This is a genomic window from Neobacillus cucumis, assembly GCF_023715505.1.
In genome coordinates this window covers 115,344-230,686 of the sequence record NZ_JAMBOH010000001.1, presented here as the reverse complement: position 1 = coordinate 230,686, position 115,343 = coordinate 115,344, and the positions used below count along the sequence as shown (strand labels likewise).

General features: G+C 37.8%; 124 protein-coding genes, 2 tRNA genes, 1 pseudogene and 2 other annotated features (2 of these 129 cut by a window edge). Of the genes and pseudogenes, 101 read left to right on the top strand and 26 right to left on the bottom strand.

Annotated elements, in window-relative coordinates:
- The 4 genes in view from M3226_RS01190 to M3226_RS01175 are tightly spaced (at most 1 nt apart) and all read left to right on the top strand, a layout consistent with a single transcriptional unit that may run on beyond the window.
- Positions 1 to 867, top strand: the 3' portion of a protein-coding gene (locus tag M3226_RS01190; protein ID WP_251561832.1) for an HpcH/HpaI aldolase/citrate lyase family protein. It extends 321 nt beyond the left edge of the window; 867 of the gene's 1,188 nt are visible here — the last part of the coding sequence; the start codon falls outside the window, past its left edge; it ends in the stop codon at positions 865 to 867.
- Positions 818 to 2,170: a phosphoribosyltransferase family protein gene (locus M3226_RS01185; RefSeq protein WP_251561831.1), complete on the top strand. Its 1,353-nt coding sequence runs from the start codon at positions 818 to 820 to the stop codon at positions 2,168 to 2,170. The genes M3226_RS01190 and M3226_RS01185 overlap by 50 nt, the downstream gene beginning before the upstream one ends.
- Before the next feature lies 1 nt (position 2,171).
- Positions 2,172 to 3,293: a cysteine protease StiP family protein gene (locus M3226_RS01180; RefSeq protein WP_251561829.1), complete on the top strand. Its 1,122-nt coding sequence runs from the start codon at positions 2,172 to 2,174 to the stop codon at positions 3,291 to 3,293.
- Positions 3,290 to 4,114, top strand: coding sequence for a hypothetical protein (locus M3226_RS01175; RefSeq protein ID WP_251561827.1), 825 nt, complete (start codon positions 3,290 to 3,292; stop codon positions 4,112 to 4,114). The genes M3226_RS01180 and M3226_RS01175 overlap by 4 nt, the downstream gene beginning before the upstream one ends.
- On the opposite strand, the gene M3226_RS01170 is transcribed toward M3226_RS01175, so the two are convergent.
- Positions 4,098 to 4,343 (bottom strand): hypothetical protein, encoded by a 246-nt coding sequence (locus M3226_RS01170; RefSeq protein WP_251561825.1) that lies wholly within the window; start codon positions 4,341 to 4,343, stop codon positions 4,098 to 4,100. The genes M3226_RS01175 and M3226_RS01170 overlap by 17 nt on opposite strands.
- Before the next feature lie 215 nt (positions 4,344 to 4,558).
- Between M3226_RS01170 and M3226_RS01165 the strand changes: the two genes are divergently transcribed.
- From M3226_RS01165 to tatC, 8 genes are all read left to right on the top strand, one after another.
- Positions 4,559 to 6,196, top strand: coding sequence for a YceG family protein (locus tag M3226_RS01165; protein ID WP_251561823.1), 1,638 nt, complete (start codon positions 4,559 to 4,561; stop codon positions 6,194 to 6,196).
- A gap of 3 nt (positions 6,197 to 6,199) precedes the next feature.
- The gene (locus tag M3226_RS01160) at positions 6,200 to 7,303 is read left to right on the top strand and encodes a toxic anion resistance protein (protein ID WP_251561821.1); all 1,104 of its coding nucleotides are present in this window, start codon (positions 6,200 to 6,202) and stop codon (positions 7,301 to 7,303) included.
- Between the two features lie 33 nt (positions 7,304 to 7,336).
- Positions 7,337 to 7,948, top strand: coding sequence for a TerD family protein (locus M3226_RS01155; RefSeq protein WP_251561819.1), 612 nt, complete (start codon positions 7,337 to 7,339; stop codon positions 7,946 to 7,948).
- A gap of 64 nt (positions 7,949 to 8,012) precedes the next feature.
- Positions 8,013 to 8,591 carry a TerD family protein gene (locus M3226_RS01150; protein ID WP_251561817.1) on the top strand — a complete coding sequence of 193 codons (579 nt, stop codon included), beginning with the start codon at positions 8,013 to 8,015 and terminating at the stop codon, positions 8,589 to 8,591.
- Between the two features lie 114 nt (positions 8,592 to 8,705).
- On the top strand, positions 8,706 to 9,500 hold the full coding sequence (locus tag M3226_RS01145; RefSeq protein WP_251561815.1) for a thymidylate synthase: 795 nt from the start codon (positions 8,706 to 8,708) through the stop codon (positions 9,498 to 9,500).
- Positions 9,497 to 9,991 (top strand): dihydrofolate reductase, encoded by a 495-nt coding sequence (locus M3226_RS01140; RefSeq protein WP_144562917.1) that lies wholly within the window; start codon positions 9,497 to 9,499, stop codon positions 9,989 to 9,991. The genes M3226_RS01145 and M3226_RS01140 overlap by 4 nt, the downstream gene beginning before the upstream one ends.
- A gap of 321 nt (positions 9,992 to 10,312) precedes the next feature.
- Positions 10,313 to 10,507: a twin-arginine translocase TatA/TatE family subunit gene (gene tatA / locus M3226_RS01135; protein WP_098530498.1), complete on the top strand. Its 195-nt coding sequence runs from the start codon at positions 10,313 to 10,315 to the stop codon at positions 10,505 to 10,507.
- Between the two features lie 156 nt (positions 10,508 to 10,663).
- Positions 10,664 to 11,407 (top strand): twin-arginine translocase subunit TatC, encoded by a 744-nt coding sequence (tatC, locus tag M3226_RS01130; protein WP_251561813.1) that lies wholly within the window; start codon positions 10,664 to 10,666, stop codon positions 11,405 to 11,407.
- Positions 11,408 to 11,458: 51 nt separating this feature from the next.
- Here the strand turns inward: tatC and M3226_RS01125 are convergent, their stop codons facing one another.
- Positions 11,459 to 12,349 (bottom strand): MBL fold metallo-hydrolase, encoded by an 891-nt coding sequence (locus M3226_RS01125; protein WP_251561811.1) that lies wholly within the window; start codon positions 12,347 to 12,349, stop codon positions 11,459 to 11,461.
- Between the two features lie 232 nt (positions 12,350 to 12,581).
- On the opposite strand from M3226_RS01125, the gene M3226_RS01120 reads away from it, so the two are divergent.
- The 3 genes from M3226_RS01120 (at position 12,582) to M3226_RS01110 (ending at position 14,670) form a co-directional block, all read left to right on the top strand.
- Positions 12,582 to 13,160, top strand: coding sequence for an SCO family protein (locus M3226_RS01120; protein WP_251561809.1), 579 nt, complete (start codon positions 12,582 to 12,584; stop codon positions 13,158 to 13,160).
- Between the two features lie 106 nt (positions 13,161 to 13,266).
- Complete coding sequence (locus tag M3226_RS01115) at positions 13,267 to 14,091, top strand: SGNH/GDSL hydrolase family protein (protein ID WP_251561806.1); 825 nt, start codon at positions 13,267 to 13,269, stop codon at positions 14,089 to 14,091.
- Positions 14,092 to 14,670, top strand: coding sequence for a YpmS family protein (locus M3226_RS01110; RefSeq protein WP_251561804.1), 579 nt, complete (start codon positions 14,092 to 14,094; stop codon positions 14,668 to 14,670).
- Positions 14,671 to 14,694: 24 nt separating this feature from the next.
- Here the strand turns inward: M3226_RS01110 and M3226_RS01105 are convergent, their stop codons facing one another.
- Positions 14,695 to 15,447 (bottom strand): DUF4397 domain-containing protein, encoded by a 753-nt coding sequence (locus M3226_RS01105; RefSeq protein ID WP_251561803.1) that lies wholly within the window; start codon positions 15,445 to 15,447, stop codon positions 14,695 to 14,697.
- Positions 15,448 to 15,621: 174 nt separating this feature from the next.
- Between M3226_RS01105 and msrA the strand changes: the two genes are divergently transcribed.
- Both msrA and msrB read left to right on the top strand, forming a co-directional pair.
- The gene (gene msrA, locus M3226_RS01100; RefSeq protein ID WP_251561801.1) at positions 15,622 to 16,164 is read left to right on the top strand and encodes a peptide-methionine (S)-S-oxide reductase MsrA; all 543 of its coding nucleotides are present in this window, start codon (positions 15,622 to 15,624) and stop codon (positions 16,162 to 16,164) included.
- Positions 16,154 to 16,588, top strand: coding sequence for a peptide-methionine (R)-S-oxide reductase MsrB (msrB, locus tag M3226_RS01095; protein WP_251561799.1), 435 nt, complete (start codon positions 16,154 to 16,156; stop codon positions 16,586 to 16,588). The genes msrA and msrB overlap by 11 nt, the downstream gene beginning before the upstream one ends.
- 210 nt (positions 16,589 to 16,798) lie before the next feature.
- On the opposite strand, the gene M3226_RS01090 is transcribed toward msrB, so the two are convergent.
- The gene (locus M3226_RS01090; RefSeq protein ID WP_251561797.1) at positions 16,799 to 17,395 is read right to left on the bottom strand and encodes a DUF502 domain-containing protein; all 597 of its coding nucleotides are present in this window, start codon (positions 17,393 to 17,395) and stop codon (positions 16,799 to 16,801) included.
- A 119-nt stretch (positions 17,396 to 17,514) separates the two neighbouring features.
- On the opposite strand from M3226_RS01090, the gene M3226_RS01085 reads away from it, so the two are divergent.
- From M3226_RS01085 to cas7c, 18 genes are all read left to right on the top strand, one after another.
- Positions 17,515 to 17,688 carry a YjcZ family sporulation protein gene (locus M3226_RS01085; protein WP_251561795.1) on the top strand — a complete coding sequence of 58 codons (174 nt, stop codon included), beginning with the start codon at positions 17,515 to 17,517 and terminating at the stop codon, positions 17,686 to 17,688.
- A gap of 328 nt (positions 17,689 to 18,016) precedes the next feature.
- Positions 18,017 to 19,372, top strand: coding sequence for an aspartate aminotransferase family protein (locus M3226_RS01080; RefSeq protein ID WP_251561793.1), 1,356 nt, complete (start codon positions 18,017 to 18,019; stop codon positions 19,370 to 19,372).
- Positions 19,373 to 20,065: a CoA transferase subunit A gene (locus tag M3226_RS01075; protein ID WP_285857682.1), complete on the top strand. Its 693-nt coding sequence runs from the start codon at positions 19,373 to 19,375 to the stop codon at positions 20,063 to 20,065.
- Positions 20,050 to 20,715 carry a 3-oxoacid CoA-transferase subunit B gene (locus M3226_RS01070; protein ID WP_251561791.1) on the top strand — a complete coding sequence of 222 codons (666 nt, stop codon included), beginning with the start codon at positions 20,050 to 20,052 and terminating at the stop codon, positions 20,713 to 20,715. The genes M3226_RS01075 and M3226_RS01070 overlap by 16 nt, the downstream gene beginning before the upstream one ends.
- A 31-nt stretch (positions 20,716 to 20,746) precedes the next feature.
- Positions 20,747 to 22,021 (top strand): peptidase, encoded by a 1,275-nt coding sequence (locus M3226_RS01065; protein WP_251561789.1) that lies wholly within the window; start codon positions 20,747 to 20,749, stop codon positions 22,019 to 22,021.
- A 181-nt stretch (positions 22,022 to 22,202) separates the two neighbouring features.
- The gene (gene ablB / locus M3226_RS01060; protein WP_251561787.1) at positions 22,203 to 23,057 is read left to right on the top strand and encodes a putative beta-lysine N-acetyltransferase; all 855 of its coding nucleotides are present in this window, start codon (positions 22,203 to 22,205) and stop codon (positions 23,055 to 23,057) included.
- A gap of 63 nt (positions 23,058 to 23,120) precedes the next feature.
- On the top strand, positions 23,121 to 24,515 hold the full coding sequence (locus tag M3226_RS01055; RefSeq protein WP_251562330.1) for a sigma-54 interaction domain-containing protein: 1,395 nt from the start codon (positions 23,121 to 23,123) through the stop codon (positions 24,513 to 24,515).
- A 129-nt stretch (positions 24,516 to 24,644) separates the two neighbouring features.
- Positions 24,645 to 26,060, top strand: coding sequence for a lysine 2,3-aminomutase (gene ablA / locus M3226_RS01050; RefSeq protein WP_251561785.1), 1,416 nt, complete (start codon positions 24,645 to 24,647; stop codon positions 26,058 to 26,060).
- A gap of 37 nt (positions 26,061 to 26,097) precedes the next feature.
- A complete protein-coding gene (locus tag M3226_RS01045) occupies positions 26,098 to 26,382 on the top strand; it encodes a YokU family protein (protein WP_251562329.1) in 285 nt (94 codons plus the stop codon).
- Positions 26,383 to 26,520: 138 nt separating this feature from the next.
- The gene (locus M3226_RS01040; protein WP_251561783.1) at positions 26,521 to 26,742 is read left to right on the top strand and encodes a YozE family protein; all 222 of its coding nucleotides are present in this window, start codon (positions 26,521 to 26,523) and stop codon (positions 26,740 to 26,742) included.
- Between the two features lie 130 nt (positions 26,743 to 26,872).
- Positions 26,873 to 26,998 (top strand): hypothetical protein, encoded by a 126-nt coding sequence (locus M3226_RS32160; protein WP_285857680.1) that lies wholly within the window; start codon positions 26,873 to 26,875, stop codon positions 26,996 to 26,998.
- Positions 26,999 to 27,022: 24 nt separating this feature from the next.
- Positions 27,023 to 28,498, top strand: a complete 1,476-nt coding sequence (locus M3226_RS01035; RefSeq protein WP_251561782.1) for a recombinase family protein — start codon at positions 27,023 to 27,025, stop codon at positions 28,496 to 28,498.
- A gap of 561 nt (positions 28,499 to 29,059) precedes the next feature.
- Positions 29,060 to 29,629 carry a hypothetical protein gene (locus M3226_RS01030; RefSeq protein WP_251561780.1) on the top strand — a complete coding sequence of 190 codons (570 nt, stop codon included), beginning with the start codon at positions 29,060 to 29,062 and terminating at the stop codon, positions 29,627 to 29,629.
- A 68-nt stretch (positions 29,630 to 29,697) separates the two neighbouring features.
- Complete coding sequence (locus M3226_RS01025; protein WP_251561778.1) at positions 29,698 to 30,324, top strand: hypothetical protein; 627 nt, start codon at positions 29,698 to 29,700, stop codon at positions 30,322 to 30,324.
- Between the two features lie 1,306 nt (positions 30,325 to 31,630).
- Positions 31,631 to 33,799, top strand: a complete 2,169-nt coding sequence (gene cas3 / locus M3226_RS01020) for a CRISPR-associated helicase Cas3' (protein ID WP_251561776.1) — start codon at positions 31,631 to 31,633, stop codon at positions 33,797 to 33,799.
- A 27-nt stretch (positions 33,800 to 33,826) separates the two neighbouring features.
- The gene (cas5c, locus tag M3226_RS01015; protein WP_251561774.1) at positions 33,827 to 34,489 is read left to right on the top strand and encodes a type I-C CRISPR-associated protein Cas5c; all 663 of its coding nucleotides are present in this window, start codon (positions 33,827 to 33,829) and stop codon (positions 34,487 to 34,489) included.
- Positions 34,489 to 36,267 carry a type I-C CRISPR-associated protein Cas8c/Csd1 gene (cas8c, locus tag M3226_RS01010; RefSeq protein ID WP_251561772.1) on the top strand — a complete coding sequence of 593 codons (1,779 nt, stop codon included), beginning with the start codon at positions 34,489 to 34,491 and terminating at the stop codon, positions 36,265 to 36,267. The genes cas5c and cas8c overlap by 1 nt, the downstream gene beginning before the upstream one ends.
- A gap of 6 nt (positions 36,268 to 36,273) precedes the next feature.
- A complete protein-coding gene (cas7c, locus tag M3226_RS01005; protein ID WP_251561771.1) occupies positions 36,274 to 37,137 on the top strand; it encodes a type I-C CRISPR-associated protein Cas7/Csd2 in 864 nt (287 codons plus the stop codon).
- Between the two features lie 2,664 nt (positions 37,138 to 39,801).
- Here cas7c and M3226_RS01000 read toward each other — a convergent pair.
- On the bottom strand, positions 39,802 to 40,188 hold the full coding sequence (locus tag M3226_RS01000) for a hypothetical protein (RefSeq protein WP_251561768.1): 387 nt from the start codon (positions 40,186 to 40,188) through the stop codon (positions 39,802 to 39,804).
- Between the two features lie 1,412 nt (positions 40,189 to 41,600).
- Between M3226_RS01000 and M3226_RS00995 the strand changes: the two genes are divergently transcribed.
- The 5 genes from M3226_RS00995 (at position 41,601) to M3226_RS00975 (ending at position 45,608) form a co-directional block, all read left to right on the top strand.
- On the top strand, positions 41,601 to 42,230 hold the full coding sequence (locus M3226_RS00995; protein WP_251561766.1) for a recombinase family protein: 630 nt from the start codon (positions 41,601 to 41,603) through the stop codon (positions 42,228 to 42,230).
- Positions 42,231 to 42,614: 384 nt separating this feature from the next.
- Entirely contained in the window at positions 42,615 to 43,064 is a 450-nt protein-coding gene (locus M3226_RS00990; RefSeq protein WP_251561764.1) for a hypothetical protein, read from the top strand.
- Positions 43,065 to 43,365: 301 nt separating this feature from the next.
- Positions 43,366 to 43,725 carry a hypothetical protein gene (locus tag M3226_RS00985; protein ID WP_251561762.1) on the top strand — a complete coding sequence of 120 codons (360 nt, stop codon included), beginning with the start codon at positions 43,366 to 43,368 and terminating at the stop codon, positions 43,723 to 43,725.
- Between the two features lie 285 nt (positions 43,726 to 44,010).
- Entirely contained in the window at positions 44,011 to 44,586 is a 576-nt protein-coding gene (locus M3226_RS00980; RefSeq protein ID WP_251561760.1) for an RNA polymerase sigma factor, read from the top strand.
- On the top strand, positions 44,571 to 45,608 hold the full coding sequence (locus M3226_RS00975; RefSeq protein ID WP_251561758.1) for a hypothetical protein: 1,038 nt from the start codon (positions 44,571 to 44,573) through the stop codon (positions 45,606 to 45,608). Before M3226_RS00980 ends, M3226_RS00975 begins: the two co-directional genes overlap by 16 nt.
- Positions 45,609 to 46,269: 661 nt before the next feature.
- Here M3226_RS00975 and M3226_RS00970 read toward each other — a convergent pair.
- Positions 46,270 to 46,818 (bottom strand): annotated as a pseudogene (locus M3226_RS00970) (IS110 family transposase); the annotation flags it as partial.
- 337 nt (positions 46,819 to 47,155) lie between these two features.
- Between M3226_RS00970 and M3226_RS00965 the strand changes: the two are divergent.
- The 3 genes from M3226_RS00965 to M3226_RS00955 all read left to right on the top strand — a co-directional run bounded on the left by M3226_RS00965 (position 47,156) and on the right by M3226_RS00955 (position 48,886).
- A complete protein-coding gene (locus tag M3226_RS00965) occupies positions 47,156 to 47,533 on the top strand; it encodes a hypothetical protein (RefSeq protein WP_251561756.1) in 378 nt (125 codons plus the stop codon).
- Positions 47,534 to 47,705: 172 nt separating this feature from the next.
- Positions 47,706 to 48,263 carry a GNAT family N-acetyltransferase gene (locus M3226_RS00960; protein WP_251561754.1) on the top strand — a complete coding sequence of 186 codons (558 nt, stop codon included), beginning with the start codon at positions 47,706 to 47,708 and terminating at the stop codon, positions 48,261 to 48,263.
- Positions 48,264 to 48,466: 203 nt separating this feature from the next.
- Entirely contained in the window at positions 48,467 to 48,886 is a 420-nt protein-coding gene (locus M3226_RS00955) for a GNAT family N-acetyltransferase (RefSeq protein ID WP_251561753.1), read from the top strand.
- Positions 48,887 to 49,140: 254 nt separating this feature from the next.
- Here the strand turns inward: M3226_RS00955 and M3226_RS00950 are convergent, their stop codons facing one another.
- From M3226_RS00950 to M3226_RS00940, 3 genes are all read right to left on the bottom strand, one after another.
- Positions 49,141 to 49,848 (bottom strand): SDR family oxidoreductase, encoded by a 708-nt coding sequence (locus M3226_RS00950; protein WP_251561751.1) that lies wholly within the window; start codon positions 49,846 to 49,848, stop codon positions 49,141 to 49,143.
- Positions 49,849 to 49,987: 139 nt separating this feature from the next.
- Positions 49,988 to 51,160: an MFS transporter gene (locus M3226_RS00945; protein WP_251561749.1), complete on the bottom strand. Its 1,173-nt coding sequence runs from the start codon at positions 51,158 to 51,160 to the stop codon at positions 49,988 to 49,990.
- A gap of 271 nt (positions 51,161 to 51,431) precedes the next feature.
- Positions 51,432 to 52,376, bottom strand: coding sequence for an alpha/beta hydrolase (locus M3226_RS00940; RefSeq protein WP_251561748.1), 945 nt, complete (start codon positions 52,374 to 52,376; stop codon positions 51,432 to 51,434).
- A 187-nt stretch (positions 52,377 to 52,563) separates the two neighbouring features.
- On the opposite strand from M3226_RS00940, the gene M3226_RS00935 reads away from it, so the two are divergent.
- The 3 genes from M3226_RS00935 to M3226_RS00925 all read left to right on the top strand — a co-directional run bounded on the left by M3226_RS00935 (position 52,564) and on the right by M3226_RS00925 (position 54,843).
- Positions 52,564 to 53,109 (top strand): TetR-like C-terminal domain-containing protein, encoded by a 546-nt coding sequence (locus M3226_RS00935; protein WP_251561746.1) that lies wholly within the window; start codon positions 52,564 to 52,566, stop codon positions 53,107 to 53,109.
- A 353-nt stretch (positions 53,110 to 53,462) separates the two neighbouring features.
- Positions 53,463 to 53,831, top strand: coding sequence for a MerR family transcriptional regulator (locus tag M3226_RS00930; protein WP_251561744.1), 369 nt, complete (start codon positions 53,463 to 53,465; stop codon positions 53,829 to 53,831).
- A gap of 169 nt (positions 53,832 to 54,000) precedes the next feature.
- Positions 54,001 to 54,843, top strand: coding sequence for an SDR family NAD(P)-dependent oxidoreductase (locus tag M3226_RS00925; RefSeq protein ID WP_251561742.1), 843 nt, complete (start codon positions 54,001 to 54,003; stop codon positions 54,841 to 54,843).
- Between the two features lie 452 nt (positions 54,844 to 55,295).
- On the opposite strand, the gene M3226_RS00920 is transcribed toward M3226_RS00925, so the two are convergent.
- A complete protein-coding gene (locus M3226_RS00920; RefSeq protein ID WP_251561740.1) occupies positions 55,296 to 55,673 on the bottom strand; it encodes a MerR family transcriptional regulator in 378 nt (125 codons plus the stop codon).
- 188 nt (positions 55,674 to 55,861) lie between these two features.
- Here M3226_RS00920 and M3226_RS00915 point away from each other — a divergent pair, with 188 nt between their 5' ends.
- The 4 genes from M3226_RS00915 (at position 55,862) to M3226_RS00900 (ending at position 59,497) form a co-directional block, all read left to right on the top strand.
- Positions 55,862 to 56,704 carry an SDR family oxidoreductase gene (locus M3226_RS00915; RefSeq protein ID WP_251561738.1) on the top strand — a complete coding sequence of 281 codons (843 nt, stop codon included), beginning with the start codon at positions 55,862 to 55,864 and terminating at the stop codon, positions 56,702 to 56,704.
- Positions 56,705 to 56,772: 68 nt separating this feature from the next.
- On the top strand, positions 56,773 to 57,927 hold the full coding sequence (locus M3226_RS00910; RefSeq protein WP_251561737.1) for an NADH-dependent flavin oxidoreductase: 1,155 nt from the start codon (positions 56,773 to 56,775) through the stop codon (positions 57,925 to 57,927).
- Positions 57,928 to 58,069: 142 nt separating this feature from the next.
- Positions 58,070 to 58,447 (top strand): MerR family transcriptional regulator, encoded by a 378-nt coding sequence (locus M3226_RS00905; protein WP_285857679.1) that lies wholly within the window; start codon positions 58,070 to 58,072, stop codon positions 58,445 to 58,447.
- Positions 58,448 to 58,663: 216 nt separating this feature from the next.
- Positions 58,664 to 59,497, top strand: coding sequence for an oxidoreductase (locus tag M3226_RS00900; RefSeq protein WP_251561733.1), 834 nt, complete (start codon positions 58,664 to 58,666; stop codon positions 59,495 to 59,497).
- A 422-nt stretch (positions 59,498 to 59,919) separates the two neighbouring features.
- Here M3226_RS00900 and M3226_RS00895 read toward each other — a convergent pair whose 3' ends face one another.
- On the bottom strand, positions 59,920 to 60,642 hold the full coding sequence (locus M3226_RS00895) for an NADPH-dependent F420 reductase (protein WP_251561731.1): 723 nt from the start codon (positions 60,640 to 60,642) through the stop codon (positions 59,920 to 59,922).
- A 225-nt stretch (positions 60,643 to 60,867) separates the two neighbouring features.
- Here M3226_RS00895 and M3226_RS00890 point away from each other — a divergent pair, with 225 nt between their 5' ends.
- From M3226_RS00890 to M3226_RS00870, 5 genes are all read left to right on the top strand, one after another.
- Positions 60,868 to 61,227, top strand: coding sequence for a winged helix-turn-helix transcriptional regulator (locus tag M3226_RS00890; protein ID WP_251561729.1), 360 nt, complete (start codon positions 60,868 to 60,870; stop codon positions 61,225 to 61,227).
- A gap of 490 nt (positions 61,228 to 61,717) precedes the next feature.
- Positions 61,718 to 62,143, top strand: coding sequence for a MarR family winged helix-turn-helix transcriptional regulator (locus M3226_RS00885; protein WP_251561727.1), 426 nt, complete (start codon positions 61,718 to 61,720; stop codon positions 62,141 to 62,143).
- Positions 62,144 to 62,404: 261 nt separating this feature from the next.
- Positions 62,405 to 63,439 carry an LLM class flavin-dependent oxidoreductase gene (locus M3226_RS00880; protein WP_251561725.1) on the top strand — a complete coding sequence of 345 codons (1,035 nt, stop codon included), beginning with the start codon at positions 62,405 to 62,407 and terminating at the stop codon, positions 63,437 to 63,439.
- A gap of 34 nt (positions 63,440 to 63,473) precedes the next feature.
- Positions 63,474 to 64,601 (top strand): NtaA/DmoA family FMN-dependent monooxygenase, encoded by a 1,128-nt coding sequence (locus tag M3226_RS00875; RefSeq protein WP_251561723.1) that lies wholly within the window; start codon positions 63,474 to 63,476, stop codon positions 64,599 to 64,601.
- A gap of 93 nt (positions 64,602 to 64,694) precedes the next feature.
- A complete protein-coding gene (locus M3226_RS00870; protein ID WP_251561721.1) occupies positions 64,695 to 66,128 on the top strand; it encodes a DHA2 family efflux MFS transporter permease subunit in 1,434 nt (477 codons plus the stop codon).
- A gap of 970 nt (positions 66,129 to 67,098) precedes the next feature.
- On the opposite strand, the gene M3226_RS00865 is transcribed toward M3226_RS00870, so the two are convergent.
- A complete protein-coding gene (locus M3226_RS00865) occupies positions 67,099 to 68,082 on the bottom strand; it encodes a hypothetical protein (protein WP_251561719.1) in 984 nt (327 codons plus the stop codon).
- 203 nt (positions 68,083 to 68,285) lie between these two features.
- Between M3226_RS00865 and M3226_RS00860 the strand changes: the two genes are divergently transcribed.
- The 8 genes from M3226_RS00860 to M3226_RS00835 all read left to right on the top strand — a co-directional run bounded on the left by M3226_RS00860 (position 68,286) and on the right by M3226_RS00835 (position 73,548).
- Entirely contained in the window at positions 68,286 to 68,489 is a 204-nt protein-coding gene (locus tag M3226_RS00860; RefSeq protein ID WP_251561718.1) for a helix-turn-helix domain-containing protein, read from the top strand.
- 51 nt (positions 68,490 to 68,540) lie between these two features.
- Positions 68,541 to 68,675: a hypothetical protein gene (locus M3226_RS32150; protein ID WP_285857678.1), complete on the top strand. Its 135-nt coding sequence runs from the start codon at positions 68,541 to 68,543 to the stop codon at positions 68,673 to 68,675.
- A 262-nt stretch (positions 68,676 to 68,937) separates the two neighbouring features.
- On the top strand, positions 68,938 to 69,606 hold the full coding sequence (locus tag M3226_RS00855) for a CHC2 zinc finger domain-containing protein (RefSeq protein WP_251561716.1): 669 nt from the start codon (positions 68,938 to 68,940) through the stop codon (positions 69,604 to 69,606).
- Positions 69,540 to 71,018, top strand: a complete 1,479-nt coding sequence (locus tag M3226_RS00850; RefSeq protein WP_251561714.1) for a DNA primase family protein — start codon at positions 69,540 to 69,542, stop codon at positions 71,016 to 71,018. Before M3226_RS00855 ends, M3226_RS00850 begins: the two co-directional genes overlap by 67 nt.
- Before the next feature lie 269 nt (positions 71,019 to 71,287).
- A complete protein-coding gene (locus M3226_RS00845; RefSeq protein WP_251561712.1) occupies positions 71,288 to 71,713 on the top strand; it encodes a hypothetical protein in 426 nt (141 codons plus the stop codon).
- Between the two features lie 619 nt (positions 71,714 to 72,332).
- The gene (locus tag M3226_RS00840) at positions 72,333 to 72,491 is read left to right on the top strand and encodes a hypothetical protein (protein ID WP_251561710.1); all 159 of its coding nucleotides are present in this window, start codon (positions 72,333 to 72,335) and stop codon (positions 72,489 to 72,491) included.
- A gap of 208 nt (positions 72,492 to 72,699) precedes the next feature.
- Positions 72,700 to 72,828, top strand: coding sequence for a hypothetical protein (locus tag M3226_RS32145; protein WP_285857677.1), 129 nt, complete (start codon positions 72,700 to 72,702; stop codon positions 72,826 to 72,828).
- A 69-nt stretch (positions 72,829 to 72,897) separates the two neighbouring features.
- Positions 72,898 to 73,548: a hypothetical protein gene (locus M3226_RS00835; RefSeq protein ID WP_374110526.1), complete on the top strand. Its 651-nt coding sequence runs from the start codon at positions 72,898 to 72,900 to the stop codon at positions 73,546 to 73,548.
- Here the strand turns inward: M3226_RS00835 and M3226_RS00830 are convergent, their stop codons facing one another.
- Positions 73,549 to 73,716, bottom strand: coding sequence for a hypothetical protein (locus M3226_RS00830; protein WP_176541152.1), 168 nt, complete (start codon positions 73,714 to 73,716; stop codon positions 73,549 to 73,551).
- A 167-nt stretch (positions 73,717 to 73,883) separates the two neighbouring features.
- Between M3226_RS00830 and M3226_RS00825 the strand changes: the two genes are divergently transcribed.
- From M3226_RS00825 to M3226_RS00805, 5 genes are all read left to right on the top strand, one after another.
- Entirely contained in the window at positions 73,884 to 74,057 is a 174-nt protein-coding gene (locus M3226_RS00825; protein WP_098529412.1) for a YozD family protein, read from the top strand.
- A 190-nt stretch (positions 74,058 to 74,247) separates the two neighbouring features.
- Entirely contained in the window at positions 74,248 to 74,427 is a 180-nt protein-coding gene (locus M3226_RS00820) for a hypothetical protein (protein WP_251561708.1), read from the top strand.
- A 12-nt stretch (positions 74,428 to 74,439) separates the two neighbouring features.
- On the top strand, positions 74,440 to 75,237 hold the full coding sequence (locus M3226_RS00815; RefSeq protein ID WP_251561706.1) for a serine/threonine protein kinase: 798 nt from the start codon (positions 74,440 to 74,442) through the stop codon (positions 75,235 to 75,237).
- A gap of 11 nt (positions 75,238 to 75,248) precedes the next feature.
- The gene (locus tag M3226_RS00810) at positions 75,249 to 76,019 is read left to right on the top strand and encodes a sporulation protein (protein WP_251561704.1); all 771 of its coding nucleotides are present in this window, start codon (positions 75,249 to 75,251) and stop codon (positions 76,017 to 76,019) included.
- Positions 76,020 to 76,164: 145 nt separating this feature from the next.
- Positions 76,165 to 76,473 (top strand): YodL domain-containing protein, encoded by a 309-nt coding sequence (locus M3226_RS00805; RefSeq protein WP_251561701.1) that lies wholly within the window; start codon positions 76,165 to 76,167, stop codon positions 76,471 to 76,473.
- 60 nt (positions 76,474 to 76,533) lie between these two features.
- On the opposite strand, the gene M3226_RS32140 is transcribed toward M3226_RS00805, so the two are convergent.
- Positions 76,534 to 76,659, bottom strand: coding sequence for a hypothetical protein (locus tag M3226_RS32140; protein WP_285857676.1), 126 nt, complete (start codon positions 76,657 to 76,659; stop codon positions 76,534 to 76,536).
- Positions 76,660 to 76,995: 336 nt separating this feature from the next.
- On the opposite strand from M3226_RS32140, the gene M3226_RS00800 reads away from it, so the two are divergent.
- The 9 genes from M3226_RS00800 to M3226_RS00765 all read left to right on the top strand — a co-directional run bounded on the left by M3226_RS00800 (position 76,996) and on the right by M3226_RS00765 (position 85,471).
- Complete coding sequence (locus M3226_RS00800) at positions 76,996 to 77,409, top strand: hypothetical protein (protein WP_251561699.1); 414 nt, start codon at positions 76,996 to 76,998, stop codon at positions 77,407 to 77,409.
- Positions 77,410 to 77,662: 253 nt separating this feature from the next.
- The gene (locus M3226_RS32135; RefSeq protein WP_285857675.1) at positions 77,663 to 77,797 is read left to right on the top strand and encodes a hypothetical protein; all 135 of its coding nucleotides are present in this window, start codon (positions 77,663 to 77,665) and stop codon (positions 77,795 to 77,797) included.
- 11 nt (positions 77,798 to 77,808) lie between these two features.
- Positions 77,809 to 78,030: a hypothetical protein gene (locus M3226_RS00795; RefSeq protein WP_251561698.1), complete on the top strand. Its 222-nt coding sequence runs from the start codon at positions 77,809 to 77,811 to the stop codon at positions 78,028 to 78,030.
- A 119-nt stretch (positions 78,031 to 78,149) separates the two neighbouring features.
- A complete protein-coding gene (locus tag M3226_RS00790) occupies positions 78,150 to 78,404 on the top strand; it encodes a hypothetical protein (RefSeq protein ID WP_251561696.1) in 255 nt (84 codons plus the stop codon).
- Positions 78,405 to 78,554: 150 nt separating this feature from the next.
- Positions 78,555 to 79,259: a purine-nucleoside phosphorylase gene (gene deoD, locus M3226_RS00785; protein WP_251561694.1), complete on the top strand. Its 705-nt coding sequence runs from the start codon at positions 78,555 to 78,557 to the stop codon at positions 79,257 to 79,259.
- A gap of 222 nt (positions 79,260 to 79,481) precedes the next feature.
- Positions 79,482 to 81,878, top strand: coding sequence for a heavy metal translocating P-type ATPase (locus M3226_RS00780; protein WP_285857697.1), 2,397 nt, complete (start codon positions 79,482 to 79,484; stop codon positions 81,876 to 81,878).
- A 188-nt stretch (positions 81,879 to 82,066) separates the two neighbouring features.
- Entirely contained in the window at positions 82,067 to 83,578 is a 1,512-nt protein-coding gene (locus M3226_RS00775; protein WP_285857674.1) for a S41 family peptidase, read from the top strand.
- A gap of 59 nt (positions 83,579 to 83,637) precedes the next feature.
- A complete protein-coding gene (locus M3226_RS00770) occupies positions 83,638 to 84,555 on the top strand; it encodes a CobW family GTP-binding protein (RefSeq protein WP_251561692.1) in 918 nt (305 codons plus the stop codon).
- A 91-nt stretch (positions 84,556 to 84,646) separates the two neighbouring features.
- Complete coding sequence (locus M3226_RS00765; protein WP_251561691.1) at positions 84,647 to 85,471, top strand: hypothetical protein; 825 nt, start codon at positions 84,647 to 84,649, stop codon at positions 85,469 to 85,471.
- Between the two features lie 200 nt (positions 85,472 to 85,671).
- Here M3226_RS00765 and M3226_RS00760 read toward each other — a convergent pair whose 3' ends face one another.
- On the bottom strand, positions 85,672 to 85,914 hold the full coding sequence (locus tag M3226_RS00760; RefSeq protein ID WP_251561689.1) for a DNA alkylation repair protein: 243 nt from the start codon (positions 85,912 to 85,914) through the stop codon (positions 85,672 to 85,674).
- 128 nt (positions 85,915 to 86,042) lie between these two features.
- Between M3226_RS00760 and M3226_RS00755 the strand changes: the two genes are divergently transcribed.
- Positions 86,043 to 86,504, top strand: a complete 462-nt coding sequence (locus M3226_RS00755; protein ID WP_251561687.1) for a FixH family protein — start codon at positions 86,043 to 86,045, stop codon at positions 86,502 to 86,504.
- Positions 86,505 to 86,568: 64 nt separating this feature from the next.
- Here M3226_RS00755 and M3226_RS00750 read toward each other — a convergent pair whose 3' ends face one another.
- The 4 genes from M3226_RS00750 to M3226_RS00735 form a co-directional block, all read right to left on the bottom strand.
- Positions 86,569 to 86,949 (bottom strand): hypothetical protein, encoded by a 381-nt coding sequence (locus M3226_RS00750; protein WP_251561685.1) that lies wholly within the window; start codon positions 86,947 to 86,949, stop codon positions 86,569 to 86,571.
- Positions 86,950 to 87,051: 102 nt separating this feature from the next.
- Positions 87,052 to 87,522 carry an Hsp20/alpha crystallin family protein gene (locus tag M3226_RS00745; protein WP_251561683.1) on the bottom strand — a complete coding sequence of 157 codons (471 nt, stop codon included), beginning with the start codon at positions 87,520 to 87,522 and terminating at the stop codon, positions 87,052 to 87,054.
- A gap of 21 nt (positions 87,523 to 87,543) precedes the next feature.
- Positions 87,544 to 87,786 carry a spore germination protein gene (locus M3226_RS00740; protein WP_098529384.1) on the bottom strand — a complete coding sequence of 81 codons (243 nt, stop codon included), beginning with the start codon at positions 87,784 to 87,786 and terminating at the stop codon, positions 87,544 to 87,546.
- Between the two features lie 13 nt (positions 87,787 to 87,799).
- On the bottom strand, positions 87,800 to 88,042 hold the full coding sequence (locus M3226_RS00735; RefSeq protein ID WP_144562888.1) for a spore germination protein: 243 nt from the start codon (positions 88,040 to 88,042) through the stop codon (positions 87,800 to 87,802).
- A 168-nt stretch (positions 88,043 to 88,210) separates the two neighbouring features.
- On the opposite strand from M3226_RS00735, the gene M3226_RS00730 reads away from it, so the two are divergent.
- Both M3226_RS00730 and M3226_RS00725 read left to right on the top strand, forming a co-directional pair.
- Entirely contained in the window at positions 88,211 to 88,984 is a 774-nt protein-coding gene (locus tag M3226_RS00730) for an SDR family oxidoreductase (RefSeq protein WP_251561681.1), read from the top strand.
- Between the two features lie 107 nt (positions 88,985 to 89,091).
- Positions 89,092 to 89,244: a hypothetical protein gene (locus tag M3226_RS00725; protein ID WP_251561679.1), complete on the top strand. Its 153-nt coding sequence runs from the start codon at positions 89,092 to 89,094 to the stop codon at positions 89,242 to 89,244.
- A 47-nt stretch (positions 89,245 to 89,291) separates the two neighbouring features.
- Here the strand turns inward: M3226_RS00725 and M3226_RS00720 are convergent, their stop codons facing one another.
- Complete coding sequence (locus M3226_RS00720) at positions 89,292 to 89,849, bottom strand: GNAT family N-acetyltransferase (protein WP_098529381.1); 558 nt, start codon at positions 89,847 to 89,849, stop codon at positions 89,292 to 89,294.
- Positions 89,850 to 90,152: 303 nt separating this feature from the next.
- Positions 90,153 to 91,280 carry an amidohydrolase gene (locus M3226_RS00715; protein ID WP_251561677.1) on the bottom strand — a complete coding sequence of 376 codons (1,128 nt, stop codon included), beginning with the start codon at positions 91,278 to 91,280 and terminating at the stop codon, positions 90,153 to 90,155.
- Positions 91,281 to 91,462: 182 nt separating this feature from the next.
- Between M3226_RS00715 and M3226_RS00710 the strand changes: the two genes are divergently transcribed.
- The 4 genes from M3226_RS00710 (at position 91,463) to dapF (ending at position 94,766) form a co-directional block, all read left to right on the top strand.
- Positions 91,463 to 91,786, top strand: coding sequence for a DUF4870 domain-containing protein (locus tag M3226_RS00710; protein WP_251561676.1), 324 nt, complete (start codon positions 91,463 to 91,465; stop codon positions 91,784 to 91,786).
- A 187-nt stretch (positions 91,787 to 91,973) separates the two neighbouring features.
- Positions 91,974 to 92,828 carry a patatin-like phospholipase family protein gene (locus M3226_RS00705; protein ID WP_251561674.1) on the top strand — a complete coding sequence of 285 codons (855 nt, stop codon included), beginning with the start codon at positions 91,974 to 91,976 and terminating at the stop codon, positions 92,826 to 92,828.
- A gap of 104 nt (positions 92,829 to 92,932) precedes the next feature.
- Positions 92,933 to 93,718 (top strand): hypothetical protein, encoded by a 786-nt coding sequence (locus M3226_RS00700; RefSeq protein ID WP_251561672.1) that lies wholly within the window; start codon positions 92,933 to 92,935, stop codon positions 93,716 to 93,718.
- 70 nt (positions 93,719 to 93,788) lie between these two features.
- The gene (gene dapF / locus M3226_RS00695) at positions 93,789 to 94,766 is read left to right on the top strand and encodes a diaminopimelate epimerase (RefSeq protein WP_251561671.1); all 978 of its coding nucleotides are present in this window, start codon (positions 93,789 to 93,791) and stop codon (positions 94,764 to 94,766) included.
- A gap of 18 nt (positions 94,767 to 94,784) precedes the next feature.
- On the opposite strand, the gene M3226_RS00690 is transcribed toward dapF, so the two are convergent.
- Positions 94,785 to 96,626 carry a DNA ligase D gene (locus M3226_RS00690; RefSeq protein WP_251562326.1) on the bottom strand — a complete coding sequence of 614 codons (1,842 nt, stop codon included), beginning with the start codon at positions 96,624 to 96,626 and terminating at the stop codon, positions 94,785 to 94,787.
- Positions 96,627 to 96,754: 128 nt separating this feature from the next.
- Here M3226_RS00690 and ku point away from each other — a divergent pair, with 128 nt between their 5' ends.
- A complete protein-coding gene (gene ku / locus M3226_RS00685; RefSeq protein ID WP_251561669.1) occupies positions 96,755 to 97,642 on the top strand; it encodes a non-homologous end joining protein Ku in 888 nt (295 codons plus the stop codon).
- Between the two features lie 355 nt (positions 97,643 to 97,997).
- Positions 97,998 to 98,201 (top strand): cold-shock protein, encoded by a 204-nt coding sequence (locus tag M3226_RS00680; RefSeq protein ID WP_251561667.1) that lies wholly within the window; start codon positions 97,998 to 98,000, stop codon positions 98,199 to 98,201.
- Positions 98,202 to 98,239: 38 nt separating this feature from the next.
- On the opposite strand, the gene M3226_RS00675 is transcribed toward M3226_RS00680, so the two are convergent.
- Positions 98,240 to 98,542 carry a DUF6509 family protein gene (locus M3226_RS00675; RefSeq protein WP_251562324.1) on the bottom strand — a complete coding sequence of 101 codons (303 nt, stop codon included), beginning with the start codon at positions 98,540 to 98,542 and terminating at the stop codon, positions 98,240 to 98,242.
- A 209-nt stretch (positions 98,543 to 98,751) separates the two neighbouring features.
- Between M3226_RS00675 and M3226_RS00670 the strand changes: the two genes are divergently transcribed.
- The 4 genes from M3226_RS00670 to M3226_RS00655 are packed head-to-tail and all read left to right on the top strand — an operon-like array spanning position 98,752 to position 103,342.
- The gene (locus M3226_RS00670; RefSeq protein ID WP_251561665.1) at positions 98,752 to 99,423 is read left to right on the top strand and encodes a TorD/DmsD family molecular chaperone; all 672 of its coding nucleotides are present in this window, start codon (positions 98,752 to 98,754) and stop codon (positions 99,421 to 99,423) included.
- Positions 99,416 to 101,821: a DMSO/selenate family reductase complex A subunit gene (locus M3226_RS00665; protein ID WP_251561663.1), complete on the top strand. Its 2,406-nt coding sequence runs from the start codon at positions 99,416 to 99,418 to the stop codon at positions 101,819 to 101,821. Before M3226_RS00670 ends, M3226_RS00665 begins: the two co-directional genes overlap by 8 nt.
- A 5-nt stretch (positions 101,822 to 101,826) precedes the next feature.
- Positions 101,827 to 102,414 carry a DMSO/selenate family reductase complex B subunit gene (locus M3226_RS00660; RefSeq protein ID WP_251561661.1) on the top strand — a complete coding sequence of 196 codons (588 nt, stop codon included), beginning with the start codon at positions 101,827 to 101,829 and terminating at the stop codon, positions 102,412 to 102,414.
- A gap of 28 nt (positions 102,415 to 102,442) precedes the next feature.
- Positions 102,443 to 103,342 (top strand): 4Fe-4S binding protein, encoded by a 900-nt coding sequence (locus tag M3226_RS00655; RefSeq protein ID WP_251561660.1) that lies wholly within the window; start codon positions 102,443 to 102,445, stop codon positions 103,340 to 103,342.
- Between the two features lie 124 nt (positions 103,343 to 103,466).
- On the opposite strand, the gene M3226_RS00650 is transcribed toward M3226_RS00655, so the two are convergent.
- From M3226_RS00650 to M3226_RS00640, 3 genes are all read right to left on the bottom strand, one after another.
- Positions 103,467 to 103,558 (bottom strand) — tRNA-Ser (locus M3226_RS00650).
- A gap of 3 nt (positions 103,559 to 103,561) precedes the next feature.
- Positions 103,562 to 103,635 (bottom strand) — tRNA-Gly (locus M3226_RS00645).
- A gap of 103 nt (positions 103,636 to 103,738) precedes the next feature.
- On the bottom strand, positions 103,739 to 105,016 hold the full coding sequence (locus M3226_RS00640; RefSeq protein ID WP_285857672.1) for an MFS transporter: 1,278 nt from the start codon (positions 105,014 to 105,016) through the stop codon (positions 103,739 to 103,741).
- A 263-nt stretch (positions 105,017 to 105,279) separates the two neighbouring features.
- Positions 105,280 to 105,524 (top strand) — a binding site (T-box leader).
- Between the two features lie 35 nt (positions 105,525 to 105,559).
- Positions 105,560 to 105,809: a binding site (T-box leader), on the top strand.
- Positions 105,810 to 105,870: 61 nt separating this feature from the next.
- On the opposite strand from M3226_RS00640, the gene trpE reads away from it, so the two are divergent.
- The 11 genes from trpE to M3226_RS00590 all read left to right on the top strand — a co-directional run.
- Positions 105,871 to 107,259 (top strand): anthranilate synthase component I, encoded by a 1,389-nt coding sequence (gene trpE / locus M3226_RS00635; protein ID WP_251561658.1) that lies wholly within the window; start codon positions 105,871 to 105,873, stop codon positions 107,257 to 107,259.
- Complete coding sequence (locus tag M3226_RS00630; RefSeq protein WP_251561656.1) at positions 107,256 to 107,867, top strand: anthranilate synthase component II; 612 nt, start codon at positions 107,256 to 107,258, stop codon at positions 107,865 to 107,867. The genes trpE and M3226_RS00630 overlap by 4 nt, the downstream gene beginning before the upstream one ends.
- On the top strand, positions 107,839 to 108,864 hold the full coding sequence (gene trpD / locus M3226_RS00625) for an anthranilate phosphoribosyltransferase (RefSeq protein WP_251561655.1): 1,026 nt from the start codon (positions 107,839 to 107,841) through the stop codon (positions 108,862 to 108,864). The genes M3226_RS00630 and trpD overlap by 29 nt, the downstream gene beginning before the upstream one ends.
- Positions 108,865 to 109,662 carry an indole-3-glycerol phosphate synthase TrpC gene (gene trpC / locus M3226_RS00620; RefSeq protein ID WP_251561653.1) on the top strand — a complete coding sequence of 266 codons (798 nt, stop codon included), beginning with the start codon at positions 108,865 to 108,867 and terminating at the stop codon, positions 109,660 to 109,662.
- Entirely contained in the window at positions 109,658 to 110,305 is a 648-nt protein-coding gene (locus M3226_RS00615; protein ID WP_251562320.1) for a phosphoribosylanthranilate isomerase, read from the top strand. Before trpC ends, M3226_RS00615 begins: the two co-directional genes overlap by 5 nt.
- A complete protein-coding gene (gene trpB / locus M3226_RS00610; protein ID WP_251561651.1) occupies positions 110,280 to 111,479 on the top strand; it encodes a tryptophan synthase subunit beta in 1,200 nt (399 codons plus the stop codon). Before M3226_RS00615 ends, trpB begins: the two co-directional genes overlap by 26 nt.
- Position 111,480: 1 nt before the next feature.
- On the top strand, positions 111,481 to 112,263 hold the full coding sequence (gene trpA / locus M3226_RS00605; RefSeq protein WP_251561649.1) for a tryptophan synthase subunit alpha: 783 nt from the start codon (positions 111,481 to 111,483) through the stop codon (positions 112,261 to 112,263).
- A 227-nt stretch (positions 112,264 to 112,490) separates the two neighbouring features.
- The gene (mnmH, locus tag M3226_RS00600) at positions 112,491 to 113,567 is read left to right on the top strand and encodes a tRNA 2-selenouridine(34) synthase MnmH (protein ID WP_251561648.1); all 1,077 of its coding nucleotides are present in this window, start codon (positions 112,491 to 112,493) and stop codon (positions 113,565 to 113,567) included.
- A gap of 191 nt (positions 113,568 to 113,758) precedes the next feature.
- Positions 113,759 to 113,887 carry a hypothetical protein gene (locus tag M3226_RS32130; protein ID WP_285857670.1) on the top strand — a complete coding sequence of 43 codons (129 nt, stop codon included), beginning with the start codon at positions 113,759 to 113,761 and terminating at the stop codon, positions 113,885 to 113,887.
- A gap of 28 nt (positions 113,888 to 113,915) precedes the next feature.
- On the top strand, positions 113,916 to 114,596 hold the full coding sequence (locus M3226_RS00595; RefSeq protein ID WP_251561646.1) for a response regulator transcription factor: 681 nt from the start codon (positions 113,916 to 113,918) through the stop codon (positions 114,594 to 114,596).
- Positions 114,593 to 115,343, top strand: the 5' portion of a protein-coding gene (locus M3226_RS00590) for a HAMP domain-containing sensor histidine kinase (protein WP_251561644.1). Its footprint extends 650 nt past the window's final position; only the first 751 of its 1,401 coding nucleotides appear in the window; the start codon lies at positions 114,593 to 114,595; its stop codon lies beyond the right edge, outside the window. The genes M3226_RS00595 and M3226_RS00590 overlap by 4 nt, the downstream gene beginning before the upstream one ends.

The following is a 115,343-nucleotide window of genomic DNA, read 5'->3' as shown; positions in this document are numbered from 1 at the left end:
ATATTTATCCGGATTCGTCAACTCGATCAATTGCAACACCTTAAGAATCAGTTGGGTGATGCATTGAACCTTCTAACAGGCGTAGTTATCCCTAAATTCAGCGTTGAATTTGGCAAGGATTTCTTGGAAATAGTACGTGACGTTCATACTGAGGATCATCCTTTTTATGCAATGCCCATACTCGAAACAGTTAAGGTTATCCAGAAGGAAACAAGAATGAATGAATTATTGGAGATCAAGCACCTTTTAGATCAATACAAGGATTGTATTCTGAATGTTCGAATAGGGGCGACAGATTTCTGTGGTTTGTACGGCATACGGAGAAATATGGATACAACTGTTTATGATATTGCTGTTTTAAGAGATTGTATTTCCGATATTATTAATGTCTTTCAACGTTTTGATAGTTCATATGTGATCTCAGGTCCTGTCTGGGAATACTTCTCTGCGAAAAAAAGGATGTTAAAGCCTCAGCTCCGGCAAACTCCGTTCCGTGAACGATACGGAGAGGAAGGACTCAAATGGAGAGCCCAATTAATTGATGATAATATGGATGGTCTAATCCGTGAAATTCTGATGGATATTAGTAATGGGTTAACAGGTAAAACGATCATTCATCCATCACATATTAAGGTTGTTCAGGCCCTTAATGTCGTTTCCTATGAAGAATTTATTGATGCCAGTAATATAGTAAAAGCATTCGATGAAAATAATGGGGTTATGAAAAGTGAATTTGCGAATAAAATGAACGAAGTAAAGCCGCATTATTTTTGGGCCAAAAAAATATTATTAAAATCACAGGTTTACGGGGTGTTACATGAAGAATTCTCAAGCATTGACCTTATCAGAAAAGAAGTATACGTTTAACATCCTTGATTCTATTAAGGTGGAAATAAACCGTCTTCAAAATCCGTTTAATATTCCCATAGACGAGCTTTTTACAATGGCCGCTAGGATCAATAAAAAGCGTTCGTTTTTATTTATTAGTAAGGTGCTTGGAAAACATTTACCCATCGAACCTAATAAGGGTCTGCTAATCGCTGCTCTTCTAGGTGCAAGATATATAGAAAAGGTTAAGGGAGTAGAATGTCAGGAAAAAGAGAGGTTGCTATCTTTATTCCTCACAGGTGGAACTTATTACAGCCGCCCCTTTATTCCAAAACATCTAAATCCGGTCATTATTGGGTTTGCGGAAACGGCCACTGCTCTTGGACATGCTTTTTTTGATTGTTTCATGGATGCAGATTTTTTTCATACAACAAGAGAAGAGATTAGCGGGGAAAAGCCTGTAATAACCTTCGAGGAGGAACACTCCCACGCAACATCCCATCGGTGTTATGTTTCCCTAGAGATGATTGATAATCAGCGTGAAATTATTCTCGTTGATGATGAAATTACGACGGGTAACACTGCCTTAAATATTATCCAATCCATTCATGAAAAGTTTCCGAGACCTGTTTATACTGTAGTAAGTATTTTGGATTGGCGTTCACAGGAATATCAGCAAAAGTTTTTAAGGCTTGAACAAGAATTAGGAATTAAAATAAATGTGGTCAGTTTGCTATCTGGTCAAATCGAGATTCATCAATTAAAAGAATTAGAAAATCGTTCTAAAATGCTCAAAAAAACCAACCGAGAGACTTCTATAGAAGTATTGCACCTAGGATCTTATTTTACAGCTTCCCAGTATTTTTCTAAGGATCAATTGAATGGAATCCCTTATCTAAACGAAACTGGGCGTTTTGGTTTAAAGAGCTTGGGAATTTTTAATGTACATGAAAGAGTCTCTTCTGCTGCACACTTCCTAAGGCAAAATAGAGTGGGGAATCGAACACTATGCCTCGGAACTGGAGAATTTATGTATTTACCTATGAAACTAGCAGCTGAAATGGGCAGAGATGTTTATTATCAATCCACGACCAGAAGTCCGATATTTATCGAGAATAAAGAGGGGTACGGGGCGAGGTTTGGGGTCAACTTCCCTAATCCGGAGAACCAAAAGATTTCAAACTCGGTTTATAATATCCCTCCGAACTACTATGATGAATTGTTTGTATTTTTTGAAAGGGAAGTATCTGAAGAACAGCTTCAGCCAATGCTTGGCGAATTAGGAGAATTAGCTTTTCAAACAATAAAAATTGTCTTTTTTTCAAGGGAAAGGGGTGAATAAGATGCAAAAAATACTCAGCAAACCTGCAAAAATCGGAACCTATCATGAGGATGATGTTCTTTTTTTATTAAAGGATTTAAGTGACATAGTTTTGGAGGATACGGCACTTAATCGCGAAACAAAGATTCAATCAGGAGGTCATTATAGCGAATCATTGCCGATAGAATATCAGCCTCCTAAAGAGTATGTAAAATTTTTCTGGGATACCTTACAGCAATATAAACAAAAAGTAGCCCTTTGTGTTGGAGTTGTCTCAGAGCAAATCTTTCAATTAAAGGGTTCTAATTCGGTTCTCGTTTCGCTTGCCCGGGCTGGAACACCAGTTGGCATCTTAATTAAACGATATATTAAGTTGAAATACGGGATCAGCTTACCTCATTATAGTATATCCATAATCCGTGATAAGGGAATTGATGAAAATGCCCTTCACTATATCCAACAAGAGCATCCAAATGGTGAAATACAATTTGTGGACGGCTGGACAGGCAAAGGGGCTATCTCGTTAGAATTAACAAATGCATGCCGAAAATATGAAGAAAAATATCGCTTAAAGCTTGATGATACACTTGCTGTGATTGCTGATCCTGGCTGTTGCACGACACTTTATGGAACACGAGAGGACTTTTTAATACCAAGTGCTTGTTTAAATTCTACCGTATCAGGGCTTGTCAGCAGGACGGTGTTAAATAAAGCATTTATTGGTAAGGATGATTTTCACGGAGCTAAATTTTATCGGAATCTGCTTTCAGAGGATGTTTCTAATGAGTTCATTAATCTGATATCAGAAGAGTTTTCTACCATCGATAAGGAAGCAAAGGAATCGGCCTTAAATCTTTTGTCTAGTGAACTCGAAACAGGATTTATAGGATTAGAAGATGTAAAAAAAATACAAGCGGATTTTTCGATCGAGAGTGCCCATTATATTAAACCTGGGGTTGGAGAAACAACGAGGGTCCTCCTCCGCAGGGTGCCATGGAAAATTTTAATGCGTGATCCTTCAAGTCCCTTTGTTAAACATATCCTAATGCTTGCTGAAGAAAAAGGTGTGGAAGTCCAGGCTTATCCAGATATGAAGTATTTGTGCTGTGGTTTAATCAAAAAAGTCAAGGGGATACAAGCATGATTTTTGCATCTGACCTAGACCGGACATTAATTTTTTCTAAGCGGGCAATTGAAGAGTTTGGGGTGCCTGAAGGTTTACCATTAACACCAGTTGAACAAAAGGATGGCAGCTGGGTGGCTTTTATGACAGAAAACTCCTATAACCAGTTAAAAGAGCTATCAAGTCAAGGGTTGTTTGTACCTGTCACTACAAGGACGACAGAGCAGTTTTGCCGATTTGTCATTTTTGCACAAGATATTAAAATTAAATATGCCATAACGTCAAATGGTGCTAACATTCTTTTTCAAGGGATTCCAATGGGGGAATGGTCGAAGCAACTCCGTGACCGTTTAAGACTAGAGTCTGTTACGCAAGCTGAATTGCTTTCCAGATTGGACAGGGAAGGTGTTTATTTAGACGGGGTAAGGAAACAGGCGGAGGAATGGTTTTTCTATTTTCTATTAAACTGCCTTCCGTCTGATACAGAAAGAACATCCATTGAGGATTTGGCTGCCAAGTCTGGTTGGAGAATTTCACTCCAAGGAAGAAAACTATACTTTATCCCTCAGGCAATTAGTAAAGGAGTTGCTCTTGATTTTATTTGTCAACTTGAAGGGGTGAAAACGGTTGCTGGAGCGGGTGATTCTATTCTAGATTGGGATTTCCTAAAGAACTGTCAGCACCGATTTGTTCCAAACCATGGAGAACTTGCCAAACATCTGGCGCTTGTATCAGGTGGCAGTACCTCAATTTTAACAATAAATAGCGGCGTACGTGCAGGAGAAGAGATTATCCAACATTTCTATCAACTAAACCACACTAAACCTATTTTGTTACCGTAATTTTACTAATAACAAAATAGTAGAGGCAGCCAAAAAAACTGTAGCTTGCAACAAAGAACAGAAGGGCCATGGTTAATGACGGGATAACTGGAGATAGGAATATAGTAAAGATAATGCTGAAAATAAATAAATCTAAATAAATAAATAGGTCAGAAACCATTACTTCCATTAAGGTTTCTAACTCCTCCGATACCTGATCCAGTTTCGGCCGTTTATATAAAAATCTCATTGTGAGTCACCTACTTAGTATGAGTACTCCATTAATATGTAGGGACATGTGAAAATGTGAAAAAGTAGGATTAGAGCTAAAAATGAAACAAATTTAGGTCTCTTTCGTATAAACAAATGTACCAATGAAATAACTGTGATATGATGAAATGGAAACCTTACATAATTTTCTAATCGATAACAATAAGCTTCGCTTTTAGAGGGAAGGGATTATGATTGTATCCAACATTAAATCAGTTAAACGTCCATCCTGTATCCCTTTCATTTGAAAATTGGCAGGGCATGCTCAAAAAAACGCTGCCGGAACGGCCGAATTATTCAGTTGAAAATGGAACGATTCAGATTGGGCAAGTAATTGGAAAGTTTTTGGGCTTACCTATAGACACGGATGATTATTATAACCAGTTGTATGATTATGTCCATAGCCAGGAATGGAACCTTGAACTGTTAAGTGAGGATTCTCTCGATAAAACGATTAATAATACTCACTTTCAAGCTATTCAAAGAGTCATAAATATAAATAACGAGCAGAAGCTTTCAATTAATCGTTTCACGGCGTTTCTTGATGGTGAACAGCTGTTGTTAAAATCCAGGGTACCCGTTATTCACCGAAAACTAAGAGAAGCAATGATTTCCACACTTGAATTATTTGCAAACCGTGAAACGAATGGGTTGAAAAGTCATGAACTCAGGAGGGTTTTGGTCGATATTGTTAAATGGTCCTTGAACCATTTAAAACTGTTGTTAGAACAAGCTGATCCGCAAAAGGCAATGCCCAAATTCTTGTGGTATGGCGACTTTAAAAAAAGTCATCAATACTTTTTATATTATTTAATCAAGCTTGGCTGCGATCTCATCATTTTCCATCCGGAAGGCAGAGATATATTATCCGGCTTAGTCACGGAAGAAATATTCACCTATCATTACCCAAATCAGCAGTCTGCAGAGCCATTTCCTCAGGAAAAACGCAGCCGTAAAACCACAGTTGCTTACCGGGCTTCAAAAGAAATTGAGTCAATCTTAAATTCTGAGGGGTCCGGCCTTTATAAGCCCTGGCAATTACGGGATTATACACCTTCGTCCATTACGTTAAAAACGACCTATGACGAGTTGTTTATCCTAGCGAAGGAAATAGCAATGATCCGCCCGGACTTTGAGGTGAGTACCGGTGAAGTTAAGATTCCCTCGATATTTGCAAAAGTCCAAGGAGTAAGTAAGAATCGAAAGGAATATTGGGAACGGCTTCAATCAATTAGTCAATTAGACAATAGCTTGTTGATTAGAGTGCTGCCCGTTACGAATCCAAGTACTAGTGATTTTCGATATCACTATCGAAACGCTCTCGGCAAGGATGGTTTGTTGAGTGTTGAGAAGGTAATGAAATCACATTATTGGCCCTATTCCTTTTTAGCTGCAGGGTTGCAAAAAGGGATAGTCCAAGCCATAAGAAGGATTTGTGAAGCACCCGCTTTAAAACCGCTCTCAGCGGAAACTGACGAAGAAGTAAAAGTTTATCTGTTTACTCAGGCGATGTATATGCCCAAGAATATCATTCAGTTAATGGAGAAATTTGATTATTCTCAAGCAGTCCCTAAATTAATTATTTACAATAACGAAACGACAGGAAGGCTATCAAGGTCGGATGCAGCACTGCTTTTGCTTCTAAATCAATTTGGGATTGATCTCATTTTGTATAATCCATCAGGCCATAATGATATCGAAAACTATGTCGATGAACGATTATTTGATAAGCACTGGCTTGATGAAGTGGTGTTTGACTTGGAGTTTAAGGAACCATCGCTTTTTAAAAAAGGGCTTTTTCAGGGAATCTTAAAAAATTTAAGGGGAGATTAAACAGTGAATTTATCACCAAATCCATCTAACGGTTTAACACCTGCAGCGGCTGATGATGTTCTAACCGAAACAAAAGTATCAGATATAAAACTTGCTTTACGAAAAGAACCAGAAATTCAAAATTTAGCTCGTACTATTGATGAGCGAGACCAAATTCAAATATTGGAGTTTGGAAAAGAGCCGGCTGTGCAAATATCTCGTTTCTCGGATCAAATTTTAAGTAATATGAGGACAACAAAAGTAGAAGATTCTGGTGAACTGCTTAAACATCTTGGGCGGATAATGGATAAATTTGATGCCAAGGATTTTCAAAAGACTTCTGGTGGACTTTTTGGCAAGCTGTTTAAAAAGGGCGAAAAAATCGTCGAAAAGCTATTTGGCAAATATCAAACTATGGGGTCGGAAATCGACAAAGTTTATGTGGAAATCTCAAAATATCAGCATGAAATGGTCGATGCGACTAATATGCTTGAACAAATGTATGAACAAAATTATCAATACTATCTAACACTTGAAAAATATATTGTTGCCGGTGAATTAAAGGTAGAAGAATTGAAGAACACCAGCCTTCCACAGCTTGAGGCCCGCGTTGCTCAAGGTGATCAACTTGCTTCGATGCAGTTGGATTCATTAAAAAATGCAATTGACCTGTTGGAACAGAGGATATATGACCTTGAAATGGCCAAGATGGTTGCTCTTCAGACAGCTCCACAAATTCGATTGTTGCAAAGAGGGAATACCAAACTTATTGGAAAAATTAACTCTGCTTTTGTAACGACGATTCCTATTTTTAAAAATGGGTTAATTCAAGCAGTTGCAGCAAAAAGGCAGAAGCTTGTGGCCGATTCCATGAGCGAACTTGATCGAAGAACCAATGAGATGTTATTAAGAAATGCTCAGAATATTTCTCAACAAAGTACTGATATCGCAAGACTTGCTGGCGGTCCTAGCATTAAAATCGAGACAATTGAAGAATCCTGGAATATTATCATCAAAGGGATGCAAGAAACACGTGCAATTGAAGAGGAAAATAAACGTCTTCGAATTGAAGGTACGAAACGGTTAGAACAGCTGCAAGAAAACTTTAAAAAATTGAAACAATCCTAAATTCTATACAAATATTTTAATGAGGTGAATAATATGGCAATTAATTTACAAAAAGGCCAGCGAGTTGATTTAACAAAAGGAAATCCAGGATTAACGAAAATTATGGTAGGTTTAGGCTGGGATCCTGTCCAAAGCGGCGGCGGCAAATTATTCGGCGGCTTATTTGGCGGCGGTGCTAGCAGCTCCAATGTAGACTGTGATGCCTCTGTCATAATGCTCGGGGCGAATGACAAATTACAAAACAATAAAGATGTTATTTATTTCGGAAACTTAAAAAGTAACGATGGCAGTGTCCAGCACTCCGGCGATAACTTAACAGGAGATGGAGACGGTGATGACGAACAAATTATGATAGATCTAAGCCGGGTTCCCGCGAACATTCAAAAACTAGTTTTTGTTGTTAATATTTATGATTGTGTAAAAAGAAAACAACATTTTGGAATGATTCAAAATGCGTTTATTCGAGTTGTGAATCCTACTACAAATCAAGAGCTTCTTCACTACAATTTAACCGATAATTATAGCGGTCTTACATGCCTTGTGACGGGCGAGATCTATCGCCACGGCAATGAGTGGAAGTTTGCTGCGATCGGCAGTGGAACGAATGCTGCAAGCTTGAGTGAGGTTGTTCGTTCTTACAGCTAATCCTCAGATTTTTCTTAATACTATTTCTGTTTTATCTGATAAAGCTTTGTAAGAGGTGATTTAGTTGGGAATTAACCTATCAAAAGGACAAAGGATAGATCTAACGAAAACAAACCATGGGTTAACAAAGGTCATTGTGGGTCTTGGCTGGGATACAAACCGCTATCATGGCGGTTACGACTTTGACTTGGATGCTTCCGCATTCTTAACAGATGCAAACAGCAGAGTGGTCCAGGATGCCGACTTTATCTTTTATAATAACTTAGTGGATCCTTCTGGAGCTGTCGAACATACAGGGGATAACCGAACTGGTGAAGGGGACGGCGATGATGAACAAATTAGGATTGACTTCAGTAAAGTGCCCTCCCATGTGCATCGAATTGCGATTACAGTCACGATCCATGATGCTGATGCTAGAAATCAAAATTTTGGTCAAGTCTCCAATGCCTTTGTTCGTCTAGTGGATGAGGAGACAGATAGAGAGGTCCTCAGATTTGACTTAGGCGAGGATTTTTCAGTTGAAACAGCTGTGGTTATTTGTGAGGTTTATCGTCATAATGGTGAATGGAAATTTAACGCTGTCGGAAGTGGTTTCGCAGGCGGTTTGGCGGCACTTTGCCGGAATTTTGGGTTAGAAGTTTAGCATATTGATTTGGGGAGCTGTCAACGATGTTGATAGCTCCTCTATTTTCTATCATGGCAATCCCCATAAATTATGATAAAATGGAGAAATATGAATCACAGGGAGTGTCTTAAGTTGAAACAATATCTACAATTATGTGAACATGTATTGAAAAATGGCCATCTTAAAGGCGACCGTACTGGTACTGGGACGATTAGCACATTTGGCTACCAAATGAGATTTAACCTTGAGGAAGGTTTCCCGCTTTTAACGACAAAGAAGCTGCACCTAAGATCCATTATTTATGAATTGCTTTGGTTTCTAAAAGGAGACACAAATGTACGTTACCTCCAGGAGAACGGAGTGCGGATCTGGAATGAGTGGGCGGATGAACATGGTGAATTAGGTCCGGTTTACGGTCATCAATGGCGCTCTTGGACAGGGGCTGATGGTAATACCGTTGATCAAATCAGCGAATTAATTGAGCAAATTAAAACCAATCCAAATTCACGAAGATTGCTTGTGAATGCCTGGAATGTAGCTGAAATTGACAAGATGGCCCTGCCGCCTTGTCACTGTCTGTTTCAATTTTATGTTGCTGATGGAAAATTGTCTTGTCAGTTATACCAGCGTTCTGCAGACGTCTTTCTTGGTGTCCCTTTTAATATTGCATCATATGCGCTTTTAACGTTAATGATTGCCCAGGTCTGTGATTTAAAACCGGGTGAGTTTATTCATACATTTGGGGATGTGCACATTTATCAGAACCATCTCGAACAAGTAAAAGAACAATTGTCGAGGGAACCGCGAAAATTGCCAACCTTGAAAATCAATCCAAATGTGAAGGATATCTACTCTTTTGAATATAACGACTTTACTTTAGAAGGTTACGACCCACATCCACACATTAAAGGAGCCGTCAGTGTATGATTTCTTTTATTGTCGCAATGGATCAAAATGGTGCTATCGGTAAGGATAATCAACTCCCATGGCATTTACCGGAGGACTTAAAGTTTTTTAAAAGGGTAACAATGGGACACCCGATTGCAATGGGGAGAAAAACACATGAATCGATTGGACGCGTCCTGCCAGGCCGAGAAAATATCGTAATTACCAGACAGCCTGACTATCAAAGTGAAGGCTGTACCGTTTACTCCTCAATCGATGAGTTTGTGATGAATAGCCGAAAGCAAGATAACGAATTTTTTGTTATTGGCGGAGCTGAAATTTTTCGGGAGACATTTCCATTTGCGGATAGACTATATATTACCTATATTGATGAAACTTTTGCGGCAGATACCTTTTTTCCTTCGTTTAAACAAGAGGATTGGGTCCTAACATCGGTTGAAAAAGGGATTAAAAATGAAAAAAATCCTTACGATTATGAATTTAGAATCTACGAGAGAAAAAACGGACACTAATAGAAAAAAGCATCTATAAATGCTTTTTTATTAAGAAATAGGTCCCTAATGCATTTTTCCTCTGATATCTCCAAAAATTGCCGTCATAATATTTTAAAGATTTAATCAACACTGAGAAGATTGACTTAAGCGCTCGTAATTGTTAAATTGTCTATAGTGAATTACTATTAATTGTGAAAACGTTAAATGTCACTTTAATTGAATTTTTATTGGATTTTGTGAAATAACTATGAATTATTGAGGATAATTACCTCAAAAGGATATTTCAATACTATAATCATAGTAGAAATATACAACATCATTTGAAGGGGATGTAAATCCATGTTTTCTAATATCGGAGTGCCCGGATTAATTTTGATATTAACTCTTGCATTAATTATTTTTGGACCAAAGAAACTTCCTGAAATCGGTAAGGCTTTTGGACAAACTTTAAAAGAATTTAAAAAATCTACTCGTGAATTAACGGATGATGTTATGGAAGATATTACAGAAGAAAAGAAAAATTTGACTAAATAAGGTGTAAGATTCTATCTTGCACCTTTTTCTTCACGAAGATAAACCTATATGGATGCGTGAAAACATGTTAATCTCTCTAGTGAAGTGACTATTTACAGACAGAACATTTTAACATACTTTCACTTTTTTAACCTTTCAAATTGGCAGGGGAAGTACATGGAAGATAAAGAATTAAATTTAGTTGATCATTTAGAGGAATTGCGCAAACGGATTATTATATCTGCTCTGGCATTTATCGTCTTTTTTATTGTTGGCTTTATCTATGTAGACGATATTTATAAATGGTTTGTTGGAAATACTAAGCTTCTCGTTCTCGGACCAAGTGATATTATGTGGATTTATTTCATGCTCGCCGGCGTTGTCGCCTTGGCTGGGACAATTCCAGTTTTAGCCTTACAAATCTGGTTATTTGTCAGGCCTGCACTACGACCAAATGAACGAAAAATAACCGTCACCTATGTCCCAGCACTATTTATATTATTTGTTTTGGGGCTTGCATTTGGATATTTTGTAATTTTTCCAATGGTACTTAACTTTTTGGTGAACATTGGTCAAGATATGTTTGTTACGAACTTCACTGCTGACAGGTATTTTAGTTTTATATTGAATATGACTCTTCCATTTGGAGTTTTGTTTGAATTACCAGTAGTAGTTATGTTTTTAACCTCGCTTGGAATCATTAATCCGTTTGTTTTAGCGAAAATTCGTAAGTATGCCTATTTTGTTCTAATTATCATTGCCGTTGTTATTACACCTCCTGATTTTATGTCTGATTTTGTTGTAACTTTACCGTTGTTACTACTTTATGAAGTGAGCATTAATTTATCAAAGTTCGTTTATCGAAAAAAGTTAAAAAAGCAGCAAAATGAAGATCATGAAGATGAAGTTATAGAAGCATAATCTAGTTAAGAATGACCTTAAAATGGATGAGTTCAATTGACATCATCCATTTTATTTTAGTTTGACTAATTGACAATCCATTCCTATGACATCATAGCCTAGTCTATTTAAATGCTTCCGGACTCCGCTTCTTTCCCAGGTTTTAATTATCGTATTTTTCAAACTTTTCTTCGGATAAAATATGCCGACAGTGGTTAGTTCATCAAAGTTCATGCCCTGCTGGACATAACGTGAGATTAGTTCATCCCGCTGCTCGATCTTTGCAAGAAATCGTTCCATTGCCTGACTAAATTCCTGTTTGGAGAAAATTCCTTTCTGATGCCCAGTAATGTAGGTATCAGCATCGAGTGTTAACAGTCGTTTACCAGATTCAATAAAATCATCAATATCTCCATCAGTTCCGTTGTACCAGGGTCCAAAGGAGGTCATATCGTAATCACCTGTAAAAACAACTCCTAATTCCGGAAAGTATGGACATGAAAAGCCGCTTGTATGTCCTGGCGTGTGTAAAAATTGTACCTTTATTCCGCCAAATTTATATTCGGTCTCATAATGATATGCTCCGGAAATTTCTCCAAGGTTTCTCACCCATTCATCTGGAAGCGTGGCTTTCCACTTTTTAACACCCTCTTGCCCCCACTCCTGAAAAACTCCATTAATACTAGCAACGCCTTCAATCGTAAGCGATGTCTCATACTCAACCGGGTTAATTAATTTTGATATATTTTTGAATAAATGGTTATGAAGTGTGTGATCAGGATGATAATGGGTGTTGAGGATTAATTGGACGCCATGCTCTCGGTCGACATTTTTGAGAACCTTTTCCTCGGCCCCCGTATCAATTAGTACCTTTTCAGAACAGTTTAAATAAAGACTTCTAGAATGAGGAACTTTACTGAAATTGGCTCCTTCTAGAATGAAGATTGGCCCTATTCGATTCATTTTGTTCACCCCACTTTTGAAATTTAAATATTTATTTAACCGAGTGAATGCTCATTCATAATATCATAATTTTCTAATAATTAAAAGATGAAGTTATACCTTTTTAATACATACCTAGTTTGTTATACAAGAAGAGGCTGCCACTAAATTCTAAAAAGCTGTTTACTTTCATCTATTCAATAACTTTGCTACACTATTCTCGATATAGAATAAAAAGGTTGCAGGTGATTGAATGAAGACACGTTCTTATTTTGTATTTGGACTGGTTCTAATTTTACTATTATCCGGATGCGGAAAAAAAGAAATTGAAAATGCAGTAAACTGGCCAATTAAGGACTTTACGGCCACAAATCAGCAAAACAAGCAAATAGGCCTTAAGGATTTAAAAGGAAAGGTTTGGGTGTCAGCATTTATTTTCACTAGCTGTGCAGATGTTTGCCCGCCAATGACTGCTAATATGGTAAAACTGCAAAAGAAAATAAAAGAAGAAAATCTGAAGGATGTTGAATTAGTTTCCTTTAGTGTTGATCCAACTGTTGATACACCTGAAGTTTTGACAAACTACGCAAAACAATTTGGTGTGGAATTTAGTAATTGGACATTCCTAACCGGTTATTCTCAAGAATTTATTGAAAAATTTGCAACGGAAAGCTTCAAAACGATTGTTAAGAAACCTGTGGAAGGAAATCAGGTGATTCATCAAACTTATCTTTATTTGGTTGATCAAGAGGGGAATATTAAAAAGACATACAGCGGTTATAAAGATGTTCCCTATGAGGAAATCATCAATGATATAAAAACATTACAATAGGCCTATATTGGTCTATTTTTTATGGAAAAAGGATATTGTTCATATTTGTTTTGAATATTTATAGTCGTGTTATAATAAAGAAAACTTAGGAGGCAGGTGAATATAGTTGAAAAAGTTTTTCCCCCTTCTAATTCTTTCGATCATGTTATTATGTTCGTGCAGTCCATCCAATTCATTAGTGTTTCATCAGGAAAAGAAAGTCGCTGCACAAGTTTTTCAACCAATCCCAGCTGATTTTTTTCCACGAAAGCTAACGGTGTTAGCGGCAGGTGATTCTCTTACTCAAGGGGTCGGAGATAGTACAGATCAAGGCGGTTATTTGCCATATCTTAAATCGATGCTCGAAAAAGATAAAGGAGTTCAAGAAGTTGATTTCTACAATTATGGTGTCAAGGGAAATCGGACAACACAGCTGTTAAAAAGACTCAAATCCCCTAAAATTAAGCCCATTTTGCAGCAGTCCAATTTGGTGATTCTCACCATTGGTGGGAATGATATTATGAAGATTGTCAAAGACAATATCTCAGACTTGCAGGTATCCGATTTTCTTAAGGAAAAGGAATCCTATCGAAGCCATTTAACGCAAATTTTCGAGGTGATTTTAAAAGAAAACCCAAATGCATCCATCGTATTAGTTGGCGTGTATAACCCATTTTCGAAATGGTTTTCGGATATAAAAGAAATGGATCAAATTGTCGCTGAATGGAATCAAATCGGCCAAAGTGTAGTTAACCAACATTCTCATTCCTATTTTGTGTCAATCGGAGACCTTTTCTTAAATGCAGATGAGGATGTTTTGTATACAGATAATTTCCATCCTAATGACAAAGGATATAAACTAATGGCAGAGAGACTTAATGAAGCTTTAGCAAATCAGGTTTTACCCGATATAGAGAAAAAGGCTTACACGGTCAGCACTGAGGAGAATTAGATGAAAAACAAATGGAAACTGGGATTCCTCATTTTGTTAGGAATCAATCTATTAATTGCAATTATTCTTTTTTCGTTAGTTACGGCCCCAATAAATGAGAAGGAGCCCGTAAAAACAAACACTTCGAGTGAAGACTATGTATCTTTTCATGTAAGATCAAACAAGTATGACTTAAACAGATTAATTAACCATTATTTGATAGAAGAAGCTGCTGACTCTCCTATAAAATATAAGGTTTTGTTGGGCGATGAGGTAGAATTATATGGTACCCTTCCTTTTTTTAGTGAAAAGTTAAAATTGAAGCTGACTTTTGAACCATCGGCCCAAAAAAATGGCGATTTAATTTTAAAGCAAAAGTCAATGTCAGTTGGCAAATTGCATCTCCCCATTTCGTACGTTTTAAACTTTATTAGGGAGAACTATAAGCTGCCGAAAGGTGTTGAAATCAGACCCAATGATCATCTGGTCTATATTCATATGCAGCAGTTAAAACAGAAAAGCGATTTAAAAACTAAGGTAGATAAATTTAATTTAAAAAAAGATGATATTGCTTTTACAATATTAGTCCCAGTGAAATAGGCGTCCGCTTAGGACACCTATATTTTAATCCTTTATACAAATATATTGTAATTCAGGTTTATCCTGTGATAGCCCTAAGAAGACAATCGTGTAGCTTTCATTAGGCTTAAAGCTTGCTTTTGTTAATGGAAGCAGGATATCTTTACTGCCAGCAGTCCTTGCTTCCAAATCCACTGTCATAGGAGTTAATCCTAAATATTCGGTTGCTTGTTTGTACTGGACCATAGGGAAAATCACATCGCGTTCTTTTACAGCAATATCTAGTGCGGGGGAATCAGGAGATAAATGTATAAAACGGACCTTTGCTTCACCTGTAGGAACCTCAGGGTGATTTAAAAACACCAACAGCCGCATCTTTTTAACTGAATCAATGGTGGTTAAAGTGTATGATTTTCCTTCCTCAACTGTTAAGTTTTTATTTAAGACACTATCAATCATATTTCCGGCAGGATAAATATCGATGTGGTATTTCCCAGCTTTCAAACGTAAATTCTGACTGACTTTTGTAAAAGCTAAATCTTTAATGACACGGCTCCCGTTAATATAGATATCAACGTTCGGGGAATCTGGGGATGTATGCAGGAAACTGACTTGTGCATCACCTTGTAATGCTTGAACAGGTGATCTATTTAGGTTCATCGCTTTATTCATGTATTTATAATGCTTTAAATAGAAATGCATGTGTAAGCTAGGGTTAGTATATTTATAGAGCTGTGCTAACAAATCATACATAGCTGCTTTGTGAAGATAATCAGTTTGCTTCCTTTTCTCGGACATATTATCAACTCCTTACCTACTGGATTACACCATAATTTATTCAAGCAGATATAGGTAGGTGTCTAAATGTACTATAATGTTGCGATAAGGAATGGCAGAAATGACTGAAGCAATAGGTTTATTTTTCAAAAAACATTCTGTATACTTTTATGTAAATAAAAAAGGGGTGGGAACGTGGATAATAAGCATCAGTTAGCAACTTTTGCCGGCGGCTGTTTTTGGTGTATGGTCAAGCCGTTTGATGAACAACCTGGAATTATCAGTGTTTTGTCTGGTTATACAGGGGGAACAGTTGAAAATCCAACGTATCAACAGGTTTGCTCGGATACAACCGGACATTATGAAGCCGTTCAAATTACGTATGATCCGGACATTTATCCCTATGAAAAATTACTGGAATTATTTTGGCAGCAAATTGATCCAACCGATCCGGGCGGTCAATTCTATGATCGCGGCCAATCCTACCAGACAGCTATCTTTTATCACAATGAAATCCAAAAAGAGCTTGCTGAAAAATCGAAACAAGCTCTTGAGGAAAGCGGGCGTTTTTCAAAGCCAATTGTCACACCAATATTGCCTGCTAAGACATTCTATCCTGCTGAAGAATATCACCAGCACTATTATAAGAAAAATCGTGCCCATTATCAGTCATACCATGTAGGTTCAGGCCGTGCCGGGTTTATTGAAAGACATTGGGGGGAAAACGATGCAAAATAAAGATCTGAAAAAAGAATTAACACCCATTCAATATGAAGTTACGCAAAACAATGGTACAGAACCGCCTTTTAGAAATGAATATTGGAATGAAAACAGGGATGGTATTTACGTAGACATTGTATCGGGAAAGCCATTATTTAGTTCGCTTGATAAATTTGATGCAGGCTGCGGCTGGCCAAGCTTTACGAAACCGATAGAAGATGAGGAAGTGATTGAAAAAGAAGATTATAGTCATTTTATGATCCGGACAGAGGTTCGAAGCAAATCAGCTAATTCGCACTTGGGTCATGTCTTTAATGATGGACCGCAACCAACGGGATTACGCTATTGTATTAATTCTGCTGCACTTAGGTTTATCCCAAAAGAAAAGCTTAAAGAAGAAGGATATGGTGAGTTTATCAAGCTCTTTGAAGAAAAACGATAAGGACGTCCATTTTGGGCGTTCTTTTTTTCTTATGAGATAAGAAAGTATAAAACTTTTTAACTTTGAGAATTGTCTAGCTCCAGCGCCTAGCCCCTCGAGGTCATAAGCCAATCCGTCCAAAAGGTTAAAAAGCAACCTTTCGGCCGGCTCGTCTTATGCTTGTCGGGGCTGACCAAGGCGCTTGCGCTTTTCTTATTTTCGAATTTGAAATTACTTTTCCTCAGACTTTTGTTTTGATGTGGAAGTCATCCCGCCAGAGAGGACAAACTTCATAGCATCCTCAGCCTTCACATCTATAATTTCGACTTGCTCTTTAGGGATTAAAAAGGTAAATCCAGCAACCTGAAACGTTTGCGGAAGATAGACGGCTACATGATTCTTTAATGGACTATAAAAATCTTCCAATTCCTCTGATGTAATAAAACCAATACTTCTCATTTCTGTTCCTGGGATTATCACCAACGCCACTTTAGAAAAAGACTTTTTATCGCCAAGAAAGGATTGAACAGTATCTTTTATGACCGAATAAATAGTTTTAACAACAGGAATTTTTTCAAGCAAGTAATCAATTAGTTTAATGATTTTTCCTGTTATGTATTTAGTAGACATCCAGCCTAAAACAGTAATAAGGATAACCGTGGTTAACAGACCAAATCCGGGAATGTAATCATCCTTGAGGTAAGGCCTTAAAGAGTTGCCAAGAATGCCGTCCAAAAATAGAAAGGTCTTGTAAATCACATAAATAACAAGAATAATTGGAACAATGGTTAAAACGCCATTTAAAAAATTCTTTAAAACTGTTTTCATCCTATCACCTACAAAATATCATTGTCTTTCATAATATAGGCGAATGCACATACAGGTCAAGCATCTAGTTCATACAGTACTTATGAAAAGAAACAAATTTCCTTGAGGAGTGAATGTTTATGTATCATGGTTACGGTTATGGAATTGATGGCTGTGGCGGTTACCCAGCCTATCCAGTAGGTGGATGCGGTTATCCGGCAGGTGGATTTGTAGGCTTCGGCTTTGGCGGATTTGCGTTAATTGTTGTGTTATTTATTTTGTTAATCATCATTGGCGCAAGCTGGAATTATTGATAAATAGAAAATGGCTGATCCTAATAGCGGGTCAGCCTTTCTTTTTGGCTGAAAGAGTTTGTTATTGATTTTTAGCAAGTTGATTGGAGCGGAAGGCGCGCAGACTCCTGCGGGAGTACGGGGCTGGGGAGACCCCACAGGCGCTTAAGCGCCGAGGAGGCTCCCCGTACCGCCCGCGGAAAGCGAAGCGCCTGGAGCGGAAATCAACACTCAAGTATAAGAAGGCAATATTTCTTGGCAGTCCCGATGAAATGAGATGATAGAATGAAAAATTACTTCATACAATGGAATATACCTACTTATTTTGATAAAGAAAGTGGTGTCCATTGTGGGAAAGTCATTTCTAATCAAACCAATGTTAGATGAAATATACCCTGTCATTGATTATGGCAAAGGGGTTTATTTATTTGATATGGAAGGAAAAAAATATCTGGATGCCGCTTCAGGCGCTGTGACTGCTAACATAGGTCATGGGGTAACGGAGATCATTGAAGCGATGCTAGAGCAGGCCCAAAAAGTCTCCTTCGTTTATCGTTCACAATTTACCAGTGAAGCTGCTGAAAAACTTGCTGACAAACTTGCAGAAATACTACCGGGTGAGCTAAAATGGAGCTTTTTTGTAAACAGTGGTTCAGAAGCAACCGAGACAGCGATGAAAATGGCGATCCAATACTGGCAAGAAACAGGGGTTCGAACGAAGAACAAGATTCTTTCAAGATGGGTTAGTTATCATGGGATTACAATGGGAGCGCTTTCGATGTCAGGTCATCCTGGAAGAAGGGCACGGTTTGTCCCTCTCTTAGAAGATTTTCCTGCTATAAATCCACCATATTGCTACCGGTGTCCGTACAATCTGGAGGCCCCCTCCTGTCAATACTTGTGTGCCTATGAATTAGAAACAGCAATAAAGCGAATTGGTGCTGAACAAATTGCAGCCTTCATTGCCGAACCCATAATCGGAGCAGCCGGAGGAGCAATTACGCCGCCAAAGGAGTATTTCAAACATATTAAAAAAATTTGTGAGGACCATGACATCCTTTTTATTGCAGATGAGGTCATGACTGGTTTTGGCCGATCTGGAACTATGCTAGCCTGCGAGCATTGGGGAGTAGTACCTGATATTGTTGCTTTGGGGAAAGGAATGGGGGCAGGCTTTGCACCAATTGCCGCGGCTGTAGCAAGTGATAAGGTCATGACGCCGATTCTGGCCGGGTCAAAGTCAGTCATGAGTGGTCATACCTTAAGTGCAAACCCACAATCATGTGCTGTGTCTTTGGCTGTTCTTGAATACTTAGAAAAAAACGAGATTATGAAAGAAGTAGATAATAAAGGGATTTATTTGAAAAACCAACTTGAGAAATTAAAGACGCTATTCCACTTTATTGGCGATATCCGTGGCAAGGGCTTGCTGCTTGGCATTGAATTTGTTCAAAATCCAAATATAAAACAGCCATTCCCGAGAAAGTCCTCCGTAACACAAAAAATAATTGAAATTGCAAAAGACAAGGGACTCCTAGTATACCCGGCAGGTTCGGGTATAGACGGGGTAAATGGAGACGCCATTATTATCTCCCCTCCTTTAACAATTACTAAAAGGGAAATTGAGGAATTGGTTTTTCTATTAAAAGACACATTTACAGCTTTTTCAAAAATAATAAGTACAGGAATGGATGGTGAACATTAATTGGAAAATCCATTCGGAAAAATTACGACGATTGAAACGGTTATGGATTTTTTTCACGATGGAATGACCTTAATGTTCGGCGGTTTTGGCGGGGTGGGTTCACCACCAACAATGATTGATGGCATTTTGAAGAAAGGCGTTCAAAATCTAACATTAATCGGCAATGATACCGGTTTTCCCCACATAGGAATAGGTAAAATAGTCAGCCATGGCAGGGCCAAGAAAGTCATCGCGTCCCATATTGGCTCAAATCCCGTCGCGGGTCAACTTATGCAGGATGGTAAGTTAGAGGTTGAGTTTTCACCACAAGGAATCTTAGCAGAAAGAATCCGTGCTGGAGGGGTGGGTTTGCCGGCGATTTTATCTGACATAGGTATGGAAAGTGAAATAGTTTCCAAAGATAAACCGCGATATGTGCTAAACGGAAACGAATACTTAATAGAAACTGCCTTAACGGCCGAGGTTTCGATTGTCTTTGCTAAAAAGGCAGATGTGTATGGTAACTTAATTTATGACAAAAGTGCCCGCAATACCAATCCACTTGTCGCAATGGCCGGGAAACTCACCATTGCAGAGGTAGAGGAAATTGTACCATTGGGCAGTCTTGATCCGGATGAAATTATCACACCAGGAGTATTTGTTGACTATGTAATCTTCTCCCAAGGGGTGAATTGGAAATGGGCATGGGAATAGACGATAGAAACCGAATGGCCAAACGAGCTGCAGAGGAAATTCAGAATGGTATGGTGGTGAATCTCGGTATTGGTATTCCATCCCTTGTCCCTAACCACCTGTCAAGAGAAATACAGGTCATGTTTCATGCTGAGAATGGGATTACGGGAATGGGGCCAAGTCCCGAAAAAGGAAAAGAAGATGAGAATTTGTGCAATGCCGGCGGCTTTCCAGTGACCCTAATGAGTGGTGGTTCATACTGTGACAGTGCTGTTGCCTTTGGTATGATTCGCAGGGGAAGGGTTGATATTACCGTTCTGGGATCACTGCAAGTGAGTCAATATGGTGATTTGGCCAATTGGATTGTACCGGGTAAAAAAGTACCGGGTATGGGAGGAGCAATGGAACTCGCACAAAAAGCCAAAAAAGTAATCGTTGTGATGAACCACTGTGATAAAAACGGGTACCCCAAAATTGTTAATACATGTTCACTCCCCTTAACATCCTCCCGCTGCGTTGACTTAATTATTACAGAAATGGCTGTCTTTAAAGTGTCCCACGAAGGACTGCTTTTGTCCGAAATATTTGCACCGTACAATCTTGATAGTGTGGTCAGTAAAACAGGCTGTGAATTTAAAGTTAGTGAAAATATTCGCAACATACCGTACTAATGGGGAATTTGGCTTAAAGGGGTGAACTAAAGTGGAAAAATATGAACACCATGTAAAGCAATGGCTAAAGGAGAATCGGGCACGAGCGGCGAGACTGTTACAACTGCTCGTCCGAGAAAATAGTACCCGTGGAAATGAGAGCAGTACACAAGCTATTGTCATTGAGAAATGTCGTCAGCTTGGATTAACACTCGACATATGGGAAATTGGCGGTGATGAATTAAAAAGCCACCCGGCCTATTGCTGCGACCGCCAAAGCTTTGATGGGAACCCAAACTTGGTTGCAGTCTTAAAAGGAGCTGGCGGTGGCAAATCAATTATTTTAAACGGTCATATTGATGTGGTCCCGGTTGGCGATGAGTCAAACTGGGATCATGAACCATTTAGTGGAGTAATTGAGTGCGGTAAGCTTTATGGAAGAGGGGCAACTGACATGAAAGGAGGGAATGTTGCCCTATTAATGGCAATGGAAGCGATTGTTGCCACCGGTATAAAGCTAAAAGGGGATGTTATTTTTCAAAGTGTCATTGAGGAAGAAAGTGGTGGAGCAGGTACACTGGCAGCCGTTTTAAGAGGCTATCAAGCAGACGGAGCAATCATTCCTGAGCCAACCAATCTGAAGATGTTTCCAAAACAACAGGGTTCCATGTGGTTCAGGATTACCGTAACTGGAAAAGCGGCACATGGAGGAACAAGATATGAAGGTGTTAGTGCGATTGAGAAATCTCTAAAAGTGATTCAGAGTTTGCAACAATTAGAGAAAGATAGAAATGCAAGGGTTACTGATCCTCTTTTTGAAAAAATTCCTATCCCTATCCCAATTAATATCGGTAAAATGATGAGCGGTGAATGGCCTTCATCAGTCCCTGATACAGCCGTAATAGAAGGAAGGATGGGAGTATCTCCTGGTGAAAGTATTCTATCTGCACAGATGGAAATGGAAGAATGCTTGCAAAATCTGTGCGACCAAGATGAATGGCTGAAGAGACACCCTCTTAAGCTGGAATGGTTTGGCGGCAGATGGCAGCCGGGGAGTCTCGAGACTAACCACCCGTTAATTAATGAAATAACGAAAAGCTTTATTGAAGTTAAAGGAGAACCGCCTGTTATTGAAGCAAGTCCCTGGGGCACAGATGGGGGAATCCTCTCAACTGTGGGCCATACTCCTGTTGTCGTCTTTGGACCGGGGATAACAGCATTAGCACATGATGCCAATGAACATATTATCCTTGAGGATTTGTTTGCAGCAAGTAATATAATCGCCCTAACCATATTGAGATGGTGTGAAGTCGCGGAACCATCATGATTGGCACCTTCATTTGCTGATTGATAAAATCATATTATGATAATGCCGAAAGCAGACTAGGATATGGAGAGTATTAGTATGAAACTTTAAGTCTGGCTAGATCCCGGCCAGGCTTTCATTTCGTCTACGAGTGAAGAACTTAATCTCCGGTTTTTTAGAAAAGCAGTTGAGGAGTGACCTTATGAACCAAACCACATCAACTATCTACGTGAACGAAACTAACTTTTTTTGTGAAGTATTTTTAGACCCCTTTAATAAACGAATCAGGGTTGATGATTACCGTGGAAATACAAAATTATTATTAGAGAAAGTGGAAGAGCTTGTTAAGAAGTATCAAGCTGAAAAACTCATCATTAAAGGCCGTCGTGAAGACTTTATAACGTTTCTAGAAGCAGGACTTCAGCTTGAAGCGATGGTGGACCGTTATTTTCTAGGTTCAGACGCACACTTCTTTTCGAGATTTTATACGTCTGAACGCAAAAGGAATGACCATTGGATTACCGAGGATGGGATTATTCAGAGTATCTATCAATTAAATCCTTCCATAAATCAAACATTCCCACCAAAGGAATATGAATTAAAGAAGGCGGATGAAAACTGTGCTGAAGAGCTTTCCTCCCTATATAAACAAGTATTTCCCATTTATCCTACTCCATTGTACGATCCTGAATATGTAAAAAAGACTATGGTGGATGGGACAATCTATTATATCTTTACCTATCAGGGGGAAATAGTAAGTGCCGCCTCTGCAGAGATTAACGCTTATTACAAAAATGCTGAATTAACCGATTGTGCAACATTAACCGAGCACCGAAAATATGGACTTATGAAAATCATCCTCCAAGAACTCGAAAAGGACTTAATAAAAAATGGGATTTTTTGTGCCTATTCCATTGCAAGGTCTTTATCATTTGGGATGAATGCTGCTTTATTTCAACTAGGATATTCCTACAGAGGCAGGTTCATGAATAATTGCTACATCTATGACAAACTAGAGAATATGAATATGTGGGTGAAAAATCTGGCAAACTGCTAAAATTTCGGCTGGCGATGCCAATTTTTCAGCACTCTAGATGCTATAGCAGGCAGGTGAATTAAAATAGGACAATTAACGGCATTAACACAAGAGGTTTTGACTGCCATTCTTAAAAGCATTGACGAAGGAATCCATGTAGTCAATACTCAAGGAAAAACGATTTTTTACAATGAAGTAGCTGCCAAACACGATGGGATGGATGTAGATGAAGTGTTAGGAAAGCATTTAATTGATGCATTTCCCTCCTTGACAGAAGAGTCGAGCACTCTTTTAAAGGTTATAAAAACAGAAAGGCCCATTTATAATCAAGCTCAGGTCTATGTCAATATGCACGGAGTGAGGATTGATACCATTAATACCACGCTGCCTATTTTTCTTGGAGAAGACTTTGTTGGCGCAGTCGAAATTGCCAAGAACTATTCTAGAATGAAGCTGCTTGCAGAAAGACTTTTAGACTTACAAAAAGGTTTTTCTAAAAGCAGCCCCAACAAGCGTGTACAACAGGTAAAGTATACACTAAACGATATAAAAACAATCAACCCGGAATTAATAAATACCAAGGAAGAGGCAAAGAAACTGGCAAAATCGGATTCTCCAATTCTTGTCTACGGGGAGTCTGGAACTGGAAAGGAATTGTTTGTCCAGGGTATACACCATGAGTCCAATCGTTCAGAAGGTCCATTTGTCGCTCAAAATTGTGCTGCCATTCCGGAAACACTGCTTGAAAGCATTCTTTTTGGGACAGTAAAAGGCAGTTATACTGGGGCTGTTGATCGGAAAGGCTTGTTTGAATTGGCTGACGGCGGGACCCTTTTTCTCGATGAACTTCATACGATGCCAATAGAGATTCAGGCTAAGCTTTTACGGATATTAGAGGACGGGATGATTCGCAGGGTGGGCAGCCCACAAAATATTTCCGTTAATGTTCGTGTTATTGCCGCCATGAATGTACACCCACAAACAGCCCTCCGAGAGAAAATGATTCGACATGATCTTTATTATCGTTTGAATGTGTTTACCTTTTCTCTCCTGCCTTTAAGGGAAAGGAGAGAGGATATCATGTACTTAACTGATTCTTTTATACAAGATTTCAATAGACAATTAAGTAAGACCATTCAAGGTGTGGAAAAAAATCTAGAGATATTTTTAACTGGATATCAATGGCCGGGAAATGTCCGAGAACTTAAACATACGCTTGAATATATGATGAATGTTTGCGAGGGAAATCACCTTGGGGTTGTTGATTTGCCTATTATCCTGAGGCAGTATCCTGCTGGAGCCAAAGGTAATATTCATCCTTCTGATAAACTATCATTAAGAAAGAATTTGGAGGAAGTGGAGAAAAAGCTAATCATAAGTGCCCTCGACCTTTCTAAAGGAAATATCAATCAAGCTGCCAAGCTACTTGAAATACCAAGGCAGACTCTTCAATATAAATTAAAAAAAATTCCTCACTAAACCGCCGAATTTTCGGCGGTTTTTTTGAGTCTCAAAATCAAAATAACGAAGGAATTGCTTTTTTACTCGACTGTAGAGTTGGCACAATTCTTGCATATTATTTAGTAAAGCAAGATTGGAGGAAATGACATGAAACATTTTATATATAAACCAAACAGACATTGGAAAGATATAGAACTTTGGAAAGATGTTACCGAGGAACAGTGGAACGATTGGCTATGGCAATTAACCAATACGATTCGTACAGTCGATGATTTAAAAAAGGTAATCAACTTAACCCCAGATGAAGTAGAGGGGGTAAGAATTTCCACTAAAACCATTCCCTTAAATATCACACCCTATTACGCATCATTAATGAATCCAGATGATCCCCGCTGTCCGATTCGGATGCAATCGGTACCGATCTCTAAAGAAATCTACAAAACGAAATATGACCTTGAAGATCCCTTACATGAGGATGAGGACTCCCCGGTACCAGGACTAACACACCGTTATCCTGATCGGGTGCTCTTTCTAGTCACTAATCAATGCTCAATGTACTGCCGTTATTGTACGAGAAGGCGTTTTTCGGGCCAGATTGGCATGGGTGTGCCTAAAAAACAGCTTGATGCTGCTATTTCCTACATCAGACAAACACCAGAGGTTCGCGACGTATTAATTTCTGGCGGAGATGGACTGTTGATAAATGATAATATTTTAGAATATATTTTGAAAAATCTACGTGAAATTGACCATGTGGAAATTATTCGAATCGGAACAAGGGCACCAGTGGTCTTCCCGCAGCGGATTACCGAAAACCTCTGCAATATTTTGAAAAAATATCATCCAATCTGGTTGAACACCCATTTTAATACCTCAATAGAAATTACAGAGGACTCAAAAAAAGCTTGTGAAATGCTCGCTAATGCAGGTGTACCTGTTGGAAACCAATCTGTTATTCTAGCAGGAATTAATGATAGCGTTCCAATCATGAAAAGGCTCATGCATGACCTCGTTAAAATCCGTGTCCGTCCTTACTATATCTATCAATGTGACCTTTCAGAGGGTATTGGGCATTTTCGTGCTCCTGTTTCCAAGGGACTAGAAATTATCGAGGGGTTGCGCGGCCATACGAGCGGATATGCTGTGCCAACCTTTGTCGTCGATGCTCCAGGTGGAGGCGGGAAAATTGCGCTGCAGCCGAACTATTTAATTTCACAGAGTCCGGAAAAAGTGGTGCTCCGAAATTTTGAAGGAGTGATTACCTCCTATCCGGAGCCTGAAAACTACGTTCCTGGCAGAGCTGAGGAATATTTTGAAAGTGTATACCCTAACTTGGCAGAGAAAAAGTCACTTTCCGGTATTGCAGGAATTATAAATGATCAACACTTCAATTTAGTGCCAGAAGGTTTAACAAGGCTTAATCGCAGGAAGCAGTACAATCAAGACCCTGCACACTCTTCTTTAAAAGACAAGCGGAGCAAGCGGGATGAATTAAAGGAAAAGAAATTTAAAGCATTGACTGAAAAAGAAAAGGGAGTTACATCTGAGGGAAATTCGGACTAGGTAATTGGACAAATGAAGTATTTGTGAGGAGTGAATGATGAAAATGGAATGTGAATGGTGTAATAGTTCTAATGTAAATGCTGTTACTGACTCTGTTTTCTGGGAGCTACCGGACGGCTCACGTGCCATTGAAATTAGAGAAACACCTACCCATCGTTGCGGTGATTGTAACATGATTTACCAGAGTGAGAGGATTGTTAAAGAAATAGAAGATCAATTATTTTTAATTAATTGTAAACAAATTGGAAAAGTGATCTCCTACGAGGAATTAATGAGAATTCCAAGATTATTAAAGAGAAATTATTTTGACTTTTCAAGTTAACAAAAGGGCAGCCCTAAAAAGGCTGTTTTTATTATGGTTTCCTGTATTTCCAACTGGACGACATCAATAGTATCCGTTATAGTAATTCATAAGAAAAATGACTCGTTTCTGAATTGGATAAGAAAGGCGTTAGAAAGTATGAGAAAATCATTTTATCATTTTTTAATGAAATATAGACATCCTGAACCGAAGGATGATATCAGTAACTTTGCGAACAATGCGTTTTTGGATCATGGGTTTCCAAAAACATCGGAAGATTACCACCAAATAAGTTTATATTTGGAAATGCATGGACAGTATCTAAAATCGATGTCCGTCTTTGATGAAGCTTGGGAGCATTATCTCAGTGCCGAAAGTTAAATAAAAACATTTAAATCGCCCAAAGCTGGCGATTTTTTTATTTCAAAATTGTCATGAGCGATATTTTTCACCCTGCATATACTATTGTAATCAATCTACACGACTAATCCATTTGAGGGGATGGGAGGATATGGCAAAGAGGAAGAAACCAAAGTATAAAATTGGTGATACCGTCGTGATCACCATCTATGGTACGGTGGGTAAAGTTACCGATGTTACCTTTCTAATTTTATTGGTTATGTGTTATGATTTTTAATATGACACATTGGGGGGCTAAGAAATGGCGTTGGCTGCTATTTATTTACGTTTATCAAGGAACGAGGAACAATTAGATATTGAGGAAATATTAACAAATCACCGAAATGCTCTTATCAAACTTGCAAAGCAACATAAGTTGACATATGACGTTTATCAAGAAATTTCGAGTGGTGTCAACACACAAAGACCTCAGTTGAATTTATTGTTAAGTAAATTAGATGAATACGATTTTCTTTTGGTAATGGATATAGACCGGATTTCTCGTGACAATGCCTATGCTGAACAAATAAAATCACTCTTAATGGCACATGACATCAAAATACTAACACCACAGGGTGCAATTGATCTAAATCAAGAAAGTAATGAAATGTTATTTTCTTTCCAGGCAATGATGGCAAATTTTGAGTATAAGCAAATCAAAAAGCGTTTGGGAAGAGGTCGATTGGCAGCAGCAGAGCAAGGAAGATGGACAATGAGTAATAAAGCACCATTGGGGTATGAAAAGGGCGATAATCAAAAACTAGTTATTGTTGAGGATGAAGCAAAAATAATTAGGTACATATTCCAAAAGACGCTGGAAAGAATTAGTGCAAACGAAATAGCCAAACAATTAGATATGTTCTGTTGGAGGAGTAGAAGTGGAAAGGTCTTAACGACTGCACATATCTCTCAAATAAGAAGAAATGTTGTTTATTACGGAGTAGTCCAAGCTTGTAGACGTGTTAATGGCAGAGTGGTTGACCAAGTATTTGTTGAGAATGCTCACGAACCAATCATATCAAAGCAACAATGGTTAGAAGTTCAAAAAATCTTAGAAGAAAATACAACAGGTAATTTCTTTAACAAAAAGAAAGCAACAAGAAGACTCCAAAATCTTATTTATTGTAATTGCTGTGGGAGAAAAAGATATATCCAAACGGATGGATCTACTGATTTTATAAAATCTTGTTCCTATAAAATCAGCAATAACGCTTGTAAAGATAAAGGGTACAAGTATCTTCCTGTGGAAGAAAGTGTGATACGAACGGTCAAAGAAAAGAGGGAAGATTTTGAAAGAGCGTTAAAAAAATTAAAATCCCTCGATACTACTGATGAAGCAAAAAAATTAACAGACCAGAAGGACTCGTTATTAAAGCAATTGGAAAAATTTGAAAAAAGACAAAAAAATCTAACAATTATGAGAATGGATGGGGAAATAAGTAAGAGTGAATTTCTTGAATTTAATGAAGAGAATGAAGAGCAAATTAAACAGGTTAAACAACAAACTGAATTAGTTAACATTAAATTAGAAAATTTGAATAATACAGATGAAGAACAACAACGATTAACATATAATATTGAAACTCTAGAAAATATTGATAATATGAATCCTGAAGATTGTAATACTTTCCTTAAAACCTTCATTAAGAAAATCTGGTTCTCAACTAATACAACCGCAAATCATAATACAAAAAAAGAAGCTCCACAGCCCACAATTGATATTGAGTGGTTGGATTGAAATCGATCGACTTTAATTGGCTGTTAAGATTTACAATGCTAGAAGATAACCTATTTATCTAAATTTATAACATTGAAAAATGATATGTCTTGGGTGCAGATTCCTAGGCATTTTTTCTTTGTTTTAAGCTTCTTAAATTACAATTCAAGAACAATCGTATGTTTGTGAGCTTGAAAGGGTTGAACTGACAGATCATTAAAGGAGAACATTAGGGGTATTTTGCCGGATATTATAGCGGCAGATCGCTTTATAGGGGAACTATCATAAATGACGATTTAATGTAATTTAAAAAAAGGATTCGGTTGCGGTGCTGAATCCTTTTAAAATTAATTATTATTTGACTTCCGCGAAGATTTAAGAATTAAAAATGCAATTGGCTCGTCGGATGTAATAAATGACCTTTTGTATTGAGGATATTTATTTACTAAATCGGCCTTAGTAAAAGAAGGTATTATCGACAAAAAGCGGGAATATTTTATAAGCTTACATTTTGTTGAAAATTGAGGTCTATAAGAGCGAGCACTTTTGAAGGGTGTTTTTTTATTGGAGGGAAGTGTCAATATGGTAGTCAATCAAAATATTTCAGAGTGGCATGAAGATTTAAAATATCTTGCTATTAGATTAGTTAAAGATGAAGGTATATGGAAGTATGAAAAAGGAATCTTTAATCCCGGGGAAGATATGGAAGTGTTAAAGTTACCACAAAAATTTAAAATTATAAGTAATGTTGGTTTAGAAATACTAACTAAATCAGTGTGTATAAAAAGGCATATCGATATTTTTAAATCTCAAAAAGGACCAATTACACAAAACTCACCCTTTGGGATTGTAGGTGTGGTTGCTCCAAATAATCCCTGGTTGCAATCAATCATCCAAACATACGGGTATCAACACTTGGGAGATATTAATACTGTTGAGTTTTTCCATTGTATAGATAAATTAAAGCAAAACTTGCAGATGACCGTTACGCATAAGAACTATGACAATTTAATGAATGATATTAATAAATGGAGACAATTTCATAGGAATACAGAAGTGCATTTATCACTTCCCTTAATGATTACTCATGATTATGAAACAAAATTGAGAGAGTTATATAATGGCTTGCTAGAAGTTTACGATTTAATCTGACCATAATAAGATCAGTTTGTAAATGAAGAACATCCTGTGTAAGGATGTTTTTAGAGGAGGAGGGAAATATGGATTGGCAGCCAATGGTAGTATCAATATTAACATCTTCTATTGTTACTCTAACCATTAGTACATTTGTTAAAGGTGGAATCGGTAATTTTTATAATAAAAAATTAGCTCGTTTTAATACTGATCTTAACCTTGTATTGGAAGAGAAAAAATTAGATTTTCAGAGGAAAATTTATGACTTTGGTCTTTATTCAAATAAGAGACATGAAATATATCCGGAAATATATAAAAAATTAATAAAATCAACTAACTCAATTTCCTATCTTATTAGTATTTTAGAATTAAAAAAAACCATCCCTAATATAGATGAAAAGCAGGAAAAATTTATTTTTGATTTAATAAGAAAAGCCTTAGAAGATACAGAAGACGCATTTGATTATTTTATGGATTCTGAGTTGTTTCTTTCGGAAAACATCTCTGATTATGGTAAAGAAATTGTAGTGTCACTAATGGATACATCAAGAAATATAACCGCTTCAATTTCCCTTAAAAGAGATTTCGATAATCCAGATATCAATGTTGGTGGAAAAAAACCAAGACAAGAAATATATGTTATTACTGAAAAAACATCTAAACTTAAGAATATGATGAGAGATGAGTTAAGAATTGGCGATTATGGAAAATAATAATTAGCAGCAGAAAAACGGGGCAGAAAAATGGCGGAACAACTGCAGAGTATTTGGCGTTATCCATGATATATCAGTATTATCAAAATTAACAAAGAGTGTCTTTCCAATCCGGAGAGGTGCTTTTTTATTTCATAATATCAACTAATCCATTCCGGAAGGAACGGTATTATATGGGGAGATTATTGTCACTGATCCAGCCAGAAAACCGGATTTTGAAGCAATGATGTCAAGGTTCCAATCAAACAGTAATAACTTAATTGAAGGCACTTTATAATCCAATTCCGAGGTCAGTCAGTATCACGGCTGCTATTGACGGAACGGAAGCAACTGTTAGAGGATGTTATCACTCAAGATTCGAGTTTAGTAGCAAAGGTAAAATATTAGAAGGACATGGTTCTGCCTTCTTTGATTTGGTACGGAAGCAAAGTGTAGAGGGCATAGTTCTAAAGCGAAAGGATTCCCATTATGATGTCGGTAAATCATCCAGGCGTGGCTCAAGGTGATTAATTACCAATAATGATGATGTGATGATTACTGGGCTCAGAAAAGGCGAAATTGGGTTGCTAGTGAGATTTCTAGATGGCAGACTGGCTGGGTTCATGGAGTCTATGCGACCGTCTGAAATGAAAAATTTATTCAATCAGTTGCATGTTATTTCAGAGGATAATATGTTTAGGCAAATTGAGCCGATCAAGTGCCGGGTGAAGTTTCGAAACTTAACAAAAGCTGGGTTCCTTAGGATTCCTTCATTTGTGGAATGGGGATGAAATCGATACGAATTCATCTTTTTTTTATTTATTAACCCATTTTTATGTTTTCCCTCTCTTGTTGTCTAAAAGACTAATATCTTTTGTATTTCTTATTTTAGACTAACTTTTAGACAATAATAACAACAAACACAGGAACTTTTATTAATTGTTTTGTGTCTGTCCAAAACTTATAACTTTTAGAATTTGTTTTAGTAATTTTTTATGCAGTTATTTAATCGGTGCATTCTTCAAAAAATATTGAACCGTTTCTTTCTGTGTCCCCATTAATTTAGTCCAAACATAATCACTATTTTCCTTGTAACAAATTTTGTAATCCTGTACATCGCCTCTTACTAAGTTGTTGAGGTCTCTGTTTATTCCTTCTTTAAAATTTTTTTCATTATGAAATATATAAAGTAAATGAACTTTCTAAAATATTCATATTTACGCAATTTTAAATTAGGTAATCAATGGGTTTTACGTTAAAATAAGTAATAAGTAGGATGTATTTTGATAAAATTAGAACTTCACAAATGAGAAGGTGAAGACAAAACGTGAAATATTATGCACATTCCACCAACAACAGAGATAAAATCGATTGGCATCTATTAAAAGACCATTTAAATGACGTTGCGAATCGGGCTAGTGAATTTGCCAATCCCTTTCAAGGAGGATCGTTTGCCTACATTGCTGGGCTACTTCACGACATCGGCAAATACTCTATTGAATTCCAGAAGCGATTAGAAGGTGATAAACGCAAGGTTATTCACTCGACTGCTGGTGCTATTGAAGCGGAAAAATGGAATAAATTATATGGAAGATTGATTGCATATACGATTGCCGGGCATCACGCTGGACTTCCCGATTTCGGAAGTCCAGAAAATGAATCTTCATTAAGTTCTCGATTGCTCGCCACTAATTTGCCTGATTATCAATATTTCAACAGCGAGATTCGTTTACCCAATCCTTCAGGGGTTCATTTCCCTCGATTGGATACACCATCTAGCCTCGGGTTTAGCCTTCAATTTTGGATTCGTTTTTTATTTTCTTCTTTGGTTGACGCTGATTTTTTAGATACTGAGCGGGCTATGAATGAGAATAAATCTTCTCTTCGGGGTAAGTATCGTTCGATTCGAGAATTACTGGACAAGTTAGATAGCTCACTGTTGGAAAAAACAAGGAATGCTAACCCGTCCAAAGTGAATCGCATTCGAGGAGAGATCCTAAAGCAGTGCCGTGATAAAGCGAGCTCCAAACTAGGCGTTTTTTCTTTAACAGTTCCAACAGGAGGAGGAAAAACCTTATCATCTATGGCTTTTGCGCTTAATCATGCGAAAATATATGGCATGGAAAGGATTATTTATGTCATCCCATATACAACCATCATTGAACAGAACGCGGAAAACTTTAGAGAAATATTCGGAGTATTAAACGTTTTAGAGCATCATAGCAGCTTTGATTTACCGGAAGATAGGTTGGAAGATCAAACTAAAATAATGGAAAAATTGCGTCTCTCTTCAGAGAATTGGGATATTCCCATTATTGTTACAACCAATGTTCAGTTCTTCGAATCATTATTCGGGTCGAGAACGTCGCGTTGTCGGAAACTTCACAATATAGCTAAAAGTGTCATCGTGATGGATGAAGCTCAAATGATTCCGACTCCATTTTTAAAACCGTGTGTGAATTCGTTGGTCGAACTGGTAGCAAATTATCAATCTACCGTTCTTCTATGTACGGCGACACAACCAGCGTTGAATTCGTTTTTACCAAAAGAATACCAGCCGGTCGAGATTATCCAGGATCCTGAACAATTGTATCAAAACTTAAAACGGGTGAAAGTTACCCAACTAAAAAAACCCGTTACCGATGATGAATTAGCGGAAAAGTTAATGTCGCATGATCAAGTCTTATGTATCGTTAACTCCAAAAAGCATGCCCGGATCCTTTTCGAAAAGTGTAGTGGAGATGGGAATTTTCATCTAAGCACGCGCATGTGTCCGGCTCACCGAACTGAAATCCTAAAGACTATTCGAGAACGTCTAAAAAAAGGAGAAACATGCCGTGTAATCTCTACCCAATTGATTGAGGCGGGAGTGGATGTTGACTTTCCGATTGTCTATCGCAGTATAGCAGGAATCGATTCCATCGCTCAGGCAGCCGGACGTTGTAACCGGGAAGGATTGCGGAGCGAAGGAATTGTCTATGTATTCATACCGACAGAGAAACACGGATTGCCGCCGGGATGGCTTAGCAGAACTGCTCAAGTTGGATTAAATGTGATGAATCGTCATTCGGATTTGTTAAGTTTAGCTGCTATTGAAGACTATTTTACTGAGCTCTTCGACATTGAACGTGAGGGGCTCGACCGAGAAGGGATTTTACCTCTTATCCAAGAGAGGGAAAAAGAACTCGCTTTTCCGTTCCGGACCATTGCAGAGAAATTTAAATTAATTGAAGATGCGGCATCAGTGATCGTTCCCTGGGATGGTCAATCCCGGAAGTTAATCAAAGAAATAAGGCATAGTGATTTTCCTGCAACATATTTAAGGAAACTCCAAAAATACAGCGTTCAAGTTTATGACAATGAGTTTCAGACCATGCTTGAGCGTGGCATTATTGAAGAAATAGCATCGCGTTTTTTTGTATTGAGAGAAGAGTTAATCCAAACTTATTACAATGAACATGTTGGTCTGGTACCTGCAACTGAGTTGAAAGATTAATGTTTTCATAGAAAGGTGATTTTTTTTATGGGCTATGGAATTCGTTTGTTGATCTGGGGTAATTATGCTTGTTTTACCCGCCCGGAGATGAAAGGAGAGCGCGTCAGTTATGACGTCATAACTCCTTCTGCTGCCAGAGGCATCCTAGAATCCATTCACTGGAAGCCTGCGATCCAATGGGTCGTGGATCGGATTCATGTCTTAAACCCGATTCGGTTTGATAACATTCGTCGAAACGAAGTGGGAAGTAAAATATCTGAAACAAAAATTAAGTCTGCTATGAAGGGAAATGAAGAGGATTTACATCAATATCCAAATGACGATAGGCAGCAACGTGCTACACTCTTACTCCGGGATGTTGCTTATATAGTTGAAGCACATTTTAATATGACTGATCTTGCTGGACCAGAGGATACCACGGAAAAACATTATAATATTGCAATCCGACGGGCACGTCAAGGTCAATGTTTTCACCAACCTTACCTGGGGTGCAAAGAGTTTCCAGCCATGTTTCGTCTCTTAGATAAAGACGAAATGATACCGTCTGTTTACCATGGTGAAGAACGAGATTTGGGATGGATGCTGTGGGACATTGATTATCAAAACAACCGGTCTGCTCAATTTTTCAGAGCATCAATGAAAGATGGAATTATTGATGTTCCGTGGATCGAAAAGGGGATGGTCATTTAGTGATTCTCCAAAAGTTATATCAATATTATGAAACTTTATTAAACGACGAACATGCCGAAATCAGCAGACCGGGATATAGTATAGCGAAAGTTTCCCATGCTCTTGTGATCAGCGCAAATGGAATATTAACTAATATCATTGATATGAGAGTGGAAAGAGGAAAGAACCTCGTATCTCGTGAAATGAATGTGCCCGAACAGGTAAAACGTTCATCCGGCATTTCGGCAAATTTTATGTGTGATAATGCGACTTATGTACTCGGTTTAGCAAAGAGTGGCAAAAAGGAACGAAGTATTAATACGTTCAACCATTTTGCCAGACTTCACGAAGAAATTATTGGTGATATTCAAGACAAAGGGGCAATCGCTTTGCTTCAATTTCTCCGAACGTGGGACCCTAAAAAGGCTGAAAATCACCCTTTGATTGCTAGTCTTGTAGAAGAGTTGGACAAAGGGGGTATTCTTGTTTTTCGTCTGGAGGGAGAAATCGGATATTTACATGAGCGACCTATGATTATGGAAAAGTGGGAAAGGTTCGCCTTACAACGGGAGTCTGATCTGATTGAACAATGTTTAGTTACAGGAGAATATTCCCCTATTGCTCGTTTGCACCCAAATATAAAGGGGGTAGTGGGCGCACAGTCTAGTGGAGCATCATTGGTATCTTTTAACCAGGAATCGTTTACCTCGTACGGAAAGGAAGGTGGTGGCAATGCCCCGGTAAGTGCCAGCGCCACTTTTGGCTACACGACCGCTTTAAATTATTTGCTGCGTAACGAAAAACATCGAATCAGGATTGGCGATACAACAACTGTTTTTTGGGCGGAACGTCCAGGATTAGAAGAAGATTTGTTGAGCGCTTTATTTTACCCTTCTCAAGTAGAATCACAAGAAGCGGGAGATGAACCCAAAAGATTTGAAAGAGATCCGAAAACGCTTGATTTATTAAAAGATATCTTTTTAAAGATTAAAGCAGGTTCTCCTATTCGAGAAGCCTTGCGTGACGAAGTGGATTTGAATGTTAATTTTTACATTTTGGGACTAGCTCCTAATGCTAGTCGGCTATCCATCAGGTTTTGGCATATGGATTCTTTTGGTTCTTTTGTTGAAAAAATTATTCAGCATTATGCAGATTTATCATTAGTCAAAGGTTTTGCCAATGAGCCTGATTACATACCAATCAGCTTAATCTTGAAAGAAACGGCTCCATTAGGTGATGCCAAACGAATTGCCCCTTTGCTCGGTGGGATTTTAATGCGTTCGATCTTAACAGGGGGACCTTACCCGCAAGCATTATATCAGTCTATGATCTCGAGAATCCGAGCTGATCAAAAGGTTAATTATATTCGGGCATCTATGATTAAAGCCTACTTAACACGTAACAACCGATTCCATAAACGAAATGAGGTACCAATCTCCATGAAATTAGACGAAAAAAACTCAAAGATATCTTATCGATTGGGACGCCTTTTCGCTCTATTAGAAAAAGCTCAGCAGGATGCTAATCCAGGCATCAATGCGACCATACGTGACCGTTATTTTGGAGCAGCTTCTGCCTCCCCGGGTTCTGTATTCCCCCTTCTGTTACGGTTAGCACAACACCATATATCAAAAGCAGAATATGGGTGGAGCATGGATAAGAAAATTGAAGAGGTGATGAATGGAATAACCCAGTTCCCAAGTCATTTTAACCTTGAAGATCAAGGTTTGTTTGTCTTAGGCTACTATCACCAACGATCATCACTATATGAAAAGAAAACCAAAGAGGAAAGTAGGTAAATAACAATGAGTGAAGTCATTCAAAACCGATATGAGTTTGTATTATTCTATGATGTCGAAAATGGAAATCCAAATGGGGATCCGGATGCCGGAAATATGCCGCGAATTGATCCAGAGACCGGATTTGGTATTGCGACCGATGTTTGTCTAAAAAGAAAAATCCGGAACTACGTGGATATTGTCAAAGAGGGTGCTGACGGGTACGATATTTATGTTCGAGAGGGCGGAGTATTAAATCTTCAGCACAAAAAGGCGTATGATCATTTAGGAATCAAACCAGAATCAAAGAAATTACCCAAAGATAAAGAACTAGCGCGCCAAATTACGGAATTCTTGTGTTCCACCTTTTTCGATATTCGTACCTTTGGAGCTGTGATGACAAACGAAGTAAATGGTGGTCAAGTTCAAGGTCCGGTTCAATTAGCTTTTTCGCGTAGCATCGACCCAATCGTGCCTCAAGAAATCACGATTACAAGAATGGCGGTTACGAACGAAAGAGATTTGGAAAAAGAACGTGCGATGGGAAGAAAGCATATTATCCCCTATGGATTATACAAGGTGGAAGGTTTCGTTTCTGCGCATTTAGCAAAGAAAGCGGGTTTTACTGAGGCTGACCTTCAATTATTATGGGATGCTTTGACTAATATGTTTGACCATGACCATTCCGCAGCTCGTGGGAAAATGTCTTCTCGTAAACTTTATATATTTAAACATGAAAGTGCTTTAGGGAATGCACCTGCTTATCAATTGTTCGACCTTGTGAAAGCAACAAAGAAGGATGAAACTCGTCCTGCCCGAAGTTTCTATGATTATCACGTGGATATTGAACGGGATAAGATACCTGCCGGAGTGACAATGATCGAGAAATAACTCTACGAGCAAGGAGTGCAGTCCCTGTGGGATTGAGCTCCTTGTAATTTGCTTTTTGTCGCACTCTTCATAAGTGCGTGGATTGAAATTTAGTAAAGTTAATGAATTGGTCAGGTTCAGCACGTCGCACTCTTCATGAGTGCGTGGATTGAAATATGGATGGTACAGCGATCCAGGCAGAAAAAAAACGGTCGCATCCTACATGGATGCGTGGATTGAAATTTGCCGTCAACGGTTCCTCTCACTGTCAAATCTCGTCGCACTCTTCATGAGTGCGTGGATTGAAATACCGATATCACTAAGGCTCAAAAGTACGACCCAGGTCGCATCCTTCATGGATGCGTGGATTGAAATATGTTCAGCATATCCGGGCTTTGGTGGTCATCGATGTCGGATCCTACATGGATGCGTGGATTGAAATTGGAATACAACTGGTAAAGCCCACAGCCATGTTGGTCGCACTCTTCATGAGTGCGTGGATTGAAATTATTCTCACCGAAATCCATTGATAAATGAACGATTGTCGTATCCTACAAGGATGCGTGGATTGAAAATCTACTATACAAGAGAAAGAAGAGGAAACAGTGCGTCGCATCCTTTATGGATGTGTGGATTGAAATGATGACACTGTTCAACTTTCCGGTACTGCTCAAGCGTCTCACTTTGCATGAGTGAGTGGATTGAAATGGAACAGACGCCATTCGTGCGGCGAACATTCTTTAGTCGCATCGCCATGGATCCGTGGATTGAAATAAAAAGGGGATCGCGGTCCAACCAAATCCCGGTCGCACTATGCATGAGTGCGTGGATTGAAATTCTTGGATTGTTTTAGTAAATGCGCCTGGATCGGTCGCATCCTACATGGATGCGTGGATTGAAATTACGGTGATGCCCTCCATTTTGCCACGAAAGAAATGTCGCACTCTGCATGAGTGCGTGGATTAAAATTTCCTCATCGATGATGTCTTATGTCATACCGTCGAATTCTGATGAGTGCGTGGGTTGAAATACCACAGGCAAATCCGGCGGCTACATCGATCATAGTCTCACTTTGCATGAGTGAGTGGATTGAAATATATTTTTAAATGTGACGGTGTCTCCGTTGCCAGTGTCGCACTCTGTATGAGTGCGTAGATTGAAATCAGATTGGTTATAAAGGGCTAATCGACTTTGTTAAGTCGCATCCTATATGGATGCGTGGATTGAAATAACCCCATCGCTTCCATATCGCGTTTCAAATCGTCGCATCCTACATGGATGCGTGAATTGAAATTTTTGGCTCCAACTATTAGGAATAGGCATATGAGTCGCATCCTACTTTTCCGGTTGCACTCTGCATGAGTGCGTGGATTGAAATAAAGACGAAGTACAGAAACGGTCAGCCGAACAAGGTCGCATCCTTACATGGATGCTTGGATTGAAATTGAGCAGAAGAAAAGACGTTCGGGATTCGAACGTGTCGCATCCTAAATGGATGCGTGGATTGAAATATCAAGGCAACGCAAGGAACCAGCTATTCAAAAGGTCGCATCCTACATAGATACGTGGATTGAAATACAGTTTTAGCGATCTGAATGATGTAAAAAATGAGTCACGTCCTACATGGATGTGTGGATTGAAATTCAGCGATCACTGTAACATGCAAAGGTAATTTATTGTCGCATCCTACATGGATGCGTGGATTGAAATTTCCAAGCGGAGGTACTGCGAGAGTTACGCAAGGTCGCATCCTACATGGATGCGTGGATTGAAATATCATCTTTTCGTACTTGGCATGGTCGCCTTCTGTCGCATCCTTCATGGATGCGTGGATTGAAATATGAACTGGAAACAGAAATTTATCGAACTACCAAGGTCGCACTCTACATGAGTGCGTGGATTGAAATATGGAAGGGAATAACTCTTCAGTTCTAGTTTCTAATGTCGCACTCTTCATGAGTGCGTGGATTGAAATAGGTTACTGGTGGAAAAGGATGAAGTAGATAAGCGCGTCGCACTCTTCATGAGTGCGTAGATTGAAATAACGATACAAACGTACATAAACAAAACGGCGTGACGTCGCACTCTTCCTTCTTATGATCGTCGCATCCTACATGGATGCGTGGATTGAAATTTTTGGTATTCGGGTGTAATCTGTCTCTTAATGAGGTCGCATCCTATATGGATGCGTGGATTGAAATAATGCGAATGTAGCAGGAACCGTTACGGTTATTAGTCGCATCCTTCATGGATGCGTGGATTGAAATTTTGAGGGCAAGTCCCGTCAGTATGCAAAGCCGGTGTCGCATCCTTACATGGATGCGTGGATTGAAATACCATATCCGACAATCCCTGAACAGGATATTTATTGTCGCATCCTACATGGATGCGTGGATTGAAATAAAACCGATGCGCCTTTGTGGTGGATAAATTGAGTCGCATCCTTCATGGATGCGAGGATTGAAATAAAAACATGAAGATCACTCCGACTCTGGAGACGTTGTCGCACTCTTACATGAGTGCGTGGATTGAAATGTTTGTCCTTCTGCAGTATTGGTCACTTGTACATTGTCGCATCCTTCTGGATGCGTGGATTGAAATATGTGGAATTATGAAGGTCCAGCATTTAGTGCAGTCGCATCCTTCAGGGATGCGTGGATTGAAATGGTCAATTCGAAATCGCTCTTAATAACAACTTGGCGTCGCACTCTGCATGAGTGCGTGGATTGAAACCAAGCAGGCATTGTTGATTTCGCAGGCATAGTTAGTCGTACTTAAAATGGGTGCATGGATTGAAACACGTACAACGATTGGCAAATTTCCGACCTCCCTGTCGCATCCAACAAGGATGCGTGGATTGAAATATCCCTTATGCCTTAGCAAGAGGCGGATATTCGAAGTCGCATCCTTAATGGATGCGAGGATTGAAATATTGGAGATGGAGTATTCGGAATAAAGCATTATAGTCGTATCCTCCATGGCTGCGTGGGTTGAAATGGTATCATGATCTATCAAGAACAGGTAATGATGGGTCGCACTCTGCATGAGTGCGTAATTACTTGATCGTTGCATCCTACATGGATGCGTGGATTGAAATTTGAAAGGGTCATCGATGATGCCGTATGTCATACCGTCGCACTCTACATGAGTGCGTGGATTGAAATCCTGATCAATGAAATACTTTTCTTTCTTAACTTGTCGCACTCTACATGAGTGCGTGGTTTGAAATCAAGCGACAACTAACAAGTAAGATATCACCATCCAGCAGCACTCTGCACGAGTGCGTGGATTGAAATACGGGCTGGACTCATGAAGAGTGGCAAGTGTTCCGAGTCGCATCCTTACATGGATGCGTGGATTGAAATTCAGCGTATATCAAGCGGCTACTCCAACGCGACATGGTTGCATTTTATATGGATGCGTGAATTGAAATAAAATCAAGGATGCTCTCACAGATGGAGCCAACACGTCGCATCCTACAAGGATGCGTGGATTGAAATATTTGAGTGTGGACCGCACGAATATCGTTTACGTCGCATCCTCATGATGCGTGGATTGAAATTTTAAACCGGTCTGGAATAAAGATAAAGGGCGTAGCCGCATCCTACATGGGTGCGTGGATTGAAACCAGTATTCGAAGATTTCGTCCTGCTCTGCTTTCATCGTATCCTATATGGTGCGTGGATTGAAATTCAAAACGCCAGCTCACGATACTGAACGTAATTAGTCGCATCCTCCATGGGTGCGTGGATTGAAATAACATTATCAAGCGTGTCGTGCAGTTCATGGTAGGTCGCATCCTACATGGATGCGTGGATTGAAATATCGGATGGCTCGAAACATGCGGCACAGCCTTTTGGTTGCACTCAATATGAGTACGTGGATTGAAATCATAAGTTTAAAGCCATTTATTAACCCCCCTCATTGTCGCACTCTACGTGAGTGCGTGGATTGAAATAATGAAGCCCACCCATTTAAAAACCATGAGAATAAGTCGCATCCTTACATGGATGCGTGGATTGAAATCGGAGGAGAAAAAGTAGTGAAGTACCAAATTTTTGGCACTCCCAAAGATGGAGGCAGATTGGTGCAAAACACCACAATTTTTTCACAAATTAAATCTGTTAATATCATATAAAGAGCAAATAAAAGACTCATGTATCAATGTTTTCAAAATACCTGTTTATATATTATTAGTGTCACATCCCTGAAAAGGGGGGGGACAAAAATAAATCATTTCTAAAAATAGAATTGGTTTATTATTTTATTTAATTTTATATCTATTTAGCTTTTTCTTTCTGCATAGCGTTTTAAAAGGTATACCATTATAAACACTATTACACTATTTAATTTATCAATGATTGAATAGTTTTAAAAGATCCTAAAAATATTTATAAACGTTTGTAAAATAGCATATACCTTTATAAGCTATTTTGTTATGATTTAAGTATCATACAGAAAAGCATCAAGGAGATACTTACATCATGAAAAATAAAATATTCGGTTATATTCGAGTAAGCAGTAAAGACCAAAATATTGACCGTCAACTTAACGAAATGCTTGAACTAGGTATAAATGATAGGGATATATTTATAGATAAGGAAAGCGGGAAAAATTTTAATCGCCCCCAATACAAAGCACTAAAACAGTGCTTACGTGAAGGTGATTTACTTTATATAAAGTCGATAGACCGTTTTGGTCGAAATTCTAAAGATATTAAAAAAGAATGGGAAATCATTACTACCGAAATAAAAGCTGACATTAGGGTAATTGATATGCCATTGCTGGATACAACACAACACAAGGATACTTTGGGGACATTTGTTTCTGATTTAGTATTGCAGGTTCTTTCGTTCGTTGCTGAAAAAGAAAGAGAGGATATTAATAGGAGGCAACGAGAAGGAATTGAATCGGCCAAAGCAAAAGGTAAACATCTAGGAAGACCGAAAATAAGCCTAGAATCATTAAATGAGAAACAGAAAGTAATTTTAAAAACTAAATATGAATCATGGAAAAAAAACGAAATAACGGCAGTTGAATTTATGAATAAAATGGATTTAAAGAAAAATACATTTTATAAAATCATGAAGGAATATGAAGTGAGTAGGCACTAAGCAATAGTGCCTTTTTAAATCAAGAATAAGTTTGTGAAAAATTGTACTTAAGCTAACGGGCAGGTTAGTTTAAGAAAAAATCCAACTAAATAATTTCCAGTTATGGTATAATTTAGGGAAAGGTTAGGGGTGGATTACTGTGTTTATGGTGATTTTATTCTCTATTATTTTTGTAATTATAATTTTTTTAGCAATGATAAAAACAATAAAGGATAGTCAGAAAAAATAGACCTTGTTCAACTAAGTTCAGGAAGGGATTGCTGCAGCAATCCTTTTTTGTTGTTGTGCTAAAGGGGCAGTTTTGAATAAGAAAAACGATTAATGCGTTTTTGACTCATTTAGTGAGCTAAAAGGTCATACTAAGGTAAAAAAGGTGTGACTTTTGTGAAACAAACATTCTTTCTTATCACATTAATTTCATTACCATTACTATTGGGATTAGTTAAAGAGAAGGAAGAAGAGTGTCTTCCTTGCAAAGAATGCTACGATATAGCTTGGGATGACGGATGGGGAGAAGGATATGCGACAGGTCAAGTAAACCAAAGATATAGCATTGTTAGAACTCTTATACAAATGGGCAAAACAGACCAAGAGATTGTTTATATAGCAACAACCAGCTATGTTGAATTAAAAGACATAAGAAATCAGCTTAATGTATATCATGGTTATTTTGAGTTTGAAGCATCAAGATATGAACTTATCAGGACTCTTCTAAAAGAAGGTAAAACGGATGAAGAAATTGTCAATAAAGCGCATTCAGGTTTTTATGAATTGGAACAAGTGAAAAAACAACTTAAACAGTATAATGGAAAATTCAAATGGGAAGTGCAGTAAATAAAGAACTTATTATAAGCGAAAGCGATAAGTCTGGGTGAACTAAACGAACATAAACTGTATTACTTGGTCTGATTTGATGAATCAATTGGATTGGAAACCGATTTAAATTCACTTTAAACTTTGTGAAAAATGGCACTTAAAGTAACGGGTGCTTTACTTTCTCAACAATGGGGCTGTTTTGGCAGTCCTTTTTTCGTTATTCAACTAAAATGGCAGTTTAGTTGAACAGTGGATTATCATTACTGGCTGGGAATTTGTATAAATCATCGGATAAAATATAAGTATGGAGGGAGAGATTATGAAGGGCAGACCAGAACTAAAAATAGAAGCAGAAAAAATTTATAAAACAAAGAAGAACCCTAATGGAATGTTTGTAGCACGGATTATCCAGATACCCAAAGAAGAAGAAAAGCTAGACTTTGTTTTGGTGATTCAAAACCGAAAAAACAAGCAGATTACTTATAAAGAAGTCTTGGTAACAACAGATAATGATTATTATTCCTTTCGGCTTGCACGGGGAAATCTTGAATGGGTAACCTTGAATGCAGTTGCGGTATGGGACAGTCTCGGTCATAAATTAGTGGAAGTAGCAGCTTTAACAGGCAGGGAAAATTACCGTATTTCCGATGAACATTGTTCAGCTTATCGGGAAAAATGAGAAATTTGTATCTTAAACCCTGAGACGATGTTGAAATGTTCTTCTTTCACTAACGGGTGCTTGAGTTGAAGATGGGGTTGCCGGCGGCAGCCTCTTTTTTTCGTTGATCAACTAACGCGTCAGGTTACTTCAAGAAGGAAAATTTTCTGTGAAAGCGAATTTACTATAAAATACGGCTGCCTAATGGTGGCTTTTTCTTTTAGAACTTTTTAGAAAAAATTTACGAAAAAATGAACCATTTCCTATTCTTGGGGGAATAAGTAGGTAGATAAGGGAGGTTGGGACGTGACGGAACATGAAGAACTTATTAAAGCTCAGTCTGGGGATCATAATGCATTCAATTCACTATTGAAACCTTATATCCCTTCAGCATACCAGGTAGCGTATATGCTTCTAAGGGAAAGAGCCGGGGCAGATGATGCGGTTCAGGAGGCTCTAATTCGTACATATAAATCCATACATCGATTTAATCCTGAAATAGCATCGTTTAAAACCTGGTTTCATCAAATTTTGCTGCATGTAACATGGAAAATGGCAAAGCGAAAACGATTCTTTTATCCGTGGAAGGATATTTTGGACAAGTCTAGGGATGGGCAGCCGGAACAGATTTATCTTCAGGAGGAAAACCAAAAGGAGTTATATCAATGTATTCATAAACTTTCATTGAAACATCAGACCGTTATCATTTTATACTACATGCAGGATTTATCTATCTCGGAAATCGCTTCGATCCTTACCGTTAGTGAGGGAACGGTTAAATCACGACTTCATCACGCCAGAGGCGAGCTTAAGAAACAATTACTGTCATCATCACATGGAGATATATCTCTGAAGGAGGGATGGACATGGAACAAGAATTAAAAAACACATTGAAATACGTTCAACGACAAATCCGGCTTCCAGAAGAAATAGATATTGAAAGCATCTTAAAAAAGAAAAAAAGGTTTAATTCGAAAAAGGCGGTCATATTTGTAGCTTTAACTGTTCTTTTCTTGCTGTTGGTTCCGAATGTTACACCAAGCTGGGCTGGGCTTAAGCTCTTTGGGACAAGCGATCAACCTACTCATCCTTATTCAGAATACCTTGTTCACGACGCTCATTACTATATACCGACAGTTGAGAGAGTATCCAAAGAGCAATTAGCTTCGAAACTAGGCACAATCTCCCGTATTGGGGATTGGGAGTTTTTACAGGAAGGTGATACTACGCAATATCCTCCGGACTCCAACTATTATTCCATTAAGGATAAATCACCAGATAAATATATTGCAGTTGAAATACTGGGAGGTACGGCGAGGAAGCGGACTATCGAGTATTATCAGGTTCTAAAACGGGCAAAACCAGTGGAAAAACCGGATGTAAAGTCTATTTTCGGCGGAAAGAATGATCCAACGGAGGTTCAGGCGGCTTATCAAAACATCCGCAAAGTAGTACCGTTTTTAAGAATACTACAATCTCCTGAGTTAAAGAGAACCTCTATAGCTTTACGTAACGACGGTTCTCGCTATCATGTAAAACTTGAGTACCGACCTACACCCCAAAGCAGCATTGGGCAGACATTCACAATACCAGGTGATGATCACATCACTGATAAATTTATCTGGATACAAGAATATCCAGAAGGATATCAAGACGGGATCATTAAAGGAAACCATGTTGATTATAATGGTGATTTTCAGTATGACCCCAACCACAAAATCGGAGAATTTATTTCCAATGGCGTGAAATGGACTCAATACCGCCGTACTTATGAGCATGCTCCGTATGATCCTTTATTTTCTACAAAGGTAAACGGGGTCATTTACGAGGTGTCTAGCCAAGGATGTACCGTAGAAGAAATGAAAAAAATATTAGAAACATTTGAACAAGCACCCAAAAAGTAATGGTATATTCTAGCTTACTGTTAAACATGAATAGGATTTAGAAAGGTCGTCAAAGGACGACCTTTTTTATGAGAAAATCACTAGTTGTTCTTTATGTTTAAGATTGTGAAGTATCGTACTGCGCGAAACGTTTCCTTATAAGTGTAAAAACACGAAATAGGAGGATTGCCGAAAGGCAATTACAACTGATTAATCGAAACTCGGAATGAAAACCGTCATGTTGAGTTGAAACGAGTTATCTGATACTCCTACATGCACAGGATAGTAGTAGCCTGAATGTGTATGAAGCTAGGTAAAGTCGGCTGAAATGGACCTAAGTTCTTACATAGAATATGGTTCACGATAGGTCGGGATGCTACAAAATATCTAAGGTGAGAATGTCCAGTAGGACTGACGAACTTGCGAATGTACGGGTCTAAAATATTAATATGCTCGAAAGACGTATACTGTAATTGCAGTGTCAATCACCGAAAAGTACGATTAGTACATAGGAACCTCGGTATATCTAACAAACGAAGATATAGAATTGATAGGCTTAAAGTAAGCACCTACGGATATATGTAAAGCTAGGTTAATCGGAACGTTGTAAGTAAGAAACATCTACTATTAAACGACTACTATCGGGATGGTGTCTATAAGATAAACAAACATCGAAGTGTTTTTCAGGATCATTCTCACCATCTGCGATTGCTCGAAGCATATCCTTCGACGAAACTCCCATAATATCAGATACAACAGAACCAAGTTTGATATTGGCACCTTCTAAAACCTTTTGAATCCGATTGTGTTGTCTGGCGCGTTCTTCAATAATACTACGGCGATAGCGAACCAGTTCCCGCAGTTCTCGTTGGTTCCGATCAGGAATGAAACTAGCTTTAAGTAGTCCATGGCGAAGAAGTTGGGCAATCCATTCTGCATCCTTAACATCAGTTTTGCGTCCTGGGAGAGCTTTCATATGTTGGGCATTTACCACTAAAAATTCGATTCCTTCGGACTCTAATAAGTTAACAATAGGTTTCCAATAAACACTCGTGCTTTCCATAGCTACGTGAGTACAATTATTCTCCTTAATCCAGTCCAATAACTTTAAAATAAAAACCGTTTTAGTAGAAAATGTTTGAATCTCCTTTCCTTGTGAAGTCATAATGCAAGCAGTGATATTGTCCTTATGGACATCCAAACCACATGCTCTTTCAATCATTACATCCATTGAAAACTTCCTTTCTAGGCTTGTATATTGGAGGCTGGTGCAACAATCAGAATTAGGATTAATCTACCATGAGTGCTTCCCGTAAGGGAGCGACAGTTTGTGGTGCACCGTGGTCGTTGGAGTCAGACTAACGGATGGGCTCTAAGGCACCATAGTTTATCGACCTTCCTCTCCCAGCCTTAGGAACATTATCGCCGGATTCAATATATTTTCATTCTTTGTGGTGAAGAGCCGATTTTTACGCTTAACGGGCAGGTTAGTTTAACAAGGATTGAAACCTTAATGGCTTGGGAAACGTATAAAAATAGGTAGAATTTTTTTAAGGACTGATAATAAAGTGATTCAGAAATTCATTGAACAACTAAGAAATAATGAAAAAAATAAAGTGTATGGATATTTGGTAGCATTAGCTTTTATGGCTTTAGCAATCGTTCTTGCGATTTTAACCCCAGATTTTAATACACTTATAAAAACAACGATTGGTTTACTTATTTTAGTGTCTTTATTTATTGGTACTTATTTAAATCTGTTCTTAGATATTAATCCTTATTATCGAGGGTTATTTTTTTCATTAATATCTTTACTAGTAGGAGTTTTATTTATAGTTATTTATCCTGAAATTAATCCCAATGCTACCTTCAGGACAATAGGTCCTGTTGCGATGCTTATTTTAACAGCTTCAGCCAAATTTATTAAATTACGTTATAAAAAATAACAGGTAAAAAATAAAATTGTTATTGAACTAATGGGTGCAAGAGTTGAAGACTGGCTGCAATAAACAGGCGGCTTTTCTTATTGAACTAATGGGCAGTTTAGTTCAAGAAGGAGGAGTAATACAAAACCTTATAGAATAAGTGTTTATCAAGTTAATTTGGAGAGGGTATCTTATGGAGATTGAAAAAATATATGGTAATTTACCGATATTAGAAACTGAACGTCTTATTCTTAGAAAAGTTACCTTAGATGATGCTGAAGATATTTTTTCATATGGCGCAAATGAAGAAGTAACTAAGTATGTTACTTGGAATACCCATAAAACATTATCCGACACAAAAGAATTTATTGATATTATCTTAAACAGATATAAAAACAGCCAAGTGGCTCCTTGGGGAATTGAATACAAAGATAATGGAAAATTAATCGGGACTATTGACTTTGTTTGGTGGGAACCAAATCACAAAATTGCTGAAATTGGCTATGTTATTTCTCAAGATTATTGGGGAAATGGCTTAACTACTGAGGCAGCAAAAGAAGTAATAAAATTCGGTTTTGAAAAAATGAATTTAGTTCGTATTCAAGCCAGGTGTTTTGTGGAAAATATCGGCTCAGCACGAGTGATGGAAAAAACGGGAATGTCTTTTGAAGGAATAATTAGAAAAGGCATATTTGTAAAGGGAAAACATCAAGATATAAATATGTATTCTATTTTAGAAGAAGAGTTTTAATTGTAGAAAGCTGTTCCGACACATATTTTTTTATTTTGTGAAACAATTTCCTTAAACAATTGGGTGCTTTTGTTTAGGATGATGATCGCTGCTGCGGTCATTTTTCTTGTTGAAATAACTGGCAGTTTAGTTGAAGAAGAAACAATGAAAATATGGTAAAATTTTTAAAAACTTAGATATGCGATTTATAGGAGGGAGTATATATGGATATAGAAATTCATAGTGATTTTGCCAATGCAAATCTCGATGAAATGAAGGAAGTTTATGCTTCTGTTGGGTGGACTAAACATACAAACGAGATAATTAGACAAGTATTCGAAGCAAGTAATGTTGTAGCCTTAGTTAAGGTCAATGGAAGAATTATTGGGATTGGTAGAGGGATTACAGATGGAGTTTTTAATGCAGCAATTTATGATGTAGTGGTTCATCGAGATTTTCAAAGGCAAGGAATAGCTAAAAAAATTATGGAGTTTTTACTTGATAAGCTAAGTAATGTTTCTTGTATACATTTAATATCAACAACTGGTAATGAAGGATTTTATCGCAAACTTGGATTAAAAAAGCTGAAAACTGGAATGGCAAGGTATTCAAATCCAAGTCTGAGTGATGAATATTTAGAGTAACTTACCTTGTTCAACTAACGGGTGCTTGAGCACAAGATAATCGTCGTTACGGCGGTCATTTTCTTATTCGACTAACTGGGCAGTTTACTTTAAGTACATCGCTTCACAAAGTTATAAAAAAAGCCGAATATCCTAGTTGAAATAGGATATTCGGCTTTTACTATTTAATTGGTTTTTAAACAATAACAATTGGAGAAGACGGTTTAATCGAAGCACACTTAAGCAGCAAATCTTTTGCTCTCATAGGTGTATTATTACCAATCGATTCGTATTCCATCTCTGAAGAATCCTCCGTTAGGTCCTTCAGGTCCAATCGTCGCTAACCAAAGGATAGACTCAGCAGCTTGCTTAGGAGATTTTGGAGCAGATGGTCCACCCATATCTGTACTGACCCACCCCGGACATACCGCGTTTATTTTGATATCTCCTTTGATTTCTGCAGCTACCAATTGTGTCAAACCATTCAAGGCAAGTTTAGACAACTTATAGGCGCCTACTCCTTGATGAGACATTTCTCTCATCTCCCCATATCCTGATGAAACATTAATGATTCTTCCATAGCCATGCTTTTCCATGATCGGAATAAAGGAATGAAGACAATAGTAAGCGCCGAAGAAATTAGTTGCCATCGTTTTCTCTAGAATGGAAGCGTCCATAGTCAATAACTTTTCATTCTCATCCAAATACACGCCAGCATTATTAATCAATACATCTAATCTTCCATATCGCTCATTTACAGTAATCGCAGCTTGACGGATGCTTTCTTGATTGTCTACATCCATTACCACAAACGAAACGTCCAGCTTTAACTCCTTAAGTTTTTGCGTAGCTTCATGACCCATCTCTGGATTTCGACTTGCCAAAATGACCTGAAAACCTTTCTGAGCTAATTGTCTGACTAGTTCATATCCAATTCCTCGATTCCCGCCAGTGACAAGTGCAACTTTTATATCCTTTGACATTTAATATCCTCCTTTATTCGGCTACTAATCCTGAGCTAGAGTAAATTTTTCCACACCCTAGAAATTTAATAATAAAAGTAGGACAGGGAATATAAATCAATAATGAACAGAGAGCTTTTAAGAATGTTGAATTTAATCCTTATCTGGAAAGTTGTTGTATAGGAGTAAACATGTAATTTCTAAGTAAGATAGTTACCAAACTTAGTATCAATGATAGGATTCCCACTAATACGACATATTGTGTACCCATTTCTGATATAAATAACCCGCCTGCAGCTGCACCAATCGTTGTTCCTACGTTACAGGATGATATAAATAAGCCATTGGCGAAATCAGGCGCTTCGGGAGCTGAAGACGCAATCAAATATTGATTTATATTTGCCATTATTCCTCCAGCCAATATTCCCCAAATTAAAGTTATAATTGCCATTGGTACGGTAAACTGTCCTGTAAAGAATAAAATGATGTAAACAGCACCCAATAACAAAGGAAAAGATACTACAGACTTAGTGGCACTATGAGTAAGTAACTTACCTGCCACAATGTTTCCGATAATATTGGCTCCACCGAAGATGAATAACGTTAAACTCATGGTATTCGGGGACATATTCGTTACTGTTTTCAGATATTCAGCAAAATAACTATAAACCCCAAATATAGCTGAGTTTAATAAAATGACAGTCACGATGGAAAGCCATATAATAGGTTTTTTTAATACAGAAAGTTGTGTACCATAAGAAAGTCTATCTTCAACAGGCATAGATGGTACAAAAATTAATGTAGCAATGAATACAATAAGAGTAACAATAGCAAAGAATGCCATCGCCATTTCAAACGAAACGGCACTATCAATAAAACTTGCGATCGGTACTCCGGCTACCATACCGGCAGATACACCTATAAATACTTTAGAAACAGCTTTTGGGGCTTCTTCTCTACTTACTGAGGAAGCAGCAGCTGTAAATGCCAAAGAACAATAAATTGGATGAAAAAAGCCTAGAATTATACGAACAATTAATAGAATGGTAAAGTTAGATGTAAATATGGATACAATATTTCCCAAAACGAAAACACCTAATACAAGTAACATGACCTTCTTACGATTTATCCTGGAAAACAATAACGGCATCGTTGGTCCAGATACAGCAATCGTTAGAGCAAAAAAGCTCACCAGCCATCCTGCTTTTGATATGCTGACATTAAAGTGATCAGCAATGGAAGGTAATAACCCAATAACCCCCATTTCTGTATTTAAGATGCCGAAAACTCCTATGGTCAATATGAAAATCAACAAATTATTTCGTTTAGTCAAAAAAACAACTCCTATCTTCAATAAAATGCCCCCAAAAAGCAATGGGGGCATTTTATTAAAATTTCTTCCCGAAGAATTCAAATTTAACTTCGTCTGAAAGCTTTTGCATCCTCATAAGTGAGGGAAGTCAAAAGGTCCCGATGGGCACTGTTCTGCTTTTGAAGCTCTGCGACTTTTAGTTCTACGTTAGCGATGGCATCTGAACCACCGATCCAGCGAAACGGTGGTTCCTCTAGATTTGCGATGGTGATTAGAGCCTTTGAAGCAATTGTTACTTCAAATTCTCGGTAAAGAATGCTTCCAACTTGTCGAATGGGATCAAATCTGTCTTGTCGTACAAATCAACGTGTCCTGCATTTGGAACGATGTATAGCTCTTTTGGTTCTGCCGCCAATTCGTAAGCATCTTCACTAAAGTATCGTGAGTGAGCCTGCTCGCCCATGATGAACAAAATTGGTCGCGGTGAAATCGATTTAATGTACGTAAGCACAGGAAAGTTCATAAATGACAAGCTGCTTGTCACGGTAAATTGAGTAATTGAGTTTGGGTGGTACCCACGAGGTGTAGAATAGAACTCGCCAAATTCACGACCGATAGGGTCTGTATTATCATCAAATCCAATAGGTGCTCCTCGATCGGTTAGAGCCGGCGGGTTGCCCTCAAACTCCGCGTAGCGTTGCTCGGCAAGGGCATCGAGTATGGCGTTGCGATCTTCTTCAGTTAACGAGTCCTTAAAGCCGTTGGCTTGCGCACGGGATATATCGTACATACTGACAGTGGCAACAGCCTTGATGCGTCTATCAACCTGCGCTGCACTGATTGCAAAACCACCACTACCACACATACCAAGGGTACCAATTTGATTCCTATCTACAAATGGACGCGTACCTACATAATCAACAGCTGCACTGAAATCTTCTACGAATAGATCAGGCGAAGAAAGGTGCCGTGGCTCTCCACCACTGTATCCGTTGTACGATGGGTCAAATGTAAGAGCCACAAAACCACGCTCTGCCAAGTTTTGAGCATAAATACCCGAACCCTGCTCCTTAACACCGCCATAGGGTGCACCAATAATAACGGCTGCGTGTTTCTTTGACTCATCAAAGTCTTTTGGCAAGTAGAGATCTGCCGCAATTTTGATTCCAAACCTGTTAGTGTATGATACTGATTTCCTTGTTACCTTATCGCTTAACTCAAATATATAGTTTGACATATTAAATAACATCCTTTCATGTTAAATATAGAATACAACTGATGCTTTCTCGACATCTGTAAATAATTTATAATACAATTATAAACAAAACAAGACATAGAAATCGTTAATTTAATCTGTTTTGTTGTTTAGACAACAAATCAATAAAAATTGTCGATTATCTCAAAAAAGGTATGGTGTTGAAACGATGGCAAAAGTGGATAGAAGAATTGTTAGAACTCAAGATGCAATAAAAAAAGCATTTCTTGAATTAATGTCAGAAAAAAATTTCGATAGTATTACCATTCAGGATATTTCTGACAGGGCAAATATTAACCGTGCAACTGTTTATCTTCATTACTTGGATAAATTTGATCTGTTGGATAAGATCATAGAAGAACATATCAATAACATGGTTAACCTTTGTGAGTCGGAAGCTGAAATGGATTGGATTGAATCGACTATACACTGCATGGAATATCTTAAAAGTAATTATTTATTTTTTTCGACGATGTTGGTGAGTGAAGGAGCAAGATATTTTCGCAGCCGGTTTGTTCAACATAATATAGAAGAGTTTAAAAAAGACGTGGATATAACAAAAGGCAAAAATTTTGGTCAAAGCGAAGATGTAGTTGTCGAATTTGTTGCTAATGCTTACGTAGGTGTAGTGGAATGGTGGCTAAAAAATGGCATGCCTTATCCACCGCAGGAAATGGCAGAAAAAGTGGGGGATTTATTAGAGAGGATTATATAGATTTATTGCATAAAAAATCTCTCTTATTTATTAAGGAAGAAGGATAATGTGTCCTTCCTCTTTAAAAATGTTGTATGTGAAAGAATGCACTTAAACGGGTGCTTTCCTTAAGATTTGGCTGCTAAAAAACTGCAGCCTATTTTATTCGACTAAACGGGTGAGTTTAGTTGAGTAAGGAATCCGGATAACTATAATAAAGTCAATGAATAAAAAAGCCACTTATTCTTTATAAAGGGTTCCGTTTTGAAGTGCTTCTTGACTTAGAGTAAACTCTAAGTATTACTCTTGCTTTGTGTCGTAAATTAAAAGAGAAAGAAGAAATAGACATATCAGATTTAATGGAGGCGGTTATATTGACATATTCTATTGGAGAATTTTCTAAAATCGTTGGGGTGAGTGAACATACATTGAGGTATTACGAAAAAGAAGGGTTAATAAAAGTAAACAGAGACGAGAATAATGTCAGAGTTTACTCGGATAAAGACAAATTATGGGTTGAAACTTTGCTCCACCTAAAAAAATCGGGGATGTCACTAAAAGACATGAAACAATTTATCATGTGGGGGTATATGGGGGATGAAACAATGGAAGAAAGGTTAGCACTACTTAAAAATCATCGCAAAAAAGTAGTGGAAGAAATCGAGAAGATTCGTCAAAGCTTAGAGTTTCTTGATACTAAAATAAATTTTTATGAAAATGAATTAGGAAACTGTTTCTCTTGAAATTAAGCAGCCAGTTGTTTTTTCAATTGCGTCTGACAGCTTTCTAAATTTTTTTCAAAAAAAACTTGCTTTAGAGTGCACTCTAAGGAGTAACCTATTCTTGTTCCAATCAAATACGAAGGTTAATAAACCTTTGAAAAATAAAGTAGACAATTAGGAGGAAAAAATTATGACTAACAATAAAGTTTGGTTTATTACTGGTGCCGGACGTGGCATGGGTGTTGATATTGCAAAGGCTGCTCTTGCGGCAGGTCATCAGGTCGTCGCTACAGGTCGTAATACCGATAAAGTAGCCAAAGCCCTCGGTGATGATGAAAATCTCCTGATCGTAAAGCTGGATGTAACTAATCCTTCGGATGCCGAAGCTGCCGTCAAGTTGGCGGTTAATCGATTTGGACGTATTGATGTATTGGTTAATAATGCAGGTAACTTTTATGGGGGATTCTTCGAGGAACTAACCACACAACAGATGGAACACCAAATCAGTACCAACCTATACGGTCCTATGAACGTCACCCGTGCTGTGTTGCCTTTGATGCGTAAGGTTCGGTCTGGGCACATTATTTCAATTTCTTCTCTTGCAGGCTTGGTCGGAGGTGCGGGTGGTTCCGCTTATTCTGCTTCGAAGTTTGGTCTTGAGGGTTGGATGGAGTCGTTACGTGATGAAGTCGCTCCATACGGTATCAAAACAACCATCGTTGAACCAGGTTTCTTCCGTACCGAACTTTTAGAGCCAGAATCAACATTCTGGGGTGACCTGTCTATCGATGACTACGCTGAGGGTAATGCACAAATCAAGGCTTTCTTTAAAGAAAAAAATAGAAAACAGGAAGGCGATCCTGTCAAACTTGCAAAGGCTCTGATTACCATTGTAAGTCAGGAAAAACCACCATTCCGCTTGATTGCTGGTGCGGATGCGATTGCTGGTGCGGAACAAAAAGTTGCCGAGCTCCAGCAGCAGATCAACGCTCATCGTGAGTTATCAACTTCTCTTGCGTATGAGGATGCATAATCACGAGGTATCGAGTTGGTAATCGTGTAACAACAACAAGTCAACCGTCTTGGTTGACTTGTATTACTTATGTAATTCAAGAGTGTGTTAAGTTCCAGCTCTTTTGTTGCAACTGTCCCAATTTTTTATTGATTTTGGGACAGTTTTTTTGCGCAAATAAAAAATTGTGAGGAATTGTACTAAACTATAGGGTGCTTGTGAGGAAGATCCGGCAGCAATTTTGGCGGCTATTCTTATTGAAGTAACGAAGCAGGATAGCTTAAGTGCATTTTTTCACAAATTTACTGGAAAATGTGGATTGGTATAAAAAAGCCCTGTATAACAGGGTAATTTTTAGCTCTAATTATTTTAACTTGTATATTCCTCATCTGCTACTGGCTTCAACCATTGAGTAGGACCTTTTAAGGTCCCTTTTTTTCTTAGTTCAATTAATATATATGCCAATAGAAGCATTAAATCTTTTGCTTGACTTCTTTCTCTTGAAGCTCATACATAGCCACTTTGTAACTTATTACCTCTAAGTGTTTTAGATTTTCATTAATTTTATTCTGGACCTCTAATTTATGCTGCATCATCATTTCTTTTCTTTGCAAAAATGTTTCATCGCCTAATTCATAAAGCTCAACATATTCCTTTATTTTGGAAATAGGCATACCTGTCAGTCTAAGAGAGCGAATGAATTTAATCCACTCGATATTTTGATCACTATATACCCTACGACCCTTGGCATCGCGGGAAATATCTTTTAGGATTCCTTCATTTTCATAAAATCTAAGTGTATTTGCAGATACATTTAAGTTTTCAACTACATTTTTCATTGAATAAGACATCTACCTCGTCCCCCCTATAATGATTTTAGTTATAGTTACTATAACTAAAATCATAACAAATATACCAAGAATTATTCAACAATCCTTATCTGAATGGGTTTTATAGATAGAAAAAGTTAGCATTTGACTTGTTGTAACAACAATAATCTACAATAAAGTAGAAATTATAACAACAAAGGAGATTTAATATGACTCAAAATAATATATGGTTTGTAACAGGAGCTTCTAAAGGATTGGGACTAGCACTGGTAAAAAAACTGCTAGATCAAAACTATAAAGTAGCTGCAACCTCCAGAAATATCGAAGATTTAAAAAAAGAAATAGGACAACATGATGGCTTTTTGCCTTTGCAATTAAACTTGCTAGATGAACAAGACGTAAAAAAAGCCATTGCTAGAACAATTGAACATTTCGGCGGTCTTGACGTAGTGGTGAATAACGCTGGTTATGGTCAAGTTGGACCTTTTGAAGAGATTTCTGACGATCAAGCTCGTAAAAATTTCGATGTCAATGTATTTGGAACTTTCAATGTCATTCGTAATGTATTACCTCAGTTAAGAAAACAGAGATCAGGACATATCTTTAATATTTCATCAATAGGTGGTTTTTGGGGCTATCCTGTAAGTAGTATCTATGCGGCTACTAAATTTGCAGTTGATGGTTTTAGTGAATCGATCGCGCATGAGTTAAAAATATTTGGTATTCATGTAACTTCTGTCCTACCTGGAGGTTTCCGCACGAATTTCCTTTCCCCAGGTTCGTTGGAATGGGCAGATCAAAACCCAATCCATGATTATGATCAAATAAGAAAAGGACAGGAAGAAGGTTTACGTAAAAATGATAAAAATCAAGGAGGAGACCCAGAGAAAGGGGCGGAGGTATTTATTCAGTTAAGTAAAGAAACCAACCCTCCATTGCACCTTTTCCTTGGAGCTGATGCATATAAAACTGCAAACAATAAAATTGAAAGTTTACAAACAGAAATGGAAATTTGGAAAAACCTTGCTACTTCAACCGGTTTTGATGATTAATATATTTTTGGAAAATTGAACAGGCTTACAACATGACTGAACAAATATTACTGAAAGAAGGTTTTAATATGAATACTAAATATAACAAATTATTCGAACCCTTCACATTCAGAAGTGGAATTACTATTAAGAATAGAGTAGTTATGGCACCTATGACAACTTATTCTAGCAACGATGATACTACCATTTCGGACGAAGAAGTAAATTATTATAGAAGCAGGGTAAATGGAGTTGGACTTGTCATTACTGGTTGTACACATGTTACACCAAATGGACAAGGGTTTACTGATGAATTTGCCGGATATGACGATAAATTTATACCTAGCTTACAGAAATTAGCTGATGCTGCGAAAAGTGGAGGATCCCCTGCGGTATTGCAAATTTTTCATGCAGGTAATAAAGCACTACCGGAACTAATTCCAGATGGTGATGTTGTCAGTGCTAGTGCATTAAAAACTGAACCTACTCCATTTACTCAGGGAAAGGTAGCCAGAGCGTTATCACACGAAGAAATTTTAGAATTGATTCATGCTTTTGGCGAAACAACCAGACGGGCGATTGAAGCTGGATTTGATGGTGTGGAAATCCATGGTGCGCATGGATTCTTAATACAAAATTTCTTTTCTCCATTCTTCAATCAGCGTACTGACCAATGGGGAGGAACCCTTGAAAATCGCTTGTGTTTTCCTCTCGCAGTGGTTCAAGAAGTTAAGAAAGTAATTGAGAAGCATGCTACCAAACCGTTTATTCTTGGATATAGAATTTCTCCTGAAGAATCTTCACTAGAGAATGGATTGCGAATAGAGGACACATACGAATTAATTGATCGCCTGATTGAACAGGATTTAGATTATATTCATGCTTCGTTAGATAATGTGTTCTCAAAGTCAAAAGTCAGCCAACAAGATAAAACACGGCTTGAGTTGATTCTCGAACGTGCAAACGGCAGAGTTCCTGTGATGGCTGCTGGTTCAGTTAGAAAACCAGATGATGCGGTAAAAGCTTTAGAATTAGGACTATCTCTAATTGCCATTGGTCAGGCATTAGTCATGAACCCAAATTGGGTTGAGTTGGTTGAAAAAGGTCACGAGGATGCAATTGAAACCGAATTGAAACCTTCAAAGCTAAGTGAACTTAACGTTCCGGAAAAGCTTTGGAATACTATTAAAGCAACACCGGGTTGGTTCCAAATTGCTGAGGAAAGCACTGAAGTTAAAGCCTAAAAATATAAATCTTTTTGAAGTTCAAATAAAGCGGCAGAACCTAACTGGCGCTTTATTTGTTTGCTTGGTTCAAGTAAAGGGGGGCTAAGAACTGTATGCAACCTTCTTCTTCTCACAAAATCTTAATCAGGGACGGGTATAGATGTTTTATTCAATGAAACATATAGTGGAGAATTTTAATGTGTCTGGAAACACACTTAGATTTTATGAAAATGAAGGAATCTTAAAAGATATTGCGCGCGATGACAATGGTCGTAGAATATATAACGACGAAAATATTGAGTGGATTAAATTAATTCGCTCCCTCAGATTAACAGGAATGCCCATTTCAAAAATAAAAGAATATGTAGAACTCTATGAAATAGGAGATAAGACATTCTTTGAAAGAAAAGAAATAATGAAGCAACATAAATTAGAGGTGCAGAATAAAATCAATGAAAATCTTAAACATTTAGAAGTAATAAGTTATAAAGTAGCTATGTATGAACTTCAAGAAAAAGGAATCACGGAAAAAATTTAATAGGTGGCAGTTGATAAAAAAGAGAGCTCTTTTTACTTATAGTAACTACAACCTAAATCTTGTATATATGTCAATACCTTCAGAAAAACCTATTATTTATGCGGTATTTCATAGGATAGCTTTAAGATTTGACTTGCTGTAACAAGAATAAACTACAATAATAAATTGTACCAACAATAATAAAGTTTTTAAGAGAGTATAGGAGGGTAAATATTTATGAGTAAAGTATGGTTTATTACGGGTGCTACCCGTGGAATGGGTGTTGAAATTGCTAAAGCAGCGCTTGCCGCACGCAACAAGGTTGTAGCAACTGGTCGGAAGGCGGAGGATGTTACAAAGTCACTTGGAACTTCGGACAACCTATTCGTAACAGCGCTTGACATAACACGAGAGGATCAGGTTAAGGATGCTGTTCAAGATGCAATAGAACACTTTGGGCGTATCGATGTACTGGTTAACAATGCTGGATATGGACATCTTGGTGTTTTTGAGGAGTCATCAATGGAGGAGATCCGCGCTCAATACAATACAAACGTATTCGGTACAATGGCAGTTACTCAAGCGGTCATACCTGGTATGCGTAAGCAGCGCAGCGGGCGTATCATTAACATCTCATCAGTTGCAGGACTTAAAGGGGTCTTTGGAGGATCAATCTACAATTCCAGCAAGTTTGCGGTTGAGGGTTTCACGCAGGCAATCGCTGAGGAACTTGCACTATTCGGAGTCTATGTCACAGCGGTATCACCTGGTTTCTTCCGGACAGACTTTCTAGATTCAAGCTCCGTAAAATATTCTAACGATAGCATTAGTGATTACTCGGATGCATTGGAAACGTTCCGTAAATTCCACGATGATCGTAACCATACCCAAGCAGGTGACCCAGTGAAGCTTGCTGAAGTAATCCTTCACCTAGCGAAGGTAGAAAATCCACCAGTATCCTTTATTGCAGGTTCGGATGGAATTGAGTGGGCAGAAAGTGTAATTAAGTCTAAACAGGAAGAAATCGATGCCTGGAGAAATCTTTCGGTTAGCACCGACGGCAATTGGTAATTACGTTTAAAGAAAATAATTGATTAAATGTAGGTATTAAAGATATATCCTTTAAATCTGCAGGGAGTGGCAAAAAACGGACGTTAATCCTAAATGGGTTAACGTCTTTTATATATTTTAGAGATTGTGAAATATTGTACTAAACAAACGGACAGTTATCTTCAATAACAGAGGATCGTTTTTCTTCTTCAAGTAACGGTCAGGTTAGTGGAAAAGGGATTTAAAACAGAATCATACTTAAATTTCAGTTTGCAAAAATTTGAGTTCGGACTGGAAAGGCTTTTTGTAAGCTCTCAGAACTATCGATAACATTAAGGATTGTTTGGCGGCAAAAAGGAAAGAGGCAAACATCTTTCTTCGCAACTTTATGGGGATATATGGATATACAAAAAGGTGCGCTCTTACTGAGTGCACCTATTGTTTTATGAATTGTATATTTCTCTGTTTAGATTCACAATATCTTTATGTGAATATCCGGGCTGATAACTCTCTATCGCCTTATCCCGTAGTAATGGTGCTTTTTCTTTATTTGCCTTTTTCAATGCTTTCGTTAGTTCATCTTTTGTTAGCTCTGTGCAGTAAGCAGGAGTTCCTGGCTGTTGTTTCCAAGAATCACTTAAAGAACCACTATCTACTGTGTCGAAGCCTAGCTCGTTTACTAGGTCCAAGATTACTTGTTTTTGTGATAGGTCATTACCAGCAATGGCAATAGCAATGCGTCCACTAGTACCTTCGGGAGTTCCTCCATTTTCTAAAGTATGGGCTAATAAATTGTTGAAAGCTTTAATGATAGGTCTACCTAATTGATTAGAAACCCAAACACTTTCAACCATCCCGTTCTCGATTTCTTCAATTTTGCCGTCTCTAAATGGATAATAATTTGAAGTATCTACAATGATTACTTCCTCCCCGACTTGATTGATAATGTCCCGAATGCTTGGCATTGCTTTTATTGGGAGAGATATTATAAGAACTTCAATATTTTTAATTACATCCTCTACACGCACAGGTGTTCCAGCAAACTCTTTTCCTTCCAAACGTTCAATTCCTCGTGCATCTGCAATTTTGACATCATATCCAATCTTAACTAATTTTTTAGAAATAATTGACCCAATTGGTCCTGCACCTATAATTCCAAATCTCATTATTGTTCCTCCTAAAGAATTTGTATATAAAAGAATTATTCTGCTTAAAGTTACATAATGATATGTTTATCAAACGGTAAACATATATTCATTAGATATTAAAAACGGATTGAGTATTTCTGTTACATATACTAGAATAAATTGATTTCTCATCTTTTTGAAGTAGGCAATAAAAATGGATGTAGTACATTTTTTTGTACTTAACAGTAGAAAGCAGGTGAAAAGGTGTCTAGGATATGTAAGGATGGATTTGACAAAGAGTGTATAAAGGAACAAAGAGAATTTTATGGCATTGCTTATACCCAAAATATCCTCTCCGGACGTTGGAAATATGTAATTCTTTGGTATTTAAAGACCAAAGAGCGTCGCTATAGTGAAATTAAAGCCTTTTTATGGGATATATCACAAGGGTCTCTTACAAAGCAACTTCGAGAATTAGAAAGAGATGGCTTAATAAATCGCAAAGTTTATCCAGAGGTTCCTCCACGAGTAGATTATTCATTAACCTCAAAAGGAAAGGAATTCATTCCTATAATTGATTTGATGGAAGAATTCGGGAAGAAGTTTGGGGAGCAGGTAGACTAACCAAAGCGCTCACATTCATCGTTTACCATTTACCATTTACCATTTACCATTTACCCAAAAATTTAAAAACTAAATGGTGGAGAAAGTAATCGTTCGGGTGAGAAATTGGTTAACAGTAGCTTTTTCCTTTTACAATAAAAGTTTGTGAAGAATTGTATTAACCTAACGGGGTAAGAGTTAAAGATCCGAAGCTGTCATTGTGGCAGCTTTTTTCTACTATGTTAAATCCATAAGTACAAAAAAATGTACTACATCCATTTTTATTGCCCTCTTTAAAAAGATACGAAATGATTTTATAGTAGTATATGTAATAAAAATACTACTATAAAAATTTAATAGGCAAACGAGTGTCACCAATAGAATCCGGACCTTTGACCAAGATGAATTCGGCTCAATTAAATCTGAGTAGGTTTTTTAAATAGTTTGACACCTCATTTTCACAACGATATAGTTAGCGTACTAAATATATTTGACGAGTGGAGGGTTTTCTATGAACGATACGGTTGATTGCGATATTCGTCAGTCATTAGATAAAATTTCATTTCAAATGCGTCGAGACTATAATGAAAGTCTAAGAGAACTTAATCTTTATGTTGGACAAGATAATTTACTCTCTCGTTTGTGGTTAGGCGATGGAATCACACAAATGCAACTATGTGAACATTTAAAATGTGAACCGCCTACTGTGACAAATATGGTTAAATCATTGGAGCAAAACGGATTTATATACCGTAAACGTGATGAACAAGACGCAAGGGTTATGCGAATTTATCTAATGGACAAAGGCAAAGAATTAAAGAAACCGGTTGAGTTCAAATGGAAACAGCAGCAAGAAAAATTACTCCATTCGATCTTACCGGAAGAACGCTTTCTATTAAGGGAACTTATGAAGCGAATGGAGAGAAACTTGTTCTAAGTTTTCTCTATGCTGATACTTAGCATGCTAAATAATTATTTAGCAACCTAAGTATTAAATAGAAAATCAAAAGAAGAGCTGTCTTTGTTGGATAATTACCAACAAATTAGTTAGCAAGCTAAATATTAGTTTATATCTCCCAAGCTGCTGAAATGTGATTGGAAATAAAATCCCTATATGTTCTTTTGGTTATGTTGTGCCTATTTAAGTAGAAGAGAAACATGGAAAAAAGAAAAGGGATCTAAAAAGGAGTGTTAGTAATTGGTCAACAATGAACTTAATGATCTACAGTTATCCATCTTAGATTTTGTACATGTACATCCTGACAGTAATCCTATTCAAAGTTTAAAAAATTCAACGGAGATGGTTCAAGTAGCTGACAGATTAGGTTATAAGAGATACTGGTTCACGGAACATCATAATACTCCTAGCCAAATCAGTACATCTCCCGATTTGTTAAGTCTACACGCAGCTTCACATACCAAAAATATACGTGTAGGTTCAGGAGGGATTATGTTACCCAACCATAGCCCTCTGAAAGTAGCGGAAAACTTTACATTACTTGAAGCACTGTACCCTGGTAGGGTAGACCTTGGAATAGGAAGAGCGTCGGGAACAGATGGATTAACTGCATTAGCCTTACAACGTTCACAAGAGTCACTTTCTGCAAATGACTTTCCAGAACAACTAAACCAGTTACTCTCGTTTTTTTTACGAAATTTCCCATTTCAACACCCTTTCAGAAACATAATAGTTCCAGGGAATGAATCAATAGTACCTGATATATATATGTTAGGTTCTAGTCAGGGCGGTGTACAGTTCGCTATAGATAAAGGACTTGGTTTTGTGTTTGCAGCCCACTTAGCACCAAGATTAGCTATCTCAATGCTTCGTTTATATCGTGAAAATTTCAAGCCATCTATTTATATGAACGAGCCAAAAAGCATGTTAGCTATTGGAGTCATTACAGCAGAAACAGAAGAAGAGGCAAAATATTTGGCAGGACCATTGGAATTAATGTGGGCAAGAATGGCAACAGGTTCGCGGGATCTTTCATTTCCAACACTAGAAGAAGCCAGTAAGTATGTTTATACACCACAGGAAGAGGCAGCGCGACAATATAATAAAGACCGGTTTGTTATTGGAAGTGCAGCCAATGTTGCTGAAAAGTTAAAACGGATGGCAAATGAAGCTTTAGTTAATGAAATCTTGATAGCAGATTTTTATCCTGACCAAGCAAGCCGACTAAAAGGATATCAGTTACTGGCAGAAGAATTTGATCTTAAATCTAAATAGCTAATAAGACTAGAACGAAAAGAAGGTGAAATGAATGAAAGAGAAAAAACAACTTAAAATAGCCGGGACTATAGATGGGGTAGGCTGGAATTACATGGGCTGGCGTCACCCAGATATGCCAGCAAATGCTAGTGAAAGCATTGATTACTATGTACAAAAAGCAAAAAGATTAGAAGAAGGAAAGTTTGATACCATCTTTTTAACTGACGTTAGCCATATTGGACCAGGTATGATTCCTCATTACCTAAGTATGTTTGAAGGTGTAAGTATTCTGTCTGCCTTAAGCATGGTGACTCATTCAATCGGGCTTACTGCCACAATTGCAACTTCTTATGCGGATCCATTCACTGTTGCCCGTCAAATGGCTTCTCTTGATAAAATCAGTAATGGACGAGCAGGATGGAATGCGGTCACTTCTAATCCAGGAGGATTAGCAAATTATAGTCGCACTCATCTTTCTAAAGCAGACTTGTATCCTATGAAAAAAGAGTTTTTAGAGATTGTCGAAGGTCTTTGGGACTCCTATGAGGATGACGCATTTATACGAGATAAAAAAAGCGGCGTATTCTTTGATCCACAAAAAATGCATGCTCAAAATTATAGAGGAAACTATTTTTCTGTGGATGGTCCTTTAAATATTAGCCGTTCCAGACAAGGAAGACCGGTAATTTTCCAAGCCGGCACTTCTTCGGAATTCATGAATATTGCCTCAAAGCATGCCGACGGTGTATTTCTCCCGGCTGATAATTTAGAAGATGCAAAAGCTTTTAGTCAAGAGCTAAAGAGGAGAGTGGAGTTGGAAGGGCGTTCGCTTGATGATTTCCTACTTACAATTTCACATAATCCGATTGTAGGAAGAACAGAAAGAGAAGCTGAAGAAAAATTCCAGGAACTTCAAGCGCTGATGCCGATATACCGTATACCAAAGCCGAAATTTTTTGGTTCGGCAGAAAAAGTAGCAGATCAAATTCAGAACTGGTACGAGGCAGGGGCAATGGATCTATTGCTGATAAGACAGGAGCATCCTTCAGGGTTTGATGACTTTATTGATTTAGTCGTTCCTATCTTACAAGAAAGGGGAATTTTCCGTTTAGAATATGAATCAAACACCTTACGTGGGAATTTAGGTTTACCTTATCCAGAAAATAGATATTCTATTTGAATAAGAAGAGCCAGAAAATTGAAATGAACTAGTTTATTATATTTTGATTAACTCACTAGTAATGTGACACAAAAAATACAGGGAGATATAGAAATGAAAAAATACAATACGCGTGCCATCTTGGCATCGTTGCTTATCTGCGGTTTTGTTGGCATGTTTAGCGAGACCGCTCTAAACATAGCAATGACTAATTTAATGGAAGTATTTCAAATTACAGCATCAACAGCACAGTGGTTAACAACCGGGTTCTTGCTGACTCTTGGCATTTTAATGCCAATGAGCGGGTTGTTGCTGCAAATGTTTACGACGAGGCAGATGTTCATAGGTTCACTAATTAGCTTAATCGTAGGTACATTGATTGCGGCACTCGGTTTCAATTTTGAAATGTTGATGTTCGCTAGAGTTTTACAGGCAATAGGCATGGGATTGTTGCTTCCTCTCATGTTCAATACCATTCTTGTCATATATCCGCCGGAAAAGCGGGGGGCGGCGATGGGCTTCGTTGGACTTGTTATCATGTTTGCGCCAGCAACCGGACCGACCATAGGCGGTCTATTAATAGAGTATTTAACATGGCATTTTATTTTCTGGTTATCGCTGCCACTTTTGATTATTGGGTTGTTTATAGGGTTGAAGTATTTGGAAAATGTCACTGATGTCACAAAGCCTGGGGTAGATCTACTATCTGTCGCATTGTCAACGATCGGCTTTGGAGGAGTTGTCTTTGGCTTCAGTAAGGCAGGCGAAGGATCTGAAGGCTGGAGCAGTGCAGTCGTGGTTACTTCAATCGTCGTTGGGCTCATCGCGCTGGTGCTGTTCATACTGCGGCAGAACGTCATGAGCGATCCGATGATGAATCTGAGCGTTTTCAATTATCCAATGTACGTCGTTGGGCTGCTTATGGTAATGTCGTGTATGTTGATCATTATGTCGAGCATGATTATCCTGCCGATGTTTCTGCAGACGGGTACAGGACTGTCTGTGTTCACTACCGGACTCATGCTTTTGCCGGGCAGCGCGCTGAACGGTATCCTCTCCCCGCGTATGGGGCGCTTGTTCGATAGATATGGACCGAAATGGCTTGTCATTCCCGGTCTCGTGATCGTTTCAGTCGTGTTATGGTTCTTTACTACCCTATCTCCTGCTTCTACAGTGGGCTTTATCGTGGCTTTGCATATTGGGCTCATGGTTGGGGTAGGCATGATATGGATGCCTGCTCAAACGAACGGTTTAAATCAATTGCCGCCGGAGTTATACCCGCACGGCACGGCAGTCATGAACACACTGCAGCAGGTCGTGGGGGCAATTGGAACAGCGGTGGCAATCAGTATCCTTACTGGTGGTATGGAGAAATACTTGCACGGCTCCTCAGATCCGACCAAGCTGACCGAAATAGCAAACGCGATGACAGCAGGATCACAAAGCGTGTTCTGGTTCACGATGACTATAGCATTAATTGGCTTGGTCATGGCACTCTTCATCCGCCGCGTCGTAGTCAATCACAAGGTGATGAATTCACCACATTGATGTTTTGTCAGCTGTATTCTTTTTAAGGGGGCTTTGGTTTAATTAGTTTAAAAAGGTAGGTCACTTTGAAAATACCCAAAAGGCAAGCAATCGTTCTGAACACTTTTTTCATTATCCAATATTTTTAACGTGTGGTCGTTCCTAGATGAATAAAACTCCTGTTATTTTAAACGGGTGCAGAGTGAAACAAAGCAACGCAATCGCGTTGCTTTGTTTATTGTTCTTGCCTTGAAGGTAAACTAAAACGCATTAAGGAGTGAAGTAGAATATGCCTTTGTTCTTCTTGGAGCTATCTAGGCAAAGTTAACCAAATATTGTATGTGAAGGATTACACTTAAACTAAAGGGTGCGTTAGTTGAAGAAGAATTGTGAAGAGGAAAAAGCCCAACTCAATTGAGAAGGGCTGAATACATTATTACATATGAATGTGTCCTCTTTTGTCCTCCGGTTTGTCCTCCGATGTTTTATATTGCATTTAAAACCTTTAAGTCGAATTTTTTATGAATGTTGATTTAGAGCCTTTTTTTATACACTATTTCTTTCTATTATATATGAAAATGAATGGGCGGCATGATGTAATAATTTCCGGTCTCAAATAGGTTCCCTTTGTCAAATATGAATAAAGAGGATGAGGTTTGTATAAACCTTAGTGACTTGTACCATCTTAGCAGAATTTTATTAGTTTTTCCTTATTGATATTCGGGGGGACAATTGGGGACACTTTGGGGACAAATTTGAGCTAACTGTTTCCAATAACAAAAATTCAATCATATTAAGCCTTATTGAAATCCTTGTTATAACAATACTATCTTAATTAAACTGTTATAACTATAAAGTATATCCATCATTGACAGGGTTGGGGTCACTAGTTCAATTATGATCATTATCCGTTTGGGTGACAAATGGAAGAAGAGGAGGTTCCGTATAAACCTCCTCATTTACTTGTTTAATTCCATTTTTTGTTTTTTTCTTAATTTATTTCTGGTTCACTAAAGCGCTTATTTAAACGTACTTTCATCTCAGATTCAAGAACATCGTGAACTTTTTCTGCCGCCATTTCAAATACCCGTTCAGCTGCTTCTTGTTGAGGATAATATTTCAAGAAATGCCTAAACCATTCAATTGTCGATAAATTTTCTAGTAATGGACCATGGGTAGAAATATAGCTTTTTAAACCCTTATTAACTTTGTCATCAACTGAAGCTCTATCGTAATCATGATAACTCTCAGGATTGTTCAGTTTTTCCCACTTCATCCCCATTTCAAAAAGCGTTAATCCTCTTTTACTCCATCTCCAATAGTAATAATTGCGCTTTGTCTCCGGAGTGCGTCTTTTTTCTGTGGTTGTGTGGTCACCGTAATTATCGTCGCTCATTGATTCAATCATATTTGCAATTTCTAAAGGAAAAGTCTCAGTTACTAGGTGGAAAAAGTCTTTTTGCTCATTTTCATTTGATGGCTTTTCAGTAAAAGTAATTCCCATGTTATTTTCCTCAATCCATTTAAATACATTGTTTTCTATAAAAATATCAACTAAGGGATCAACCCTTATATATTCCCTAGAGGATAAAATTAATGAATAGAGATAATTTATTGTTTTATATGCAACAGCAAGTTGAAGGTCTTTACCACTCTCTAATTGGATTTTCTCTTTTATAAGCCATTTAGTAGTTCGCCATACCCCGTAATGTGCAAAAGTGAAGATTAGTAGGTAATTGTTCAAATTTGGACTTAGCCCGCAAAGTAGACAGGCCCGATTTAGATCATATTCTAACCCACTTCTAACTTGGGGAATGTCGTTCCACTTTAGAAAATATTTTTCTCTTTCATTCCAAAATTCCCTTAATGGCAAATCATCACAAAAATTATATTTGTTATTTAAAAGGAAGCAACATTCTTGTAAACGCCTACTATATTGGTAATTTTGAAGAACTAGTTTATTCGCGTAGTTCATTTAAGACCATTCTCCTTCTAAAAGTATTAATTAAATAGCTCCAGTTTTCTCAGACCACTTAAGAACATCTTACCAAACCTCAATAAACAAAGCACAAATATGGTTTGACCTTTTTTTATCTAGAAGTTAAAGATTTTTTTTATTTTCTATAAAAATTTACCATTCAATCTGAGACCATAAGAGTACAACGGAGGTGATTTTAAATGGAAAGAAAATTATTAACACTCCCTGAAGTTGCAATAATTTTAAATGTCAGTGAAGAACGTGCATATTCACTAGCAAGAAGTGGATTACTCCCAATCGTTAAACTTGGTAGACAAATTCGTGTTAACGAAGGGAAACTGCATGAGTGGATTGACAAAGGTGGTACGGCATTGCAGGGTGGTTGGAAGCATTCAATTAAATAGACATGACTAACCTGAGGTGAGTACATGGATTTCATTCCAGGTGGATATGTAATGTGGGCAAGGAAAATAAGAGGTTCTCCATTATGGAAAAGTTTAAAGGTAACCCATCGAATTGTATTGATTGAACTTCTACTACAAGCACAATACCAAGACGGTGAAGTGGTAAGGAATGGTGAAATTCCTTAAAAGAGGCAAGGTTGCTACTTCCTACCAACAAATTGTAAATGATACGGCTGACATGGATGTAACAGTATAAGTTGGTGAAAATGTTACGTACCGAAATATGGATGCATTGAGATAGGAGGCCATAACAAATTAGATCTGGATAAATAGAAAGGATCCTGTTGAAACAGTAAATATCTAAACAATAAAAAAACCCTTTTGTTAAAGGGCTATAAAAAGCTAACAACTTTCAGCATATTCAAAACCTTTGAGACGAGGTGGAAAAATGAATCTTACTTTAGATTATACCATCACAGAAATAAAATCAAAGATTGATATTTTAACAATTGTTGAGGAATCGTCGCTCCAGTTGCGGAAAAGAGGGAGAAATTTTATAGGGTTATGTCCGTTTCATGGAGAAAAAACGCCATCTTTTTGCGTGAATCCACAGAAAAATATATTCAAATGTTTTGGTTGTGGAATAAGCGGTGACCAAATAAACCTTTACGCACAATTAAATAGCATTAAAAATGGACAGGCTATTTCTCAGTTAGCTCAACGTTTGGGGTTGTCAGGAAAAAAGCTGACCAAAAAACAAATAATAGAGGTCAGTAAACGGCAGGAAGACAGAAATCTTGAAAAACGGTTTGAACAGGAATATAAATGTTTGTTTTATTATCTTTGTAACTTACGAGATTATATGAAAGTCAAATCTACAAATCACAAAGATATACACCAGTTAGTGCAAGATCCTATTTTAATTCGCTATTATCACCAAAGTGCCTACCATGAGTATTTACTGGAAGGGCTAATAACTGGGCTTTTGGCTGAACTTGACTTTAATCAGCGGATTGATTTTTTTGAATCTGCCATTGGAGTTGTTAATAATTGGAAAACGTTACTACAAAAACAAAAGCAAAGCGGCTTCGAGTACGTGGAACTGATAAGTTATTAGAAGAATTTAACTCAACCAAAAAAATGGAGCAGTCCTTTAGTTGTACCGATTTAGGTAATGCCGAGCGTTTGATGTATGAACATGGGAGAAATTTTCGATATCATATCGAGCGAAAAAAATGGCTTTATTGGAACGGAAAGAATTGGGAAGTCGACAACACAAACCATTTAAAAAGAAAAGCAATAGAGGTTGTAAAGGGGCTTCCAAATGTAATTGAGCATATTCAGAATGCAGATGAAAGGGAAATGTTTTTAAAACATATTGTTCGTTCACAATCTGCAGCCAGGATCCAAGCTATGCTCACCTTAGCTGATTCAGTTTCTAATGACATAACCATAAACGAATCCATGTTGGATCATAATGAATATTTGTTGAATGTGGCAAATGGAACAATTGATTTAAAAATGCTAAAAATGCATGGGGTTACTGATGCTCTCCTATACGCTCATAAGCGGGAAGATTTGATTACACAGTATGTTGATATTCCTTTTAACCCAGCTGCAAAATGTCCGACATGGATAGGATTTCTAAATGATATTTTCATGGAGAATCAAGAAATAATTTCTTATGTTCAAAGGGCGATAGGTTATAGCCTTACAGGTAGCAACAAAGAAGAATGCTTGTTCATGTTATACGGTCCGAAGGGGAGAAATGGTAAATCCACTTTAGAAAAAGCTATCCATAAATTGATGGGGGATTATGCAGGGCATACCGATCCATCAACTTTTATGAAAAAAGGAAACACAGCAAGACATACATTAGCAGAATTTTCGGGAGTGAGATTCCTTTCTACATCCGAAGTTGAGAGGGGCGAAGAATTGGCAGTGCAACTGATTAAACAAATAACAGGGCGAGATCCTATTGAAGCTGAACGGAAGTATGAACAACCATTTATCTACACTCCAAAATTCAAAATTTGGATGCTGACAAACAATAAACCTAGTATTTATGAGCGTAGAAAGGCTATATGGGAGAGGATTCATTTAATTGAATTCAATCGTTTTTTTGAAGAACATGAGCGGGATAAAAATTTGGACAAGAAATTAGAATCCGAAATGGAGGGGATATTGGTTTGGGCATTGGAGGGTTGTTTGGAATGGCAAATACAGGGATTAAATAGACCACCTGAGGTTCAGGATGCCGTAAAGCGGTATGAAGAAGAACAGGACATTATCGGTCAATTCATCAGTGAAAATTATGAGGTTGATACTGCCAATGAGGATTATTGGGAAGTACCAGACCGCATGTATCAAAACTATAAATCATGGTGTTCCGAAAGTGGATTTGGTTGTCTTAACAAAAATAATTTTGGTATCGAAATGAAAGAGCGATTCCCTTTTAAGTCAAAAAGGGTTCCGTTTAACGGTAAGATTCAACCTAAAAAAGTGTATGTGGGTATCCGATCAAAATGATTTTTATAGTAGACATGTAGTAAACGTGTAGTAATCCCTATCTAGTAACCTAAAAGCCTTATTTATCTAGGGTGTAGTAGACGTAGTAAGCTCTATTAAAAAAAAGTTTTATATAAACAAATAGATAGATTAAACAATGGTTTTTATAAAAACCCAATTGATTTATTTTGGTTTACTACGCTTACTACATCCATTTATATCAAGTGTTAGGACTTACTACAACAGCTTACTACACATGGTTAAAACAACTACCTTTAGGAGTGATATTAATGACGAAAGTTACAAAAATCGACCAAAAGGAGCAATTTGTTGAGCTAAGATCAAAAGGTGTTTCCTATGATGATATCTCAAAAGAAATCGGGGTTAGCAAGCCTACTCTTATCAAATGGGGCAAAGAGATGCAGATGGATATTAGTAACCGAAAGGCGTTGGAATTAGAGCTCTTACAAGAAAAATATTTTGTTTCAAAGGCCAAAAGGATCGAGTTGTTCGGGGAAGAATTGCTACGTTTGAATGAGGAATTAGTAAAACGGAATTTATCCGAAGTTCCTACCGAAAAATTATTTGATATGAAAATGAAAACAGTCGCCAGTTTAAAGCAAGAAGAAACTGAAATCATTTTAAAAGAAAAATCATCATTGGATAATTCCTTAACGGAATTACTGGAAAACAGTTATACCGAATGGAAAGCGTAATGGATACATGCGAATTCTTTACTAAAAGTTAACCGCTATTTAACCGAAAATGAAGGATTGCAGCCATCATGAAACCATCATATGAGCTACTGGAAGGAGAAAGCAAGCACGCCTTTAAAGGCTTGGTTGTTTAGAAATTTATGGCTTACAAGAAACCTTTAACATGTAGGGAGGAAGCTAGGAAAAAACCATTCTTCTATTAAGAGTTGGTCATCCCATCACAATTGGGTTAATCATGCCAGAGCATTTGATGAAGAAATGGACAGAAAAGCGATGTTGGAGAATGAGCACCTAAGAAAACAAATGATTATAGACCATGCGGAAGTATCCAGTCAGTTGCTTTTTAAAGTATTGAGGCTATTGACACATTAATCCTGAAACATTATCACGTTATTAAATTGTAAAACTACTGGAAATTAAGTATAGCTTTCTGTTAAGTCATGGCTAAAGTACCCATTTATCCGAAATCAACCATAGTGGTGAAATCACCGAATGTTGATGAACGTGTATGTTGAAGCGGATTAACCAATTTGCCGAAATTTAAGAAAAAACGTTTGATCGAGGAAATCTGCTTAAAAACAATTGTACCTGTAGTATATCAATAAGAAGGAGAAGGACTATGCCGCAATATATAATTCAATTGGAAAAATGCACAGTCATCCTTACATCACAAGAAATTAACACACTTTTACAAAAAGATAACGAAATCTTTAAAACGGCTTTAAGACGGGGCAAGTATTTTTTACGAAGCCGGCCCTATCGTGAACGGGAGGAGTAAAACAAGTCCCAGTGTGGACAAAAAGTGTGATACCAAGCACTTTAGAGGATTCTAGAAATTAAATGAAGGAACTTTCTCAAACGTGCTGCTATATGTTCCGAATTGATCAAATAAGAAAAAATTAGTAAGGAACATCAGGAAAAAATGTAATACAGACAAGATTCCAAACAAACACGACCTGCATATTATGCAACGAGGTGATTTCGTCGTGAAACTTAAATGTGGAGAAAGAGGAACATTTAACGCGGAGAAAGCAGCTAGGGGATTAATTGAACTGACTAATAAAATTAAAAAGCAAAATGTTCAAACTAAAAATGATAATGATAAAACAAAGTAACTCGTGTGCCCAAAAGGTATACGAGTTTTTCTTTTTTATTTATTATGGTGTCTAAACATAATTTTTACAATGATTCGGATATCCAATAAATTTAGAAAATTTACAGATATTAAATTATTGGACGGCAATTACGTTTATGAAGTCAATAAGAGTGAAGGACTCTATATAGAAGAAGCCCTTCAATTGCTTTCAGAATATGAGGGCACCTTGGTAGAGCAGGAACAGATCGATATTGAGTATAAATTCTTTTTCGGTGACTTAGTTCAAGTAAGTGGCTATGGCGCTGATTTATTTAAGGTAGTCGGTTTTAGAACGGAAATTTGGCGTTACAAAGAAGATGCTTGGGAAGATGTTATTTACGAACTATCTCGGGTTAGTGATGGAGAATGGCTTGAAGCCGGCGAAGAGGAATTAACCTTAGTCGCTGATGCCGAGAATGCTGATACCTTCATCCAAAAGCTTGGTCTCCTATACTTAGTCAATAAGCAAGAAAAAACTGAAAAAACTCCTAAGGTTCAAGGGATGGTCCGAAAGGCTGAATTTGAGGAAATAGAACGAAAAAAAGAAAAAAAGGAATTAATCGATAACTTATTGGACATATTTAATGATTACCGGATTTTATATGAAATGTTTCAAGATCAAGAATACTATCAAGTGATGCGGGTAATTCTTAGGAAATTAGAAAGCCTGGTAAACAATGATGGCAAAAGCCATGTGTAACTACCATCTTGAAATCTCAAACAATAAATAAAGAACAAAGGGAATGCCGGCCCATTTTATTAAAGAAAACATGGTGTTAGTCAACTTCTCAAATAGTTGGAGGGTGTACCCATCCTCCTTGTTTACATCTTCAATAAATGCCTCTAACTTCAATTTGAAATTTGACATTCTATCACCTCATCAACTTCTTTTTTTTCATCTTATGCTTGTCCACTCAAAAAAAGACATAAATTGATAGGAACTTTATAAAGATGGGAACATGGAAATGACTTTCAAAAGTAACTAGCATGAAAAGGCCATGTACATCATACATTCTCTAAAAAGGGGGCGATGCTATGAGAGAAATCGAAGTGTTTATTGATACAGAAGAAATTGCCGAATTTTTCTTTCATGAGCTGGTGAAGCGGGGTTACGTTCCTAGCGAAGAAGAATTAGAAGAACTCGCAGATATAACCTTCGAATATCTGATTGAAAAGAGTATTATTGATGAAGAAGTAGAGGATGACTAACTGCCTAATTAAAAGAGTCCTCCTCGTTAATGATAGATATGGCAAAAGACGAGCATGATAGCTCGCTTTTTGTTTGTAATCAACATGTATCCTAACTCCTATGAGCTTTGGAATATTTTTTTTTGTTTTTTAACGAAACCTTTATTTGTTTGCCTCGTATATATGATTACGAACCTAAGGAGGGGTTTTTATGTTAAAGAAAATCCTTAAATCTCTTATAAGCGGAAAATTAAACAATCATCACAAATACTCATCTTCTAGTGATGCGTGGAAGAAAATGAATCACCATAAACACAGTCATTATGGACACCATCATTACAAAAAAAAGCATAAAAGCGGCAGTTTTTTGTCTAGTTTTTTTAGCAGCTAAAAAGGGGTTTAAATGTTTAAAAGGACTGTTTTGTTCTTTTCTAATTTGTTTGAAAGACCATTACCATCTGACAAAACTATTGCCGGTGAATTTAGAATAATCAAACATCTTGGTATGGGCAGCTATGGGCACAGTTATTTAGTTAAGGATCTCTCTACCCAGCAAAATAAGGTATTAAAAGCATTAAGGATTCATAAAAGAATCACAAAATCAGGCAGAGAAGGCTTTGAACTGGAGAAGGAATTATTAAAATCCATTCATCATCCGGGATTCCCTCAGTATTTCGAAGAGGGAACCTATAATAAAATTCCTTTTTATACCATGGAATACATTGATGGGAAAAATTTTGAACAGCTTATCTTTTCTGAGGGCTTCACACTATCTGAGCAAGGTGCTTTTAAAATAGCTAATGAATTACTGACCTTAATCGAATATTTGCATGGCAGAGATATTATCCATCGGGATATTCGGATTCCGAATGTCATCTTTGATGGGGCGAAGGTCAGGCTAATTGACTTAGGGTTAGGGAGATATTTACGCCAGAAAAAAGAGGGTATAACAGGAACAAAAGGATTAAATTTACAAAAAGGAATTAATTTTCAGGCTGACTTTTATGGACTCGGCCATTTCCTATTGTTTCTGTTGTATTCCAACTGTTCTTTTGATCAGCACGAAAAGGAAAAAAGCTGGGAAGAAGAATTAGAAATTTCATCCTGGGCAAAACACATTATTAGAAGACTTTTACAGATTGAGCCTGCATATGAAGACTGCTCACAACTCAGAGTAGATATAGAAAAGCTACGTCCCTAGGAGGAGAAAAAATGTCATTTTTTAACAAAGTATTTGCCAGTGTGGGAATTGGATCTGCTGAGGTGGACACAAAGCTTGAAAAGGATACGTACATGCCGGGAGAAACAGTTCAAGGTGTGGTGGCAATTAAAGGAGGGAAGATTGATCAGCAGATTGATGAAATATATCTTGCTTTAAGCACAACCTACTTAAGAGAGTCAGATGACAGGAAATACTCTGTAACAGCAACCATTGACCGGTTCCGGTTAACAACCCCGTTCACGATTCGGGCCAATGAGAAAAGGGATATCCCTTTCTCCTTTCAGCTGCCATATGACACACCGCTTTCGATTGGTCGTTCAAAAGTATGGGTGACTACTGGGCTGGATATTAAGGGGGCAGTCGACCCTAGTGATCAAGACTACTTAAAAGTGGTCCCTAATCCACTAATGTCTGCTGTATTTAATGCAATAGACCAGTTGGGGTTTAGAATCCGTGAGGCAGATTGTGAGGAAGCTCCGCGCCGATTACGCGGCCGTTTACCGTTTGTTCAGGAATTTGAATTTGTTCCAACTTCTGGATTATTCCGCGGTAGATTAGATGAATTAGAAGTAGTATTCTTTCCAGCTGGAAATGGTTCTCTTGATATTATTTTCCAAGTTGATAGACGTGCCCGAGGATTATCAGGTTTATTCTCTGAGGCGTTAGGAACGGATGAGAGCAATGTAAGATTAACGGTTACAAATGAGGATATCCCATTCTTACAGCAAAAAATTCAAAACGTTATCCAAAAGTATTCGTAGTGGAATTAGGACAATAGGGTCATTTTAACCCTATTGTTTTTTGCTGAAAAATGAAAATAGACAAAATAATTGAAGTTTTAATGGAGGAATCGACACTTGTTATCGCCAATTATTAGAATAGATAATAAATAATTGGAGGGATAAGATGATCAAAATGTTAACGAAAAAGGCATGTAACTCATATGATGTGACAATCTTTCAAACTCCAAGGTACCGTGAACGCAGAGGATATAAAGAGGTGTATCGGACCACTATTCCTGCCAGCAGCCGCAAGCAGTGCTTACATGAAACGTTTAGCCGCTTTAATGTGACCGATAGAATTCCGGCTAATTATAGGGGGAGATTTATGTCGACAGGTGATATTATTTTAATTGATGAAGGACGCGGCGGTCAATATTATTATCAATTAAAATCAGGTGGATGGGACCTAGTCAATCGAATCAATATTCGTTAATAATGCTTAAAACCTAAGGACGGACCTTAGGTTTATTTTTATTAGTAGGAAGTAAATACATTAATTTTTACGGTCTTCTGCACTATATTCCTTTGCGTGTGCATCATGTTCTGCCACAATGGCTTCAGGTGGGATGTGATTATTCTTTTTTTTCCCACGGATACGTGCTCGGTGTTTTTTACCCATTATTACCCCTCCTTTAACCTAATAATAGTTTTCCACAATTTCAAAAAATCATGTCTTCGTTTTCAATAAAAAACGATTATCAAGAAGCAGCGTAAAACCCCTATCTTTAGCTATTGGGATATAAGCCTTTTTTGTTTATTTTTTACAATGAAATCAAGTGATATCACTATACTTTTTTGTATAATGTGTTATAATCAAAATAAAAATAGAACATTTGTTCTCGTTAATAAGGAGGTGAATACCCTGTATAATTCCTATAAAATTTAAATTCATCCTGAACATGAGATATTTGATTACTGCGATTCGCTATGTTTTATAGCGAAAAATTTGTACAACATGACAAATTACTATATTCGTCAGGTTTACACGTCATTTAGAAAAGAAATAAGAAATGAAAATCAACTTCAAGTGTTAATGGATATTGACCCTTTTTTGCCCCATATGAATGAATTTCGCATAAAAAGCTATGTGAAAGAAAGAGAAAAACCAAAGAAAGTAGAAAAAGAAGGAAAAATAATTGAACCAAGATTTAAACTCTTCGAAAGGCCAATCCAAGAGAAATCCTTCATTGGATATGCCTTTGTAGAAGCGTTATTTAAGGTTATGAAACAGATGGATTATACCTTAATGCCCTCTCAGTCCAATCAACAAACGATGAAAAAAGTATATGATGATTGGAAAAGCTATTTTGAAGCACTAAAAAATATAAAATTAATTCCGAAAGCGTTTCTGGAAAACCGAAGATTCTAAAAATACAAACGAAAGAATGCGCCGCACAACATGCTATTTGACGAATCAAATTACTGTAATAAAAGATGGAAATCTATTAAAATTACCAGGAACCCATCTGTAATTAAACCTGGGGAAAATCGCTCAATCTAAAGGGAAATTACAACAGGTTCGGATTGTCCCCTCCTATGGTCTCTATGTAATAGAGATTGTTTTTAAAGGAGTACTAGAAAAAGAAATCAAAAGAACGGATAAACAAAAAAGTGAATTTGTATTGACGCCAAGACGGGTAATGGGTATTGATTTAGGAGTCGATAACCTGGCAACTACCGTCGATAACACTGGGTTTAAGCAGCTGCTTATCAAGGGCACAGGGCTAAAATCATCCATCAATACTATAACAAATTAAGAGCTAAATACATGTGCATTATAAGAAATGGGATAGGTCCAAAAGAAGGGATATGTACTACTAACCGGTTGATTTCCTTGGATCGAAAACGAAAAAGGAATAATCGCGTCATGGATTTTTTACATAAAGCAAGCTCAAAAGTGGTGGAGTTTGCCCTTAGAAAGAACCACCGATTCCATCATCATTGGAAGAATTACTGGTTGGAAATCGGAAGTAAAAATCAAAAGGTCTGATAAGCACACCTTCATCCAATTTCCGTATACGACATTCATAGAAATGATTCGATACAAGGCCGAACGTTAAGGTATTCAGGTCATCGACCCTGAAGAACTATACCAGTAAGTCTAGCTTTTTGGACAATGACCCAATCCCAACTTACGGTGACGAAAATGATCCTAATTTTAACGGGTATCGGAGTTGTATGGTTTCTTACAAGATAAAAGGATCGAAAGTGGTCATTCATGCAGATGTAAATGGCGCCTTTAATATTGACCGAAAACATGTAAAGGGTGCATTTGATGGACTTGAAAGAAAGCAGTTTCTTCAATCCCCAATGAAAATCATTATAATGAAAAAAACACATGCAAAGCTGAAGGCCTCTGCCTGATGTAATAGCGGGACTGGTGGTAGCCCACGTAAAGACAATGCGGCTTATAAAGCCTATTCTTTCGAAACCCCGAACTTTAGTTATGGGGATACTCATAGTGCCTATGGTACAAACTTATTACTGTACTTACTATTTTTGGGAGGTTTATTTATGAGTGTACATATTGAGGCAAAAGAGAATGAGATTGCTGAAACAGTATTACTTCCTGGGGATCCACTTCGGGCAAAATATATAGCGGAAACATTTTTAGAAGATGCCAAATGTTACAACGAAGTTCGGAATATGTTTGGCTACACCGGAACATATAAAGGAAAAAGGATTTCTGTCCAAGGTACTGGGATGGGTGTTCCTTCTATCTCAATTTATGTTAATGAATTAATGCAAAGTTACAATGTTCAAAACCTTATTCGGGTCGGTACTTGTGGTGCGATTCAAAAGGATGTAAAAGTTAGAGATGTCATTTTGGCCATGACAAGCTCAACCGACTCCAATATTAATCGTCTAACCTTTGGTCATGTCGATTTTGCTCCGACAGCAAATTTTGACTTGCTAAGAAAGGCTTATGATGCAGGGGTTGCAAAAGGTCTTAATTTAAAAGTAGGGAATATTTTTACTGCTGATTCATTTTATAATGATAATGCTGATCTTGAGAAATGGGCTAGATATCAAATCCTTGCAATTGAGATGGAAACAACGGCACTTTATACATTAGCCGCAAAGTTTAATCGCAGGGCTCTTTCCGTTCTTACTGTTAGTGACCATATCTTAACAGGTGAAGAGACAACAGCAGAAGAAAGACAATTAACCTTTAATGATATGATTGAAGTAGCATTAGAAGCTGCGACTAAAGAATAATGTTTTTAGGATGCCTTTTCCAATCTGGAAGAGGTTTTTTCTTTTTTGTAAAAAGGAACTCCACTGTAAAATGAAGAATTTAATTATAGTACCAATTAATACAGTAAGGAAAATTGTTATTAAAAGTTGGTATATAAGTTGTTAAATCAAATACGACACAAAGGTCGAATATACATTGTGTTATATAGGGTCCAGGGGTATAGTATGAATGAGGTGAACGAAATGAAAGAGCAGCTCAAATTAGATATAACTGGTATGACCTGTGCAGCATGTTCCACAAGAATAGAAAAAGTCCTAAAAAAAATGGACGGTGTTGATGCCACTGTCAATTTAACGTTGGAAAGTGCAATCATTACCTATGAAAAAAACAAAGTAACTAGCGATGATATTATCACTAAAATTGAGAATCTCGGCTATGGTGTACGCTTTGAGAAAACTGAGTTTGATATATATGGGATGACCTGTGCGGCATGTTCAACAAGAATAGAAAAAGTTTTAAACAAAATAGACGGTATTAAACACGCAACCGTAAATTTAGCCGCTGAATCAGCAAGTGTTGAATATAACCCGGGGGAGGTTACGATTCAGGGAATAAAGGATAAAATTAATAAGCTTGGTTATGAAGCGAAGGAGAAAGGGCAAAGGGAATCAAAGCAACAGCATAAAGAGGAGGAAATTAAACAGAAGAAACAAAAGTTCCTCCTATCCGTGATATTAACAATTCCACTTTTATATACGATGCTGGCGCATATTCCCGTTGACCTGAGCCTGCCAGTACCGCATCTTTTAATGGGTCCATGGTTTCAATTCCTTTTAGCCACACCGATTCAGTTCTATATTGGAGGTTCGTTTTACATCGCTGCCTACAAGGCACTTAAAAACAAAAGTGCAAACATGGATGTTCTTGTCGCATTGGGAACATCTGCAGCCTATTTCTATAGTTTTGCAGAAGGCATAAAGACCATCCGAAACCCTTTTTATATGCCGCATCTTTATTTTGAAACGAGTGCGGTTCTTATTACGTTAATTCTGCTTGGAAAGTTATTGGAAACAATGGCAAAAGGGAGGACAACTGTTGCTTTATCAAAACTGCTAAACCTTCAGGCAAAAGAAGCCACAGTGATTAGAGACGGAAAAGAACAGCAAATTCCAATCGATGATGTGAAGGTAGCCGATTGCATAGTTGTGAGGCCTGGTGAGAAAATTCCAGTTGATGGGCAAGTGATTCAAGGGCAATCTTCAGTGGATGAGTCGATGATTACGGGGGAATCCATCCCGGTAGAGAAATCGATTGGTGACACACTAATTGGTTCGACTATTAATAAAAATGGAACGCTGACTATGACCGCAACAAAGGTTGGAAAAGATACTGCACTTGCAGGAATTATTAGAATTGTGGAGGAGGCACAGGGTAGTAAAGCACCCATTCAACGGCTAGCGGATACGATATCTAGTTATTTTGTCCCTGTAGTAGTTGCTGTATCAATCTTAACGTTTATGATTTGGTTTCTACTTGTTAATCCGAACGATTTCCCTTCTGCCCTTGAAACCGCGATTGCTGTTCTCGTTATTGCTTGTCCTTGTTCACTTGGACTTGCTACCCCGACCTCGATTATGGTGGGAACAGGGAAAGCGGCTGAAATGGGGATTTTTTTTAAGGGGGGGGAATACCTTGAGACCACCCATAAAATTAATGCCATCGTTTTTGATAAAACAGGTACGATTACGAAAGGACAACCTGTTGTAACTGATTTTATTGCCTATCAGGATGAGAAAAGGGTCCTCCAGTATCTTGTTTCAGCTGAAAAGTCATCTGAACATCCTCTTGCCGAAGCGATCGTTAAATATGGAATGCAAAAACGGTCAAGCACCTTACCGGTAAAACGTTTTAAAGGGATACCAGGATATGGAATTGAAGCGAAAATTGGAAATGATGAGGTTTATGTCGGGACACGTAAACTTATGAATTTAAAAAGCATTTCATACCAGGACTTGGAAAGCGATTTTCTTCGTTTTGAAACAGAAGGAAAAACGGCCATGTATATTGCCATAAATGATACGATCATGGGAATGGTGGCAGTAGCGGACACAGTAAAAGAAACAGCTGCGCAAGCAGTGCAGCAATTATCAGAATTAGATATCAAGGTATATATGCTGACTGGTGATAATGAACGGACAGCTAAGGCCATTGCAAATCAGGTTGGAATCCAAAACGTCATTGCCGAAGTTCTCCCAGAAGAAAAAGCTACACATGTAAAGGACCTGCAGTCTAAAGGGTTAAAGGTAGCGATGGTGGGTGATGGGATCAATGATGCCCCTGCCCTAGCCGTGGCCGATATTGGCATTGCCATAGGTACCGGGACGGATGTGGCCATTGAAGCAGCTGATATCACCATTCTTGGTGGAGAACTTACATTGGTCCCGAAAGCCATCTCTTTAAGTAAAAAAACCATGCAAAATATCCGGCAAAATCTCTTTTGGGCACTCATTTATAATTCTGGAGGGATTCCGATTGCTGCATTTGGGCTGCTAGCCCCTTGGGTAGCAGGGGCTGCAATGGCCTTTAGTTCAGTTTCTGTGGTATCTAACTCACTACGGTTGAAGAGAGTAAAAATATAGAAACGGTACTTACCAATGGGTAGTGCCGTTTTTCTTTGGATAAAATAAAGGAAAATGTAATTCTTATTATATTCATTAGCTTTTCTTTGTTAATATTATATAAAAGATGTTATTCTAATCACTAAGGGTTTACTTTTAAAATCGCTTCAAAAAATGTGAGATTAACCCGTGAGATATTTTTATGGTGAATGAAAGTGGTGAAGGCTTTGGATGAAAAAAATGGAGAACAACTGAAGGTTGAGGAGGAAAGAGCAGAACAAGAGCAAGTGATTGAAAATAAATCAGGTTACATACGCTTGAAAAAGTTTCATTTTATTATGCTGCTATTTTTCCTTGTTTTCTTATCGGCTGGGATTACAACCTTCGCTCTAGCGTTTGGAAAAGAAAAAGTGGTAACAGTTACGCCGGACAGAACAGGATTTAATAAGCTTTATGAAGCATTTGATACCTTAAAAAATGGCTACTATAAGGATGTCAATCAGCAGAAACTGATTAATGGTGCGATTGACGGGATGGTCAAATCATTAGACGACCCTTATTCAGATTATATGAGTGATGACGAAGCGAAAAGCTTTCATAACAGCATATCCTCTTCATTTGAAGGGATTGGTGCCGAAATCCAAGAGAAGGACGGGCACATCGTCATCGTTTCTCCTATTAAAGGGTCTCCTGCTGAAAAATCAGGTTTAAAGCCAAATGATATGGTCATCTCCGTAAATGGAAAAAGTCTTCAAGGGATGAATTCGACTGAAGCTGTCACCTTGATAAGAGGTAAAAAAGGAACAAAGGTGACATTGTCTATTCAACGGCCAGGAATGGCTGCACCAATGACCGTACCGATTGTTCGTGACACGATTCCAATTGAAACCGTTTATGGGGAAATGGTCGATGATCGAGTCGCAAAGGTTCAAATAACTAGTTTTTCAAGCAATACATCTAAAGAATTGGTAACTACTTTAACTGATCTCCAGAAAAAAGGAATGAAAGGTCTTGTTCTAGACTTGCGCCAGAATCCAGGGGGATTATTGGACCAAGCGGTGAGCATTACAAGTATGTTTGTCCCTAAAGGAAAAATTATTGTCAAGGAAGAGGACCGAAACGGAAAAATTAAGGAAATTGCTTCACAAAATGAAGGAAATCCTGATCTACCTCTTGTTGTCTTAATTGATAGCGGCAGTGCAAGTGCTTCTGAAATATTTGCTGCAGCTGTAAAAGAATCTGCAGGTGTACCACTTGTTGGTGAAAAGTCCTTTGGAAAAGGAACGGTTCAAACCGCAGCTGATTTTGAAGATGGTTCAAATCTAAAATATACCATTGCTAAATGGTTAACACCAAACGGTAACTGGATTCACAAGAAGGGAATTGTACCGGATGTTCAAGTGGCGCTCCCCGATTATGCCACTTTACCGATAATTAACCCAGATAAAGAACTGGCAATCTCCACTTCATCGACAGAGGTACAAACTGCCCAGAAAATGTTGAAGGCAGTTGGATATGATCCGGGCAGGGAAGATGGATTCTTTGACGATAAGACAAAACAAGCAGTCATCAAATTCCAAACAGCTCAGGAGCTGCCTGCTAATGGAGTATTAAAGGGTGACTCTACCTTAAAGCTTATGGATGTATTACGTGAGAAAATTAAAAACAGCGATACCCAATTACAAAAAGCAGTAGAGATACTAAAAGGTCGAATGGAATAACATTTTAACCCGATTCCTACAGGAGTCGGGTTAAACTTTATTACAGAAGGGAAAGAACTATGAAAAAGACAGAGGTATACATATTGTCAGGATTTTTAGGAAGCGGGAAGACTACACTATTAAAACGTTTCCTAGCCGACGAGCGCAGCTGCGGGAGAAAAGTAGCAGTCTTGATGAATGAGCTTGGTCAAGTCTCAATTGACTCTAATGAGGTTGAAGAAGATGTTTTGTTAAGTGAGTTATTAGGAGGATGTATATGCTGTTCTATTCAGGACAAGCTTGAAGCCCAGCTTCATGGACTATTGATGAAGGAAAAGCCGGAAGTGATGTATATTGAGACAACGGGCGCGGCCCATCCAGTGGAAGTATTAGACTCCATTCTTTCACCTCTGTTTGCAGATCAATTATTGATAAAAGGGATTATTACGACAGTAGATGGAACTAGGTGGAAAAACAGAAATGAGTTAAGCCCCCAGCTGCAGCAATTGATTCTTGAACAAGTAAGGAATGCGGACTTTATCCTGATTAACAAAATTGATGAACTAAAAGAAAATGAGCAGGCTCAGCTGATTTTTGAGATGCAAGGGTTAAATCCAAGAGCACAATGTTTACTAACCAGCTACTCAATGGTTCCGATGGACCGGCTAAGAAATTTATCTATGAATGTAGAAAAGGAATCAAGTCACATTCACTTAAACTTATCTACCTACGTTTACCAGTTTCATAAACCAATCAGCGATACCAGTTTTGAAAAATTTTTAAAGAAATTACCAGATACCATATATCGGATAAAAGGATATATAAAGTTTCACTATTCGGAACTTCCCCTTCTTTTCCAATATGCCTATGGGATGCCGCTGTACATGAAGGAATATATGAACATGCGCTTGAATCTTGTATTTATCGGTGAACATGTGGATTGGGGGATTATTGAACAACAGCTTGTCTTACTTGAAAGTGAGACAGAGACAGTTTAGCTTGTTTAAAAATGAGGGATGAATGAATGATAAATTCCACTTCAGGTAACTCTTTTAATGTAGCAAAAAACCATTAAAGGAGGAGCACAAAATGAAGAAGGCAGTTTGTTGTTTTTTATTAGTTATTCAAATCCTCCTAAATGGATATGGAGTCCATGCGGCAAATGAGATTAAGGACAATGGAGAAATTACGGATTGGAACAAGGTTAATGATTTATTACCGAAATATTCGAAATTCACTGTCCAAGATATGGAAACAGGGAAAAAGTTTAAGGTACAAAGGCGAGCCGGAAGTCACCATGCGGATGTACAGCCGCTCACCGTGAAAGATACAAAAATTATGAAAAAAATCTATGGAGGAAAGTGGAGCTGGAAACGCCGCGCTATTTATGTTATTCATAAAAAACAGCGGATCGCGGCATCCATGCACGGAATGCCTCACGGAGCTGGGGCATTGCATAATAATTTTCCTGGACATTTTTGCATTCATTTCTACGGCAGCACAACGCATCGAACCAATTCAATGGACTTGTCACATATGCTTATGATATATAAGGCTTCAGGCAAATTAAATGAATACCTGGCAAATGCAGACCCTTATCAGGTCATAAATGCCTATATTGCTGGTTTCAAACAGCAGGATTCTGTCATTGTCTCGAAGATCTCACTGCAAAAAGTAAAATGGAACCCAATACTCGATAAAGTTGAAAATGTCAGGATCACACGATTAGAGATTCTACCGCCAGAAGACCTCACACAAGAAATAAGTTTAGATGTACCTGCTGAAATCGATTGGTATATTAAAGAGGTCGGCAGGCAAAAGTTTCGAGGACAGATCCATTTAATTAGGTTTTCTCCTGCAGATGTTTGGAGAGTCGATTCCAAACCATTTATAAAAGAAAATAACTTTAATTAACAAAAACACCTTTAGAATGTCTAAAGGTGTTTTTAAATGAGATAAGTATCAAAGTTTTTGATTTTGAAAATTGTCTTGCGCCAGGCGCCTTCGGCTCGAGATGACAATCCAATCCGTCCAAAAGGTTAAAAAGCAATCTTCCGGCCGGCTCGTCTTGTGTTTGTCGCCGATAGGCGGGCGCTTTGCGCTTTTCTCATGAATTATCTTTGTTCACCAAATTTGATAAAGGTCAGTTCATCTTCGATTAAACCACAAGCACCACATTGGACTCGATAATCTGGTCCGCTGTAGGGGAGATGAAATGGTTCCAGCTCATTTTCGCCATATTGGCGGATAACATCTCCGGACTGAGGGTCAAGCTTAACAGATTGAGAAACTTGTTGAATAATATTAAAACGGCTTCGATTTGTTTTACAATTCGGACATTTGTAAGGGGTTGACATAGGTTTCTCCTTTCTTACTTTTGTTAAACATTATTTTTTGCAATAATATTGCTAAATATGTAACAATGCTAGTGAAGGAAGTGTTGAATCATCAATTAATGAACCAACTAAGTTAGGGGAGAAAAGCCGTGAGAAAGATAGTACTTATGCTTATTACAATTCTGTCTTTAAGTGTAGCTGTTTCCTGTAGCAATAAGCAAGAGAAAACAGATGATATGCCGGAAATGGTGGATGTGAATTTATCAGTAAAACCTAATCCTGGTGAGGCAAATAAGCCAATCATATTTGAGGCTAAGGTTACGCAGGGAAAGGAAAAAATTAATGATGCGGAAGTTACTTTTGAGGTTTGGCGATCAAAAGATCCTAATCACGAGAAAATTGCCCTTAAACATGCAGAAGATGGTGTTTATCGGTTAGAAAAAACATTTCAACAAGAAGGTACTTATTATATTATTTCTCATGTAACCGCCAGGGACATGCATAATATGCCTATGAAGGAGTTCACGATTGGGAAACCAAGTGAGAAGGAAGATTCTACATCGGTCCACTCTATGGATGGTATGAACACGGATGATCACAAAAGTCAATAATCATACGGGTTTATACATAACAAAGACAGCCATTTGGCTGTCTTTAAGTTGTAAGTTAGTATCGTTATTCCTCTTTTTTTGCCTTAATATTAACCGTTGCTTCCTTTCCAAGCTTCTGATTCACGATTTCCTTTACTTTTTCGGAAATATCTCCTTCATATGTCGAACCGATATTTAACTTGCCTGATAATTCTTTAATACCTAATTGGCCAAAATTATTAGCATAATCCAAGTGTTCAATAACAATTTGGTCAACCTGCAGATGGTTAATTTGAACAGTTGGAGGACTTTCTTTTTCTTTTTTATCATCAGGGACACTAAGGGATTTTACCTCTGTTTTGACCTCAATAATTTTTGACTCTAATGAGGATAGCTTATTTTCCAATTCCGATATTTTTTTCGTAAAAGTTTTATTTGAAGTAAACAAGCGAAAGATGGATCGCATAAAAACCCTCTATTCAGAATTGGTTTGTTCAAAACCGAACCTGGATAACGCCTTAGTTAATCTTATTTGTAATAACCGGAAACATGCAAAAAAAATCAACGTCTACAGAATTTCTGTCACGTCGATTTGTGAGTACTGCATATCAATATTTTTAGGGATTTTTATTTCCAGAATTCCATCTTTATAATTTGCCGTAGCGCCTTTCTTTTTAACAATAGCTGGAAGAGTGATGGTATTAGAATCCTCTCGCTCCGGAATATGTTCAACGATAAGCTGATTAGAAGTATGATAGAGGCGAAGCTGATTCAGCCAGTCTTCGTTTCGAATGGGAATTCTTACAAATACATAATCATGTGTCTCAAAGGCCGATGAATTCAATGCATTGGCCGATCTCTGTTTTGTTTCTGGTGTTTGAAAGCTGCTAAATAAATCTTGACCATTCATCATATTGCCCATGTTAGGCATCATTTTTCCAATAAGATCCTGAACATAATTGTTAATCTCATCGGGTTTCATTTTTTGTAATGATTCTTTCATATCCTTTGTAAAAGGAAACATATTCCAAGGAAACATGTCTTTCAACCTCTCTAATAACTAAAATTGATTGGCAATTGGTGAGGATGGGTTTGCAATTTGATCTTGGTCACTAATATCTGTGTCACCGAAGCCATTTAGAGAAAACGAACTTGATGGAGAAAGATCCCCTAAGGCAAAATTGGATCCGATCCATTTTTGGTTAGCAGTATGGCTATTTTGGACGGAAGGTCCTAGAGAAATATTGGCATTGTTAGCAACGGAATTCGTCTTTATATTAAAAATGTTTATTTGAAAGGGCATTTTTTTCAGTCCTTTATCTCGAATTACTAAAGACGTTCGATGGATTTGCGATATCACCCATATCATTGATATCTGGATCAATAAAGACATTCTCCATGGCCGCTGTCGGCGGTGCAAAATCTCCGTAGGATGAATTTTGACCTTGGGATTTTGAATTAGCTGTATGGGCATTATGAAGGGCTTCGCCGATGTTGACAGACCCGTTGTTAGAAACACTGTTGATTTTCAGGCTGAAGATATTAATTACAGTCTGCATCCTGTCACATCCTTTATTGTAGTTATTCGTATCATATGCAACCACTCGCCCATCCGTTATCAAAACTTCAAATCCCTTAAATAGGGACATGAGATAAAATTTGCATATATAATGATTTCTTTTTAACATATACATAAGGAGAGAATTCTTTTAAGCGAGGTAATGATTGTGAAAAAGAAAACGGCTTTGATTACAGGAGGAGCTTCTGGTATCGGCAAAAAAACGGCACAACTACTTGCAGAAAATGGGTATCAACTTGTGATCAACTATCGTAAAAGTGAGTCAGAGGCAGTTTTCTTAGTAAAGCAATTAAATGATCATTACGGGACGAAAAATATCGCCATCCAAGGCGATGTTTCCAACAAAGAGGATTGCATACGCATTGTGAATGAGTCTCTCTCAGCCTATTCAAGTGTCGATGTTTTAGTTCATAATGCCGGTCCGTACATACATGAACGAAAAAAACTGACAGATTACTCCTTTGAGGAATGGGATTATTTAATCCAAGGTAATTTAACAGCGGTTTTTTATTTATCAAAACTGATTATTCCGTTGATGAGAAAACAAAGCTGGGGCAGGATTATTACGTTAGGATTTGATCGTGTTGAAACCACCCCTGGCTGGATTTACCGATCAGCCTTTGCAGCAGCAAAAACGGGTTTGGCTTCCTTAACAAGAACAATTGCAATGGAAGAAGCGGAGCATGGGATTACCGCTAATATGATCTGTCCTGGGGATATTACAAAAAAGTGGAAGGAAAAAAGCATTAAAGAATCCATTTCGTTAAGAGGTGAAAAGCACTCGGTGGGCAGACTGGGCACGGGTGAGGATATTGCCCGCGTTATCCAATTTTTAATTGATGAGCAGTCTGATTTTATTACAGGAAGTATAATACCAGTAACCGGCGGGGTAGATGTCCTTGGAAAGGCATTAAGAACTTAAAAATTAAATATGTTCAAAAGTTTTTGAACAATTTGATTTTCTGAATGAAACTGGCTGCTTTTGTAGATAATAGAATTTATTCATCTATGAAAGGAGCAAAGTAAATTATGAGTTTTAACATGAACCGAATTAATCCCAATCAAACCCAAGTGTTTTTTCATGATGGCCGCTTTGAAACGTTAACAAATGAGGAATTAAACGAATTTTTGCTCCATATGGGACTAAGTGAAGTCGATAATGACCAAAATTTATTGGAATAATTGTTTTCATACGAAAAGAAAAGCAATCGGCGCATGCCGATTGCTTTTTATGCCTCTAGTAATTGAGAATCTGTTTGGTCTGTTCCGTTTCGCAAAAAATGGAAGGTATACAAGTCTTTTGGAATTTCATATAAGTCATAAACTTCTCCATTTGCATTCAATTGCGCATAGAGCGATGCTCTCGTTTCATTTGCTTTTACAACATAAGGAAGTTTTTCTGCTGCTTTAATCGAGCGAATATTGACTTTTCTAATCCGCATAAAAATAGTCTCAATTCCAGCTTCATAAAAGAGTTCGTTAAAAAATGCCTCTTTCGCCGGGCTATTATACCCTTTCCCATGATAGGGTTTGCCAAGCCAAGTCCCTAAGAACCCTGCATTTTCTTCAATGTCGAACAAATTAATTGTACCAATGGGGTTACCCCATTCATCAAGAATGGTCCGTGAAATTATTTCACCGCGTTCTTCCGCCTCAATGGTTTGTTTCGTCATAAATAAAAATTCTTCATATGAGTCAGCTTTTTGACGTACAAAAGGGAAGACATCTGGATGCGTCATTAACTCGTACAGTGTATGGCTGTCATGAAGATCACGTTTTTTCAACATGAAAATCCCTCCATTAGGGCATTCCGATCCCATGTGTAAAGAAGCGGTCCACCCTCGAAATTTTTTATAAAATTGCGTAAAAAATTTCGGGGTGGGAATCGAACCCACTAGAACCAGTAAACTGGTGGCGCACCATTTGCCTTCCCTATATCATTTTTTTGTTACCGAATTTTGTTCGTAAACCCCCAAATCCATCAGGTCCAAAATCATTTCACTTAGAGTATAATACAAGAAAAATTTTAAAAAGGAAATAGGTTTTTTGCGGTTTTTCGCTAATATTTTTTACCAATTTTCTACACATTCTTAGCCTTCCGAATAAACGATTTCACCGCCAATCATCGTCCATTTCGGTTTCGCTAAATAATGGAAAGGGTGATGGGTCCAGAGGACTAAATCAGCATCCTTCCCTTCTTCTATACTGCCTAATCGATCGTCAATTCTTAGGTTTCTTGCAGGAAGAATGGTAATTCCTTCAAGGGCTTTTTGTTCCGGTAAACCCTCACGAACAGCAAGACTGGCACAAATATTTAAGTATTGGATCGGTGTATAAGGGTGATCAGTTGTAATCGATACTTCTAAACCGTGATTTGTCAATTCTTGATACGTTTTCCACGTTTTATTTTTTAATTCAACCTTTGATCTTCTTGTTAATGTTGGACCAACAGAAACCTTTAAATGATGTCCTGCTAGTTCACTGGCAATCAAATGGCCTTCCGTACAATGTTCGATGCGTAAATCAAGCTGGAATTCTTCTGCAAAACGAACCGCTGTAATAATATCATCCGCACGGTGCGCATGAATCCTTACCGGTATTTCCCTCTTTAACGCCATTACAAGCGGAGCAATTCGAAGATCTTCAGGATTATCCGTATGAATGGCTTTGTAGAAAGCTTCCCTAAGCATTCCCATGATCCCCATTCTAGTAATCGAATCACTATTGCCATGGCTGTGAATCCTTTTTGGATTTTCCCCTAAGGCAATTTTTAACCCAGCTATTTCTTGGATAATCATTTTCTTAATATTTTTCCCGGTGGTTTTAATAACCGTAGTGGTACCACCAATCACGTTTGCGCTTCCAGGCATCACATGAACCGTTGTAATACCGCTTTTAATCGCATCGTTAAAAGCTTGGTCTAATGGATAAACTCCATCAATTGCTCGAATATGGGGTGTAAGCGCTTCGACTGTTTCGTTGGCATCATTGCCGGCCCATCCAGTCCCTTCATCATATAAGCCTAAGTGTGTATGGACATCAATAAAACCAGGGAATAAATACGAGTCCGAACAATCGATTATTTTTACTGTTAAATCTGATTTTAAATTTTTGTCAATTTTTTTAATCTTGCCCTTCTCAATAAGGATATCAGTGTATTTGACAGGTGCTGAAGTGACCGGATATACATTAGCATTTTTCAAAAGTATTTTATCCATAGTAAAACCTTTCTTTATGTTATTAATGGTATTTTATCTATTTTAGCAACATATGTGCCATAGGAAAAGCGGACTAATAATAAAATTCTTTTGCGGATTTATTTAAAAATCACGAAACCTTTATAAAGCCGCAGCGTAAGTATTATAGTAATGAAAAAATTTATTCAATGGGGGAAGATGAAATGATAAAGAGTGAAGAAAGGCTATTAGCGGCAGGTATGTATGTCCTAAGCTTATTTTTTCCTATTATAGCACCACTGATCATTTGGCTATTAAAAAAGGAAGAGTCCTCTTTTATTGATATTCACGGAAAAGAATACTTTAACTTTTTTATTTCTTATTTAATTTATTCCATTGTTGCCGGTATATTAACCATGGTGATTATTGGGATATTCCTGTTATGGGTGTTAGGGATTGCGGCGCTTATTTTTAGCATAATCGCAGCAGTTAAAGCCTATGAAGGGAAAGAATATCGGTTTCCATGGATTTTTAGATTAATAAAATAGACTGCAGTATGGAACCCGGCATATCGATTGTCGGGTTTTGGTATGCCTTTGTTTACATATCTCATAAGCGGCCAGGTGTTTTTTTAGTCTTTTCATTTTAAAAATCTTTTCGTTTTCTTTAGGGAAACGGTTGTTCTATACTATTAGGTGTGTATCGCTACTATAAAAATAAAAGGGGTGAGGCAGTTTGTTAAACCAAACAGGATTAGTTTTAGAAGGCGGCGGGATGCGTGGGGTTTATACTGCCGGGATCCTGGAATATTTCTTAGAACAGGAACTGTTTTTCCCTTATGTTATTGGGGTTTCCGCAGGGGCATGCAATGCCGCGTCTTATTTATCAAAGCAAAAAGGAAGAAATAAAACAGTTACAGTAGAATATGCAAGTGACCCAAGATACATTTCGTGGAAGAATTACTTTAAAAACAAGCAGTTCTTTGGGATGGATTTCATTTTTGATGAAATCCCTAATCAACATGTCCCTTACCATTATGATGTATTTTATAGCAGTCCATCCGAGTTTGTCGTCGGGACAACGGATTGTTTAACGGGGATGCCCGTGTACTTTAATAAGCAGGATTATGGAAAAGATTTGCTAACCGTTCTAAGGGCATCAAGTTCTCTGCCATTTATCGCACCGGAAATCCGTTACCAGGACAAAATTTTACTAGACGGCGGGATTAGCGATCCCATTCCAATCAAAAAAGCGCAAAGTGATGGTTATAAGAAGAATATTGTCATTTTAACTAGAAATAAGGGTTATTTTAAAAAACCTTCCAAATTTCACTTCCTTGTAGACAGGAAATATCCGAATTACAAGGGGTTACGGCAGTCTTTACGCTCCAGGTATCAAATTTATAATGATACACTTCGTTATTTGGAAAAAGAGGAAAAAAAAGGTAATGCGCTGATTATTCGTCCATCCGAGCCATTAAAAGTGGGACGAATGGAAAGAAATCCACAGAGACTTGAAGAGTTATATAACCAGGGCTACCGGGACGCAAAGGCATCAATCGATAAAATTAATTCTTATTTTGAACAGTAGAGGAGAGTCAAGCAGGCTCTCCTCTACTTTTTAAAAACTTCTATCATTTTTTTCAATCCTATTAAATAAACTCTTAGTAGAGGAATCGATAAGGGGTAATCTGGATGAAAATAAATGAATATTACCGAGATGCAGCTCACATGAACTTAAATGGTAGTATTGCCGCTCTAATTCCAACCACTATAATTATTATAGGGAATTTTTCTGTTTTGAAGCATAGAGAAATCATGCTGCTGGCCCTTCCATTTATGATCTATAGTTTGATAAGTTTTCAAGTCTACCTTTTTAGAATGAGACAATCTATCACGATTAGACGTAATATGAAAGCTTCTAAGGACATTTCCACATCTATTTTTAAAGCCCGTCATCTTTTAGTGCTTTACAGGAACTCCCAGTCCTCAAGTTTATTCCTCTATTTTCCTAATGGCCATATGGCGGGACAAATAAAAAAAGTTAGAGGAACCGGTAAGATAAGGTTCAAGCTGTCGAGAACCTACGCTTTATTTAATGAAGATGTCCAAGTATTGGGATATTTTAAGCTAAAAGGCAGAAAAGCATTAAAGATTGATGTATTTAATAGAAATCAAGATTTTTTAGGCAGATTTGAAAAAAGGAATATAGGTTTTCGGAAAGCAAAGAAGGAAATTTTTGACCGTACCGGAAGGTTTCTAGGAGAGATAGAAGGATCTTCTGTTTTTATGGATGAGTTCATTTATGATCATGGTCAGCATCAGGTAGGGCGGCTGCGAAGAGGGTGGATGCCAATGGAATGGAGTCCATTATTTCCAGAACCTAATACACCTGTACTCTCACTTAAAGAGGACCTTTCAGAGGAGGACAAGCTGCTTAGAATGTCGTTATTAATTAATGAATACTTTATTGAGAGATAAACAAGACAGTTTCCTTCCATAATAATGTTTGATATGATGGATTAAAGATATTATTCTGGGGGTAAAACTTGTGCAAATTGATTTAATTAAAGGTCATGGATCAGGAAATGATTTTCTCCTTATCGATGAAATATCAAATGATTATTTCTTTACAGAAGAAGATAGAGCAAATCTTGCCAAGGTTTTATGTGACCGTGGCAATGAGCTTGGAGCAGATGGAATTTTGTTTATATTGAAAAGTGATCGTGCTGATGGAAGAATGCGTGTCTTTAATGCCGATGGTTCAGAAGCTTCCATGTGTGGAAATGGCCTCCGTCTAGTAGCCAGATATATCTGTGAGTTGAAGGGGCTCGAAAAGGCGGTTATTGAAACAATGAAAGCAAATCTAAAGGTCATGAAACAAGAGGATATATTTCCTCAGGTACACACCTATCAGGTTGAGATTTCTCCGGTCATGTTTGAATTAAGGGCACTTCCATTAAACCTACCTAAACCGACTCTTTTTAATGAAAAGATTAAACAGCTTTCAGATGAGTTGAGGTTTACAGCTCTGGCGGTACCAAATCCGCACTTGATTTCGATTGTGGAAACAGAGATGTTTCAAAATAATCTCCAAAAACAGCTTAGTGAAAAAGTGAATGGTCCCAATGATTTATTCCCGGATGGGGTAAATGTCAGTTTTGTAAAGCCGCTCGAAAAGGATTCCATTTACGTTCGAACCTTTGAACGGGGTGTAGGTTTTACAAATGCTTGTGGTACTGCCATGTCCGCTTCTTCACTTGTTACTTGTTTAACGGAATTAAACAATTATGAAAAAGCCATCAATGTATATAATAATGGCGGTAAAGTCCAATGTGTTGTCCATAAACTAGATGATACCTATTCAATTGATTTAATTGGAAATGCCACATATCTTTATCGTGCCTCCATCCAGTTAGCTCTAAATGAAAAAGCTTTTTCCGTCACATCTAGAACCGATTTAACAGAGCAAAAGACCTATGAGAAGCTCCAATCAGCTGCCCAGGAAGTAATTAAGCAAACACTTTAAAGGATAAGGCATACCACCTTATCCTTTTTTGCTTGAGTTTTTTAAAAACTCAAGGACCGGAGTAAAAGCCTGGAGCTGCTTTGTTTGAAAATAATCCATAAAAGGGTCACCCTGACTGCGGATTCGTTTAAGCGCTTTTTCCATATTAAAGAAGCCTGGTTTAAGTTTATCATTCACTTCCTCCCAATAAAGGGGAGTGGCCACACCACCATGTTCATTACCCCTCATTGAGTAGGGAGCGACAATTGTTTTTCCTTCAGAATGCTGTACATAATCAACGTATAACCTGTTACCTCGATTCTTTTTCATTCGTTCAATGGTGAAAGAATCAGGAGCCCTCGAGATTAAATATTCCGCGATAAAGCTGGTGAATAACCGTGTATCATCATAGGAATAAACATTTTCAGGCAAAGGAAGGTATATTTGCAACCCTTTGTTGCCTGAAGTTTTTATAAAACCTATTAGATTTAATTGATCCAATACTTCTTTAATCAATAGAGCTGCTTTTATGGCTAATGGGAATGAATCTTTGGATGGCGGATCGAGATCAAACACGATCTCACTCGGACCTTTGCTGTAAACTGTTTGAAAAGGGATATGGAATTCAATGGCAAGCTGATTTCCAAGCCATACAAGGGTTTTGAGGTTATTGCACAAAATGTAATCAATCCCTTCAGCTTCTTGTGTCTGCACAAATTCTGGTGCATAATCAGGACAATTTTTTTGATAAAAAGCTTCGCCAAACATGCCATGCGGATAACGAATAACTGTTAAGAGACGGTCCTTTAAAAACGGCAGCATATATGGTGAAATTTCCCGCAGGTACAGAATATAATCAGCTTTCCGAATGGCGAGCTTTTCCCACAAGGGTTTATCCGGGTGTGTTATTTCCAAGTCCTGAGGCAGATTTTTTTGGCCAAACATAAAGCGGTCAAAGGTACAATCTGCAGGTTCTAAATCAAAGCGAAAACGGTCAAAATGAGGTTCACGCAGTTGATTATCATATAGTTCTAAGTATTTCACTTCAAGGCAGATGGCAGGTTCCATATAAATAAATTGATCGTCCTCTTTGATCATATTCTGTTTTATGGCTTGCTTTAAGGCATCTTTTTCTTCCGGTTTTAAACCAAATAGCACTTGGCCGATGGTATGTATTTTTTTATCTTGATAAACACCAATATAAAAATAGCCATTTGTTTTTTCATAGGAGGTAATAAAGCAGCTGACATATTTCCAGTTTTTATACTTTAGCCATTGAAGTGTGCGTTTTCCTTCTTCCCAAAAACTGTTTTTAAATTTAGCAATAATGCCCTCTCCATCATATAAAACGACTTTTTCCCATAATTCATTAAAATCATCATGGGCTTTTACGAATTGAAGCAGCTGATTATTATACGGATCAGATTCAAGCTCAAACCCTATTGTTAAGAATAATTCCTTTAACGCTTCTTTTCTTTTAGAAAAGGGTTCAGTAGAGAATTTTTTTCCATTTAACATCAATAGATCAAAAACCATAAGTCGGCATGGAGAACGGGTTGCCTGCTCTGATATTTTTTTTTCTGATTTTAGTCTTCCTCGAACCTGGATAGCGGAAAAATTAGCTTTATACGTGTTTTCCAAATAGACAAGTTCCCCATCTATTTGCAGTGGTAAATAAGGTTTAAAAAGGAGTTCATATTGCAAAAGGAACTCTTTGATTTCTGGGAATTGCGGTAATAAATCCTTGCCATTTCTGCTAATAAACTCAATTCCCTTTGAATTCCATGTTAACAGGGCCCGAAATCCATCAAATTTAACCTCGTACTGCCAATCGGGCCGTACAGGAAGGTCAAAAGTTAAACTTGGCAGCATTGGTCTCATGGTATCGTTTCCTTTCCTTTTTTCCTTATTTTGCTTCAATAAATACTACTTCATCCTTTTCCAAAACTTTTTAGGAATGAAGAAAAAACGATACCACAAACTAATAACAAAAAGATTGGAGAACTCTTATGCATACGATGTGGAAAGGAAGCATTAGTTTTGGGCTTGTAAATATCCCCATCAAGCTCCATACAGCAACTGAAGACAAGGATATAAAACTGCGAACCCTGCACAATAAATGTCATGCTCCCATTAAATACGAAAAAATTTGTACAGTCTGTGAGGAAGAGGTAAAACCAGAAGATATTGTCAAAGCGTATGAGTATACAAAAGGAAAGTTTGTCGTTCTCGATAATGAAGAACTAGAAAAGCTTCGGAAAGAAAATGAAGAAAAGGCTGTAGAAATTATTGATTTTGTAAAAATGGAAGAAATAGACCCGATTTACTATGATCGAACGTATTATATGTCCCCAAATGAGGGCGGCAGTAAGGCATACTCATTACTGCGCAAGGCCTTACAGGAGTCCCAAAAGGTTGGGCTGGCTAAAATTATTATTCGTTCAAAAGAGCAGCTCGCCGTAATTCGCGTATACGAAAATACCTTAGTTATGGAAACCATTCATTATCCTGACGAGGTACGTAAAGCGGGAGATGTACCGAATGTTCCTGCGGAGGATAAGGTCACAGATAGAGAACTAGCCACGGCGATTATGCTCATCGATCAATTAACCACTAGTTTTGAGCCTGAAAAGTATACAGATGAATATCGAACGGCACTTTTAGAACTCATTGAGTCAAAACGTACTGGGCAAGAAACAGTAACAGCAGCGACTAAGGAAATTGCATCTAATGTTACCGACTTAATGGCAGCCCTTCAGGCATCCATTGATCGGACAAAACCTAATAAAACAACTGCACCTGCCTTAAAGACAGCGGCTGCGGAAAAAGCTAAACCGAAAAAAGCAGCTGCAGCACCAAGAAAAAAGTCACCAGCTAAAGTTAAGAAAGAAGCTTAGAGATAAATTTAAAGTCAAACTAATAAAGACCTAGAAGGCCAAGTTCTTTTAACTTGGTCTCCATTTACATTTTAGGACTGCCCATAAAATTGACTCATAGTGGAAATTATGTTATAATAAAAATACATTTTAATGTTTCGGTATTATCTTGTTTAATTGGTCGTAACTGCACGAAAGTGGGGGATTACTATTGCCTATCGTGAAGAGTTACGTTTTTTTATTATGTGAAATGGTCAGAAAAGAATAAAAGGGTGATGCAAGTATCACCTTTTTATATATTAATTTTACTAGAATAATAGTTGTTTCGATTACTGGTTCAAAAAACAGTCATAACTACTTATAAGGAGTGATCGTTTTGGCGTTTGGCAGAAAAAATGAAGAAGAAGTTAAATTAGAGGAAACAAAAATTTGGGTTTGTACTTCTGAAACTTGTAAGTGCTGGGTTCGGGACAATTTTAAAAGTAGTGAACTTCCTCTGTGCCCAATCTGCAAAAGTGAAATGAGTCAATCAACCAAAGAACTACAAGTGATTCATAACCATAGTAAAAATTTTATGTAATCAATAAGAAAGCAGGGAGAGCAAAGCTCCCTGCTTTCTTATTCTTCAACTTCTTTAGCGAATTTCTGGCAGTAAGCAAGGACTAGTTCTTCTTCATCCTCCTCTAATTCAAAGTCGAGTACCTTCTCGGTCCCGCGTTCAAAAAAGTGATAGCTGGTTATTTTATCTTCGCTTTCATTACGAACAAAAATACACTTTAAACCAACCCCTTTTTCAGAATACAATTCATCATCTTCATCCACTTCGAGTTCTAAAAAAAACTCATAGCGCTCTCCAGATAGCAAACCAAAGGGATCTTCTAATTTTTCAACTTGGTGGCCTGTAATGTTCAACCCTATCATCCTTTGCAGTTTATTGACTCTCTTATTATACACATTTTCGGTCATAACCCAAAAAGTGATTTAGGTTACTGCAATTTTTATGATTTTGAATTTAATGTAAATAATTGCACAAAGTCAACCAAACCTAAATAAATTAAGGTAAGATAAATTTATGAGGGGTTACGCATCATGGAAGTGGTATATACATTTCACACACGAGGAGAGAGGAAATGTTAACAGAAAAAGATGCAATACATATCGAATTACAACCATTTTTATTTGCTAGGAAAAATTTATACCATATACTCCATACTTTGTTTTTAGAGCAAACCAATGAAAACCTATTACGGGAATTAGGTCATATGAGGACATTTGATGAATTAAAAGAGTTTCATGAAGGTGGTAGAATTTTAGCTTCCTTTTTTAAGCAATGGACCAAGAAAGAGAAAGCGCACTCGGAAAGAGAAGAATACCGACGGTTATTTATTGGTCCTGGAATACTAGTGGCCCCTCCTTGGGAGTCTTATTATCGAAGCAAAGAACGTCTTTTATTTGAAGAATGGACTCTCCAGATAAGAGAGCTATATCATTTATTAGGGCTCCAATTTTTACGAGAAAATTATGAACCCGATGATCATTTACTACTAGAATTAGAGTTTATGATTTTTCTAATTGAACTAAGTTTGCAAGCCTCGGAGCTAGAAAAGATTCAGGAACTGATTGCGATTCAAATTCTCCTTCATAAAGAGCACTTATCCATTTGGATTCCAGAATTTTGTAAAAGGATTATCGATCATACCAATAGCCGCTTATATCTAGGGGCTGCCATGCTGCTTGAGGATTTTTTAGACTTTGATTTTACATCTTTATTGGAAGTAAGGGAGGCATTGGCAAATGTCTGAAAATAACCATTTAAAGAACTTATTAACAGATAAAATGCAGAGACGAACCTTTCTAAAATGGTCAGGCGCAATAGGAATACCAGTCATTGCAGGTGGAATAGGCACGAAGATGTTAGTGAACCGTAAAGAAGAAACTAAGCCTGTCAGTGCTAAAGAAGAAAGCCCAGAGACGATTATTTCAACTTGCAGTATAAATAACTGCGGAGGACGGTGCGTAATTAAAGCACATGTAAAAGAAGGGGTCGTAGTACGAGTCAGTACTGATACACAGGAGGGTGGAGACTTATCGGCACCACCTCTAAGGGCATGTGTCAGAGGGAGGAATTATCGAAGTATGCTTTATCACCCGGATCGACTTAAGTTTCCAATGAAACGAGTGGGTAAACGGGGCGAAGGAAAATTTGAGAGGATTTCGTGGGATGAAGCGGTTGAAACCATTGCAGCACAAGTTAAACGGATTGGTGATAAGTACGGGCCCGAATCAAGATATGTCAACTATGCATCAGGACAAAGCTGGGGATTACACGGTGGCAAAAGTGCAGCAAAAAAACTTTTAGCCCTAACTGGCGGTTATTTGAATTCCCGAAATGACTACAGTTCTGGTGCTGGTAATATTACCACCCCTTACACTTACGGAACAAATGATTCAGGTAGTAGTTTTGATTCACTATTACATTCAAAATATATTATTTTATGGGGGCAAAATCCTTCTGAAATGATTTTCTCTACCCCGTATCGTGAATATTTAATGAAGGCAAAGACAAATGGTGCAAAAATTATTGTAATTGACCCTAGATATACTGATACAGCAATCACTTTTGCTGATGAGTGGATACCGATCCTGCCAACAACAGACACAGCGATGATGGATGCCATGGGGTATGTGATAGTAACAGAAAAACTTCACGATCAGGCATTCCTCGATAAATACTGCCTTGGGTTTGATGAGAATCACATGCCAGATGGTGTACCGAAAAATGAATCATTAAAAAGCTACTTACTTGGAGATAACGATCGCACCCCTAAGACCCCTGAATGGGCGGAAAGGATCTGTGGTGTACCTGCAAATAAAATACGTGAGATTGCCCGTGATTATGCTAAATACAAGCCTGCTGCATTAATTCAAGGCTGGGCAGCACAACGTCAAGCGTTTGGGGAACAATACATGCGTGCCGGGGCACAATTAGCCTGTTTAACTGGGAATGTGGGTAAACTAGGAGGCTGGGCAGCTGGTACAGGCTATTGGAGCCGAAGTGAAATTGTTTATCCGTTTATATTTGAAAATCCAGTAAAAGCTTCCATTCCATGTTTCCTTTGGACTACCGCAGTTGAAAAGGGGACGGAAATGACTGCAGCCGATGGATTACAAGGAACAGAAAAATTAACCACTAATATTAAAATGATTTTTAATGTGGCTGGTAATATGCTAATAAATCAGCATGCGGATATCAATAAAACACGAAAGTTACTTGAAGATGAAAATAAAGTAGAGTTTATTGTTGTCAGTGATCTCTTTTTGACCCCAAGTGCAAAATATGCGGACATCTTATTACCGGGAACGACATTCTTTGAACGCTACGATATTGGTGTACCGTGGTGTTTTGGGGATTATGTGGTCTTCGGGGATAAAACGATTGATCCATTATATGAATGCAGAAATGAATATGATGTGTTTGCAGATATTGCCGATAAGTTGGGATTAAAGGAAAAATTCACAGAAGGTAAATCTATTCTTGATCTCGTAAAGGAAAGTGTAGAAAGAACTAAAAAGGAACTTGATCCAAACTTCCCGACATTTGAGGAGTTCCGGAAAAAAGGAGTTCATTACTTTATACATAACGAGCCATTGGTAGGGTTTAAAGAGCAAATTGATGATTTTGAAAAAACTCCATTCGAAACCCCATCAGGGAAGATTGAATTGTTCTCAAAAGCATTGTGGGATATGAACATGCATGATGAAATACCGGTAATTGCTAAGTATATTTCTTCATGGGAAGGGCCAGAAGACCCGCTAATTAAAAAGTATCCGCTTCAGCTTATCAGCTGGCATTATAAACGGAGATGCCACTCGACCTATGATAATCAAGAATGGCTTGAGGAAGCAGCCAAGCAAGAAATGTGGATAAATCCTAAGGATGCTGAAAAAAGAGGAATCAAAAATGGTGACCGTGTTCAGGTATTTAATGATCGAGGTTCACTCATGATTGATGCGAAAGTCACACCACGAATCACTCCAGGAGTGGCTGGAATTCCACAAGGTGCTTGGTATACTCCTGATAAAAACGGACTTGATCAGCGTGGTTCAGTCAATGTCCTTACATCACAGAGACCTACTGTATTAGCAAAAGCCAATCCGCAGCTAACAAACCTTGTTGAAGTAAAGAAGCCTAGGGAGTGAGTGATTTGGCACAGTTAGGATTTTATATAAATCAAAGTCTTTGTACAGGTTGTAAGGCATGTACTGTGGCCTGTAAAGATAAAAACAACCTTGATGTTGGTATCAATTTTCGCAGGGTATACCCCTATGAAGAAGGAACCTTTGTGGAACAGCCGACGAGGGGAATTGTTCAAAATATAAAAGCTTATTATTTTTCCATTTCATGTAATCATTGCAAGAAAGCAGCCTGTATTCCAAGCTGCCCGACCGGAGCAATTGTAAAGAATAAACAAAACGGTATCGTTACAATTGCCCAAGATGTATGTCAAGGTGCGCAGTTATGCATTAAGGCTTGTCCTTATGGGGCTCCTCAATACAATAAAAGGGAATTTAAATCGAATAAATGTGATTTTTGTATAGATTTGCAGGAAAAAGGCGAAGAACCCGTGTGTGTCGCAGCATGTCCGATGCGGGCAATTGAATTTGGCCCCATTGAAGAGCTGCGAAAAAAGTATGGCACGGTAAGCCAAATTAAAGGGATGCCAAGTAATACATTAACACAACCAAATCTTGTCATTAAACCGCATAGGGATGCAAGGCTGTCCAGTAATTAACAAAAAACTTGAGGCGGGTGATGATAATATGTCGCTGCTTGTGAATTGGATTGAAAGCATGCACGTAAATACCAAAGTAACCAATAATTGCTCCAGGAAGAAACATCTCCGCTCTTCATGTAGGACTTGTGCAGATGCTTGTCGCTATGGAGCCCTTATCATTACCTCGACATCCATTGAAATCGATCTTGAGAAATGTAATTCATGCGGTGATTGTATAATTGCCTGTCCGCTTTCTGCAATCGAAGGTGTCTTAGAAACAAGGAAATTTGATAAGGCTAGTCTTGTTTATAATGAGTCTTATATTCCAACTGTAAAAGAATTACTCATTTACAAACAAAGAGGGTTGACCGCTATTAGGTCAGGTTCAATCCCTCTTAATCAAAATTGGATAAATGTTCTTAATAAAGCCAACAAAATCTTGCAGTTATTTGAAGAAAGTCCAATCAGGATACTAGAATACCGAGAAGAGAAGAGAATGTCGAGGAGAGCGTTTTTTACTTTCTTACAAAAAGAGGGCAAACAATTTGCAAAAACCATGGCACCAGCAGCTTGGAAATTAAAAGCAAATGAATGGAAACTAGCCCGCTATTATCCTGGCTATCAATTCTATCAAGTCGATTTAGATCTTGCCCAATGTTCATTTTGTCAACTCTGTATTTTGTTCTGTACCCAAAAAGTATTTTCCTTAGAGGAAGGTTTTTTGCAGGTAGCCAATGAAATGTGCGTAAACTGTTGCGATTGTACAGATATATGCACGGAAGATGCCTTACATATTAACCGGAAAATAACAAATAAACAGAATCAAGGATACCCGTTTATGACTAAAGTATGTGAAACTTGCGGGAATCCCTTCTCAACATTCCATCAGGAAATAGACAGCTGCCCGATTTGTCGCGATCGGAATCCTGAATGGCTAAGTCCTTAAGACCTTCGAAAGTTCTTTCTCCTTAGAGGTACGAGGTACACGCCATTTAAAGGCCGCTTTTTTTACAGTTAGAAAAAATAAAAAAACACTCGGTAAGAAGTGTTTGAACTTTGAACGGTATGTATGGAGGAGAAGATGAGATTCGAACTCACGCAACGGTTACCCGTCCTAACGCATTTCGAGTGCGCCCCCTTATAACCACTTGGGTACTTCTCCGAATGGAGCGGGTGAGGGGAATCGAACCCCCGCCGTCAGCTTGGGAAGCTGAAATTCTACCATTAAACCACACCCGCATTGTTTAATAAGAACACTTATATTATAGCATAGTTAGAGTATTTTTTATATAGGAATTTGCTTCGAAAAACAAAAAGTGCTGAGGGATTCCTCAGCACTTTTCTAAGCTTCTGCTTTTGGTTTGATTGCGAACATAGTAATGACTGCGGCTATAACACTAAGGCTGCTTAGAACAATAAATATCCAATGGCTGGCATATTTCATTAGGACTGCAATCAAAGGAGGGCCTGCAGCAACTCCAATAAACCTCATCGAACTGTAAATGGAGGAAATGGTCCCGCGTTCCTTTTTCTCGATGCCTTCTGTGATTAAAGCATCTAAACATGGAAGGCTTAACCCAATCCCTACCCCGGTAATCAAAAACATAGTTAGCATATACCAAAGCTTAATCGAAAACCAAAGTGCAGCAATTGAAATAGCAGCTAGGATAATACTAATCAAGGTCATCCATTTCATTAATACTTTATTTTTCTTAATGATCTTTCCGCTGATAAAAGAGGCTAAACATAGTGCACCAAGTGGTAATGATAAAAGGAACCCTTTTTTTAAATCTTTAATCCCATACTCTTTCTCAAAAGTTTCTGAAAGGTAAAACAAGATTCCAAACAAGACGAGCATTAGAATCCCGCCAATAAAAAAGATGGCATAAAGCCAACGACCTTTTTCAGTAAAGGTCTTTTTCACATTTATAAAAAATTGTTTAAATGGGATTGGCTTTTCTTCACTTTTTGGACATTTGACAAGAAAAATCATGAGAATAACGGAAATAGCGCAAAATATAGGGAATGAAAAAAATGGTAAAAACCAGATAAATCCGGCAAGAAAGGATCCTAATATTGGACTTAAAACCTTTCCAAACGTATTAGATGTTTCGATTAGTCCTAAACAGCTGCTAACATCATCCTCACTTTTAAACATATCACCAACTAAGGGAAGGACAATAGGCATTGCCCCTGCAGCTCCTACTCCTTGAAGGGCACGCCCCACTAGAATGAGCCAATAGGCATCCGTTAACTTCCAGGCCGCCCATCCAGAAATAAGTCCGCCAATTCCTGCAATAATGAGACTGGGGATAATCACCTTTTTTCTGCCGATATGGTCAGAAATGTAGCCGGCTACTGGAATTAAAAAGATCGCCACAATTGAATAAACCGTTATAATCATGCTGGTCTGAAATGAGGTGATTGTTAATTCTTTTTCCATAGAAGGTAATACAGGAATCAACATTGAATTTCCTAAAGTCATCACTAAAGGAATGGAAGACAGCGAGACGATTGCCCACTTTTGTTTGGCAATTTCACTTTGTTTTTTTTGACCAGCCGCCGAATGTTTTTTCTTTGCTGCCTTTTGGTTTTGGCTTAATCGTTCAATATGTTCCATGAATCTTCTATCCCGCCTTCATTTTATGCTCTAACATACCACGCCGAAGAGACATGCTTGCTTGCTAATGTTAATATTGGCTAATACAATTGAAAAAAAACAAGTTTAGGGTATCCTTTAATTGGAAGTGGAGAATTAAAACATTGAAATAGGAGCGAATAATCTCAGAAGAGAATATTAATATTCAATTTTTAATTTTTTGAAAAATAATCTCTTGACATTATTAGTGAAGTTGGATAGTATAATAATCAATAAAGTAAATCATATAGGTGTTGACGAAGAGTAGTAACTTTTACGGATTCTTAAGAGAGCTGATGGTTGGTGTAAATCAGTGTAGACGTTTAAGCGAATGGACTTCCGAGCCTCCAAACCGAACCCATATAGGCAGTAGGCTTTGGCGAAGATCTCATCGTTACAAGAGACAGATATTCAAGCTTTAGCTTCGATATCGGTTGAGTGAGCTAATTTTAGCTAATGAAGGTGGCACCACGGGTCTTCCGTCCTTTTTGGATGGAAGGCCCTTTTGTATTATTAATTAGAATAATTAACTCGTTGAGCAAGAGTAGTACACAAAATTAATTCTTTCCAGAGAGTCGGGGAAGGTGCGAGCCCGATATGAATGAATTTGTGGAATGGACTTGTGAGAGGTGTCTTGAACTTTAGTAGGGACGCCCGGTTTCCCCCGTTAAAAGGATAGGATATCGGACAGAATATGTTCTGTATCTGAATGAGGGAGCAGAACTTGATCTGTTCCAAAGAGAGGTGGCACCACGGTCTTAGAATCGTCCTCTATATGCGCAATCTATTTGCGCATATAGAGGACGATTTTTTTATTTTCGAAAAGGGGTTGTGACATGAAGACAATGAATCAATGTATAATACAGGAAATCAAAGGAGATACATTAACGCCCATCTCGATCTTACAAAAGATAAGCGGAACAAAGAAATTCTTATTGGAAAGCTCTCATAAATACAATGACTCGGGGAGGTACTCATTTATTGGGGCAGATCCTGCCTTTGAACTCATTTCCAGAGGCGAAATAAATGAAATTATTTATCGCGATGGTGCAAAGCGTAAATTGAATGGAAACCCTTTAGAGGTTATGAAGAGGCTATTACCTGACGGGATATTTGACGAATGTGATTTTCCTTTTATAGGAGGCGCAGTGGGGTATGTCGGCTACGACATCATTAGAGAGTTTGAAGTAATTGGTGAGGAATATCCAAATGGCTTGGAAATGCCTGATGTGCATCTTATGTTTTTTGAAGACGTGATTGTTTTTGATCATCTGCAAGAAAAAGTAAAAATTTGCGGTATTCCATTATCAGAAAGTAGTAGTACAGCGATAATTGAAAAACGAGTAATGCAAAGGATAGAAGAATTAAAAAAGCCAAATTATTATTACGAAGAGGAACCTTATACTTTTAGCGGTTTTGAATCGGATACAACAAAAGAAGCGTTTATTAAAAATGTTGAAACCGCAAAAGAGCATATCCTTGCAGGCGATATTTTTCAAGTAGTCCTTTCAAGACGTATGAAATCATCATTTCAAGGTACACCGTTATCACTTTATCGGAAACATCGAAGCACCAATCCAACACCGTATATGTTTTATATCGACTTTGATGAATATACCGTCATTGGCTCGTCGCCAGAAAGCTTAATTAAAACACGCGGCAATACCGTAATCTCAAACCCGATTGCAGGTACAAAGCGAAGAGGAACAACTGCTGAAGAGGATGAACGGATTGGGCAGGAATTACTTAACGATGAAAAAGAGCTAGCCGAACATCGAATGCTTGTGGACCTTGGAAGAAACGATCTAGGCAAAGTTTGTGAATTTGGAACGGTTCAAATCGAGAAGTATATGTCGGTAGAAAAATTCCGCCATGTTATCCACTTAGTATCGGAGGTCAGCGGAAAGCTCCATCCGGAAAAAAACGCATTAGATGCCTTGGCTGCCTGTCTGCCAGCAGGGACGGTTTCTGGTGCCCCAAAAGTTAGGGCAATGGAAATTATAAATACGTTAGAAAAATCAAAGCGCGGTCTTTATTCCGGAGCAGTTGGCTATGTGTCAGTAAACGGAAATATGGATTTCGCCTTGGCGATTCGTACCATGATCATCAAAGACGGTGAGGCAATTATTCAAGCAGGTGCAGGTATTGTTCACGATTCAAATCCAGAGTCTGAATATGAGGAAACACTAAACAAGTTGAGATCCTTTTTGGAGGGTGAAAAATGATTTTATTAATTGATAATTTTGATTCGTTTACCTTTAATCTTTATCAATACCTAGGGGAACTGGGTGAGGAGGTTGTTGTTTATCGGAATAATCAGCTGAGTATGGAACAAATTCAAAATTTGAACCCGAAAGCGATTATTTTATCACCTGGGCCTGGCCGGCCTGAGGATGCCGGTATTTGTATAAAATTAATCCAAACTTTCCATAAGACCATTCCTTTACTAGGTATATGTCTTGGTCATCAAGCAATTGGCGCAGCCTTTGGAAGTGAAGTGCGGCGGGCTCATCACATTAAACATGGGAAAACTTCCTTCATCACACATCATGGTAATGAAGTATTTGCAAACCTAAGTACTCCATTAGAGGTAATGCGTTATCATTCGTTGACGTTAGAAAAAAGTAATCTCTCAGAGGAGTTGGAGTGCATTGCTCATTCGAACGATGACCATGAAATTATGGCGATAAAACATAAGAAATATCCGGTTTACGGGCTGCAATTTCATCCGGAATCAATTGGAACTCCGGATGGAAAACAAATGTTAAAAAACTTTTTAATCGAAATAGAAGGGACGAGGGAAAATGAAAAACTATCTACTTCAATTAGCTGAGCAGCGATCCTTTTCTGAAGAGCAAATGCAAGAAGCAGTTGATTTTATCTTAGGAGAAGAAGTTTCTGAATCTGAAATTGCCGCCTTTTTAATGGGGTTAAAGTCTAAGGGTGAAACAGTTGACGAAATCGCTGGAATTGTTCGGGCTATGAAGGGTAATACCCTTAGCTTTAAGCAGAAATTTCCGAATGTTCTGGATAACTGCGGGACTGGCGGAGACGGTTCATCAAGCTTTAATGTTAGTACAACTTCAGCCTTTGTTATTGCTGGTGCAGGAATTCCAGTCGCTAAGCACGGCAATAGAAGCATCTCAAGTAAAACAGGAAGTGCAGATGTCCTTGAGTATCTGGGAGTTAATCTAAATTTACCCTCTGAAAGGACGGAAGAAATACTTCATGAAATCGGGATCGCCTTTTTATTCGCTCCACATGTTCATCCAAAATTAAAGAAAGTGATGACAGTACGCAAAGAATTGAAAATTCCCACGGTCTTTAATTATATTGGCCCATTAACCAATCCAATTGAACTCGATTATCAATTGTTAGGCGTTAATCGCAGGGATTTATTAAATGTATTTGCAGAAGTACTCAAAAGATTAGGGCGTAAAAGGGCGGTTGTCATAAATGGTGCTGGTTTTATGGATGAAGCTTCTCTTCAGGGAGAAAATCATTATACCCTTTTGGAGGATGGAAAAATTACTAGTCATATATTTACACCTGAAGACGTTAATCTCCCGCAATATGATAACAGCCAGATAAAGGGCGGGGATTCAAAAGAAAATGGGGAAATCTTATTAAAAGTACTAAAAGGGGAAAAAGGTGCCCCTCGTGATACAGTATTATTAAATGCTGGAATGGGTATTTATACAGCTGGAAAAGCTAGTTCCATTATTGAAGGTATTGATGTAGCCAAGGAAATAATCGATTCAGGTGCGGCATATGCAAAACTGACAACTCTTATCGAAAAATCTAAATTAGGCCAGAAAGAGGCGATTTAAGTGGAAACCATTCTTGACCGGATCATTGAACAGAAGAAAAAAGAGGTCCAGCTGCTTCAAGAAAGGACAGAAATCATTCATCAAACAGCTTATCCAAAAAGATCCTTTTTAGAAAAACTGCAAACAGCTAAGGAACTTTCTATCATTGCCGAATATAAACGAGCATCTCCATCAAAGGGATTAATCAATAATGGAGTGGAACCGGAAGTACAGGCCGCAATTTATGAGAAATCAGGAGCCTCTGCCATTTCTGTATTAACGGATTCCACCTTTTTTCAAGGCTCTTTTGCCGACTTGAAAGCAGTCCGTAAAGCAGTAAACCTGCCAATTTTATGTAAGGATTTTATTATTAGCCCATTACAGATTGATGTTGCAGCTGCCAATGGGGCTGACATCATATTGCTAATCGTTGCAGCGTTAGAAGAAAGCAGTTTGGCTGAGCTCTTTCATTACGCGAAATCAAAAGGCTTGGAAGTGCTTGTAGAGGTCCATAACAAAAATGAATTAGAAAAAGCGCTTAAAACAGGAGCAAAGTTAATTGGTGTCAATAACCGTGACTTAAAGACATTTAAAGTTTCATTAGAAGTAACCGAACAATTAGCGTCGATTGTAAAAAAATCAGGAGCTTATTTAATAAGTGAAAGTGGAATCCATACTGAGCAGGATGCTGATAGGGTTCGAAATGCGGGTGCAAATGGAATTTTAGTAGGAGAGGCCTTAATGGTGAGTCAGGATATTGAAAAATCCTTCTCTAATCTCAGACTACCACTTCAAGAGGGTGTTATAAATGAACATTAAGGTAAAAATCTGTGGACTCATGGATAGCCAGACCGCGCTTAAAGCTGTGGAGTATGGCGCAGATGCCATCGGTTTAGTATTTGCAGAAAGTAAGAGGAAGGTAACACCAGATAAAGCACAAGAAATCGTTTCTTGCTTACCAGCAAATGTTATGAAAATTGGTGTTTTTGTTAATGAAACGAAGGAAGAGATTGAAAGGATTGCGTCTCTAGTTGGTTTAACCCATATTCAACTTCATGGTGAGGAGTCCGCTGCCTTTTCTCAATCGCTTCCGCTAGCGATTGTAAAAGCGATCAGCTTTGAGGATAATGAAGCCTTAGAAGGGATTGTTCAATTCCCAGCCGATTATATTTTGCTCGATGGACCAAAAGGAAAATATCGGGGCGGAAATGGAACATCGTTTGATTGGAGGCAAGTTAACACTTTATGTTTGAAAGGAAAAAAAATCATTCTTGCCGGGGGATTACATCTTGAAAATATCACTGAGGCCGTACAGATCATTAACCCTTATATGGTCGATGTAAGCTCTGGCGTTGAAACAAATGGAGTAAAAGATCTTGTGAAAATAAAAGCATTTATTGAAAAGGTGAAAACTATACCAATTGGAGGAAAACAAAATGAGCACTTATACATTGCCGAATGAAAAAGGCCATTTCGGAATATTTGGAGGAAGATTTGTACCGGAAACACTGATGAAGGCGGTAATTGAATTAAATGAGGCTTATGAAGAGGCAAAAAAGGATCCTGCTTTTCATGCTGAGATTACTAGATTAGCGAGTGAGTATGTTGGTAGAGAGACACCATTATATTTTGCGGAAAACTTGTCCAAACATGCGGGCGGGGCAAATATTTACCTAAAAAGAGAAGATTTGAACCATACGGGTGCCCATAAAATAAATAATGCGATAGGTCAAGCATTGCTTGCTGTACGTATGGGGAAAAGAAGAATCGTTGCCGAAACAGGAGCAGGTCAGCATGGTGTCGCAACAGCAACGGTTTGTGCATTATTAAATCTCGATTGTATTATTTTTATGGGTGAGGAAGATATAAAACGACAGGCGTTAAATGTCTTCCGGATGGAATTACTCGGTGCCAAGGTTGTGGGCGTGTCATCAGGCAGTGCCACTCTTAAGGATGCTGTCAATGAAGCATTAAGGTATTGGGTGACCAATGTGGATGATACACACTATTTACTTGGTTCAGCTATGGGGCCGCATCCATTTCCAATGATGGTGAGAGATTTTCAAAGTGTCATCGGCAAGGAGACGAGAGAACAATTTCTTGCGCGCGAAGGCCGTCTGCCTGAAGCTGTTGTTGCTTGTATCGGAGGCGGTAGTAATGCAATCGGAATGTTTTATCCATTTATTGAGGATAAGGAAGTTCGTTTATATGGGGTCGAAGCTGCAGGGCAGGGTGTGGAAACTGAGTTCCATGCTGCGTCCTTAACAAAAGGGAAACCAGGGGTTCTCCATGGTTCATTAATGTATCTATTGCAAAATGAAGATGGTCAAATTCAAGAGGCCCATTCCATTTCGGCAGGACTTGATTATCCGGGAGTAGGTCCTGAACACAGCTACTTAAAAGACAGCGGCCGGGCTAATTATGTATCGATTACCGATCAAGAGGCACTTGATGCTTTTCAACTTTTATCAAAACTGGAAGGGATTATTCCTGCGCTAGAGAGTTCTCATGCGGTTGCCTACGCTATCAAGCTTGCAGCTGAAATGAAAGACAATGAAAATATCGTCGTTTGTTTATCCGGTCGTGGAGATAAGGATGTAGATGCAGTAAAAGCAAGACTTGAGGGGAGGAACTAACATGAATCGAATTGAAAAAACATTTGCGGCATTAAAAGAAACTCATAAGAAAGCCTTTGTTCCTTACATAATGGCAGGGGATGGAGGTTTAGAAACGCTTGTTGACAGACTGGCTTTACTTGAAAAATTCGGGGCTACTGCGGTCGAAGTTGGGGTTCCCTTTTCTGATCCTGTAGCAGATGGGCCGACGATCCAACGGGCTGGCCTAAGGGCTCTTGCTAATGGCACCACCTTAAGAGGGATTGTTCAAGAAATTGAAAAGGCTAGAAAGGTAGTATCAATCCCAATTATACTTATGACTTATTTAAATCCAATTTATTCGTACGGGATAGCTGAGTTTGTCCGCGACATTCGGAATGCCGGGGTGGATGGCTGCATCATTCCTGACCTGCCAATTGAAGAGGAAGAGATTATTGTACCGGAACTTGAAGCAGCCGAAGTGGAATTAATCCGGTTAGTGACCCTGACAACACCATTCGAAAGAATTCAAACAATTTCAAGTAAGGGAAAAGGTTTTCTATATACGGTAACTGTTAAAGGAATCACCGGGGTAAGAAATGAGTATGATGCCGAATTAACCAACTTTTTAAAATCAGTTAAAGAAGTGAGTAAGATCCCTGTTATGGCAGGGTTCGGTATTTCAAGTAAAGAGCAAATTCAAGAAATATCCAAATATAGTGACGGCGTTATAGTAGGGAGTAAAATAGTGGACCTATTTGAACAAAATCTACTTAGTGAGATGGAAGATTTAATGTCTGTTAGTATACAGAAATCAAACGTCTGATAAACGAAAGGGTCTGCTCTGTTTTCAGAATAGACCCTTTTTAACATTCAGTTAATTGTGAAAGTGTTAAATCTTGACATGATTTTTGAATTTCTTGATAGCATGGGTAAACTTCTTTATAATAGGTATATATCATGATAAGAAAAAAACTTTTTATGATGCATTTGTTATTTTGAAACTTCCAGAAGTGGAAGTTTTTGTTCGTTTTTTAAAGGGGCGTAATATAGATGAAGGAAATAACTGTTGAAGAATTATTAACCCTAAAGGACCCAGTCATCATTGACATACGTTCACCGATTGAGTTTGCAGATGGGGCAATTCCTGACGCCATCAACATACCATTATTCACGGATGAAGAACGTCAAGTTATTGGTACGATTTATAAGCATGAAGGACAAGCAGCGGCCAAATGGCAGGCGATGGAATTTGTTTCTCCCAAGATTCCTGACCTTTTAAATAAAATTAAATCATATCAAACGGATGGGGAGTTAGTGATCCATTGCTGGCGTGGAGGGATGCGTAGTAAAGCTGTTGTAACCTTCTTAGAGTTTGCCGGCATTTATGCATGGCGCCTTTTAGGAGGGTATAAAGCCTATCGTCATCATATCCTTGAACAAATACCGACAATGATACCGGAAAAAACCGTTGTGCTCCATGGGATGACAGGAGTAGGAAAAACAGAGGTTCTAAAAATTCTAAAGAAAAAGGGTTATCCTGTACTTGATTTGGAAGAAATGGCTGGCCATCGCGGCTCCATATTTGGCACAATTGGACTTGGAGAAGGTCATAATCAAAAGACATTTGATTCACTGTTATTCAAGGGACTTAACGAAATCTATGGGAGCAATTATTTTCTTGTTGAGGCAGAAAGTAAGCGAATCGGAAAGGCTGTTCAACCAGAGAAATTAATGGATGTTAAATTTAAAGGCTTAAATATTTATATTCATTCACCACTTGAACAAAGGGTAAAGCTTCTTGTTTCTGAGTACGTACTGCCTTATGAACAGGAACCTTGGTATGACGAAAAAATATCGTTAGGAATCGAAAAGGTTTTAAAACGGGTAAAGGATATCGAGATTAGGAAAAGATTAATTGAAACACTCCAAGAAAAAAATTATCGAGACATGATCATGATTTTACTTGAACACTATTATGATCCGCGTTACGACCATGCAAGACAAGATTATATTGGTGAGTTTATTGATATATTTACTGAAAATCCTATGGATGCAGCCGAGCAGATCGGAATAAAACTTAAAGAATTATCTATACCTCCCTTACTAAAAACAAATAACCGCTTATAAGTAACAAAATAATGAAGCACACGCCTATACAGTCGTGTGCTTCATTATTTTTCTTAGCGAATTCTAATCTTCTTCTCATTGCAGTTTTCAGAATAACAGGTAAGATGATAACAATCCTTTAAATAACTTTATCTTCAATCAAAATCAATTTTTAAGGTACTGAAAAACAGTTCATAAAGGAGGAATACAATATGTTCTGGATTCGTTTGATTATTGTTGGCTTCTTTTCGTTTACTGCACTTTCTCTCGTTTCGTACCAATCAATTGAAATTATTCATGCAGTCTTCGATTTTATTCGAGATAAACATCAGTTAAAATAATAGAAAAACGTAATGTGAGTGTGGGAGTATGTCCAAATTACTAATTATTGAAGATGAAAAGAACTTGGCCAGATTTATTGAGCTAGAAATGCAGCATGAGGGTTATGAAACAACCGTTGCCATTGACGGGCGCATTGGCTTACAATTAGCTATCACAGAAAGTTGGGATGCCATTTTACTTGATTTACTGCTCCCTGAATTAAATGGGATGGAGGTATGCCGAAGAATTAGGCAAACCAATAAAACAATTCCCATTATTATGATAACAGCTAGGGATAGTGTACTTGATCGGGTCTCCGGACTTGATAGCGGGGCAGATGACTATATCGTAAAACCATTTGCGATTGAAGAGTTATTAGCAAGATTGAGGTCATTATTTAGAAGGGTTGAAGCCATGCAATCTAATGAGGTCACGACCCTCGTGTTTAAAGATATTACTGTTGAGCTAGAATCCTGCGTGGTGAAAAAAGGAGAAAAGGTGATTAGTCTTACAAAAAGGGAGTACGATTTATTAAGTACCTTCATGAGCAATATAAATATCGTGTTAACAAGGGAAGTACTCCTTAATAAGGTTTGGGGTTATAGTACAGGCGTTGAAACAAATGTGGTGGATGTATATGTTCGTTATTTGAGAAACAAAATAGATGACTCAAATGATGAAGACCGTTATATTCACACTGTTCGTGGTATAGGATATGTTATGCGATGATAAAGAAAATCAGCATTCATTTTAACCGTCTCCGCTGGCAGACTAAACTGGTGTTAAGCTGCTCAACAGCTATTTTTTTTACTTTCTTTTTATTTAGTTTCTTAGAATATCATATCGTTTCAAAATGGATGATGAATCGTGAAGAAATTGCTATCAATCGAACAATGAGTGATATCACAACGTTTTACAACGCAAAATCAAACAAGCCTAATCGAGGAGAGATTAAAAATAGCCAAACATTTTTAAGGAAAATGAATGATAAAGACCAATTAATTAGAGTGTATGACAAAGATGGCCATATTCTTGTTTCTGATAAAAATGGTGATTTCCCAGTTTTTGAGGCTGCCCCAACAAGAAAAAAGGTCACCCAAATGGTTTCAATCGAGGGAGATGAAGCTTTTGTTTCAAGAGCCCCGTTAAAGGGAGATGACTTTTCAGGGACTGTAGAAATTGTCCGTCAATTAAATAACTACCGAAGAATGATGGGGTACTTCTTTTGGGTTATGACCATATTTGGGATTGCGGCAATTGTCTTTAGTGCAATCAGCGGTTTTTTACTTGCAAAACAGCTTTTAAAACCTGTAAGGGACTTGGCACAAGCGATGAAGCAGATTAAGGAAACCGGCTTCCAGGAAAGGATGAATGGCTATAAACAAAAGGATGAATTAACAGCATTGACAAATGTCTTTAATGAAATGATGGATGAAATTGAGAAATCATTCCTGCTTCAAAAGCAATTTGTCGAAG

Excerpts from the sequence above, each read along its gene's own strand:
- trpE (WP_251561658.1), top strand. The coding sequence starts at position 105,871 with ATGAAGACAATGAATCAATGTATAATACAGGAAATCAAAGGAGATACA.
- M3226_RS00760 (WP_251561689.1), bottom strand. The coding sequence starts at position 85,914 with ATGTCAACCCCTTACAAATGTCCGAATTGTAAAACAAATCGAAGCCGT.
- M3226_RS01035 (WP_251561782.1), top strand. The coding sequence starts at position 27,023 with ATGGCGTTGGCTGCTATTTATTTACGTTTATCAAGGAACGAGGAACAA.
- M3226_RS00950 (WP_251561751.1), bottom strand. The coding sequence starts at position 49,848 with ATGTCAAAGGATATAAAAGTTGCACTTGTCACTGGCGGGAATCGAGGA.
- trpB (WP_251561651.1), top strand. The coding sequence starts at position 110,280 with ATGAGCACTTATACATTGCCGAATGAAAAAGGCCATTTCGGAATATTT.
- M3226_RS01125 (WP_251561811.1), bottom strand. The coding sequence starts at position 12,349 with ATGAATCGAATAGGGCCAATCTTCATTCTAGAAGGAGCCAATTTCAGT.
- tatA (WP_098530498.1), top strand. The coding sequence starts at position 10,313 with ATGTTTTCTAATATCGGAGTGCCCGGATTAATTTTGATATTAACTCTT.
- M3226_RS00960 (WP_251561754.1), top strand. The coding sequence starts at position 47,706 with ATGGAGATTGAAAAAATATATGGTAATTTACCGATATTAGAAACTGAA.
- trpA (WP_251561649.1), top strand. The coding sequence starts at position 111,481 with ATGAATCGAATTGAAAAAACATTTGCGGCATTAAAAGAAACTCATAAG.
- M3226_RS00870 (WP_251561721.1), top strand. The coding sequence starts at position 64,695 with ATGAAAAAATACAATACGCGTGCCATCTTGGCATCGTTGCTTATCTGC.
- M3226_RS00985 (WP_251561762.1), top strand. The coding sequence starts at position 43,366 with ATGAAGGGCAGACCAGAACTAAAAATAGAAGCAGAAAAAATTTATAAA.
- M3226_RS00735 (WP_144562888.1), bottom strand. The coding sequence starts at position 88,042 with ATGCAGACTGTAATTAATATCTTCAGCCTGAAAATCAACAGTGTTTCT.
- trpD (WP_251561655.1), top strand. The coding sequence starts at position 107,839 with ATGAAAAACTATCTACTTCAATTAGCTGAGCAGCGATCCTTTTCTGAA.
- M3226_RS00690 (WP_251562326.1), bottom strand. The coding sequence starts at position 96,626 with ATGAGACCAATGCTGCCAAGTTTAACTTTTGACCTTCCTGTACGGCCC.
- M3226_RS32130 (WP_285857670.1), top strand. The coding sequence starts at position 113,759 with ATGTTCTGGATTCGTTTGATTATTGTTGGCTTCTTTTCGTTTACTGCA.
- M3226_RS00825 (WP_098529412.1), top strand. The coding sequence starts at position 73,884 with ATGAGAGAAATCGAAGTGTTTATTGATACAGAAGAAATTGCCGAATTT.
- M3226_RS00805 (WP_251561701.1), top strand. The coding sequence starts at position 76,165 with ATGATCAAAATGTTAACGAAAAAGGCATGTAACTCATATGATGTGACA.
- M3226_RS00640 (WP_285857672.1), bottom strand. The coding sequence starts at position 105,016 with ATGGAACATATTGAACGATTAAGCCAAAACCAAAAGGCAGCAAAGAAA.
- M3226_RS01185 (WP_251561831.1), top strand. The coding sequence starts at position 818 with ATGAAGAATTCTCAAGCATTGACCTTATCAGAAAAGAAGTATACGTTT.
- M3226_RS00865 (WP_251561719.1), bottom strand. The coding sequence starts at position 68,082 with ATGAACTACGCGAATAAACTAGTTCTTCAAAATTACCAATATAGTAGG.
- M3226_RS00715 (WP_251561677.1), bottom strand. The coding sequence starts at position 91,280 with ATGGATAAAATACTTTTGAAAAATGCTAATGTATATCCGGTCACTTCA.
- M3226_RS32150 (WP_285857678.1), top strand. The coding sequence starts at position 68,541 with ATGTGGGCAAGGAAAATAAGAGGTTCTCCATTATGGAAAAGTTTAAAG.
- M3226_RS01040 (WP_251561783.1), top strand. The coding sequence starts at position 26,521 with ATGAGAAAATCATTTTATCATTTTTTAATGAAATATAGACATCCTGAA.
- M3226_RS01045 (WP_251562329.1), top strand. The coding sequence starts at position 26,098 with ATGAAAATGGAATGTGAATGGTGTAATAGTTCTAATGTAAATGCTGTT.
- M3226_RS01110 (WP_251561804.1), top strand. The coding sequence starts at position 14,092 with ATGAAAAACAAATGGAAACTGGGATTCCTCATTTTGTTAGGAATCAAT.
- M3226_RS00775 (WP_285857674.1), top strand. The coding sequence starts at position 82,067 with ATGAAAGTGGTGAAGGCTTTGGATGAAAAAAATGGAGAACAACTGAAG.
- M3226_RS01000 (WP_251561768.1), bottom strand. The coding sequence starts at position 40,188 with ATGCAACGATCAAGTAATTACGCACTCATGCAGAGTGCGACCCATCAT.
- M3226_RS01155 (WP_251561819.1), top strand. The coding sequence starts at position 7,337 with ATGGCAATTAATTTACAAAAAGGCCAGCGAGTTGATTTAACAAAAGGA.
- ku (WP_251561669.1), top strand. The coding sequence starts at position 96,755 with ATGCATACGATGTGGAAAGGAAGCATTAGTTTTGGGCTTGTAAATATC.
- M3226_RS00955 (WP_251561753.1), top strand. The coding sequence starts at position 48,467 with ATGGATATAGAAATTCATAGTGATTTTGCCAATGCAAATCTCGATGAA.
- ablB (WP_251561787.1), top strand. The coding sequence starts at position 22,203 with ATGAACCAAACCACATCAACTATCTACGTGAACGAAACTAACTTTTTT.
- M3226_RS00995 (WP_251561766.1), top strand. The coding sequence starts at position 41,601 with ATGAAAAATAAAATATTCGGTTATATTCGAGTAAGCAGTAAAGACCAA.
- cas5c (WP_251561774.1), top strand. The coding sequence starts at position 33,827 with ATGGGCTATGGAATTCGTTTGTTGATCTGGGGTAATTATGCTTGTTTT.
- M3226_RS00895 (WP_251561731.1), bottom strand. The coding sequence starts at position 60,642 with ATGAGATTTGGAATTATAGGTGCAGGACCAATTGGGTCAATTATTTCT.
- M3226_RS00910 (WP_251561737.1), top strand. The coding sequence starts at position 56,773 with ATGAATACTAAATATAACAAATTATTCGAACCCTTCACATTCAGAAGT.
- M3226_RS00820 (WP_251561708.1), top strand. The coding sequence starts at position 74,248 with ATGTTAAAGAAAATCCTTAAATCTCTTATAAGCGGAAAATTAAACAAT.
- M3226_RS00750 (WP_251561685.1), bottom strand. The coding sequence starts at position 86,949 with ATGCGATCCATCTTTCGCTTGTTTACTTCAAATAAAACTTTTACGAAA.
- M3226_RS00655 (WP_251561660.1), top strand. The coding sequence starts at position 102,443 with ATGTCGCTGCTTGTGAATTGGATTGAAAGCATGCACGTAAATACCAAA.
- M3226_RS00975 (WP_251561758.1), top strand. The coding sequence starts at position 44,571 with ATGGAACAAGAATTAAAAAACACATTGAAATACGTTCAACGACAAATC.
- M3226_RS01120 (WP_251561809.1), top strand. The coding sequence starts at position 12,582 with ATGAAGACACGTTCTTATTTTGTATTTGGACTGGTTCTAATTTTACTA.
- M3226_RS00885 (WP_251561727.1), top strand. The coding sequence starts at position 61,718 with ATGAACGATACGGTTGATTGCGATATTCGTCAGTCATTAGATAAAATT.
- M3226_RS01175 (WP_251561827.1), top strand. The coding sequence starts at position 3,290 with ATGATTTTTGCATCTGACCTAGACCGGACATTAATTTTTTCTAAGCGG.
- M3226_RS00745 (WP_251561683.1), bottom strand. The coding sequence starts at position 87,522 with ATGTTTCCTTGGAATATGTTTCCTTTTACAAAGGATATGAAAGAATCA.
- M3226_RS00720 (WP_098529381.1), bottom strand. The coding sequence starts at position 89,849 with ATGTTGAAAAAACGTGATCTTCATGACAGCCATACACTGTACGAGTTA.
- M3226_RS00875 (WP_251561723.1), top strand. The coding sequence starts at position 63,474 with ATGAAAGAGAAAAAACAACTTAAAATAGCCGGGACTATAGATGGGGTA.
- M3226_RS01105 (WP_251561803.1), bottom strand. The coding sequence starts at position 15,447 with ATGTCCGAGAAAAGGAAGCAAACTGATTATCTTCACAAAGCAGCTATG.
- deoD (WP_251561694.1), top strand. The coding sequence starts at position 78,555 with ATGAGTGTACATATTGAGGCAAAAGAGAATGAGATTGCTGAAACAGTA.
- M3226_RS00780 (WP_285857697.1), top strand. The coding sequence starts at position 79,482 with ATGAAAGAGCAGCTCAAATTAGATATAACTGGTATGACCTGTGCAGCA.
- M3226_RS00860 (WP_251561718.1), top strand. The coding sequence starts at position 68,286 with ATGGAAAGAAAATTATTAACACTCCCTGAAGTTGCAATAATTTTAAAT.
- ablA (WP_251561785.1), top strand. The coding sequence starts at position 24,645 with ATGAAACATTTTATATATAAACCAAACAGACATTGGAAAGATATAGAA.
- cas7c (WP_251561771.1), top strand. The coding sequence starts at position 36,274 with ATGAGTGAAGTCATTCAAAACCGATATGAGTTTGTATTATTCTATGAT.
- tatC (WP_251561813.1), top strand. The coding sequence starts at position 10,664 with ATGGAAGATAAAGAATTAAATTTAGTTGATCATTTAGAGGAATTGCGC.
- M3226_RS00595 (WP_251561646.1), top strand. The coding sequence starts at position 113,916 with ATGTCCAAATTACTAATTATTGAAGATGAAAAGAACTTGGCCAGATTT.
- M3226_RS00915 (WP_251561738.1), top strand. The coding sequence starts at position 55,862 with ATGACTCAAAATAATATATGGTTTGTAACAGGAGCTTCTAAAGGATTG.
- M3226_RS00770 (WP_251561692.1), top strand. The coding sequence starts at position 83,638 with ATGAAAAAGACAGAGGTATACATATTGTCAGGATTTTTAGGAAGCGGG.
- M3226_RS00670 (WP_251561665.1), top strand. The coding sequence starts at position 98,752 with ATGTTAACAGAAAAAGATGCAATACATATCGAATTACAACCATTTTTA.
- M3226_RS01170 (WP_251561825.1), bottom strand. The coding sequence starts at position 4,343 with ATGAGATTTTTATATAAACGGCCGAAACTGGATCAGGTATCGGAGGAG.
- M3226_RS00700 (WP_251561672.1), top strand. The coding sequence starts at position 92,933 with ATGAAAATAAATGAATATTACCGAGATGCAGCTCACATGAACTTAAAT.
- M3226_RS01085 (WP_251561795.1), top strand. The coding sequence starts at position 17,515 with ATGTATCATGGTTACGGTTATGGAATTGATGGCTGTGGCGGTTACCCA.
- M3226_RS00935 (WP_251561746.1), top strand. The coding sequence starts at position 52,564 with ATGGCAAAAGTGGATAGAAGAATTGTTAGAACTCAAGATGCAATAAAA.
- M3226_RS00845 (WP_251561712.1), top strand. The coding sequence starts at position 71,288 with ATGACGAAAGTTACAAAAATCGACCAAAAGGAGCAATTTGTTGAGCTA.
- M3226_RS01090 (WP_251561797.1), bottom strand. The coding sequence starts at position 17,395 with ATGAAAACAGTTTTAAAGAATTTTTTAAATGGCGTTTTAACCATTGTT.
- M3226_RS00830 (WP_176541152.1), bottom strand. The coding sequence starts at position 73,716 with ATGTCAAATTTCAAATTGAAGTTAGAGGCATTTATTGAAGATGTAAAC.
- M3226_RS32140 (WP_285857676.1), bottom strand. The coding sequence starts at position 76,659 with ATGGGTAAAAAACACCGAGCACGTATCCGTGGGAAAAAAAAGAATAAT.
- M3226_RS00725 (WP_251561679.1), top strand. The coding sequence starts at position 89,092 with ATGAGTTTTAACATGAACCGAATTAATCCCAATCAAACCCAAGTGTTT.
- M3226_RS00855 (WP_251561716.1), top strand. The coding sequence starts at position 68,938 with ATGAATCTTACTTTAGATTATACCATCACAGAAATAAAATCAAAGATT.
- M3226_RS00800 (WP_251561699.1), top strand. The coding sequence starts at position 76,996 with ATGACAAATTACTATATTCGTCAGGTTTACACGTCATTTAGAAAAGAA.
- M3226_RS00840 (WP_251561710.1), top strand. The coding sequence starts at position 72,333 with ATGCCGCAATATATAATTCAATTGGAAAAATGCACAGTCATCCTTACA.
- M3226_RS00900 (WP_251561733.1), top strand. The coding sequence starts at position 58,664 with ATGAGTAAAGTATGGTTTATTACGGGTGCTACCCGTGGAATGGGTGTT.
- M3226_RS01030 (WP_251561780.1), top strand. The coding sequence starts at position 29,060 with ATGGTAGTCAATCAAAATATTTCAGAGTGGCATGAAGATTTAAAATAT.
- M3226_RS32160 (WP_285857680.1), top strand. The coding sequence starts at position 26,873 with ATGGCAAAGAGGAAGAAACCAAAGTATAAAATTGGTGATACCGTCGTG.
- M3226_RS00795 (WP_251561698.1), top strand. The coding sequence starts at position 77,809 with ATGTGCATTATAAGAAATGGGATAGGTCCAAAAGAAGGGATATGTACT.
- M3226_RS00835 (WP_374110526.1), top strand. The coding sequence starts at position 72,898 with ATGATTCGGATATCCAATAAATTTAGAAAATTTACAGATATTAAATTA.
- M3226_RS00815 (WP_251561706.1), top strand. The coding sequence starts at position 74,440 with ATGTTTAAAAGGACTGTTTTGTTCTTTTCTAATTTGTTTGAAAGACCA.
- M3226_RS00940 (WP_251561748.1), bottom strand. The coding sequence starts at position 52,376 with ATGTCAAACTATATATTTGAGTTAAGCGATAAGGTAACAAGGAAATCA.
- M3226_RS00740 (WP_098529384.1), bottom strand. The coding sequence starts at position 87,786 with ATGCCCTTTCAAATAAACATTTTTAATATAAAGACGAATTCCGTTGCT.
- M3226_RS00920 (WP_251561740.1), bottom strand. The coding sequence starts at position 55,673 with ATGTCTTATTCAATGAAAAATGTAGTTGAAAACTTAAATGTATCTGCA.
- M3226_RS00925 (WP_251561742.1), top strand. The coding sequence starts at position 54,001 with ATGACTAACAATAAAGTTTGGTTTATTACTGGTGCCGGACGTGGCATG.
- M3226_RS01140 (WP_144562917.1), top strand. The coding sequence starts at position 9,497 with ATGATTTCTTTTATTGTCGCAATGGATCAAAATGGTGCTATCGGTAAG.
- M3226_RS00765 (WP_251561691.1), top strand. The coding sequence starts at position 84,647 with ATGAAGAAGGCAGTTTGTTGTTTTTTATTAGTTATTCAAATCCTCCTA.
- M3226_RS00675 (WP_251562324.1), bottom strand. The coding sequence starts at position 98,542 with ATGATAGGGTTGAACATTACAGGCCACCAAGTTGAAAAATTAGAAGAT.
- msrB (WP_251561799.1), top strand. The coding sequence starts at position 16,154 with ATGCAAAATAAAGATCTGAAAAAAGAATTAACACCCATTCAATATGAA.
- mnmH (WP_251561648.1), top strand. The coding sequence starts at position 112,491 with ATGAAGGAAATAACTGTTGAAGAATTATTAACCCTAAAGGACCCAGTC.
- M3226_RS00630 (WP_251561656.1), top strand. The coding sequence starts at position 107,256 with ATGATTTTATTAATTGATAATTTTGATTCGTTTACCTTTAATCTTTAT.
- M3226_RS00810 (WP_251561704.1), top strand. The coding sequence starts at position 75,249 with ATGTCATTTTTTAACAAAGTATTTGCCAGTGTGGGAATTGGATCTGCT.
- M3226_RS00905 (WP_285857679.1), top strand. The coding sequence starts at position 58,070 with ATGTTTTATTCAATGAAACATATAGTGGAGAATTTTAATGTGTCTGGA.
- M3226_RS01070 (WP_251561791.1), top strand. The coding sequence starts at position 20,050 with ATGGGCATGGGAATAGACGATAGAAACCGAATGGCCAAACGAGCTGCA.
- M3226_RS01025 (WP_251561778.1), top strand. The coding sequence starts at position 29,698 with ATGGATTGGCAGCCAATGGTAGTATCAATATTAACATCTTCTATTGTT.
- M3226_RS00665 (WP_251561663.1), top strand. The coding sequence starts at position 99,416 with ATGTCTGAAAATAACCATTTAAAGAACTTATTAACAGATAAAATGCAG.
- M3226_RS00710 (WP_251561676.1), top strand. The coding sequence starts at position 91,463 with ATGATAAAGAGTGAAGAAAGGCTATTAGCGGCAGGTATGTATGTCCTA.
- M3226_RS01180 (WP_251561829.1), top strand. The coding sequence starts at position 2,172 with ATGCAAAAAATACTCAGCAAACCTGCAAAAATCGGAACCTATCATGAG.